The organism is Pseudomonas pseudonitroreducens, from assembly GCF_021603645.1.
GTDB classification, from domain to species: Bacteria; Pseudomonadota; Gammaproteobacteria; order Pseudomonadales; family Pseudomonadaceae; genus Pseudomonas; species Pseudomonas pseudonitroreducens.
In genome coordinates, this window is the sequence record NZ_BQHJ01000010.1 from 111,111 (window position 1) to 225,441 (window position 114,331).

Genomic DNA, 114,331 nt, shown 5'->3' on the forward strand with positions numbered 1-114,331 from the left:
GAGGCGGCGTCGGACAGGATCGACAGCAGGAACCGCGCGCGGGCGCGGTCGTCGGGCTTCAGGTCACTCTCGTCGACCCAGGCCAGCAACTGCTTCTGCCAGGCCAGGTAGGCCTGCACGGTACGCCGGTAAAGCGGATTCAGCCGCCAGGAGGGGTCCTGGAAGCGCGCGTCCTGCGGGTTGGGTTGCAGCGGCGAGTCGCCGATCAGCACCTTGCCGACCTGCTTGCCGAAGGCCGCCAGGTGCTTCGCCGAATGCACCGGCTGGCGCACACCCTGCAGTGCCAGCATGCGCAGGGTGGACAGCATGTCCTTGCCGCGCAGGCCGACCATCGCGCTCTGCGCATTCATGTATTGGGTGGGAACGGGGACGCTACCAGGCTCAGCTTTCTCTCGCATGAACAGCACTCCGTAAAGGGTCCGACCTGCCAATGGCGACGCAAAGCCTGTACCAGAATCGGGAATGGCCCGTTCCAGACGCTTGTCGCCGGTTCGAGGGATGTGCACGGGTATCGACGCGAGAGGAAACTGCCCGAAAACAGGGCAGTCGATCAGCAGCCGGGCTGCCCTGCGGTCACCTGCGAAGGTGGCCGCAGCGCGGGGCCCGAATCAGGCGCTACGTGTCGATACCCGTGAACACGCCTGTTTGTTGTTCGGCTCTTTAAAAAAAGTGCCTGTGCAGCGATCGGTCAAGGCAGGATGCCCACCGAGTGTGACGAAGCTGTGATGCTTCAGCCGGCCTTGGGGGCGAATGGACGGGGGTGGATGATCGCGCGCTGTCGCTCTTCCTGGAGGAATTTCATGATGATCGGTGCCACGGTTTCCGCGCGGGTCACCAGGAACAGGTGGCCGTCGTCGATCACGTGCAGCTCCGAGTTGGGAATGCGCCAGGCCAGCATGCGCATGTTGATCAGCGGGATGATCGGGTCGTCGTCGCCGGCCAGGATCAGCGTCGGCTGACGAATCTTGTGCAGCCAGTGGATGCTGGTCCAGCCCAGGCCTGCGAACAGCTGCCAGTAGTAGCCCATCTTGCCGGACGAGCGCACCTTGCTGGCAAAGGCCATGGCCAGCTTCGGGTCGCGGCGGAAGGCGCCGCCGTAGATGTCCGGGGCGATGTGTACACCGTACGACGGCTGGATGTAGCGCCGCGGGCTGGCCATGCGCCAGAGCACCGCCGGCTTGCCCGGCACCATCACCGCACCGGCGGCGGTGGCGGCGAGGATCAGCTTCTTGCAGCGCTCGGGGTAGTCGTGGGCGAACTGCTGCGCCAGGGCGCCGCCCCAGGACACGCCGATGGCCGTCACCTGGCCGTAGTCGAGGTAGTCGAGCATCCGCGCGGCCAGCTTGGCCAGGCCGGGGAAGCGGTAAGGCGTGCTGGGGGTGGACGAGCCGCCGACACCGGGCACGTCGAAGGCGATCACCTCCAGGTCCGGGTCCAGTGCGGCGACGAAGGGGAACACCAGTTCGAGGTTGGCGCCGATGCCGTTGAAGATCAGCAGCGGCGTCATGTGTTTCTTGCCCGGGCGCACGGCGGTGCGGATGGTCTGCCCGTCGAGCTCGATGGTGCGGAACTCGAAGGGCTGCGCCGCCGGCGCCTTGCTCGGCAGTATCTCCTCGCCGCTGCTTTTGCTGCGCGCGCGCCGGCTCGTCGGCGCGGCCACTTCCACGGCCTGCGACGAATCTGGATGGTTGGCGTCGTCCACGGCGCCGGCTTGCGGGAGGAGTTCTGTTTTCATCGTTCGTGTACGTAGGTTCCGGGGGAGGCCTCGCCGGCCGGGTGAGCCTTGTTACCCAGGGCGGTCGGGGCCTTTTTCAGCTTGCCTGCGCGCTCGGCCAGCCATTGTTGCCAGTGCAGCCACCAGGAGTCGGCGTGCTTGCTGGAGTTTTCCTGCCAGGTCTTGGAATCGACGGAAAGGTCAGGGCCGGTCATGAAGCGTGCCTTGGGGTTGCCCGGTGGGTTGAGGATGCTCTGGATGTGCCCGCTGTTGGAGAGGATGAACTCACACTTGCCGCCCAGCAGGCGGGCGGAGCGGTAGCAGGCTTCCCACGGCGTGATGTGGTCGGACAGGCCGGCCACGCAGTAGAAATCGCAGGTGACCTGCTTGAGATCGATCGGCGTGCCGGAGACTTCCAGGGCGCCGGCGCGGGTCAGCGGGTTGGTCTTGAACATCTCCACCAGCTCGCCGTGCAGCGCGGCGGGCAGGCGCGTGGTGTCGTTGTTCCAGAACAGGATGTCGAAGGCCGGCGGCTCGTTGCCCAGCAGGTAGTTGTTGACCCAGTAGTTCCAGATCAGGTCGTTGGGGCGCATCCAGGCGAACACCTTGGCCATGTCCTTGCCTTCCAGCACGCCGGACTGGTACGAGCGGCGCTTGGCGGCTTCCAGGGTCTTCTCGTCGGCGAACAGGGCGACCTGGGTGTCCAGTTCGAAGTCGAGCACGCTGACCATCTGGGTGAAGGCGTGCACCTTGTTCTCGCCCAGCGCGGCGTAATGGCCGAGCAGCGTGACGGTGGTGATGCCGCCGGAGCAGGCCCCGAGCATGTTCAGGTCCTTGCTGCCGGTGATCTTCAGGACCACGTCGATGGCTTCTTTCAGCGCCTCGATGTAGGTGGTCAGGCCCCACTCGCGCTGTGCCTTGGTCGGGTTGCGCCAGCTGACGATGAAGGTCTGCACCTGGTTGCGCAGGCAGAAGCGCGCCAGGCTCTTCTCCGGCGACAGGTCGAAGACGTAGAACTTGTTGATCTGCGGCGGCACCACCAGCAGCGGGCGCTCGTGCACGCTTTCGGTGATCGGCTTGTACTGGATCAGTTCCAGCACGTCGTTGCGGAACACCACCGCGCCTTCGGTCACGGCCAGGTTCTTGCCGACTTCGAAGGCATCCATGTTCACCTGGCTGGGCATCCCGCCGTTGTTGACCATGTCCTTGGCGAGGTGGGTGAGGCCATCGAGCAGACTCTTGCCGCCGGTTTCGAAGAAGCGTTTGACTGCTGCCGGGTTGGACAGCGTATTGGTCGGCGCCATGGCCTCGGTCATCAGGTTGATGACGAACTGGCCACGGCTGATGTCCTGGGGCGACAGGTCGCTCTCGCCCATCCAGGTGTGCAGCTCCTTGCGCCAGGCCAGGTAGGTCTGCAGGTAGCGGCGGTAGAGCGGGTTCTGGCTCCAGGCCGGGTCGTTGAAGCGACGGTCGTCGTCCGAGGGCTTCAGGTCGGATTTGCCGAGCAGCACGTTCTTCAGCTCGAGGCCGAAGTGCGTCGCGTGCTTGGCGCTGTGGAAGGGCTGCTTGATCGCTTGCAGCAACACCATCCGGGCAGAAGTGAGCAGGTCCTTGCCGCGAATCCCGATCACCGGGTTGAGGGCAAGTGTGTTTTCCGCGGCTTGCTGGGGTAGATCGCTGTTGTTCTTCTGGGTCATCGGCGACGCTCCATTGTCCTGAGACGCATACTGGCGGGGCTCACCTGGGTGACGTAATGCCTAGTACTTCTCGGGGTTGCGGAACGTGGAGACAGCTCCACGCGATTCATCTACTTGGCGGCATCACTGGAAGTTCAGGAGACCACGCTCTGTGCACTGTAACTCCGTACATTGCACTGCCTTGGTTACCCGAGTTTCCTTCGCCGCGCAAGCTGGTGCAGCGTGGGCCTTCTCCTAGGAGTATGTCGGGAAAAGTTAGAAAACGCGCCCTAGAGCGGCGGCATCTCGCCAATCCCCTGACGGCGGCCACGCAAGCAACAGTCTGCCGGAGGAATGTTGCAAATGGCGTGCCCTGGGCGATTGCCCGACGAAGGTTGGCGCGAGGAATGGAGCGGGAGCGGGGCGAACGACCTGTAGGAGCGAGCTTGCTCGCGAACTGACTCTGCAGCGAGGCGGGTTCGCGAGCAAGCTCGCTCCTACAGGAAGCACCTTCAGCATCTGTGGGAGCGGATTTATCCGCGATGGGTTTGGCGTGGCCTGGGGCCGATCGCGGACGGAGTCCGCTCCTACGCAGTCAGGAAGTGTGGTGTCCCGGTTACAGCATCAGCTTGACCACGGACTCCGACGGGTCGCGCGACTTGCCGGCTTTCTCCAGCTGCGCCAGGTAATCCGCCCACATCTCGTCGTGGCGCACGCACAGCTCGTAGAGATAGTCCCAGGTGAACAGGCCGCTGTCGTGGCCGTCATCGAAGGTCAGCTTGAGCGCGTATTGCCCGGCCGGCTCCAGGTTGCTCAGGCCGACATTCAGCTGGCCGACCTGCAGCACCGGGTTGCCGTGGCCCTGGACTTCCGCCGACGGCGAATGCACCCGCAGAAACTCGGCAGACAGTTCGTAGGACTGCTCCCCATAGGTCAGCGAAAGCTTCTTCGAGGCCTTGTGCAGCTTGATGGCGGAGGGAATGTGCATGGAGGGCTCCAGGCTAAAGGCTGCAAGCCGCAGGCGGTTGGCATGTAGCCTGCCGCCTGCGGCCTGTAACTGCTCTTAGAGAATGTAGCGCGACAGGTCTTCGTCCTGGGCCAGTTCGCCAAGGTGACCGTTGACGTAGGCCGCGTCGATCACGATGGCCTTGTCGCTGTGCTCGCTGGCGAGGTCGGCGGCATCGAACGACACCTCTTCGAGCAGGCGCTCGAGCAGGGTGTGCAGGCGACGGGCACCGATGTTCTCGGTCTTCTCGTTGACCTGGAAGGCGATCTCCGCGAGACGCTTGATGCCGTCGGCGGCGAACTCGATGTCCAGGCCTTCGGTCTTCAGCAGCGCGGTGTACTGCTCGGTCAGCGAAGCGTGGGGCTCGCTGAGGATGCGCTCGAAGTCACTGGGGCTCAGGGCCTTCAGTTCGACGCGGATCGGCAGACGGCCCTGCAGTTCCGGTACCAGGTCGCTAGGCTTGGACAGGTGGAACGCGCCCGAGGCGATGAACAGGATGTGGTCGGTCTTCACCATGCCCAGCTTGGTGTTCACGGTGCAGCCTTCGATCAGCGGCAGCAGGTCACGCTGCACGCCCTCGCGGGACACATCGGCGCCGCCGACGTTGCCGCGCTTGGCGATCTTGTCGATCTCGTCGATGAAGACGATGCCGTTCTGCTCCACCGCTTCCAGGGCGCGGGCCTTGAGGTCTTCTTCGTTGACCAGGCGCTGCGCTTCCTCGTCGCGGATCAGCTTCATGGCCTCGGCGACCTTCAGCTTGCGGCTCTTGCGCTTGCCCTTGCCCATGTTGGAGAACAGGTTCTGCAACTGGTTGGTCATCTCTTCCATGCCGGGCGGGGCCATGATTTCCACGCCCGAGGGGATGTCGGCGACCTCGATGTCGATTTCCTTGTCGTCCAGTTGGCCTTCGCGCAGGCGCTTGCGGAACAGCTGGCGGGTGTTGGAATCCTCGCGCGCCGGCTCGTCGCCGAAGCCGGTGGTGCGTGCCGGCGGCAGCAGCGCGTCGAGGATGCGCTCTTCGGCGGCATCTTCGGCGCGGTACTTGACCTTCTGCACTTCCTGCTCGCGGAGCATCTTGATCGCGGCATCGGCGAGGTCGCGGATGATCGACTCGACGTCACGGCCGACATAGCCGACTTCGGTGAACTTGGTCGCTTCCACCTTGATGAACGGCGCGTTGGCCAGCTTGGCCAGGCGACGGGCGATCTCGGTCTTGCCGACGCCGGTCGGGCCGATCATCAGGATGTTCTTCGGCGTCACTTCGGCGCGCAACTCGGCCGGCAGCTGCATGCGCCGCCAGCGGTTGCGCAGGGCGATGGCGACGGCGCGCTTGGCATCGTCCTGGCCGATGATGTGGCGGTTGAGTTCGTGGACGATCTCGCGGGGAGTCATGGACATTTGACGGGTTACTCCGGAACGACAACGCCTCAAAGGGCGCTGTCGAGCTCCTCGATGGTCAGGTTCTGGTTGGTGAACACGCAGATGGAGCCGGCGATGTTCAGCGCGGTCTCGGCGATTTCGCGGGCGCTCATCTCGTCGTTGGCCTTCTGCAGCAGCGCCATCGCGGCCGCCTGGGCGAAGCCGCCACCGGAGCCCATGGCGATCAGGCCATGCTCGGGTTCGACGACGTCACCGTTGCCGGTGATGATCAGCGAGGCGTCCTTGTTGGCCACGGCGAGCATGGCTTCCAGGCGGCTCAGGGAACGATCGGTACGCCAGTCCTTGGCCAGTTCGACGGCGGCGCGCACCAGGTGGCCCTGGTGTTTTTCCAGCTGCTGCTCGAAGCGTTCGAAGAGGGTGAAGGCATCGGCGGTGGCGCCGGCGAAGCCGGCCAGCACTTCACCGTGGTACAGGCGGCGGACTTTCTTCGCGTTGCCTTTCATCACGGTGTTGCCCAGGGAAACCTGGCCGTCGCCGCCCATGACGACTTTGCCGTTACGGCGGACAGATACGATGGTGGTCAAGGGTCTTACTCCACACTAGCGGGGCGATGTGCCCGAATGCAGAGTCAGATGGGGACTCGGTCGGCGGGGTTCAAGTCCTGCACCGGACGAGTAGCGCGCATTTCTCGCGCCGCTCGTCGGTGCGGGCCTTGGAATCAGCGGGTCTGGCGCTGCTGTAACAGCAGGTTGCTGAAGCCGTTGCCGGCCAGTTGCTTCTGCGCGGCGGAGGCCTTGGCGCGGTCGCCGTAGGGGCCGACCATCACCCGGTACCATGTTTCGTCGCGTACCGTGCCGGACTCCACGCGGGCGTTCTGGCCCATCATGATGATCTGCGCGCGCAGGTGGTCGGCGTCGGTCTGTTTGCGGAACGAGCCCGCCTGCAGGTAGTACTGCGTCGCGGCCACGGCTGGCGGCGGGGTCGGCTTGGCCGGTGCGCTATCGCTGGCCGGAGCCTGCGGCAGGGCCTGCTTCTGCGCGCTGGCGACCTGGGTCGCTGGCGGCGTGGCGGGCGTTGCCGGCTTGACCACTGCGGGCGGTGGCGGAGTCTGGCCGCTCAGGGCGGTCAGGGCGCGCTGGGTGTCGATTTTCTCGGCTTCTTCCTTGGTCGCGACCACGGTCGGCGGCGGAGTCGGCTTGGCCGGTGGCGGCACGGCCTCCGGCGGCACGGCGACTTCCGAGCCCGGCAGCAGGGTGTAGAAGTCGTACTTGGGCTTGACCCCGGTGGGTGCCGCCGGCTGCTGCGGTTGCACGGTGCCGGAGGGCTTGTTGGAGCCGACCACGGTCTTGGGCGCTTCCGGCTTCTCGCGTTTGACGTCGTTGCGACCCGGCTCCAGCTTCATCAGGAACATGATGAAGCCGCCGATGGCCAGGCCGGCGACCAGCCAGACCCAGCCGGGGACCGACGTCTTCTTGGCCGGGGCCTGGTAGCGGCTGGCGCCGCGCTTGGGAGCGGGTTTCTTTTTCGCCATGGGTGCTTACATGCGCTCCAGGGTTTCCAGGCCCAGCAACTCCAGGCCCTGCTTGAGGGTGCGGCCGGTCAGCGCGGCAAGGCGCAGGCGGCTTTCCTGTTGCGCCGGGTCTTCGGCGGTGAGGATCGGGCAGTGCTCGTAGAAACTGGAGAACAGGCCGGCCAGCTCGTACAGGTAGGCGCAGAGGATGTGCGGCACACCCTTGGTCGCCACGTTGTTGAGCAGGTCGGTGAACTGCGCCAGCTGTGCGGCCAGGGCGATTTCCTGCGGTTGCTGCAGGACGATCTTGCCGCCCACTTCGTCATAACCCTTGCCCAGCTTGCGGAAGATGCTCGCCACGCGGGTGTACGCATACAGCAGGTACGGTGCGGTGTTGCCCTCGAAGCTCAGCATCAGGTCGAAGTTGAAGCTGTAGTCGCTGGTGCGGTGCTTGGACAGGTCGGCGTATTTCACCGCGCCGATGCCAACGGCGTGGGCGATCTGGCGCAGGTCCTGCTCGCTGAAGTCGGGGTTCTTGGCCTTCACCAGGGTGTAGGCGCGCTCCTCGGCTTCGATCAGCAGGTCGATCAGCTTCACGGTGCCGCCGTCGCGGGTCTTGAATGGCTTGCCGTCGGCGCCGTTCATGGTGCCGAAGCCCATGTGCTCCAGGTCCATGCTGGCCGGGACGAAACCGGCGCGGCGGGCGACTTCGAACACCTGCTGGAAGTGCAGGGCCTGGCGCTGGTCGACGAAGTACAGCACGCGGTCGGCGTGCAGCACCTTGTGGCGGTAGCGCATGGCGGCCAGGTCGGTGGTGGCATAGAGGTAGCCGCCGCCGGCCTTCTGCACGATCACCGGCAGCGGCTCGCCTTCGGCGTTCTTGAACTCGTCGAGGAACACGCACAGGGCGCCGTCGCTCTCGACCAGCAGGCCCTTGACGGTGAGGTCGGCGACCACCTGGGCGAGGTCGTCGTTATAGGCGCTCTCGCCCTTCACGTCGGCCATGGTCAGCTTGACGTCCAGCAGGTCGTAGACCTTCTGGCAGTGCGACAGGGAAATGTCGTTGAAGCGCGTCCACAGGGCCATGCACTTGGGGTCCTTGGCCTGCAGCTTGACCACCAGTTCACGGGCGCGGTCGGCGAACTCGGGCGACTCGTCGAAGCGCTTCTTGGCGGCGCGGTAGAAGACTTCCAGGTCGTGCAGCTCGGCCTGGGCGTCCACCGGTTGCTCTTCCAGGTAGGCCAGCAGCATGCCGAACTGGGTGCCCCAGTCGCCGACGTGGTTCTGGCGGATCACGGTGTCGCCGAGGAACTCCAGCACGCGGCTGACGCCGTCGCCGATGATGGTCGAGCGCAGGTGGCCAACGTGCATTTCCTTCGCCAGGTTCGGCGAGGACAGGTCCACCACCACGCGCTGCGCGGGGCCGGCCTTGCGCACGCCGATGCGTTCGTCGGCCAGGGCCTTGTCGAGGCTGGCGGCGAGCCAGGCTTGGTCCTGGAAGAAGTTCAGGAAGCCGGGACCGGCGATCTCGACCTTGGCCACTTCCGGGCTCTGCGGCAGCGCCTCGACCAGCTTGGTGGCGAGGTCGCGCGGCTTCATCCCGGCCGGCTTGGCCAGCATCATGGCGATGTTGCTGGCGAAGTCACCGTGGGTTCGGTCCTTGGTGTTCTCCACCTGGATGTCGGGCGTCAGGCCGGCGGGCAGGGTGCCATCTTCGGTGAGGCTGACAAGGGCTTGCTGGATCAGGTGGCGAATCGTGTCTTTCATGGTTTTCTCCGTGCTCGCGTGCATCCGGCGCGCGCGACCGGTTATCGGGCTCAGAACCGCGCATTATCCGTGGCCGGGCATGGCTTGCCAACCGCGGAACGCTCCGAGTTCAGTCTCGCCGCTGTGCCATCCGTCGCGGCTGATGGAAGTCAATGTAGGACGGTTCCGGCGCGGCGGACGGGTTCTTGGGAATAAAAGAGGGTCGTCAGAACAGATCGATCGGGTCGACATCCAGCGACCAGCGTACCTGGCGCCCGCCGGGCATGCCCTCGAGCGTTTGCAGCCAGGGCGTGAGAAGACGGTGCAGTGGTGCGCGGGCCGTGCTCATCAGCAGCAACTGGGCGCGATAGCGGCCGGCGCGGCGCTCCATGGGCGCGGGTACCGGGCCGAGGAGCTCCACCTCGTGGCCGAGCGCAGCTTGCAGGCGTTCGGCCTCGGCGCAGGCTTCGTCGAGGAAACCCTCCGCCTGCCCAGGCTTGTGCGCCTCGGCGCGCAGCAGCGCCAGGTGGGCGAATGGCGGCAGGCCGGCGGCGCGGCGCTCGGTGAGGGCCTGCTCGGCGAAGGCGAAGTAGCCCTGCTCGGTGAGTTGCACCAGCAGCGGGTGGTCGGCCAGATGAGTCTGGATCAGCACGCGGCCCGGTTCCTCGGCGCGCCCGGCGCGGCCGGCGACCTGGACGATCTGCTGGGCCATGCGCTCGCTGGCGCGGAAGTCGGCGGAGAACAGCCCGCCATCGGCATCGAGGATTGCTACCAGGGTGACCCGCGGGAAGTGGTGTCCCTTGGCGAGCATCTGGGTGCCGACCAGGATGCATGGCTCGCCCTTGTTGATGGTGGCGAACAGGTCGCGCATGGCGTGTTTGCGCGAGGTGCTGTCGCGGTCGATGCGCAGCACCGGGTAATCCGGGAAGAGGATGCGCAGGCGCTCCTCGGCGCGCTCGGTGCCGGCGCCGACCGGGCGCAGGTCCACCGTGCCGCATTTCGGGCAGTTGCGCGGCGGCCGCTCGCGGTGGTCGCAGTGGTGGCAGCGCAGCTCGCCGCTGCCCTGGTGCACGGTCATCCGCGCATCGCAGCGCGGACACTGGCTGATCCAGCCGCAGTCGTGGCACAGCAGGGTCGGGGCGAAGCCGCGGCGGTTCAGGTAGACCAGCACCTGCTGGCCGGCGGCCAGGGTTTCCTTGATCGAGCGCTGCAACGGCATGGAGATGCCGGAATCCAGCGGCAGGCTCTTCACGTCCAGACGGTGGAACTTCGGCTGGTGCGCGCCCCCGGCTCGCTGGGTCAGGCGCAGCAGGCCGTAGCGGCCGCTCTGGGCGTTGTGCAGGCTTTCCAGCGCAGGGGTGGCCGAACCGAGCAGGATCGGCAGGTTTTCCAGGCGCGCGCGCACCATGGCGAGGTCGCGGGCGTGGTAGCGCAGGCCTTCCTGCTGTTTATAGGAAGCGTCGTGCTCCTCGTCGATGATGATCAGCCCCGGATTCTTCATCGGGGTGAACAATGCCGAGCGGGTGCCGATGATGATGTCCGCCTCGCCGTCACGGGCCGCCAGCCAGGCGTCGAGGCGCTCGCGGTCGGTCAGGGCCGAGTGCAGCAGGGCGATCCGCGCGTTGAAGCGGCGCTCGAAGCGGCTCAGGGTCTGCGGGCCGAGGTTGATCTCGGGGATCAGCACCAGCGCCTGCTTGCCGGCTTCCAGAGTCTCGCGGATCAGTTGCAGGTAAACCTCGGTCTTGCCGCTGCCGGTAACGCCGGCCAGGAGGAAGCTGTGGAAGCTGCCGAAGCCGGCGCGCACGGCCTCGAAGGCGGCGCGTTGCTCGGCATTGAGCGGCAGCTCTGCCTGCGCCAGCCAGGGGCCGTGGTGCGGCGACACGCGATGCTCGCGCACTTCCAGGGTGACCAGGCCCTTTTCCTGGAGCAGGTCGAGGCTGTCCTTGTTGATCTGCAACTGGCTGAGCAGGTCGTGGGCAACGCCGTGGGGGTGCTGCTTGAGAATCTTCAACGTCTCGCGCTGGCGCGGTGCGCGAGCCAGGCGCGGGTCTTCCTCGCGCGCGCCCGGTTCGGCGTGCCAGAAGCGCTGCTGGCGCGCCTCGGCCGGGTCGCCCTGGCGCAGCAGGTTGGGCAGCGCCCAGGAGAAAGTGTCGCCCAGGCTGTGCTGGTAGTACTGCGATGTCCAGCGGCACAGCTCCAGCAGGTGTGCCGGCATCGGCGGCTCGTGGTCGAGCACGGCCAGGGCCGGGCGCAGCTTGTCCGCCGGCACGTCGGAGGTTTCCACCTTGTCCACCAGGACGCCGACCATTTCGCGGCGGCCGAACGGCACGCGCAGGCGTACGCCCGGTTGCAGGCGCGCTACGTCGACCCCGCGTGGCGGCAGGTAATCGAACAGGCGGCGCAGCGGCGAGGGTAGGGCGAGACGCAGGATGGAGGGTGAGGACACGCGGTGCGATTCCGGGTGGCGAGAAGCATTCGATGGTAGCATGGGCAATGCGACGGTCGGTCATGCCTGATCTTGCGTTGAAAGCGTTCTCTGGTATGATCCACGCCCTTAATTTCCGTGCGGTGCCCGGTAAAAGATCCCGCCCGCGGTCCTCGATGACCGTGGCTCGGCTTCTGCCAGAGACTGGGTGGCGGCACACCACTGAGAGGAAGAGACCATGAAACCGGAAATCCATCCCGCGTACGAAGACATCGAAGCTACCTGCAGCTGTGGCAACGTGATCAAGACCCGTTCCACCCTGTGCAAGGGCATTCACCTGGACGTCTGCTCCGAGTGCCACCCCTTCTACACCGGTAAGCAGAAAGTTCTGGACACTGGCGGCCGTATCGACCGCTTCAACCAGCGCTTCGCCATGTTCGGCGGCAAGAAGTAAGATCGATTTCCGGGAAAGGCCGACGATGGTTTTTCACGGTAACTCGAAAAAGGCGTCCCTCGTGGGCGCCTTTTTTATGGCCGTCCTTTTTTCCCTGGACGCCAGCGCTGTTGCCTGCCCGAAGCCTGCTTCGGAGGAAACGGTGCGCGTGGCGCGGGTAGTGGACGGTGACACGCTCAAGCTGGCCGACGGCCGCAGCGTTCGCCTGATCGGCGTGAATGCCCCCGAGCTGGCCCATCACGGCCGCTCCGAGGAGCCCTTTGCCGTCGCCGCCCAGCGTCGCCTGCAGGAACTGGTGGCGGCCAATGACGGCGAAGTCGGCCTGGTTGTCGGTCGGCAAGGCAAGGACAAGTACGGCCGCACACTGGCCCACACCTATGACGCCGGCGGCAACAACCTTGAATCCCGGTTGCTCGCCGAAGGTCTGGGCTACCTTGTAGCTATCGCACCCAACACCGAGCTCACTGCCTGTCAGCAGGCCGCTGAGCGCGTGGCGCGCAGCGCCAAGCTGGGGTTGTGGAAAAAGTCCCCGGTGCAGACGGCGCAGCAACTTCAGGAAAGCGGCTTCGCGGTGGTGCGCGGGCGAGTCCAGCAGGTCCAGCGCAATCGCGGCGGCCTGTGGCTGGATCTCGATGGTCCGCTGGTGCTGCGGATCGAAGCAAAGCTCCTGAAGCGCTTCGACGATGCAGCCCTGCGCGATCTCAAGGGAAGACAGGTGGAGGCGCGCGGCTGGGTCATCGACCGTGCCGCGCGCGGTGGCGTGAAACCCGGACAGGCGCGCTGGATGCTGCCTGTGACCGATCCGGCGATGATGGAGGTATTGCCATGAGCTTGCGCTCGTTCGGAATTCTGGCCCTGCTGGCGCTGATGGGCGTCCTCGGCGGTTGCGCCACCAACCCGGCTACCGGCAAGTCTGACTTCGTCATGATGAGCGAGCAGAGCGAGCTGGAGATGGGCCAGAAGTACAGCCAGGAAATCGCCAAGCAATACCCGCGCTACGAGGATGCGAAGCTGCAGGCCTACGTCCAGCAGGTCGGCGAACGGGTCGCCCGCGCCGGCGACCGGCCGCAGCTGCAGTATCACTTCACGGTCATCGACACCCCTGACATCAACGCCTTCGCCCTGCCCGGCGGCTACATCTATATCCACCGCGGGCTGATGGCGTATCTGGGCTCGGAGGCGGAACTGGCGGCCGTGCTCGGCCATGAAGTCGGCCACGTTACCGCGCGGCACAGTGTCAAGCAGCAAAGCCAGTCCAGCGCCTGGAACATCCTTGGTCAGGCCGTGGCCATTGGCACCGGCGTCGGCGCCGCCGCCGACCTCACCAACGTGCTCGGCACCGCCTTCGTGCGCGGCTATGGCCGCGACATGGAACTGGAGGCCGACGGCCTGGGCGCCAAGTACCTGGCTCGCGCCGGCTACGATCCCACCGCGATGATCCAGGTGGTGCGGGTGCTGAAGAACCAGGAAGACTTCGCCCGTGACGAGGCCGCGCGCAAGGGGCAGGCAGCCCAGCCGGTGGGCTACCACGGGCTGTTCGACACCCATCCGGACAACGACCAGCGCCTGAAACAGGTGATCGGGCCGGCCCAGGCCCTGGCTGCCAGCGGTCAGCGCGAAGTCGGTGCCGAGCGCTACCTGAAGGCCATCGACGGCATGCCCTTCGGCGACTCCGCCTCCAGTGGCGTGCGCCGCGGGCAGAGCTTCTACCACACGGAACTGGACTTCACCCTGACCTACCCCGCGGGCTGGGGCATTCTCAACCAGCCGACCGCCCTGGTCGGCTTCACCGCCGACCAGCAGGCCTACATCGGCATGAAGCTGGTGCAGCGCGAGGGCCAGCTGACGCCGGCGGAATACCTGCGCAAGGGGACTGGTGGGCGGCTATCGAACGAAGAAAGCTTCCAGCAGGCCGGCCTGGATGTCGCCACCGGTGTGGTGCCGGGTTCGCCGGCGCGGCGCGTGGCGGTGGTCTACCAGAAGGACCGCGCCTACCTCTTCGTTGGTGCGGTCAAAGGCCGCGCCTCCCTGGAGAGCGTCGACGACGAATTCATGCAGGTCATCCGCAGCTTCAGGCCGATGCGCGCAGACGAACAGAAATACGCACAACCCCGCCGGATCGCCGTTGTTCAGGTCAAATCCGGGCAGACTGTCGAGCAGTTCGCGAAGGCTGAATCCGGTCCGGAATCTGACTCGATAAATCGTATACGTTTATTGAATGACTTGTATCCAACTGGTCAGCCAAAACCGGGCGATTGGCTGAAAGTCGTACGCTAGAGGTCTTGACAGCAGGGGCTTGGGCTACCTTGGCAGGTGCGGGGTTTGTGCGTATGCTCGGGCCCCCGTCTGTCCAACAAGCAACAAAAGCGGAAGTGCCCAAATGTCTGATCTCAAGACCGCTGCCCTCGAATATCACGCCCAACCCCGCCCCGGTAAACTGAGCGTCGAGCTGACCAAGCCGACCGTCACCGCCCGCGACCTGTCGCTGGCGTACAGCCCGGGTGTCGCCGAGCCGGTGCGCGAAATCGCGCGTGATCCGGAACTGGCCTTCAAGTACACCGGCAAGGGCAACCTGGTCGCGGTCATTTCCGACGGCACCGCCATCCTCGGCCTGGGCAACCTCGGCCCGCTGGCCTCCAAGCCGGTGATGGAAGGCAAGGGCGTTCTGTTCAAGCGCTTCGCCGGGGTCGACGTGTTCGACATCGAAGTCGATGCCGAGAGCCCGCAGGCCTTCATCGATACCGTCAAGCGCATCTCCATCACCTTTGGCGGCATCAACCTGGAAGACATCAAGGCACCCGAGTGCTTCGAGATCGAGCGCGCCCTGATCGAACAGTGCGACATCCCGGTGTTCCACGATGACCAGCACGGCACCGCCATCGTGACCGCCGCCGGCATGCTCAACGCCCTGGAAATCGCCGGCAAGAAGCTCGAGACCGCGAAGATCGTCTGCCTCGGCGCTGGCGCTGCCGCCATCTCCTGCATGAAGCTGCTGGTGAGCATGGGCGCCAAGGTCGAGAACATCTACATGATCGACCGCCAGGGCGTGATCCATGCCGGCCGTAACGATCTGAACCAGTACAAGGCGGTGTTCGCCACCGAGACCGACAAACGCACCCTGTCCGACGCCCTGGAAGGCGCCGACGTGTTCGTTGGCCTGTCTGGTGCCAACCTGCTCAGCGCTGAAGACCTCCAGCGCATGGCGCCGAACCCGATCGTCTTCGCCTGCTCGAACCCGGACCCGGAAATCAAGCCGGAACTGGCCCACGCCACCCGCAACGACGTGATCATGGCCACCGGCCGTTCGGACTACCCGAACCAGGTCAACAACGTGCTTGGCTTCCCCTTCATCTTCCGCGGTGCCCTGGACGTGCGCGCCACCCGCATCAACGAAGAAATGAAGATCGCCGCCGCCCTGGCCCTGCGTGACCTGGCCAAGCTGCCGGTACCCAAGGACGTGTGCGACGCCTACGGCGTGACCGCCCTGGAATTCGGCCGCGAGTACATCATTCCGAAGCCGATGGACAAGCGCCTGATCACCGTCGTTTCCGATGCCGTGGCCAAGGCCGCCATCGAGACTGGCGTGGCGACCCTGCCGTATCCGAAGCACTACCCGCTGCAGTCGGTGGAAGACGTCTTCAAAGGCTGATTCCGTCTGACCTGGAAAACCCCGCCTCGGCGGGGTTTTTCTTTTTCAGCTGAGTGAAACGAAGAGTTACCCATTAATGACTGAAGGCAGGGGCCTTCAGAATCGTCCCGACTATCCTTCCCTGCTCATGCATTGACGCGTCCGCTGCCCTGGAGCGGGCCGGACGCATGGGGGAGCATCATGAATCGGACTTGGCTGGCAGTCGCCACCCTGGCGGCCAGTGCCGCGCTCATCGGTTGCGCAGGGGCACCGCAAATGAGCTGGGATCGGGTGGGAGACTCGGCGCAGCGCGCCGTCACCAGCGCCGACGTCTGGGCACCGGTGGCCGGCGCGGCGGTGATTGCGGCGGGCAACTGGGACCACAAGTGGCAGAAGTCGGCGAGCAACCACGGCTGGTTGTTCGGCGGCGACGCCAACCAGGCTGCCGACCGCATGCTCAACCTCGCCACCGGCCTGAGCGTCGTCACCGCCTTGGTGGCTTCGCCCAAGGACGTGAGCACCGAGGAGAAATGGAGCTGGCGCGGGCGCAACCTGAGCTTGCTGGCGGCGGACCGCTATGCGGTGACCGGTTTCGTCGAGGAGGCCAAGGAGTGGTCCGGACGCGAGCGGCCGGACGGAATCCCCGATGACTCCTTCCCCTCCAAGCACACTGCGGTGACGGCTGTGCACACCAGTTTTACCCGGCGCAACCTGGACTACATCGACCTGGACCCTGCCTGGCGCTACACCGCCAGGGCCGGGCTCTACACCCTCGACGGGCTGACCGCGCTGTCGCGCGTGGAAGGTGACAAGCACTATCCCACCGACGTGCTGGTGGGGATGGCGGTGGGCAACTTCTTCGCCAACTTCACCTACAACCTGTTCCTCGAGGGGCCGGAGAGCGAGCGCTACAACGTGGCGGTGGTCCCGGAAACCGGCGGCGGCATGAGCCTGCGTGCGGCGATGCTGTTCTGAAGATTGGCGCGACGCCGGGGGCAGCGACTAGTCTTGCCCAAGCCCCTCCCCGGACGTTTCCCAATGCTGCTGCGCCTGCTGCTGTTCCTCTTGTTCCTGTGCGTCTCCAGCGCGGCGCGGGCCGGGGAAACGCTGCGTATCGCCGCGGATCGCTGGCCGCCCTACGCGGACCGGCAGTTGCCCGGCAATGGCGTGGCGGTGCATCTGGTACAGGCCGCGCTCAAGCGCGCCGGCTATGCCAGCGAATACATCGAGGTGCCCTGGCCGCGCGTGCTGCACGGTGTGGCGAACGGCGAGTACGACCTGGTGGCGGATGCCTGGTATACGCCGGAGCGGGAGTCCTTCGGTGTGTATTCCGAGTCCTATCTGTTCAACCGCGTGCGCCTGATCAAGCGCCAGGGCTCGCCCATTACCTTCGGCAAGCTGGCCGATCTCTATCCGTATCGCATTGCCATGGTGCGCGGCTATGCCTATTCCGCCGCGTTCGACAGCGACTCGAATTTGCAGCGGGTCGCGGTATTCAGCTTCGTCAATGCGGCGCTGATGCTGCAGGCCGGGCGCGTGGACCTGACACTGGAAGACGAGATTACCGCGCGGGTGCATTTCAACGGCGACCTCGCCGAACTCAAGGGGCAGCTGGAGTTCCTCCCGGTGCCGCTGGCCGAGAACGGCCTGCACATCCTCGTCGGCCGGCATAACCCGCACCATGCCAAGATAGTTGCGGCCTTCAACAAGGCGATCCGCGAGATGCGTGCGGATGGCAGCTACGACCAGCTGATGCGCGAGCACGGTCTCTGACGGCGGCCTTGGCCTCTGGGTAGGAGCGAGCCTGCTCGCGAACCCCGTTTCGCGCCAGGCCATCTGGTGCAATGTGTTCGCGAGCAAGAACTGGGCGTCCCCGCGCTCCTGCAAAAGCGTCAGGCGGTTTCAGCCTGCTCCGCGCCGATGTCCTTCTTCAGCAGGTGCGCCGCCAGGGTGCGTAGTGGCGTGAGCTGCCGGCAAATGAGTGCCAGCTGGGTCTGCACCAGGCGGTGGGCGTCGTCCTGTTCCTCGGGCAGTTCTTCCAGGCGTTTGGCCAGCGCGTCTTCCTCGTCGCTGTAGATAGCCACCGGGCGCCGCTCGTTGAGGCGCGCGGCGATGTCGTCGAGGCTGGCGGTGAGGCGCTCGGCGGCCTCGGCGATGAGGTCGTCGTTGACGTCCGGTGGCAGCTGGTTGCGGTGCGCGCCGAGGGCGGAGAGGTAGCTGAGCAGGGTGTGGGAGAGCACCAGGAAACGGAAGCCGATTTCCGCGTCTTTGCGGAAGTGGCCCGGCTCCAGAAGCATGTTCGACAGCGTGGTGGAGAGTGTCGCGTCGGCGTTGTGCGCGTTGCGCCGCGCCGTGCGATAGGCGAGGTCGTCGCGCTTGCCGTTGGCGTACTGCTGCATGATTTCCCGCAGATAGCGGCTGTTGCACGCCAGGGTGCCGCCGACCAGCCGATGCAGGCTGCGCCCGTGCCAGTCGGGCAGCACCAGGAATACCGCGATGCCGGCGATCAGCGCACCCAGCAGGGTGTCGAACAGGCGCGGCAGGATCAGCCCGTAGCCGTCGCCCACCTGGTTGAAGCAGAACAGCACCAGCAGGGTGATCGCCGCGGTGGCCAGGGTATAGCGTGTGCTCCGCGTGGCGAAGAAGGCGACCCCGGCGACCACCGCCAGCAGCGACTGGAGCAGCGGGTTGGGGAACAGGTCGATCAGTGCCCAGCCGGCCACCAGGCCGACCAGTGTGCCGAGTATCCGCTGCACCAGACGGATGCGCGTCGCCCCGTAGTTCGGCTGGCAGACGAACACCGTGGTGAGCATGATCCAGTAGCCCTGGGTCGGGTGGATCAGGTGCAGCACGCCATAGCCGGCGGCCAGCGCCAGCGACAGGCGCAGGGCGTGGCGGAACAGCAGCGAGGTCGGCGACACCTGCAGGCGGATGCGCTCCAGTGCATCCTTGAGCGAGCGCGGGGAACGGTCGAGCAGGGTGCTGTCCTGCTCATCGTCGAGCGCGTCGGGGTTGCTCGCACCGCTGAGCTTGCGGTCCAGGGTGGTGAGGTTGGCGGCCAGCGCGCCGAGGGAGCGCAGTAGCCCGCGCCAGGCTGGATTACCCTGCTGGCGCAGGTATTCCAGCGAGGCGTTGAGGTCGGCCAGGGCCAGTTCGCTGTCGTTGTAGTCGAACGGCTGGCGCAGCTGGATCGCCTTCGCCAGCGCCTTGCACGCCTTGCCCTGCTGGTTGAGCAGGCGCTGGCAGCGGAACAGCACATCGCTGTGGAAGAACGCCTCGGCCAATTGGTTGTACGGGTAATGCGACGAGCTGGCGCGTTCGTGGACGTCCTGGGCGATGAAGTAGAGCTTCAGGTAGCGGCTGATCTTCGGGCTCGGCCTGCCGTGGGAGAGGCGCGCCAGGATGGTTTCCTTGGCCTGGTTCAATGCCACCACCACGCGCCCGTTCTGCCGCGCCAGGGCCAGGCGCTGGGCCTCGACATCGAGGTGCCGCAGCGGCTCCAGCAGGGTCGACTTAATCTTCAGGTACTCGCCCAGTTCGAGGAACAGCTTCGCCAGGCTCTGTTGCACCGGCTGGTTGGCGAACAGGGCGTTCCAGAGTACCGAGAGCAACCCGTACCAGCCGGCGCCGGCCACCAGCAGCAGCGGCTCGCGCCAGAAGTCGGTGGGCGTGCCGCCGCGCTGGTCGACGCCGATCATGGTGTAGATCGACAGGATCAGTGTCGCCGAGGCGATGGCCGCGTAGCGCTCGCCCAGGGCACCGAGCAGGGTCATGGCGAAGGTCGACAGGGCCAGCCCGGCGACGAACAGCAGCGGGTAGGGGAACAGCAGCTCCACCGCCAGTGCGGCGATGCTGAAGCAGGCCAGCGTCACCAGCAGCGCCTGCAGGCGTCCCAGCCAGTGGTCGTCGGTTTCCGCCAGGGCGCTGGCGATGACGCCGAGGAACAGCGGGATCACCAGCTCCGGCCGGCCCTGCAGCCAGCACGCGAGCATGACCCCGCTGAGGGCGACGAACACCCGCAGGCTGTAGGCGAACTTGTCCAGCGCCCAGAGGCGCCGCAGAGACTGGAGCAGTGGGGAGGAGAACATGCGCGTGCGGGACTTCCGAATGTCTGCCCCTCAGACTAGCGGAACGACTGTCGTGCGGCTATCGCGAGCGAGTCACGCACCGTGCGACCAGGCCGCTGGGCTCTCTGTAGGAGCGAGCTTGCTCGCGAACAATGTTTACCGACGTTACCGATATCGTGCGGTTCGCGAGCAAGCTCGCTCCTACATACACAGGCATCGCTAGAGGATGCGTGCCTTGAACGAGCGGCCCTTGATCTTGCCTTCGTTGAAGTGCTTCAGCGCCTGCTTGGCGACATCGCGTTCCACGGCGACGAAGGCCTGGAAATCGAAGATGGCGATCTTGCCCACCTGCGTTCCTTTCAGGCCGGCATCGCCGGTGAGGCCGCCGAGGATATCGCCGGGGCGCAGCTTGTCCTTGCGTCCGCCGGCGATCGCCAGAGTGGTCATCGGCGGCAGCAGCGGGGCGTCGTTGGCCTTGAGGAAATCGATGCGCTCCCAATTCAGCGGCGCGCCCTGCAAGTCCTCGATCGCCTGGGCGCGACTGGCCTCGGCGGGGGTGACCAGGGACAGCGCCAGGCCCTTCTCGCCGGCACGGCCACTGCGGCCGATACGGTGCACGTGGACCTGCGCGTCACGCGACAGCTCGACGTTGATCACCGCTTCCAGCGCAGCGATGTCCAGCCCGCGCGCGGCCACGTCGGTGGCTACCAGCACGCTGCAGCTGCGGTTGGCGAACATGGTCAGCACCTGGTCGCGCTCGCGCTGTTCCAGATCGCCGTGCAGGGCCAGGGCGGAAATCTTCCGGGCATTGAGTTGCTCCACCACTTCCATGCATTGCTGGCGGGTATGGCAGAAGGCGACGCAGGATTGCGGGCGGAAATGCTGCAGCAGGCGGACGACGGCATCCAGGCGCTGCTTGGCATCGATCTCGTAGAAATGCTGTTCGATCTGGCTGTCGTCGTGCAGCGCTTCCACTTCCACGCGCTCGGGATTCTTCAGGAACTTTGCCGCCAGTTGGCCGATGCCATCGGGGTAGGTGGCGGAGAACAGCAGCGTCTGCCGGCGCGCCGGAGCCTGGCCGATGATGTCGGCGATGCTGTCGTAGAAACCCATGTCGAGCATCCGGTCGGCTTCGTCGAGCACCAGCGTATTCAGGCCGTCGAGCTTCAGGGTGCCGCGGCGCAGGTGCTCCTGGATCCGTCCCGGCGTCCCGACCACGACGTGGGCGCCGTGCTCCAGCGAGCCGATCTGCGGGCCGAAAGGCGTGCCGCCGCAGAGGGTCAGCACCTTGATGTTGTCGGCAGCGCGGGCGAGACGGCGGATCTCCTTGGCGACCTGGTCGGCGAGCTCGCGGGTCGGGCACAGCACCAGCGCCTGGCAGCCGAAGTAGCGCGGATTCAGCGGGCTGAGCAGACCGATGCCGAAGGCGGCAGTCTTGCCGCTACCGGTCTTGGCCTGGGCGATCAGATCGCGGCCCTTGAGGATCGCCGGCAAGGCGGCGGCCTGGATCGGCGTCATCTCGCGGTAACCGAGAGAATCGAGGTTGGCCAGCAGGTCGGCCGACAGCGCGAGGCTGGAAAATGCAGAGGTGGTCACGAAGGGAGCCCGGGTGAATCCATATGGCCGCGCAGTGTAGCAGGAGAGTACCCTCAGCAGGGCTGAGAAGCCGATATGGCAAGGGTTTGAGGCCACTCGTCCGAATTTGCCAAAGTGCCGATATACGGTTTTTTCAAGAGATTCGCTTTCCGCGAATTTTTGTCGTAGAGTTTCCGCACTGTGTTTGCATGGGTCGCCGTCGATCGTGACCTGATGCGGTCGGTTATTCCACCCCGTCCTGCTCGACTCCTTGTAACTCCTTGCAACTCAGTTCCTGGCCATTCGTGGCTAATTTCAAAAATACGTTCCAAGGAGAACACCATGTCGAATCGTCAGAACGGCACCGTCAAGTGGTTCAACGAGACCAAAGGCTACGGCTTCATTACCCCGGAAAGCGGCCCGGACGTGTTCGTACACTTCCGCGCTATCGAAGGTAACGGCTTCAAGACTCTGGCCGAAGGCCAGAAGGTCAGCTTCGAAGTCGTGCAGGGCCAGAAAGGCATGCAGGCCGAGCGCGTACAGGTGATCAACTAAGATCCCCTGGCGTCAGCCGAAAGACCCCGGATGGAAACATCCGGGGTTTTTTATTGCCTATGTTCTTTACCTATCGCACCGTCATCGATTTCCGGAGTTGCCCCCATGCCATCGCCTGCCTTCCGCCTGCTGCTCGCCGGTCTGCTCGTTTCGGGTAGCGCCCTGGCCGCCGACGCGCCCGCGCAGCCCACGACCTGGGGCTGGGTGGAGACGCTCACGCTGATGCCCGAGCAGGCACCGCTCAAGGTGAAGCTGGATACCGGCGCGCAGACTTCGGTGATGGATGCGCGCAACATCGCCCGGATCAGGAAGAACGGCGAGCGCTGGGTGCAATACGACGTGATGATCAGTGACCCGGCGACCGGCAAGGAAGAGCGCCTGCCCTTCGAGCGGCGGGTCGAGCGCGTGCTCAAGTTCAAGACCGCCAGTGGCGTCGAGCGCGCCCCGGTAGTGCTGATGGACGTGTGCCTGGGCGGCAAGGTCTATCGCGAGCAGTTCACCCTGCGTGACCGTCAGACCCTGGACTATCCGGTCCTGCTCGGCCGCCGCACCCTCGAGCACCTGGGCGCGGTGGACGCCTCGAAGACGCAGACCGCAGCGCCTACCTGCAAGCCCTGATCAGTGCTCGCTGACGTCGGTCTCCGGATCGACGCGGCGCGGCGTGGTGCGGCCGTCTTCGGCATTCAGCTGGAAGAAGATCGCCGCCGCCAGCATCGACAGGATGCCGACGCTGAAGTAGGTCGCGTGGAAGGCTGCGAGCACGTCGCCCTGCACGCTTTCCTGGTCCCCCGTGAAGCCGCCCAGCAGTGCCGCTGCACAGGCGATGCCCATGCCGATCGACAATTGCATGACCACCGAGAGCAGGCTGTTGCCGGCGCTGGCGTTGTCGTCACGCAGGTCGATGAGGCTGAGGGTGTTCATCGCGGTGAACTGCAGCGAGTTGATCCCGCCCAATATCGCCAGTTGCACCAGCAGCAGTGCATAGGGGGTGTCCTGGTCCACCAGGCCGAGACTGGCGATCATCGCTCCCAGCAGCAGCGTGTTGCTGACCAGCAGCTTGCGATAGCCGAACAGGTCCAGCAGTGGCCGTGCCAGCGATTTGATGACCATTGCCGCCAGGGCCATGGGGATCATCGTCATGCCCGCTTTGGACGGCGAGAAGCCCAGGCCCACCTGCAACAGCAGCGGCGTGAGGAAGGGCAGGGAGCCGCTGCCCAGGCGGGCGAACAGGTTGCCCAGCAGGCCCACGGCGAAGGTCCGCGTGGTGAACAGTGATGGCGGGAACAGTGGCGACTCGATGCGCAACGCCCGCAGCCAGTAGGCGGCCAGCAGCACCATGCCGCCAATCAGCAGCAGCACCACGCGTACGTGGGGCATGTGCAATTCGCCCAGGCCTTCCAGGGCGATGGTGATCAGCACCATGGAACCACCGAACAGCAGGAAGCCGATCGTATCGAAGCGTGTTGCGCGTATGCCGCGCAGATCCGGCATCAGGCGCAGGGCGACGATGAAGCCGATCAGTCCCACCGGCAGGTTGATCAGGAAGATCCAGTGCCAACTGGCGTACTCCACCAGCCAGCCGCCCATGGTCGGCCCCGCCAGCGGGCCGAGCAGGCCGGGGATGGTGACGAAGCTGAGGATGCGCACCAGGTCGCTGCGCGGGTAGACGCGCAGGATCACCAGGCGCCCCACCGGCATCATCAGCGCGCCGCCGATGCCTTGCACCACGCGGGCGCCGACCAGGGTGCCAAGGCTGGGCGAGAGCGCGCAGAGCAGTGAGCCGAAGCTGAACAGGAAGATGGCGAAGAGGAACACCCGGCGCGTGCCGAAGCGGTCGGAAATCCAGCCGGAGGAGGGGATCAGCAGCGCCACGGTAAGCAGGTAGGCGATCACCACGCCCTGCATGCGCAGGGGGTCTTCTTCCAGCGAGCGGGCCATGCTGGGCAGTGCGGTGTTGAGGATGGTGCCGTCCAGGGCCTGCATGAAAAAGGCAATGGCAACCAGCCAGGGCAGCAGGCGGGCCACGCGGGGCGTGAGGATGAAGGGTTCGCTCATGGTCGGTCCGTCGGGCGGGTATGGCTCTAGCTTAGGGAAACTTTGCCGATCGCGGGGGAAATCGCCGCACCGGCGGTGAGTCGGGTCTGTCTTGCTGCTCGCCAGGGTGATGGTACGAATGGCCTGGCGCTGCGCAGTGGCGAGCGAGTTCCCCGGCGCGCCCCGCTGAAGATGGTCTTTGACGGCGCTGTGACCGCGCCGCGCTTTTGCTCCGCCACGCCAGCCATGGTGGAACATTGGCCCTGGCTTCCGGTCGAATCTGGCGTTCGGTATCCCAGGAGACAGCGATGTCCGTCAAACCCCGTGTCACCCTCGCACTGGCCGCCCTGCTGGCGGCTTCCTCCGCGTTTGCCTTCAACCTGGGCGATGCCGCCAAGGCGGTGTCCGGCGCGACTGGCGCCGATACCTCGCGCGTGGCCTCGACGCCGCAGACCAGTGGCCTGCTCGATGCCCTTACCGGCCAGCTCGGCGTCAGCGACGAGCAGGCGCTCGGCGGCACGGGCGCTTTGCTCGGCCTGGCGAAGAACAAGCTCAGCACGGCGGACTATTCGCAGTTGGCGAAGACCGTCCCCGGTCTCGACAAGCTCACCGGCAGCAATGCACTCGGCGGCCTGGGCGGCCAACTGGGCAACCTGGGCGGTGGTGCGTCCAGCGGCCTGCTGGGCAACGTCAGCAACATGGGCGACGTGAGCAAGGCCTTCGGCGCGCTGGGCATGGACCAGGACATGACCGGCAAATTCTCCAGCGTGCTGCTGGATTACCTCGGCAAGCAGGGCGCCAACAGCAACCTGCTCGGCACCCTGGGCAGCCTCTGGGGCACCGGCGCCTGAGATCCGCCGGCCGGCGCGGAACCGCCGCGCCGGCCTTCGGTCCTATCGACGATCCGGCCCCGTCCTGGGGCCGGACATCCGTATTCCGGAGCCGTCGATGTCCACCCGTTCCGTCGTCTTCCTGGCTGCCGCCTGGCTGGCCGCTTCCCCCGTGTTCGCCGCTACCTTCACCGACACCAGCGAGCCCGTCAGCGAGACGCAGAGCGTGCCGCCCGCCGCAACTGCGCTGCTGGGCAACCTCACCAGACAGCTGGGCGTCAGCGAGCAGCAGGCCATCGGCGGTACCGGTGCGCTGCTGGGGCTGGCGATGAACAGCCTGAAGGACACCGACACGGCGCAATTGCAGAAGTCCCTGCCGAACCTCGAGCAACTTGCCGGCAACAGTTCGCTGGGCGATCTGGGCGGCGCGCTGGGTGGTTTCGGCGGGCTGGGCAACGCCGCGGCGCTGCTGGGCGGGATCAACAACCTGGAGGACGTCGACCAGATCTTCGGCGTGCTCGGCATGGATCAGTCGATGATCGGCCGCTTCGCCGGGGTGATCCTCGACTACTTCACCGAGCAGGGCCTGAGCAGCCAGTTGCTGGGCACGCTGGGTGGTCTGTGGGGAACCCCCACCGCGCCGGCGACACCCGTTGCTCCGGTGGCCGGCCGGGGGGCGTAACGGGGGTCAGAATTCCTCGCGCAGCTGTTCGATGCGCGCGTCCTTTTCTTCCCACAGTCGCGATACCCACGCCTGCACGTACTGGCGGAATTGCGCGTCGTTCTCGTAATCGCCCTGCCACAGTGCGGGGTCGATCTCGCGTGCCTGGATATCCACGATGACCCGCGGTACGCGTCCGCACAGCAGGTCCCAGAAGCCCGGTCGCGGGCCCTTGGGGTAGACCAGGGTGACGTCCAGCAGGGTATCGAGCTGTTCGCCCAGCGCCGCCAGCACGAAGGCCACGCCGCCCGCCTTGGGGCGCAGCAGGTGCTGGTAGGGCGACTGCTGCTGGGCCTGCTTGGCCGGGGTGAAGCGCGTGCCTTCGAGGTAGTTCACCACGGTCACCGGCATGCGCTTGAACTTCTCGCAGGCGGCCCTGGTGATCTCCAGGTCCTTGCCCTTGAGCTCCGGGTGCTTTTCCAGGAAGGCCTTGCTGTAGCGCTTCATGAAGGGGTAGTCGAGCGCCCAGAAGGCCAGGCCGAGGAAGGGCACCCAGATCAGCTCCTTCTTCAGGAAGAACTTGAAGTAGGGCGTCTTGCGGTTGAAGGCCTGCACCAGCGCCGGGATGTCGACCCAGGACTGGTGGTTGCTGATCACCAGGTAGGAGGTATCGCCGCGTAGCTGGGCGGCGCCGCGGATGTCCCAGACGGTGGGGGTCATCAGGGCGAAGATGGCCTTGTCGATCTCCGCCCAGGTCTCGGCGATCCACATCACCCCGCGCGAGCAGGCGTCCTTGGCGGCCTGGCCGGGGATAACCAGCTTGAGCAGCGCGATCAGCATCATCGGCCCGATCAGGATCAGGGTATTGAGCAACAGCAGGAGGCTGGCGATGACGCCTTTGACTGCCGGCATGGGGTCCATTCCTTGTGCGACGGTGGCGCGGCCATGATACGCAGACAATTGTTCCGGCCCAAGCGGTGCAGGTATGGCGAACCAATGGCCGCCGTGCTAGTCCTATGCGACGTAATCCACCCCGGAGATTTCGCGTGAAACGCGCCCTCGCCCTGCTTACCCTGATTGCATTGCCCGGCCTCGCTCTGGCCGCCGAGACCAAGCTCTACGGCCGCTACGAATGGGTCAGCCTGCCCGAGCTCGACCAGACTCTGCAGGCCAAGATGGATACCGGCGCCTACACCTCCTCGCTGTCGGCCAAGGAAATCCAGATCTTCCAGCGCGACGGCGAGGACTGGGTGCGCTTCAAGCTGGCCACCAAGGATGGCGGTGATTCGGTCTACGAGCACAAGCTTTCGCGCATCTCGAAGATCAAGAACCGCGCCGAAGGCGCAGGCGAGGATGAAGAGGAAGAGGCCAGCCCCGGCCTCAGCCAGCGCCCGGTGATCGAGCTGCCGGTATGCCTGGGCGGCGATCAGCGCACCATCGAGGTCAACCTGACCGACCGCAGCCATTTCAACTATCCCTTCCTGATGGGCACCAAGGGCCTGCGCAAATTCCACGTCGCCGTCGATCCGGGCGAGCGCTTCGTGGCCGGCAAGCCGGACTGCTCCTGATCCTCGATTGACGCGGCGCGGGGCATGATGGACCCTTCCGGAACTGTCCCGGGAATCGGAATCCCATGCCCCATATCCTCATCGTCGAAGATGAAGCCGCCATCGCCGACACCTTGCTCTATGCCCTGCAGGCCGAAGGTTTCCAGACCACCTGGCTGAACCTCGCCGGCGCCGCCCTCGAACGCCTGCAGCGCGATGCCTTCGACCTGGTCATCCTCGATGTCGGCCTGCCCGACATCAGCGGCTTCGAAGCCTGCAAGCACTTGCGGCGCTTCTCCGAAGTGCCGGTGATCTTCCTCACGGCGCGCAATGCCGAGATCGACCGTGTGGTGGGCCTGGAAATCGGCGCCGACGACTACGTGGTCAAACCCTTCAGCCCGCGCGAAGTCGCTGCACGGGTGAAAGCCATCCTCAAACGCACCGCGCCGCGTGAAGTGCCCGCTCAAACGATCACCGGCAACGGCCCGTTCGAGGTGGACGAGGAGCGCTTCCAGATTCGCTACCACGGCCAGTCGCTGAGCCTGACCCGTCACGAATTCCGCCTGCTGCAGACGCTGCTGGCGCGCCCCGAGCGGGTATTCAGCCGCGAGCAGTTGCTCGATGCGCTGGGCGTCGCCGCCGACGCCGGCTACGAGCGCAACGTCGACAGCCACATCAAGAGCCTGCGCGCCAAGCTGCGCCAGGTCGCCCCCGCCGCCGAGCCGATCCAGACCCATCGCGGCCTGGGCTACAGCTACGCGCCGGACAAGAGCTGATGCGCCTGTCGCTGCGAATCTTCCTGGTCTACTTCTTCTTCGTCGGACTGACCGGCTGGTTCGTCCTGCGCACGGTGATGGACGAGATCCGCCCCGGCGTGCGCCAGTCCAGCGAAGAGACGCTGGTGGATACCGCCAACCTGCTGGCCGAGATTCTCCAGGCCGACGTGAAGCGCGGCACTCTCGACCAGAGCCGCCTGCCCGAGATGCTTCGCGCCTATGGTGCGCGCAGCCCGCAGGCGGACATCTGGGGCGTGAACAAGACCGCGGTGAATCACCGCATCTACGTGACCGACGCGCACGGCATCGTCCTGCTCGATTCCCTCGGCCAGGCCGTGGGCCAGGACTACTCGCGCTGGAACGACGTCTACCTGACCCTGCGTGGCCAGTACGGTGCGCGCTCCAGCCGCGAGTCGGCGGATGACCCGGAGTCCTCGGTGATGTACGTCGCCGCGCCGATCCGCGATGGCGAGAAGATCATCGGCGTGGTCTCGGTGTCCAAGCCCAACCGCACACTGCAGCCCTATATCGACCGCTCGCAGCGGCGCCTCGCCTGGCTCGGCGCCGGGTTGATCGTGCTCGGCCTGCTGGTCGGCGCGGGGCTGTCGTGGTGGCTGAGCCGCTCGCTGGATCGTCTGACCCGCTACGCCCGGGCCGTGAGCGAAGGGCGCCGTGCGGAGCTGCCGCGTTATCGCGGGGGCGAGATGGCGCAACTGGCCGGTGCCGTGGAGCGCATGCGCGTGCAACTGGAGGGCAAGGATTACGTCGAACGCTACGTGCATACCCTGACTCACGAGCTGAAGAGCCCGCTGGCGGCGATCCGCGGCGCGGCAGAGTTGCTCGAAGGCGAGATGTCCGCCGAGCAGCGTGCGCGCTTTGTCGGCAACATCGCCGGGGAAAGCGAGCGCCTGCAGCAACTGATCGAACGCCTGCTGAACCTGGCCCAGGTGGAACAGCGCCAGGGGTTGGAGGAGCGGGTGCCGGTGGTCTTGCTGGAACTGGTGAGCGAGCTGATCGACGAGCGCATGGCGCGCGTCCGGGACGTGCAGTTGCAGAACGCGATCCCGCCGCAGGCGCTGGTACTGGGTGAGCGTTTCCTGCTGCGCCAGGCGCTGGGCAACCTGCTCGACAACGCGCTGGATTTCACCCCGCCCGGCGGAGTGGTCCGCTTCGATGCGCAACCGGTCGGTGAAGGCTGGCGCGTCGAGTTGTTCAACCAGGGCGAGGCGATTCCCGAGTTTGCCCTGCCGCGCCTGACCGAGCGCTTCTACTCCCTGCCGCGCCCGACCAGCGGGCGCAAGAGCACCGGGCTGGGGCTCAACTTCGTGGCCGAAGTAGCGGCGCTGCATGGTGGCGAGCTGCGCGTGGAGAACGTCGAGGACGGGGTGCGGGCGTGCCTGCTGTTGCCCGCGTAGGAGCAACTGTCTTTTCCTGGAAAGTCCGCTCCGATGCATCCCCCTCACCCCAGCCCTCTCCCTCAGGGAGAGGGGGCAGCCCGAGCCGGCTGACGCTAAGGTTTCATCCTGCACCGAACTGTCCCCTCTCCCCCTGGGAGAGGGTTAGGGTGAGGGCCGACCCAAGCGTAGAGGCATCTCGTAGGAGCGGACTCTGTCCGCGATAGGTTGGTGGCGCGCCGGATAGCATCGCGGACGAAGTCCGCTCCTACAAAAAGCCGGCCCACACAAACTCCACACAGTCCCCACATTCCCACCCGAGCGCCGCCACGTGCGAACACCAAGCTCTCTCCGTCGTCCACCCACGGAGAAAGCCTTCGATGAACCGCCAACTCGGCATCAAGCTCGGCGCCATCGCGCTATTGATTGTCCTCCTGCTGATACCCCTGCTGATGATCGACGGCCTGGTCGACGAGCGTCAGAGCTACCGCGACGAAGTCCTGCAGGACATCGCCCGCAGCGCCAGCTACAGCCAGCAGCTCACCGGCCCGCTGGTGGTCGTGCCCTACACCCGCACTATTCGCGCCTGGCGCCTGGACAAGGCGAGCCAGCAGCGCGTGCTGCAGGAGCGCGAAGTGCGCGGGCGCCTGTACTTCCTGCCGGAAGTCTTCAGCCTCGACGGCCAGATGCGCACCGAACTGCGCCATCGCGGCATCTACGAGGCGCGCCTGTATCACGCCGACAGCCAGCTCAGCGGCAGCTTCGTCCTGCCGGCCAACTACGGCATTACCAGCGACCTGGGCAGTTACCGTTTCGACGACCCGCTGCTGGCGGTGGGCATCAGTGATGTGCGCGGCATCGAGAACGCGCCGAAGCTGAAGGTCGGCGACGAACTGCGCGACTTCCAGCCCGGCACCCAGAGCCAGTTCCTCGGCAACGGCGTGTACGCGCTGCTGCCCTTCAAGGCCAGCGATCGCGAGCAGCGTTTCGAATATTCCTTCGAGCTGGCGTTGCTGGGCAGCAGCCGCCTGGACATTACTCCGGTGGGGCGCGATAGCCAGGTCAACCTGGTCTCGGACTGGCCGCATCCCAGCTTCGGCGGCGAGTTCCTGCCCACCGAGCGCAGCATCAGCGAGAAGGGATTCAGCGCGCGCTGGCGCACCAGCTTCTTCGCCACCAACCTGGAAGACCAGTTGCGCGCCTGCACGGCGCCGGCCCAGGCGGATGTCGCTCGCGCGGTTGGCGCGGACGATCCGGATGCGTCGCGTCCGAGCTCGGCCGAGTGCGGCGAGTTCGGCCAGCACCGCTTCGGCGTGGCGCTGGTGGACCCGGTGGACCAGTACCTGAAGACCGACCGCGCGGTGAAGTACGCGCTGCTGTTCATCGTCCTCACCTTTGCCGGCTTCTTCCTCTTCGAAGTCCTCAAGCGCCTGTCGGTGCACCCGATCCAGTACGCCCTGGTGGGCATGGCGCTGGCGCTGTTCTACCTGCTGCTGCTGTCGCTCTCCGAGCATGTCGGCTTCGCGCTGGCCTACCTGCTGTCGGCTGGCGCCTGCGTCGGGCTGATTGGTTTCTACCTCTGCCACGTGTTGCACAGCCTGTGGCGCGGTGCCGGTTTCAGCCTGGGGCTGGCGGGGCTCTACGGGATGCTCTACGCGTTGCTCAGCGCCGAGGACTACGCCCTGCTGATGGGCTCGCTGCTGCTGTTCGGCGTGCTGGGCGGCGTGATGGTGCTGACTCGTCACCTGGACTGGTACGGCATCGGCCGGCCCCGTAGCGATGACCTGGAATTTTCCCTGGATGATGTGCGCGTACAGCGCTGAGGAGAGTGGTGATGGCCAACGTGATGCGCTTTTCCCTGTGCCTGTTCGCGGGCCTGCTGATCAGTGGACTATGCCTGCCGCTGCTGATGTTCATCGGTCGCTTCGACTGGATCGCCCTGCTGGTGGCCAGTGGCAAGCCGCTGGCGCACCTGGCGCTGTTGCTGCCGGCCGATCTGTGGACGCAACTCACCGGCGTCGAGGACGCGGCGAATAATCCCCATGTGCGCTCCTTCCTGGAAATGTGCATGGGCGTGCTTCAGCTCGGCCTGCTGTTGGCGTTGCCGATCTACCGTTTTGGGCGCCAGGAGAAGCAGTCATGAGTGCGTGGAGCGGATTGCACGAGGAGCGTGAAGTGGGACGGCGGCTGGCGCGGCGGATTGCTGGATTGTTCGAGCGCGGGCTGGAGCGGCGAGCGGTGCGTGATGAGCGGTTTCGGCGGCGAGTGGTGCGGCATACGCGCCCCGTGGTGACGTCCTGGCGCGCGGGCTGTGCCCTCACCCCAACCCTCTCCCGAGGGGAGAGGGGGCTGGGCGGTGCGGGTTGGCGGGTCTGGAGTCAGCCGGCGCGACTCCCGGACTGCTCAGCGTAGGATGGGTGGAGCACAGCGATACCCATCGATCCCTCAGCCCGGCACCGTCGCCTGCATCGACGGCCGCTGGCTGACCTCGGCGAACCACTGCGCCAGCTGCGGATAGTCTGCGCGCCAATCCCAGTGCGGCTGGCGGAAGTCCAGGTAGCCCAGTGCGCAGGCCACGCCGATGGCGGCGATGTCGAAGCGCTCGGCCAGCTCGGCGTGGGCCGGGCCGTCGAAGTAGGCGAGGGTGCGGACGATCTTCAGTTGCTGGTTGTCGAGCCATTGGTCCCAGTGTTTTTCCGGCGGGCGCATGGCGGTTTCGTAGCGGATCAGCACGGCGGCATCGAGCACCGCGTCAGCCAGCGATGCAAGGGTCAGGCGGCGCCAGCGTGCCGCGCCTTCGCGGGGAATCAGCGGTTCGCCGGCGTGCTGCTGGTCGAGGTATTCGAGGATCACCCGGCTGTCATGCAGGGTCTGGCCGTCGGCCAGGCGCAGGGCAGGAATCTTCCCGGCGGGGTTGTCCTGCAGCACGCCGGCATCCGGCGCAATGGGTGTGTGGACGGCAGCGTACAGCTCCACGGAATCGACCTGGCCGGTCTCGTGCAGCAGCACCATGACCTTGCGCACGAAGGGCGAAGCAGCAGCGTGGAACAGGACGGGGCGGGTACTCATCGACAACTCCTCGTTGGGTTCAATCCTGAATGACCACCAGGCGGTCGGTGCCGGACTCGGAGCCCCAGACCTCGCCGGGCCGGCCGAGCAACTGGCGCACATTGGCGTGTTCGTGGTCGCTCGGGTAGGCGGTGAATCGTTCGCTCTGCGGGTCGAAGCGCAGCAGGGCGTTGCTGGCGAAATCGCTCAACCAGACCTGGTCCATGGCATCGACGTAGACCGCATAGGGCTGCGGATGATCGCCCGGCAGCTTCCAGGTTTTCCACTGGCTGTCGCTGGGGTCGAAGCGCGCCAGGCTCCCGGCATTCCACTGGCTGACCCACAGCCGCCCCACGGAGTCGGCCCACAGCCGGCGCGGACCGCTGTCCTTGCCGGGGGTATCGAAGGTCGTGGCGCTGTCGGCAACGCCGTCTATCTGGCCGAGGTAGTCGCCGGCCAGGGAGGCGTACCAGATGCCGCCATCCGGAGCCACGGCGATGCCGTACGGCCCCTTGCCGCGCGGTGCCGGCCAGACCTTCAGCTCACGGCTGGACGGGTCGAGGCGGCCGTAGAAACCGTTCTGCCCGGTGAACCACAGCACGCCGTCGTCATCGAATACCGCGGTGTTGAGGTTGGCGTTGGCCGCCTCCCTGGGCAGCGGGATGACTTCCACGCCCAGGCGCTGGGAGTCTACATGGACGATGGCGTTCTGGCCGCTGTCGGTGATCCAGGCGTCGCCGTTGGCGTCGGCCACCACGCCGTGGGGGCTGGAGCCCTTGCCGAGGCTGATCTGCTCGCTCTGCCCGGTCTGCGGGTCGAGCCGGCCGAGCACGCCGAGCTTCTGCGCGGTGTACCAGACCTTGCCGTCCTCGGTGGGCGCCACGTCGTGCGGGGCGGAGCCCTTGGGCAGGTCGAAGTACTTCACTTGCGCGGCATGGGCACCGGTGGCCAGTAGCAGGCCGGCGAGCAGCAGGCCGCTCAGGGGGAGGGACAGGACGCGAGGCATGGGCTCTCCTTGGCAGAGTCCGGAAGGTGATGAGACTGTACGCCGGTCAGTGTGGCCGACGAAACGAAGGAGAGTGGTTGTGACGATGATTTCCGTGTTGGGAGCGGCTTGCCGCCAGGGCTCGCCGGTGAACGACGATGCCATCGGCCATACCGCCACGGCGGCCTGGGTGCTCGACGGCGCAACCAGCCTGGGGCGACGTCTGGTCGGCGGTGAAAGCGACGCACGCTGGCTGGCGCAGAGCGCCAATGGTCATCTTCAACGCCTGCTGGAGGAGCAGCCGTACAGGCCGACGGGGGACCTGCTGGCGCAGTTGCAGGCGGGAATCGCCGCGGATTTCCAGCGAGATTCCGGCGTGGCCGTGAGCCTTGATCTGAACCTGCCCACGGCCTGCCTGAGCCTGCTGCGGGTGCTGGGCGATGGTTCGCTGGAGCTGCTCAATCTCTGCGATACCTGCATCCACCTGGCCTGGGATGACGGGCATGTGGAGAGCTTCGGTGATACGCCACTGGAAGAGATCGACCGGCAATCCGTGGCGCGCCTGATCGCGCTGCGCGAAGCGAACCCGGACTGGGACCACGCGCAACTGTGGCAGGCCAGCCGCGAGTGGGTACGGCGCAACCGGGCGCTGGCGAACACGCCGCAGGGCTATTGGTGCCTCGATCCGAGCGAGCGCTGGATTGCCCACGTGCAGCGCCGGGTACTCGATCCTTCAGGATTGAAGGCGTTCATGCTGGTCACCGATGGTTTCGACCGGCTGCTGGATTTTCGCCGCTACGACCTGGATTCGCTGTTCGCGGCGCTGCCCGAACGTGGCGTCGAAGCGCTGATCGACGAATTGCGCGCGCTGGAAAGCGCCGATGGCCAGGCGCTGGACTACCCACGCCTGAAGATCCACGACGATGCGAGCGTGGTGTGGGGAACCGTGCGCGGCTGAGTCTCCGAAACGCCGAAGAGTGGCATTGCGTAGAAAGCAAAAAGCCCCGCTCCTTCGGAGCGGGTTTTTCGCATCGTGAGGCACCCGACCGCACAATGCCGAGCGTTGCGCAGGAGCGGACTCTGTCCGCGATGACTCCACAGCGCGCCGACTCCCATCGCGGACGAAGTCCGCTCCTACGAAAGCAAAAGCCCCGTTATTTCGGAGCGGGTTTTTCGCATCGTGGAGCACCCCCACCGCGCAATGCCGAGCATTGCGCAGGAGCGGACTCCGTCCGCGATGACTCCACAGCGCGCCGACCCCTATCGCGGACGAAGTCCGCTCCTACGAAAGCAAAAGCCCCGCTCTTTCGTAGCGGGGCTTTCAGTGCGCAGGATCGTAGGGCGAATAACCTGGAACAGGCTATCCGCCGGCTTTTGCCCGGCGCATAACGCTTGCGCGTTATGCGCCCTACGAGTGCCCGAGGCTTCGTGGAGGCGTCAGAACTTGTAGTTGACGCTGGCCACCACGTTGCGACGGTCGCCGTAGTAGCAGTAGAAGCCGTCGCAGGTGGAGATGTATTCCTTGTCGAATACGTTGTTGGCGTTCAGCGCGACGTTCAGCCCGTTGAGGCTGTTGTCGAGGCGGCCGAGGTCGTAGTGCACCGCGGCGTCGTAGACGGTGTAGGAGCCGGTGTCGCCGTCGGACTTGTCGCGTACGTAGCCCATGCTGCCGATGGCGATGTTGTGGGTTTCGCCCACGTAGCGGCTGCCGAAGCCCAGGCCGAAGCCGTCCAGCAGGCCTTCATGCCAGGTGTAGTCGGCCCACAGCGACGCCTGGTTTTCCGGGGTCAGCGGCAGCGGGCGGTTCTTGTCCAGCGGGTTGGCGACCTTGGTCATCTTGCTGTTGGCATAGGTGTAGGCGGCGGTCACCTTGAGGTTCTCGGTGACGTTGCCCACCGCTTCCAGTTCGAAGCCGCGTACCTGCGCTTCACCCACCGGGCGGCTGATGAAGTCGCTGCCGGTAAGGACGATGTTCTTGCGAGTCAGGTCGTAGACCGCGGCGCTGAGCATCAGGTCGGTGCCTACCGGCTGGTACTTCACGCCCAGTTCGTACTGCTTGCCGGTGCTCGGCTCGAAGGCCGCGCCGGCGGCGCCGCCCGCTTCGGTCTGGAACGACTCGGCGTAGGAGACATAGGGCGCCACGCCGTTCTCGAAGACGTAGCTGAGCGCTGCGTTACCGCTGAACTGGCTGTCCCGGCGAGTATCGGTGGCGCCACCGGCGTTGTAGAACTTCGAGCCGGTGTGGGCCCAGTCCTGGCGGCCGCCGAGGGTCAGGCGCCAGTTGTCCAGGGCGATCTGGTCCTGCGCGTAGAGGCCGGTGTCGCGCATCTTCTGGTTGTAATCGTTGTACGCGGTGAAGGCGACGTTGCTGAAGTCCTGCCCGTAGATCGGCTTGTTGATGTTGCTGGTCGGCGCCGCGCCGTACAGCCATTTGTAGTTGGTGTTGGCACGCTGATGGTCCAGGCCCAGCAGCAGGGTGTGCTTGAGCGGGCCGGTGGCGAAATCGGCCTGCAGGTTGTTGTCGATGGCGAACTGGCTGATGTCTTCGTTCACCACGTTGGCGCCGCGCTCCAGGGTACCGTCGTCGCTGACCGAGAAAGCGTTGCCGCCGGCGGTGATGCCCTGGAAGGACAGGTCGCTCTTGGTGTAGCGCAGGTTCTGGCGGAACTGCCAGACGTCATTGATACGGTGCTCGAAGGCGTAACCCAGGGCGTAATAGGTCTTGTCGTAGAACTCCCAGTCCGGATCGCCAAGGTTCTTGTGGTAGCGCACTTCGCCCGCCGGAGTGGAGAGCTTGGTGCCCTGCAGCGGCAGGAACTGGCTGGTGATGCCGGTATCGTCGCGGTTGAACTGGGAGAGGAAGGTCAGCTTGGTGTCTTCGTCGACGTTCCAGGTCAGGCTCGGCGCGATGTTGTAGCGCTTGTTGTCGACGTGTTCGATCTGCGTGTTGCTGTCGCGCACGACACCGCTGACGCGGTAGAGCAGGTTGCCGGCGTCGTCGACCTTGCCGGTGCTGTCGAAGGAAATCTGCTTGTGTTCGTAGCTGCCGACCTGCAGCTGCACTTCATGGCTGCTTTCAGCTTCCGGACGGCGGCTGGTCATGTCCAGCAGGCCGCCGGGCGGGGTCTGGCCGTACAGCGAGGAGGCCGGGCCGCGCAGCAGGGCGACGCGTTCCAGGTCCCAGGTTTCCAGCTTGGGCATCACGTAGGAGCCCTTGGGCAGCGGCAGGCCGTCGAGGAACTGGGTCGGCTCGAAGCCGCGCACCTTCAGCCACTCGGCGCGGGTGTCGTTGCCGTAGCTGCTGGCGATCACGCCGGGCATGTAGCGCACGGCGTCGTCCAGGCTTTGTACGTTGCGGTCCTGCATCTGCTCGCGGGTGGCGACGGAGATCGAGCGTGGCGCCTCCAGCAGCGGCGTGTCGGTCTTGGTGCCGGCGCGGCTGCGGGTGGCGAGGTAGCCGATGGCTGGGCCATCCGGGTCTTCCTGGGTAGCGCTGATGGTGGTGGCCGACATCGACAGGGTATCGCTCGGCTGCGGACGCAGGCTGAAGCTGCCCGATTCGCTTTCCACCAGCTCCAGGCCGGTGCCCTGCAATGCCTGGCGCAGCGCGCTGACGGTATCGAAGCGGCCCTGCACGGCATGCGCGCTGCGGCCCTGGGCCAGCGCCGGGTCGAGGCTCAGGCTCAGGCCGCCCTCGGCAGCGATGCGGTTGAGGGTGCTGGCCAGCGGGCCGGCGGGCAATTGGTAGTCACGTACGGCCTCGGCGGCGATGGCCGACGAAGTGGCCAGCAGGATGGCGGTAGCCAGCAGACAGGGGCGAAGCGAAAGCTCGAACGGGCGGCGCATTGAAAACGACTCCTGAATGAAAACGTTTCTCGATGCTTCCTTGCCGGACGAGAATCAAAAAGTGATAGGGCTGGGTGAAAAAAATTCGGCCTTCTGCTTAGGCGGGGTCTTTGTAGGAGCGGACTTCGTCCGCGATAGGTCCGCATCGCGCCGGAGGCCATCGCGGACAGAGTCCGCTCCTACGGGGCGTTTGCGTTCAGCCGCGCGGTACCACGCGCGACCACCAGGGGCCGTGCTTCTCGATACGCACGGGCAGTGTCGGCTCCAGCGAGCCGAGCGCCAGGTCGATGTTCTGCAGCGGGAAGCTGCCGGTGATGCGCAGGTCTGCCAGCTTCGGATCAACCGCGAGATAGCCCGGGCTGTAGCGCGCCAGTTGCTCGATCAGCTCGCTAAGGCGCACGTTGTCCACCACCAGCATGCCGTGCGTCCAGGCATCGGCGGTGGCGCTGTTGGCCTCCACGCTGCCGAATCCATCGGCGCGCAAGCGCACCTGCTGGCCCTGGTTGATCACGCGCTCGCCCGGCAGTTGTTCGGGGCGCGCGGCCACCGCGGATTGCAGGACGCTGAGCAAGGTACTGTCGCCTTCGTCGCGCTCCACCAGGAAGCGCGTGCCGAGTGCGCGCAGGCGGCCTTCGTCGGTTTCGACGATGAACGGGCGGCTGTCACCGTGGGCGGTTTCCACCAGGATCTCGCCGCTGAGCAGGACGATGCGCCGCTGCTCGGCATCGAAGCGCACGTCTACGGCGGTGCGGCTGTTCAGCCTCAGCAGGGTGTTGTCCGGCAGGCGCAGTTCGCGCTGCTCGCCGGTGGCGGTTACCAGGTCGGAGAAGGCATAACGCACCGGTGCGTAACGGTTGCCGACGCCCAGGGCGAGTGCGCCGACCAGCAGCAACGACAAGCCGGTGCCGGCCAGGCGGCGGACCTTGCGCCGCGACTCGCCGGGCGAGCGCAGCAAGGCGTTGCGCGCGGCCTTGGGCGCGGCGCCGGCAAGGCTGCGGTCGAGCATGCCCAACTGGCTCCAGGCGCGGGCGTGTTCGCTGTGGGCGGAATGCCAGCGGGCAAAGGCGGCTTCATCGTCCGGGCGCGCTTCGCCGGAGCCCAGACGCAGCTGCCAGCTGATCGCCTCGTCCAGCACCTGCAGGGAAACCGCTCCCTTCACGTCGGCTCGCCGTAGAGGGCGATGTAGCACTGGCGCAGACCCTGGGCGATGTACTGGCGCACGCGCGGTACGGAAACACCCAGTTGCTCGGCGATCTCGGCGTGGCCGAGGCCGTCCAGGCGGTTGAGCAGGAAAGCGCTGCGTGCGCGGGTGGACAGCTTGCCCAGCAGGCGGTCGATCTCGCGCAGGTCGGCGAGGATCAGGCAGTGTTCCTCGGCCGAGGGCTGCACGGCTTCGGGCAGGCATTTCAGCTCTTCGAGATAGGCCTGTTCCAGCGCCACGCGGCGCCAGTGATCCACCAGCAGGCCCTTGGCGACGGTGACCAGGAAGGCGCGCGGTTCGCGCAGGGAGGGCAGCTCGCGCCGGCCGAGCACGCGGACGAAGGTGTCCTGGCTCAGGTCTTCGGCGCGCTGCGGACAGCCCAGGCTGCGGTTCAGCCAGGCGGTCAGCCAGTCGCGGTGATCGCGATACAAGGCGCCAACGAGTTCGCCGCTACCCATCTGGATGGCCGACAAGCTACTCCCCCAGTGATCCCGAATGGGATCAAGCTCAAAAACGATAACTATTCGCAAATGATCGCAAAGTGCAGTCACACGCGCAATTGGCACCCGTCGGCTTTTGCCGCCGGTCGCTGGGTTTTCGGCACCGTTCTACAATTCGCCGAACTTTTTCGCGGAACGTCTCGCCATGTCCGACCCCGTGCTGATCATCGGTTCCTTCCTTTCTCCCTATGTGCGCAAGGCGCTGGTGCTGCTGGAAATGAAGGGGGTGGACTATCGCATCGACTCCGTCGTGCCGTTCTTCGGCAACGCCGAGTTCGAGCGCCTCAGCCCGCTGCGCCAGGTGCCGGTGCTGGTGGACGGTGAGCTGGTGCTGAACGATTCCTCGGTGATCTGCCAGTACCTCGAGGAACGTTATCCACAGCCTGCGCTATACCCCGCGGACATAGTCGCCCGCGCCCGCGCGCGGTGGATCGAGGAGTTCGCCGACAGCCGCATGGGGCAGGTGGTGATCTGGCAACTGTTCGACCAACTGGTGATCGGCCGCGGCGTGTGGGGCCGCGAACCGGATGCGGTGCTGCTGGAGAGGACCTACCAGCAGGACCTGCCGGCGGTGTTCGACTATCTCGAAGCGCAGTTGCCCGAGCACGGGTGGTGGTTCGGCGAGCTGTCCATCGCCGACATCAGCGTGGCCTGTTTCATGCGCAATGCGCAGCTCGCCCGCTACGAGCTGGACGCCCTGCGCTGGCCGAAACTGGTGGCCATGCTGGAAGCGGCCTTCGCACTGCCGGCGTTCCAGAAGCTCAACCAGTTCGAGCGCGCCATCGCCCGCACACCGATTGCCCTGCAGCGCGACGCATTGATCGCCGCCGGAGCGCCGGTCAGCGCAGTCAGCCACATGCGCGAACAGCCGGTGCGCGGGCCGATGAGCCGCAGTTGATCAGGCCTCCTGCAGAAAGCTCCAGAGCCTCTGCGCCACCGGGCCGTGGGCGCGATCGCGCCGGCGCGCGGCGACCAGCTCCTCGCGGCGGCCGGGCAAGTACTCTCCGCTGAGGTCGCGCAGGCGGCCGTCGGCCAATTCCTCGGCAATCAGGTGGCGCGGCAGATGACCCCAGGCCAGGCCGTGCAGTACCAGTTCCTTCTTCATCGCCTGGTCCGGCACCGTGCATTGCGCCGCGCCATCCAGCGTGAAGAACGCCACCGGCGGCGAGTGCCGGGCGCTGTCGCGCATGACGCACTGGGTGAGCGTGTGCAATTGCTCGGGCCGGATGTCCGTGGTGTCCGCCAGTAGTGCCGGCGCAATCACCGGGATGAAATCCACCACGCCCAGGTCCAGCCACTCCAGACGCGGGTCGGCCTTGTCCACGCGGTGCAGGATCAGCTCGGCCTCGTCATCGAGGAGCCGCTCCAGCGGACCGCTGACGCTTTCGAAGTACAACTGCAGGCGTGTGTGCGGTTGCGTGGCGAAGAAGCGCGCGAGTTTTTCCAGAACGACGGGGCGTGGGCAGAAGTCGCCGAGGACGACGCGCAGCTGGCTTTCCTCGCCGGCCGCCAGGTGTGCGGCATGCTCGCGTAGGCTGCCCAGTTCGCGCAGCAAGCCCTGGGCGCGGTGGTGGAAGGATTCGCCTGCGGCAGTCAGGGCAACCCGGTAGCCACTGCGATCCAGCAGTTCGAAGCCAAGCTGGTTCTCCAGCCGGGCAACAGCGGCGAAAATCGCCGGGTGCGAGCGGTGCAACTGCTGGGCAGCGGCCTGGAAGCCGCCGGTCTCGACTAGTGCGACGAAACAGTGGAGGTCATGAAGGGTGAAGTCCTGCATGTCAGCTTTCCTGACAGAGAGCGTTCATTCTTTGTAATTTCTTTGGATTATCAGCGCAACTAACCTCGCCTCCATCAACCCTGAGGAGAGGCTGCCATGAGCCAGCTGCGCTATCTGACCACTCGCGACAACACCTGCATCGCCTTTCGCCTGGACGGCCGCGCCGAGCTGCCACTGCTGGTGCTGTCGAACTCCATCGGCACCGACATGCACATGTGGGACGGCCAGATTGCCGCGCTGAGCGAATACTTCCGCGTGCTGCGCTATGACGCTCGCGGGCACGGCGCATCCAGTGTTCCCCCCGGACCCTATTCGCTGGCGCGGCTGGCGCAAGATGTGATCGAGCTGCTCGATTCACTGGCGGTGCGGCGTGCGCATTTCCTCGGGCTTTCCCTCGGTGGTTTTGTTGGCCAGTGGCTGGCGCTGAACGCACCGCAGCGCATGGATCGGCTGGTGCTGGCGAACACTTCTGCCTGGCTGGGGCCGCAGGATCAGTGGGATGCGCGCATCGCCGAGGTGTTGCAGGCGGAAGATATGCGGGGCACCGCCGCGACCTTCCTCGGCAACTGGTTCCCGGCGACCTGGCTGGCGCAAGAGCGCCCGGAGGTGGAACCGTTCCGCGCGACGCTGCTGGCCACCAACCGGCATGGACTGGCCGGCTCCTTCGCCGCCGTGCAGGAAACTGATCTGCGCACGGCATTGCGCGATGTGCGCCTGCCCACTCTGGTGATCGCCGGGCAGTTCGACACTGTCACTGCCGCCAGCCACAGCGAGTTGATCGCCGACGCGATCCCCGGCGCTCGTTTGCTCACGTTACCGGCCGTGCACCTGTCGAACATCGAGTTCCCCCGCGAGTTCGAAGGTGTGGTGCTGGATTTCCTGTTGGCTCGCTGAACGACCAGGCCGCCCGAAGGCGGCCTGGTCGTTCAGCTAGAGCCTCAATGATGTGCGGCATCCACCGCGATGGATTCGCCGCAGACGTCCAGGTAGGTGCGCTTGCGGTCGGCGAGGGCGAAGTGGATCAGCGCGCCGAGCCCGGCGCCGAAGAACCAGGAGAAGTGCGACAGCGATTCGAAGGCCGGCAGCAGCGCCAGGACGATGGCGATCAGTGCGGCCGGGACGAACGCCGCCACCGCGCGCAGGTTGACCCCGGCGCTGAAGTGATAGCTCGCCTCGCGGCTTTCGCTGTAAAGCTCCGGCAGGTTCACCCGGCCACGGCGCACCAGGTAGTAGTCGGTGACCATGATCCCGTACAGCGGGCCGAGCAGGGCGCCCAGGCCGCCGAGGAAATACACGATCACTGCCGGGCTGTTGTACAGGTGCCACGGCAGGATCAGCACGGCGATGGTGGCGCTGAGCAGGCCGGCGCGACGGAAGTTCAGCAGGTTCGGCGCGAGGTTGGTCAGCACGTACGCCGGGGCGACGAAGTTGGCCATGATGTTCACCGCCACGGTGACGATCAGGAAGGCCAGGCAGGCCAGCACCAAGCCGAAGGTGTTGGGAATGGCGGCAACGATCTCGGTGGGGTTCTGCACCAGCTTGCCGTCGATGCTGAACTGCGCGCCGGCCAGCACCACGGCGATCAGCGCGAAGCCCAGCATGTTTACCGGCAGGCCCCAGAAGTTGCCGACGCTGATGGTGCGGCGGTCCGGGCAATTGCGGGTGAAGTCGCAGAAGTTGAGGATCATCGTGCCGTACAGCGAGACCCACAGTGCGGCGGCGCCCAGCACCTTCAGCCACATCGCCGAGCCGCTCGGCGCGTTGCCGCTGGACCAGGCAATCGACAGCCCGGCGCGCCAGTACATCCAGCCGGCGAGGCTGGCGAAGGCGACCAGGATGATCGGGCCGGCAAAGGATTCGTAGCGGCGCACCATCTCCATGCCGTAGGCGAAGATCACCAACTGAACGCACCAGATGCCGAGGAAGGTGATCCAGCCGAGGCTCGACAGGCCGAGGATCGAGTCCTGGTCGTAGGCCTTGAGGTCTGGGGCGATGGCGGTGAGCAGCACCCGCAGCACGACCGAGGCGAGGTAGGTCTGGATGCCGAACCAGGCAATGGCAATCACCGCGCGGATCAGAGCCGGCACCTGGGCGCCGTGGATGCCGAAGCTGATGCGGCACATCACCGGGTAGGGCAGGCCGGTTTTCTGACCCATGTAGCCGGAGAGGTTCATCAGCCCGTAGATCACCAGCGCGCCCAGGGCGAAGGCGGCGAGGATCTGCGCGCCGCTCATGCCGAGGGCGAAGAGGCCAATGGCGAAGGAGTAGTTGGCAATGTTGTGCACATCGTTGGTCCACAGCGCGAACAGGCTGTAACGCCCCCAGCTGCGCCCCGCCGCCTTGGTCGGCGCCAGGTCGGCGCTGTACAGGCGCGGGCTCAGGGTTGGCGCGGCCGGCCGGGCGGCGGCCGCGCTATCAGCAGATTGGAGGGGGGTAACGCCGGACAGGTGGGTGGGACTGCTGGTCATGGGCTACTCGGCTTTGTATGCACGGCTTTTTGTGGTTTGTGTGCAAAAGCCAATTCCGTGCCAGCCCGGTTCTCCTTGTGGTGCCGGTTGATTCGCCACTTCCCCTGGAATCGAGCAGAGCCCTTGTTTGGTGCGGCTTTGCCAGGTGTCCTAGGCGCCATTAAATAATTTTTCCATAGCAATCATTGACTTGAGAGTCAGATATTGCCTGTGTGGAAAATAAGCGGGCTGGGGATTTTGTACACAATAATTGTGCACAGGCGTTACGTGTGGGCTCCGAGGTGGCTCAACGACAATCGCGGACAGAGTCCGCTCCTACGCGGAAGCTGCCCTCGTACGTAGGAGCAACTGTCTTCTCTGGATAGTCCGTCGCTGCGTCTTCCTCCTCACCCCGACCCTCTCCCTCAGGGAGAGGGGGCAGTCCGGAGGTTTCATCCTGCACCGAACGGTCCCCTCTCTCCTTGGGAGAGGGCCAGGGTGAGGGATGGCCCAAGCGCAGAGGTATCGCGTAGGAGCGGACTCTGTCCGCGATCGGCTAGAAACGGCGCAAATCCCAACCGGTAGCCATAAAAAAACCGCCCCGAAGGGCGGTTCTTTCAACGCTTGGCGAAGTGCTTACAGACCGTTCTTCGCTTTGAACTCGCGACGACGGCGGTGCAGGACTGGCTCGGTGTAGCCGTTGGGCTGCTTGGTGCCTTCGATAACCAGTTCCAGTGCGGCCTGGAAGGCCACGTTGTCATCGAAGTTCGGCGCCATCGGGCGGTACTGGGCGTCACCGGCGTTCTGGCGATCCACCACCGAAGCCATGCGCTTGAGGCTTTCCAGTACCTGCTCTTCGGTCACTACGCCGTGGCGCAGCCAGTTGGCCAGCAGTTGGCTGGAGATACGCAGGGTAGCGCGGTCTTCCATCAGGCCGACATCGTTGATGTCCGGCACCTTGGAGCAGCCGACGCCCTGGTCGATCCAGCGCACGACGTAGCCGAGGATGCCCTGCGAGTTGTTGTCCAGCTCGTTCTTGATCTCTTCCGCGCTCCAGTTGGTGTTCGGCGCCAGCGGAATGGTCAGGATGTCGTCCACCGAAGCCGGAGCGCGCTTGGCCAGTTCGGCCTGACGGGCGAACACGTCGACCTTGTGGTAGTGCAGCGCGTGCAGGGTGGCGGCGGTCGGCGAGGGAACCCAGGCGGTGTTGGCGCCAGCCAGCGGGTGAGCGATCTTCTGCTCGAGCATGGCGGCCATCAGGTCGGGCATGGCCCACATGCCCTTGCCGATCTGGGCTTTGCCCTGCAGGCCGGTGGCCAGGCCGACGTCGACGTTGTTGTTCTCGTAGGAGCCGATCCACTTCTCGGTCTTCATGGCGCCCTTGCGCACCATGGCGCCGGCTTCCATGGAGGTGTGGATCTCGTCACCGGTGCGGTCGAGGAAGCCGGTGTTGATGAACACCACGCGCTCGGCGGCAGCCTTGATACAGGCCTTCAGGTTGACGGTGGTGCGGCGCTCTTCGTCCATGATGCCGACTTTCAGCGTGTTGCGCGGCAGACCCAGCAGGTCCTCGACGCGGCTGAAGATCTCGGCGGCGAAGGCGACTTCTTCCGGGCCGTGCATCTTCGGCTTGACGATGTACACGCTGCCGGTGCGGCTGTTCTTGCGGGTGGCGCTGCCGTTCAGGTTGTGAATGGCGATCAGGCTGGTGAACAGGCCGTCCTGGATGCCTTCGGGCACTTCGTTGCCCTGGGCGTCGAGGATCGCCGGGTTGGTCATCAGGTGGCCAACGTTACGCACGAACAGCAGGGAGCGGCCATGCAGGCTCAGCTCGGAACCATCGGCCCTGGTGTAGACGCGGTCCGGGTTCATGGTGCGGGTGAAGGTAGTGCCACCCTTGGAGACCTGCTCGGCGAGGTCGCCTTTCATCAGGCCCAGCCAGTTGCGGTAGACCACTACCTTGTCGTCGGCATCGACGGCGGCCACGGAGTCTTCGCAGTCCATGATGGTGGTCAGCGCGGACTCCATCAGGACGTCTTTCACGCCAGCGGCGTCGGTCTGGCCGATCGGGCTGGTCGGGTCGATCTGGATTTCGAAGTGCAGGCCATTGTGCTTGAGCAGCACGGCTTTCGGCTTGGCGGCGTCGCCCTGGAAGGCGAGGAACTGAGCGGCATTCTTCAGGCCGGTCTCGCTGCCGTTCTTCAGGGTTACGGCCAGTGCGCCGTTCTTCACGACATAGGCGGTGGCGTCGACGTGGGAGCCGGATTCCAGCGCGGCGGCTTCGTCGAGGAAGGCGCGGGCGAAGGCGATGACCTTGTCACCACGGACCTTGTTGTAGCCCTTGCCCTTCTCGGCGCCATTCTCTTCGCTGATTGCGTCGGTGCCGTAGAGGGCGTCGTACAGCGAACCCCAGCGGGCGTTCGCAGCGTTCAGGGCGAAGCGCGCGTTCATCACCGGTACGACCAGCTGCGGGCCGGCCATGCGGGCGATTTCTTCGTCGACGTTCTGGGTGCTGGCCTGGAAGTCGGCCGGCTCGGGCAGCAGGTAACCGATTTCCTGCAGGAAAGCCTTGTAGGCGGCCGCGTCATGCGCCTGGCCAGCGCGCGCCTGGTGCCAGCCATCGACCTTCGCCTGAATCTCGTCGCGCTTGGCGAGCAGGGCCTTGTTCTTGGGGGCCAGGTCGTTGATTACGGTTTCGACACCTGCCCAGAACTTGCCGGCTTCGATGCCGGTGCCGGGAATGGCTTCGTTGTTCACGAAGTCGAACAGGACTTTGGCGACCTGCAGGCCACCGACTTGAACGCGTTCAGTCATTGCTTGCCTCACTCTGCTCAGGACCAGCTCTGGACACAGGCAAAACGCCTTGTAGTCCGAGCCGCGGAATACTACATGATGCCGTGGGAAAAATCAGTGGGCTAGCGTCGCGGTTAGACCAAAGTACGCATATCAGTCACGTAGCAGGTCATATGTTCGCAAAAATCTTCTGGATTGTTCCAGATAAATCTTAAAACTGTACACGGATAACCCGTTTGGGTACCTGTGGCAGCCCGTCGCAGCCGGCTAACCTCGCCGTGCCTATACTGCCTTTTCCTTTCTGGAGAATCCCGCATGTCCGTGACGCTTGCCACCCCCTCCGATCTGGATGACCTGGTTCCGCTGTTTTCCGGCTACCTCGATTTCTATGAGGTGCCCGCCCCCCACGCGAAGATTCGCGAGTTTCTCGGCGCGCGCGTCGGCAGCGGCCAGTCCACGGTCTTCATCGCGCGCAGCGTCGATGGCGTGGCGGTAGGTTTCGTGCAGCTGTATCCCTTGTTCGCTTCCCTGGCGCTGCAGGCATCCTGGCTGGTCAGCGACCTCTACGTATTGCCTGCCGCGCGTCGCGATGGCTACGGTGAGGCACTGATGAACGCCGCCCGCGCCCACGGCGAAAGCACCGGTGCCTGTGGTCTGATGCTGGAGACGGCGAAGACCAACCACGCCGGCCAGTCGCTTTACGAGCGCCTGGGCTACAAGCGGGACGACAAGTTCTACACCTATTGGCTGGACCTCACGGCCTAGCCCTTCGCGGAGACTGCTCATGGACCACCTCGTATTGACCGTCATCGCCCAGGACCAGCCCGGCCTGGTGGAACGCGTGGCCAAATGCATCGCTGCCCATGGCGGCAACTGGCTGGAAAGCCGCATGTCGCGCATGGCCGGGCAGTTCGCCGGGATCCTCCGCGTGGCGGTGCCAGCCGAGGGCTATGACGAACTGGTGGAAGGCCTGCAGGAACTCAGCGAACACGGCATCCGCGTGTTGCTGGCGGAAAGCGGCATCGAGCCGGCCTGCAACTGGAAGCCGATTCACCTCGACCTGGTGGGCAACGACCGCCCAGGCATCGTCCGCGACATCACCCAGTTGCTGGCCGAGCATGGGGTGAACCTGGAGAGCCTGACCACCGAGGTACTGCCCGCGCCCATGAGCAGCGAGCCGCTGTTCCACGCCGAGGCGCTGCTGGCTGTGCCGTTGACCCTGCCGCTGGAAACCCTGCAGCAGAAGCTGGAGGAGCTGGCGGACGACCTGATGGTCGAGCTGAATTTCCACAGCGGGGAATGATTGTTCTGCATTGACCTCGATGCTTGTGGAAAAACTTGTGGGCTCTCTGTTGATGGATTGACAGAGGGCCCATTTTATATGGGCTTAGTGCGGGTTTATTTATCCACCATCGGCAGCGTCGCTGTGCACAGATTGCGGGGATCGTACCGTGGGCATTCTGTTGATAAGTGTCTGTAGCCACCTGTTTCCGAGGCTTTCAGTGGGTTGATCGTTTTTTGTGCAGGGCGTGCGCTGTGAAGGGAGTGCCTCGGGCTTTCCAATGGCTGTGCACAAAAGCACTGGAAGAGTCTGTGGAGAAGCCGTTCATGGAACGCTACAGGTCACGCGGGGTAGGGCTTTGATGGGGTTGTCCACTTTCTGATCGGGTAGCGTTGATCCATCCCCATGAAGCGGGGATCAGCCTGTGGAAAAGCCGCGGGAATATCGCGGTAAGCCAGAAACCACTAGGTCTGCGCGATTCTGATCAAATAGTGATCGTGTTGCTGCGCGCAGCGAGAGAGTGTCGCGCTGGGAGAGGCACGGCGGGGCGGCTTGTGGAAGAAACGGCCGTTATCCCCGCATTCGCGGGATAGAGCTGTGGACAATCTGCGGGTGACTGCCTGCAAGCCACAGCTGGCGTGGTGTGCAGGCAGTGGATCATTTAATGATCAATCGCCGCGGGAGAGCCGGTACCAGATGTCGATGCTGTACACGACCAAGCCCGCCCAGATGCAGCACAGGGAAATCAGGCGCGTGGTGTCCAGGTGCTCGCCAAACAGCAGGATTGCCTGCAACAGCACCAGGGTTGGCGCCAGGTACTGCAGGAAGCCCAGTGTCGCGTAGGGCAGATGGCGTGCGGCGGCGTTGAAGCACACCAGCGGCACCAGGGTGATCGGGCCGGCGGCGGCGAGCCAGAAGGCGTCCTTGGTGGTCCAGAAGTCGAGATGCGCGCTGGGGCCATCGGCGAACAGCACCAGATAGCCGATCGCCAGCGGCAGCAGGATCCAGGTTTCCACCACCAGCCCCGGCAGTGCAGCCACCGGTGCCTGTTTGCGGATCAGCCCATAGAAGCCGAAGGTCAGCGCCAGCGCGAGCGACACCCAGGGCAGGCTGCCCAGTTGCCACAACTGCTGCGCCACGCCCAGCGCGGCGAGGCCGACCGCGACCCACTGCAGCGGGCGCAGCCGCTCGCGCAGGATCACCAGGCCGAGCAATACGTTGATCAGCGGGTTGATGTAGTAGCCCAGGCTGGCCTCGATCATGTGGCCGTTGTTCACCGCCCAGACATACACCAGCCAGTTGCTGGCGATCAGCAGGCCGCTGGCGGTGAGCACGGCGATGCGCTTGGGGTTCTCGCGCAGCTCGCGCCACCAGCCGGGGTGTTTCCACACCAGTAACAGCAGGGCGCCGAACACCGCCGACCAGATGGCGCGATGGGTGATGATTTCCAGGGCGGGAATGCGTTCGAGCAGCTTGAAGTAGATCGGGAAGAGCCCCCAGATGACATAGGCAGTCAAGCCCAGGGCGTAGCCCCGGCGGGGATTGGCGGTGGCCATGGAACATCCTTGGTTAGGCAGCTAATGAGTGGCTGCACAATTCTAGGGCGCTCGCGATGGCTTGTCTGTGTCGCTGCCGGGGTCGCTGCAGCCTCGCCGATGATTCTGCGTAACGTTGTCGTTACGGCAGAGGCGATTCTGCAGGAGCGAGCTTGCTCGCGAACCGCCAGACAGCGATTTCGTCGGCAAATACGTTCGCGAGCAAGCTCGCTCCTACAAAGAACACATTCGTCGCGGGCGCGGTCAGGGCTCAGAACAACCGCAACGGCTCCTCATCCAGCGCCGCCAGCTGCTCGCGCAGCACCAGCACCTGTTCGCCCCAGTAACGCTCGGTGCCGAACCAGGGGAAGCTCGGCGGGAACGCCGGGTCGTCCCAGCGGCGTGCCAGCCAGGCGCTGTAGTGCATCAGGCGCAGCGAGCGCAGGCCTTCGATCAGCGGTAGTTCGCGCGGGTCGAAATCGTGGAACTCCTGGTAGCCGTCCACCAGTTCGGAGAGTTGCCCCAGGCGCTCGTGGCGTTCGCCGGCGAGCATCATCCACAGGTCCTGTACGGCAGGGCCCATGCGGCAGTCATCGAGGTCGACGACGTGGAAGGTGTCGTCGCGGCACAGCAGGTTGCCGGGGTGGCAGTCGCCATGCATGCGGATGGGCGTGTATTTCACGCGGGCGTACAGGACGTCGACCTTCTTCAGCAGGTCGCGGGCCACCGACTCGTAGGCCGGCAGCAGGCTCTTCGGGATGAAATTGCCCTCCAGCAGCGTCGCCAGCGACTGGTGGCCGAAGTTCTGCGGCGTCAGCGCCTCGCGGTGCTCGAAAGGGCGGCTGGCGCCCACCGCATGCAGGCGGCCGAGCAACTGGCCGAGGCGATAGAGCTGGTCGAGATTGCCCGGCTCAGGCGCGCGGCCGCCGCGGCGGGGGAACAGGGTGAAGCGGAAGCCCGCATGCTCGAAGAGTGTCTTGCCCTCATGCACCAGCGGCGCCACCACCGGGACTTCGCATTCGGCCAGTTCGGCGGAGAAGGAATGCTCTTCGAGGATCGCTTCGTCGGTCCAGCGGCCGGGGCGGTAGAACTTGGCGATCAGCGGCTCGCTGTCTTCGATGCCGACCTGATAGACCCGGTTCTCATAGCTGTTGAGTGCCAGTACGCGGGCGTCGCTGAGAAAGCCGATGCTTTCCACGGCATCCAGTACCAGATCGGGCGTGAGGTCGGAGAAAGGATGAGACATGGCGACGATCCGGCAGTGGTAAAGCAGCCTAGTGTACCCAGTCCACCGTCAATGGGTGGGTAGTCGCCTCAGTGGTCGGCGCAGTGTTTTCTCAGGTACTCGACGAAGTCCGTGGCCAGTGCCCGGCGCTCGCCCTTCACCAGGGTCAGTTTCTGCATCGAGCGGGCCTTGCAGTCGAGCGGCTGCGCCTCCTTGTCGCTGCTGTGCAACGGTGTGAGCAGCAGGTCATACGGCGTGCCCTGGCGCACCTGTTCGGCCAGTTCGCCCTCGTCACCACCGATCAGCAGGACCTTGTTGCGGGTTTCGATCTGGTAGTGGTCCACCAGTGGTTCCAGTGTCGACATCAGTTCGTTGCTGGCGCCGACCCGCAACACGTCGGGGCCGGCCTGGCTGGCCAGTGGCAGGGAGAACAGCAACGGCAGGGCGAGGAGAGCGAGTTGGCGGCGCATGGTGGGAGCTCCGATTGGCCAAGGCCCCGCCCGACCCGGGCGGGACTCAGGCGGCCATTGGAGCGCGGCACGCTGTCGCGGGGCTTGATATGAGGCAGGGAAACTACAACGGCGTGCCGATGATCACCTGGGCCGGGGAGAACTGGGCGCGCACCGGCGAGCCGGGTCGCAGGCCGAGGACTTCGATGCGCTCGGGATCGGTCAGGGCGCAGAGCATCTGCCCGCTGGGCAACTGGATGCGCACTTCGCTGGGGCCGTCGTCCGCTTCGCGGATGTCATCGATGTGCCCTTCCAGGGCATTCAGCCCCTCCGGGCAGGGGATATGCGGCAGGTCGACGTAGAGCCAGCCGGCCTTCATCAGCGCCACCACGGGTACACCATCGACGAGCTCCAGCTTTTCGGTGCTCTCGCGGGTGACCCGGGCCTGGATGCGTGAGCCGCCAGGCAGCTCGATGCTCACCAGGTCGTTGAGGCCGGACGGCTCCACCGCACAAACACGCCCGTGCAGCTGGTTGCGCGCGCTGGTGCGCATCATCAGGCGGCCGATCAGCTCGAGATCGGCCTGGTGCTCGACGTGCTCGACGATGTGTTCGCGCAGGGCTTCCAGGCGCTGGTACAGCGCCAGCAGGCGCTCGCCCTCGGTGGTCAGGCGCGCACCACCGCCGCCCTTGCCGCCGACGCTGCGTTCCACCAGGGGGCGGTCGGAGAGGTTGTTCAGTTCATCGATGGCGTCCCAGGCGGTCTTGTAGCTCATCCCAGCGGCCTTGGCGGCGTGGGTGATCGAGCCGAGCTGGGCGATCTGCGCCAGCAGGGCGATGCGCTGCGGGCGGCGGGTAACGTGTTGGGTCAACAGGCTGAGGGTGGTCATGGGTTCGCGGGTGCTTATTGGTATGCAGGGAGGCTCCGTTGCTGGCGGGCAAAACGCAAGGGGCAGATGTCGGGAATGTGGCCCAACGGTCGTCTATTCCGGGGCTGGAGTGCGCGCCAGGCAATAGACGTCGACCCGTCGCGCTCCGGCACGGCGTAGCAGGCGGGCGATGCGCTCGGCGGTGGCGCCGGTAGTCAGCACGTCGTCCACCAGGGCCAGGTGCAGGCCTTCGACAGCGGCGCCATCGGCCAGGACAAAGGCGTTGCGCAGATTGCGCTTGCGCGTGGCGGCGTCGAGACCTTGCTGCGCGGGGGTGTCCTGAGTGCGGCGGACCAGCTGGTTATCCACAGGGAGAGCCAGTGGAGCCGCCAGCCAGCTCGCCAGCAGTTGTGCCTGGTTGAAGCCGCGTTGCCGTTCGCGCCGGCGCGACAGCGGCACGGGGATCAGCCGGTCTGGTCGCGGCAGTCCTTCCTCGTAGGCATGCAGCAGGTGGCGTTCGAGCAACTGGCCGAGCAGCCGCCCGAGTGGCGCATTGGCCTGGTGCTTGAAGCGGGTGACCAGCGCATCGACAGGGAAGCCGTAGCGCAAGGGTGTCTCGACGCGGTGGAAGGCCGGCGCGCGGCGCAGGCACTGGCCGCAGGTCTGCCCGGCAACCGGCAGGGGGAGGGCGCAAACTGTGCAGTGCCCGGCGAGCCAGGGCAGGTCGTCGTCACAGCCGGCGCAGAGCGGTAGCGCGGCCTGATCCGTCGCTCCTCCGCAGAGGAGGCATTGCACACGTGGGCGCCACCAGACGGGGCGCCATTGAAGCAACTGCATTCAGCCCCCAGGGACGGGGCCGTTCAGGGGTGGGTGGCTCAATGGATCAGCCAGCTCAATACCACCAGGCCCAGCACCGTCCAGATCAGTCCGCCGAAGATCGAGCGCCGCAAGAAGGCGCGGATGCCACTGTAGAGCAGCAGCAGGCCGATGAAGAGCAGGACGAAGCTGAAGATCGAGACGTCGATTCCCACAGCCCGTGCCAGGCCGTGGAAGAAGTCGTCCATGGCACGCCACAGGCCACCGAGCACGCCCGATAGCAGATCGACAATGAAGCGGATGGCCTTGCCGGCCATCTGACCGAGGCTGTCGAAGAATCCTTCTGTTCCCATCTGGGGATGACTCCTGAATGTTCTGCCTGATTGGAGCGGCAATTGGGCGAATCGGTTCAGCCGCAAGCCCAACGGGATCATCGCTATTGATCAATAAATAGCCACTTGTCGACCTGTGTCGCGAGAGTGGTTGACAGCGTCACAGCTCCACATATGATGCCTTGAGCCTGATTTCCCCGGTGGCGCGCCGCCGGGGCACCTTAGACAAGAGGCGCGCCCCGAAGCGTCGAAGGACTTTGCCGATGAGTGCCACCGCAGCCCAAGTAACCCGCCACGACTGGACCCTTGCCGAAGTCCGCGCCCTGTTCGAACAGCCGTTCAACGACCTGCTGTTCCAGGCGCAGACCCTGCACCGCGCGCATTTCGATCCGAACCGTGTGCAGGTTTCCACCCTGCTGTCGATCAAGACCGGCGCCTGCCCGGAAGACTGCAAGTATTGCCCGCAGTCCGGCCACTACAACACCGGTCTGGACAAGGAAAAGCTGATGGAAGTGCAGAAGGTGCTGCAGGCCGCTGCCGAGGCCAAGGCCATCGGCTCGACGCGCTTCTGCATGGGCGCCGCCTGGAAGCACCCGTCCGCCAAGGACATGCCCTACGTGCTGGAGATGGTAAAGGGCGTGAAGAAGCTCGGCCTGGAAACCTGCATGACCCTGGGCAAGCTGACCCAGGAGCAGACCCAGTCCCTGGCCGAAGCGGGCCTGGACTACTACAACCACAACCTGGATACCTCGCCGGAGTTCTACGGCAACATCATCACCACCCGCACCTACGGCGAGCGCCTGCAGACCCTGGCGTACGTGCGCGAGGCGGGGATGAAGATCTGCTCCGGCGGCATCCTCGGCATGGGCGAGTCGGTGGACGACCGCGCCGGCCTGCTGATCCAGTTGGCCAACCTGCCCGAGCACCCGGAATCGGTACCGATCAACATGCTGGTGAAGGTCAAGGGCACCCCGCTGGCCGAGGAGAAGGACGTCGATCCGTTCGACTTCATCCGCACCCTGGCAGTCGCCCGGATCATGATGCCGAAATCCCACGTGCGCCTGTCCGCCGGCCGCGAACAGATGAACGAGCAGATGCAGGCTCTGGCTTTCATGGCCGGCGCCAACTCGATCTTCTACGGCGAGAAGCTGCTGACCACCACCAACCCGCAGGCCGAGAAGGACATGCAGCTGTTTGCGCGCCTGGGCATCAAGCCCGAGGAACGCGAGGAGCACGCCGACGAGGTACACCAGGCTGCCATCGAGCAGGCGCTGGTGGAACAACGCGACTCCCAGCTGTTCTATAACGCGGCTTCGGCCTGATAGAGCCGCTCTTCTTCATGTAGGAGCGAGCTTGCTCGCGAACCGCCCAGCACCTGTGTGTTCGGGAAGCTTCTTCGCGAGCAAGCTCGCTCCTACAGGTCCTCGCCCTGGAGGACCACCGCCGACACGGGGTTGCGTATGCCTTTCGATCTCGCCGCCCGCCTGGCCCAGCGCCAGGCGGAGGACCTCTACCGCCGCCGCCCGCTGCTGGAATCGCCGCAGGGGCCGGAGGTGGTCATCGATGGCCAGCCGATGCTGGCCTTCTGTTCCAACGATTACCTGGGCCTGGCCAATCACTCCGAAGTGATTGCCGCGCTGCGTGCCGGTGCCGAACGCTGGGGCGTCGGTGGCGGTGCCTCGCACCTGGTCAACGGTCATTGCGGCCCGCACCATGAACTGGAGCTGGCGCTCGCCGAGTTCACCGGCCGCCCGCGCGCGCTGCTGTTTTCTACCGGCTACATGGCCAACCTGGGCACCGTCACCGCGCTCGTCGGCAAGGGTGACAGCGTGCTGGAGGACCGCCTCAACCACGCCTCGCTGCTGGATGCCGGGCTGCTCTCCGGTGCGCGCTTCTCGCGCTACCTGCACAACGATGCTGCCAGCCTCGCCTCGCGCCTGGAGAAGGCCGAAGGCAACACGCTGGTGGTCACCGATGGCGTGTTCAGCATGGATGGCGACCTTGCCGACCTGCCCGCTCTGTGCGCCAGGGCTCGGGAGAAGGGAGCCTGGGTGATGGTCGACGACGCCCACGGCTTCGGCCCGCTGGGCGCGACTGGCGGCGGCATTGTCGAGCACTTCGGGCTGGGCATGGAGGATGTGCCCGTGCTGGTCGGTACCCTCGGCAAGGCCTTCGGTACCGCTGGCGCCTTCGTCGCCGGTAGCGAGGAGTTGATCGAAACGCTGATCCAGTTCGCCCGGCCCTACATCTATACCACCAGCCAGCCGCCGGCCGTGGCCTGCGCCACGCTGAAGAGCCTGGAGCTGCTGCGCGCCGAGGGCTGGCGCCGTGACCACCTGAATGCGCTGATCGCGCGTTTCCGCACCGGCGCCGAGGCCATCGGACTGCGCCTGATGGACAGCCCGACGCCGATCCAGCCGATCCTCATCGGCGGCAGTGCCCAGGCGATGGCTTTGTCCGCCGAGCTGCGCCAGCGCGGCATTCTTGTCGGCGCGATCCGTCCACCCACCGTGCCCGCCGGTACCGCTCGCCTGCGCGTGACCCTGTCGGCCTCGCACAGCGAAGCGCAGGTCGACCGCCTGCTGGTGGCGCTGGCAGAGAGCTGGCAACGCGTGTCGTCTAGCCTTCTGGCAGAGATCGATGCCGAGGAGGGCGATGATGCGTGACCAATTGATCCTGCTGCCGGGTTGGGGCCTGGGCAGCGCGCCGCTGGAACCGCTGCGCGATGCGCTGCTGGAGCAGGCTCCGCACTTGAACGTGCAGATCGAGCCATTGCCGGCGGATGCCGATCCGAACGTCTGGCTCGACGAGCTGGACGACAATGTCGCCCACGATGCCTGGATCGCTGGCTGGTCGCTGGGCGGCATGCTCGGCGCCGAGCTGGCGGCGCGGCGCGGGGAATCCTGCCGCGGGCTGGTCACCATCGCCAGCAACCTCTGCTTCCGCCGCCGCGAGGACTGGCCGGACGCCATGGCCAACGACGTCTTCGAGGACTTCTTCGAGGCCTTCCTGCTGGAGCCGCATCTGGTGCGCAAGCGCTTCACCCTGCTGGTCAGCCAGGGCGCCCGCGACGCGCGTACGCTCTCGCGCCAGTTGCAGGTGGCGTTGCCACAACTGAATGCCGAGGCGTTGACCGCTGGCCTGCAACTGTTGGGGCAACTGGATACCCGCGGCGCGCTCGACCGCTATCCCGGCCCGCAACTGCACCTGTTCGCCGCCAACGACGCGCTGGTCCCGGCGAGCGCTGCCGAGGCGCTGCTGGGTTGGCTGCCGGATGTCGAGGTCAGCCTGTTGCCCGGTGCCAGCCATGGCTTGCCGCTGGAACAGCCGGACGAGGTCGCGAGCGCCATCCTCACGTTCATCCACGAGGGCGACGATGCCTGATTGCAGTAGCACCGGCCTGCCCGACAAACGCCAGGTAGCCGCCTCCTTCTCCCGCGCCGCGTCCACCTACGATGCGGTGGCCGAGCTGCAACGAGATGTCGGCAAGCGGCTGCTGGAGTTGTTGCCGGCCAGCGCTGCGCCGCAACGCTGGGTCGACCTGGGCAGCGGCACCGGGTACTTCACCCGCGCCCTGGCGGCGCGCTATCCACAGGCCCAGGGGCTGGCTGTCGACATCGCCGAGGGCATGTTGCGCCACGCCCGCGAGCAGGGGGGCGCGGAGTATTTCATCGGCGGCGATGCCGAGCGGCTGCCGTTGCGCGATGGTGCCAGCGATCTGCTGTTTTCCAGCCTGGCGCTGCAGTGGTGTGCAGACTTGCCGGCAGTGCTGGGCGAGGCGCGCCGGGTACTGCGTCCCGGTGGCGTGCTGGCCTTCAGCAGCCTGTGCATCGGCACGCTGGGTGAGTTGCGGCAGAGCTGGGAGGCAGTGGACGGTTTCGTCCACGTGAACCGTTTCCGCGCCTTCGAGCAGTACCAGCGTTATTGCGCCGACAGCGGCCTGGAGGTGCTGGAGCTGCGCACCGAAGACCGCGTCCTGCACTTCCCCGACCTGCGCAGCCTGACCCATGAACTCAAGGCGCTCGGCGCGCACAACCTCAACCCCGGTCGGCCCGACGGCCTCACCGGGCGCAAGCGGGTGCGCGCGCTGATCGCCGCCTACGAGCGCTTCCGTCAGCCCGAGGGGCTGCCGGCGACCTACCGGGTGGTCTACGCCGTCCTGCGCAAAGCCAATTCCGTGTAGGAGCGGACTCCGTCCGCGATGGCATCCGGCGCGAGGCGGACCTATCGCGGACGGAGTCCGCTCCTACGAAAGACACCGAGGAACCCATGTCCCACGCCTACTTTGTCACCGGCACCGACACCGAAATCGGCAAGACCACCATCGCTGCCGGCCTGCTCCATGCAGCGCGGCTGGCCGGGTTGTCCACGGCGGCTGCCAAGCCGGTGGCTTCCGGCTGCGAGCGCAGCCCCGAGGGCCTGCGCAATTCCGACGCGCTGGCGCTGCTGGGCGAGTGCAGCGTGCCGCTGGCCTACGAGCAGGTGAACCCCTTCGCCTTCGAGCCGGCCATTGCCCCACACCTCGCTGCCCGCGAGCAGGGCGTGAAACTGACGGTGGAGGCACTGAAGGAGCCGGTGCGTTCAGTGCTGGAACTGGGCGCCGACTTCACCCTGGTGGAAGGCGCCGGTGGCTGGCGCGTGCCGCTGGCGGGGGAGGAGAACCTCTCCGACCTTGCCATCGCCCTGGAGCTGCCGGTGATCCTCGTCGTCGGCGTGCGCCTGGGCTGCATCAACCATGCGGTGCTCAGCGCCGAGGCGATCCAGCGCGACGGCCTGCTGCTGGCTGGTTGGGTTGCGAACATCGTCGATGCGCAGACCTCTCGTCTGGAAGAAAATCTCGCGACCCTCGCCGAACGGCTGCCCGCGCCCTGCCTCGGACGCGTGCCACGCCTGGCCCGCGCGACTCCGGCGGCGGTGGCGGCACACCTGGACCTGGGTATCCTGGATTTGTAACCGAACCTTGGCCTGAGGCACGCCGTCTGCTTGAATAGTGGCCACTTGCTGCTTTGTTGTGGAGGCGCTGCGATGGAAATCTCCGGTAATGCTTTCTCTGCGGGCCTGGCCAGCGTCCAGACCGGGCAGCGCCGTGTCGACCAGGCCGGCAGCGATATCGCCAGCGCTGGCGCGCGCACGGCCTCCAGCGATGCCCTGAGCGACCACCTGGTGGACCTGCGCCGCGGCCAGCACGAAGTCGAAGCCGGCGCCAAGGTCATCCAGGCAGCCGACGAAACGCTCGGCACCCTGCTCGATATCCGCGCCTGATCGCGCCCCGACTCCTCCCCTGAATTCTCTGTGGTGGCCGGCTGTCCTCGTGACACGCCGGCCGCTCTGCCATGGGCTTTAATTAGCCTCAGGGCGGCATTGTCGATGCACCCCGTGGACGGCCCTGCGAGTGTGACCGGACGGTCGGTTTGCACGCTTGACAAGGGTATGGCGTAAACGTATGTTTCAAACGCCTGTTTGACTGTCGGGATGCGTGCGCGTACCGACTGGGCGGCCGGGAACGCTCCCGCACTGCGACCGCAGCAACCGGTCGCCCATTAACCAGAACCCTTCGTAGAGGTTTACCGCTATGCCTGATTACAAGGCCCCCTTGCGTGATATCCGTTTCGTTCGCGACGAGCTGCTGGGCTACGAAGCGCACTACCAGAACCTGCCGGGCGCCGAAGACGCCACCCCGGACATGGTGAATGCCATCCTCGAAGAGGGTGCGAAGTTCTGCGAACAGGTAATCGCTCCGCTGAACCGCACTGGCGACCTGGAAGGCTGCAAATGGAGCCCGGAAGGCGTCAAGACTCCGACCGGCTTCAAAGAGGCCTACCAGCAGTTCGTCGAAGGCGGCTGGCCGAGCCTGGCCCATGACGTCGAGCACGGCGGTCAGGGTCTGCCCGAATCCCTCGGCCTTGCGATCAGCGAAATGGTCGGCCAGGCCAACTGGTCCTGGGGCATGTACCCGGGCCTGTCCCACGGCGCCATGAACACCCTGCATGCCCACGGTACCCCGGAGCAGCAGCACGCCTACCTGACCAAGCTGGTTTCCGGCGAGTGGACCGGCACCATGTGCCTGACCGAGCCGCATTGCGGCACCGACCTGGGCATGCTGCGCACCAAGGCCGAGCCGCAGGCTGACGGCACCTACAAGATCACCGGCACCAAGATCTTCATCTCCGCTGGCGAACACGACATGGCCGACAACATCGTCCACATCGTGCTGGCCCGCCTGCCCGATGCCCCGCAGGGCACCAAGGGCATCTCGCTGTTCATCGTGCCGAAGTTCCTGCCCAACGCCGAAGGCAACGTGGGCGAGCGCAACGCCGTTTCCTGTGGCTCCATCGAGCACAAGATGGGCATCCACGGCAACGCCACCTGCGTGATGAACTTCGACGCCGCTACCGGCTTCCTGATCGGCCCGCCGAACAAGGGCCTGAACTGCATGTTCACCTTCATGAACACCGCTCGCCTGGGTACCGCGCTGCAAGGCCTGGCCCACGCCGAAATCGGTTTCCAGGGTGGCATCGCCTACGCTCGCGAGCGTCTGCAGATGCGTTCGCTGACTGGCCCGAAAGCGCCGGAAAAAGCCGCTGACCCGATCATCGTGCACCCGGACGTACGCCGCATGCTGCTGACCGCCAAGGCCTTCGCCGAAGGCAACCGCGCCATGCTGTACTTCGCCGCCAAGCAGGTCGACATCGTCCAGCGCAGCCAGGACGAAGAAGAGAAGAAAGCCGCTGACTCGATGCTGGCCTTCCTCACTCCGATCGCCAAGGCGTTCATGACCGAAGTGGGCTTCGAAGCCGCCAACCACGGCGTGCAGATCTATGGCGGCCACGGCTTCATCGCCGAGCACGGCATGGAACAGAACGTCCGCGACAGCCGCATCTCCATGCTGTACGAAGGCACCACCGGCGTTCAGGCGCTGGACCTGCTGGGCCGCAAGATCCTCATGACCCAGGGCGAAGCACTCAAGGGCTTCACCAAGATCGTGCACAAGTTCTGCCAGGCCAACGAAGCCAACGAAGCCGTGAAAGAGTTCGTTGCACCGCTGGCTGCGCTGAACAAGGAGTGGGGCGACCTGACCATGAAGGTCGGCATGGCCGCCATGAAGGACCGCGAGGAAGTTGGCGCTGCATCGGTCGACTACCTGATGTTCTCCGGCTACGCCTGCCTGGCCTACTTCTGGGCCGACATGGCTCGCCTGGCTGCCGAGAAGCTGGCTGCCGGTACCAGTGAAGAGGCCTTCTACCAGGCCAAGCTGAAGACCGCGCGCTTCTACTTCCAGCGCATCCTGCCGCGCACCCGCGCGCACGTTGCCACCATGCTGTCCGGTGCCAGCAACCTGATGGACCTGGCCGAGGAAGATTTCGCCCTCGGTTACTGATCAGCGGAGGGCGGTTCGCCGTCCGTCTGCTGAACAGGAAGGAGCCCGCCGCAAGGCGGGCTTTTTCGTATCCGATCCCACACAAATGTCCGCAGAAAATGCCATCATTACGCCACTTGCCGCTCGACTGACGGCGAGCCCGGCACCCACCTTGCGGAACCCCCTGTGCGACCCACGGCCCCCTACCGGCTCAGCCATTTCCTCACGCCCCTGTTGCTGATCCCGGCCGGCATCGCCGCCGGCTCCCTGGCCGAACTGTCCGACTTCTTCACCTCGCTGTTCAACGTCCTGCCGACCCTGCTGCTGTTGCTCGGCGGTGCGCTGTGCATGGTCTATGGGCGCCAGCGCCAGTTGTTCATGCTGGCGGTGGTGTACATCGCCTACTTCCTGCTGGATAACCAGGTCGACTATTTCCAGGCCCACCGCGTGGTGCGCCCGGAGGCGGCGCTGGTGTTCCACCTGTGCTGCGTACTGCTGCCGCTGCTCTACGGGATGTACGGCATCTGGCAGGAGCGCATGCACATGCTGCAGGACCTGCTGGCCCGCAGCGCCGCGCTGATCGCCGTGGCGGGCGTGGCGACCGCCTTGGCCAGGCGCTTCCCGCAGGGCCTGGCGGAGCTGCTCAGCGACACCTACTGGCCGGCCCTGCACGGCCAGTGGATGAACCTGGCGCAGTTGTCCTATTTCGGCTTCCTGATGGCGTTCATCGCCCTGGTTGCCGCCTACGTGCGCCAGCCGCGGCCGCTGCACGCCGCGCAACTGCTCGGGCTGCTCGGCCTGCTGTGGATGCTGCCCAAAGTGTTCATCCTGCCCCATGCGCTCACCGTGATGACCAGCCTGGTGATGCTCACCCTGGCCGGCGCGGTGGCCCACGAGGCGTATCAGATGGCCTTCCGCGACGAACTCACCGGCCTGCCCGGACGCCGCGCGCTGAACGAACGCTTCCAGCGCCTGGGCCAGCAGTACGTGCTGGCGATGATCGACGTGGACCACTTCAAGAAATTCAACGACAGCCACGGTCACGACGTCGGCGACCAGGTGCTGCGCATGGTCGCCAGCCAGTTGCGCCGCACGGGTGGCGGCGGCAAGGCGTATCGCTATGGCGGCGAGGAATTCACCCTGGTGTTCGCCGGCAGGACGGTGGAGCAGTGCCTGCCCTACCTGGAAGCCGTGCGCCAGGCCATCGAGGCTTATGCCATGCACCTGCGTGACCGTGGCAATCGCCCCAAGGACGACCGCCAGGGCCGCAGCAAGCGCACTGGCAAGGACGCGCAGACGGTCTCGGTGACCATCAGCGTCGGGGTTGCCGAGCGCGATGGCGAGCGGCGCAGCCCGGAGGAAGTCATCAAGGGTGCCGACGAGGCGCTGTACTCGGCCAAGAGCGGCGGGCGCAACCGCGTGGCCGTGCACGGGCAATCCCGTCGCGGTGCGGTACGTACCGCCTGACCCGGCCGGGTTATGACCGCGCATTCAGCATGTGCAGCGTGATTGTCCGGACGGTCGCGCGCCGTTAGGTTCGACGTTTCCGCGCCGCGCTGGCGCCCCGAACCGAACGGAGATTCGCGATGCCCGAGTACAAGGCCCCCCTGCGCGACGTGCGCTTCCTCACCGACGAAGTCTTCGACTTCACCGGCCGCTATGAAGCCCTCGGCGCCACTGACGCCACTCCGGACATGTTCGCCGCCATCCTCGAGGAAGGCGCGAAGTTCTGCGAGCAGGTGATCGCCCCGCTGAACCGTTCCGGCGACGAGGAAGGCTGCCACTTCGACAACGGCGTGGTGACCACGCCCAAGGGCTTCAAGGAAGCCTTCGCGCAATACGTCGAGGCCGGCTGGAACGGCGTTTCCAGCGATCCCGAATACGGTGGTCAGGGCCTGCCGCCGTCACTCGGCCTGCTGGTCAGCGAGATGATTGGCGCCTCCAACTGCTCCTGGGGCATGTACCCCGGCCTGACCAAGGGCGCGATGGCCGCCATCCATGCCCACGGCACCCAAGAGCAGAAGAACACTTACCTGCCGCGCATGACCAGCGCGGTCTGGACCGGCACCATGTGCCTGACCGAGCCGCACTGCGGCACCGACCTGGGCATCATCAAGACCCGCGCCGTGCCCAACGCCGACGGCAGCTACGCGATCACCGGCACCAAGATCTTCATCTCCGCCGGTGAGCACGATCTCTCCGAGAACATCATCCACCTCGTGCTGGCCAAGCTGCCTGACGCGCCGGCTGGCACCAAGGGCATCTCGCTGTTCATCGTGCCCAAGTTCAACCTGGACGCGAACGGCGAAGCCGGCGAGCGCAATGCCGTGGCCTGTGGCTCCATCGAGCACAAGATGGGCATCAAGGCTTCGGCCACCTGCGTGATGAACTTCGACGGCGCCAGGGGCTTCCTGATCGGCGAGGCCAACAAGGGCCTGGCCTGCATGTTCACCATGATGAACCACGCGCGCCTGGGCACCGGCATGCAGGGCCTGTGCCTCGGCGAGACCAGCTACCAGGGCGCCGTGCGCTACGCCCAGGACCGCCTGCAGATGCGTTCGCTGACCGGCCCAAAGGCGCCGGAAAAACCTGCCGACCCGATCATCGTCCACCCGGACGTGCGCCGCATGCTGCTGACCATGAAGGCGTTCAACGAAGGCAACCGCGCGCTGGCCTACTTCACCGCGCAGCTGCTGGACATCGAGCACCTGTCCCAGGACGCCGAAGAGCGCGAGCGCGCCGCCAACCTGCTGGCCTTCCTCACGCCGATCTGCAAGGCCTTCATGACCGAAACCGGCCTGGAAGTCACCAACCATGGCATGCAGGTGTTCGGCGGCCACGGCTTCATCCGCGAATGGGGCATGGAGCAGCTGGTGCGCGACTGCCGCATCGCGCCGATCTACGAGGGCACCAACGGCATCCAGGCGCTGGACCTGCTGGGCCGCAAGGTCCTGGGTAGCCAGGGCAAGCTGCTGATGGGCTTCACCAAGCTGGTGCACCAGCTCTGCCAGCAGCACGCCGAGCATCCGCAGCTGAAAGCCCAGGTGGCCCAGCTGGCGGCGCTGAACAAGCAGTGGGGTGAGCTGACCCAGAAGCTCGGCATGGCCGCCATGAAGAACCCGGACGAAGTCGGCGCTGCCTCGGTGGACTACCTGATGTTCTCCGGCTACGTGACGCTCGGCTACTTCTGGCTGCGCATGGCGCTGGTCGCCCAGCAGAAGCTGGAGGAGGGCGCTGGTGAGACGGCTTTCTACGAAACCAAGCTGGCCACCGCCGAGTTCTACTTCAGCCGTCTGCTGCCCCGCGCGCTGTCCCATGTGGCGGCGGCGGAAGCCGGTTCCGAGGTGCTGATGCGCCTGTCCGCCGAGCAGTTCGCCCTGTAATTCCTGGCCGGCCGGCGCATAACGCCTTCGGCGTTATGTGCCCTACGGGCTGGAGGCCTTGTGCCAGACAAGAAGGCCCGCCTCGCGCGGGCCTCCTCGTTTTTCGCTACATAACGTGACCAATCTATAGTTGTGCGGTCACTTCATGACGCTTAAAGTCTGAAAAGTTGTTGGAGTAAACTCCGGCGGCGTACCTTCGTGTACCTCCTATTCTGATACCGCTGGCTGTCTGATCAGCCGTCGTTTTCGTTCGAGGATCCATCATGGCTGACTACAAAGCTCCCCTGCGCGACATGCAATTCGTCCTCAATGAAGTCTTCGAGGTCGCCAATCTCTGGGCCGAACTGCCCGCCCTGGCTGAAACCGTCGATGCCGAGACCGCATCGGCGATCCTCGAAGAGGCCGGCAAGGTCACCGGCGGCGTGATCGCCCCGCTGAACCGCAGCGGCGACGAGGAAGGCTGCAGCTGGAGCGCCGAGGGCGTGAAGACCCCGGCCGGCTTCCCCGAGGCCTACCGCACCTACGCCGAAGGCGGCTGGGTGGGCGTGGGTGGCGCGCCGGAGTTCGGCGGCATGGGCATGCCCAAGGTGATCGGCGCCCAGGTCGAGGAAATGGTCAACTCGGCCAACCTGTCCTTCGGTCTGTACCCGATGCTGACTGCCGGTGCCTGCCTGTCGCTGCTCAACCACGCCAGCGAAGAACTCAAGGCCAAGTACCTGCCGAACATGTACGCCGGCACCTGGGCCGGTTCCATGTGCCTGACCGAGCCGCACGCCGGCACCGACCTTGGCATCATCCGTACCAAGGCCGAGCCGCAGGCTGACGGCAGCTACAAGATTTCCGGCACCAAGATCTTCATCACCGGCGGCGAGCACGACCTGACCGAGAACATCATCCACCTGGTGCTGGCCAAGCTCCCCGACGCGCCGGCAGGCTCCAAGGGCATCTCGCTGTTCCTGGTGCCGAAGGTGATGGTCAACGCCGACGGCTCCCTGGCCGAGCGCAACGCCGTGTCCTGTGGCTCCATCGAGCACAAGATGGGCATCAAGGGCTCCGCTACCTGCGTGATGAACTTCGACGGCGCCACCGGCTGGATCGTCGACGCGCCGAACAAGGGCCTGGCCGCCATGTTCACCATGATGAACTACGAGCGCCTGGGCGTTGGCATCCAGGGCCTGGCCACTGGCGAGCGCTCCTACCAGAGCGCCGTGGAATACGCCCGCGAGCGTATCCAGAGCCGCGCGCCGACCGGCCCCGTCGCCAAGGACAAGGCTGCCGACCCGATCATCGTCCACCCGGACGTGCGTCGCATGCTGCTGACCATGAAGGCGCTGAACGAGGGCGGTCGTGCTTTCTCCAGCTACGTCGCCATGCAGCTGGACACCGCCAAGTACAGCGAAGAGCCGACCACCCGCAAGCGCGCCGAGGAACTGGTCGCCTTGCTGACCCCGGTGGCCAAGGCCTTCCTCACCGACATGGGCCTGGAAACCACCATTCACGGCCAGCAGATCTTCGGCGGCCACGGCTTCATCCGCGAGTGGGGCCAGGAGCAGCTGGTGCGTGATTGCCGCATCACCCAGATCTACGAAGGCACCAACGGCATCCAGGCGCTGGACCTGATGGGCCGCAAGATCGTCGGCAGCGGTGGTGCCTACGCCAAGCTTTTCACCGATGAGGTCCGTGCCTTCACCGCCTCGACTTCGGCTGAGCTGGCCGAGTTCACCGGCCCGCTGAACGCCGCCGTGCAGAACCTCGACGAGCTGACTGCTTGGGTTCTGGATCGCGCGAAGGGCAACCCGAACGAGATCGGCGCGGCTTCGGTCGAGTACCTGCACGCCTTCGGCTACACCGCTTATGCGTACATGTGGGCGCTGATGGCGCGCGCTTCGCTGGGCAAGGAAGGCCAGGACGAGTTCTACGCCAGCAAGCTCGGCACCGCGCGCTTCTACTTCGCCCGTCTGCTGCCGCGCATCCACTCCCTGACCGCCTCGGTGAAGGCCGGCAGCGAGTCGCTGTACCTGCTGGACGCCGCGCAGTTCTAAGCGGTTGCGTATGAAAAAGCCCCGCCTCGGCGGGGCTTTTTCATGGGGATATTTCTTTTGAGAAGAAGGGTATTTCGAATCTTTGTAAGCCATGGCTTACAAACAGCGGTGGTGATCGGCGTCTATCTGACAAAGGCTTACAGCGGTAACCTTTCTCTCAGTCAGGACATTGCGCAGGAAGCGCCAACGACAATACGGAAACAAGGGAATCCACCATGGACGGTGGCTAGCACGGACGTCAGGATATCGGTCTGCAAAACCCCGCCTCGAAAGAGGCGGGGTTTTTTCTTTGCCTGTGATTTCCCCCTCGGTTCAGGACTCTGCCTTAGCGTAGGAGCGGACTCCGTCCGCGATAGGCTCGCAGCGCGCCGGAAGCCATCGCGGACAGAGTCCGCTCCTACGCGCGGTCGAACGTCACCGTAGGGCGAATAACGCGCCAGCGTTATCCGTCGCTGGTTGTCGGGACGGCGGATACCCATCACCCCTGGTGGCCGTCAAATCGCGCCGTCGAGCAACGAGCGCAACAACTCCACCGTCGGCTGCTGGCGCTGTGCGTCGCGGTAGACCAACCCCACGCTCAGCGGAATACGCGGCTCGCTCAGGGGTTTCCACAGCAGGTCCTTGTGCGCATGCATCTGCCGAGCGCGGCCCGGCAGCACCGTGGCAAAGCGGCTTTGCGGCAAGCTGTCGAGGATGCCGCCCATATGGTTCAACTCCGCCTGCACGCGTGGCCGCCGACCGATGGCTGCCAGTTGCTCCTGCCAGATCTGCCGGGCGCGGAATTCCTCACCGAGCAACAGCATTGGCAATTCCGCCGCCTGGGCCAGTGACACCTTCTTGAAGTCCTTCAGCGGATGGTCCGCGGGGATCACCAGTTGCAGTTCGTCCGGGTACAGCTCCACGCCGTGCAGCGCCGGTTGGCGCGGTGGCAGGAAGCCGATGCCGATGTCCAGTTGACCGATCAGCAGGCGGCGCTCGATCTCCACGCCGGAGAGCTCGTAGATGCGCACCTGCACATGCGGTTGCGCGGCGTGCAGGCGCTCCACCAGATGCGGAACCAGGCTCGCGTTGACCGTCTGCAGCACGCCGATGGCCAGGCTGCGCGCGCTCTGCCCGCGGAAGCCGCGCAGCGCCTCGCGGGCACGCTCCAGGCCTTCGAGTAGCGGCACCGCGTGGTTGTACAGCGTGTGCGCGGCGGCCGTCGGCAGCAGGCGCTTGCCGCTGCGCTGGAACAGCGCCACGTCGAGGTTCTGCTCCAACTGGCGGATCTGCTGCGACAGCGCCGGCTGGGAAATCGCCAGGCGTTCGGCAGCGCGCCCGACATGGCCTTCCTCGTAGAGCGCGACGAAATAGCGGAGCTGGCGGAAATCCATAAGGTCTGCTTATCAACGAAACTGGAAAATCGAAATGGAGTGTTCCCCATCCAGGCCACTACTCTAGCGCTTGTCCGCTGTCTCAGATGGGTAGACAAAGGTGGAAAGCATCGTCATCCAGGGCGTTTTCATAGGCAAAGTCGAACAAAGCTGGGGAGGTCTGCTCAGTGATATCGACAAGCTGGAGACGCACCAGGAAGTCTGGCTCGGCGCCGAAGGGCTGCCGGGGGACGCAAGGCCTGACCTGCGCCGCGATGGTGGTCTGGACCGCGCGTTGCACCACTACCCGGCGGAGCACTATCGCCACTGGCGCAAGCAGCACCCGCAGACGCGCTGGCGACAGCCGGCCTTCGGCGAGAACCTGTCGACCTTCGGCCTCAACGAACACGAGGTGTGCATCGGCGACCTGTTCCGCTGGGGCGAGGCGCTGATCGAAGTAAGCCAGCCGCGTTCGCCCAGCTATCGCCTGGCGCGGCGCTGGAACCTGCCCGGGCTGCCGTTGGAGGTTCAGGAGCAGGGGCGCTGCGGCTGGTTCTACCGGGTGCGCCGGTCCGGCATGGTCGCTGCCGACGCACCGCTGGAGCTGGTGCAGCGGCACTACCCGCAGCTCTCCGTGGCGAGCCTGCTGGACTGGTACTTCGGCCACCCGCTGGAACGTACCGGGCTGCGCCTGATGATGGCCTGCGACGCGCTCTCCCTGCGCTGGCGCAAGACCGCCGCGCAACGCCTCACCAGTGGCGTGCTGGAAGACTGGACGGCCCGCCTGGCGGGCCCCGAATGTTCGGAGTAGGGCGGCCTGCACAACTGAGCCGCACTGTTCCGCAAATGCCCTCGCGCCCGCCCCCGGACGTCGTCTTGGTCCTGTGGGGCGGCTTTTATTGCCGCCGCCGAGCCTGTCACAGGGCTCGGCGGCGTTGTCATGCCGTCGTAACACCGCGTTCCTAACCTTCCGCCGATAGCTTCTACTGGTAACCCGAGCCGACCCTAGAGCGGCCCTGCGGAAGGACTCCCCGTGATGAGCGAACGTTTCCAGGATTTCCACGACCGATTGGCCGCATTCGACGACCAGTCGATCAACCCCTCCGGCAATGTGCCGATGAGCGAGCTGATCGACGCCTCGCGCCGCCGGCTGCTGAAGAACAGCCTGGTGCTGGGCGCGGTCGGCTTCCTCGGCGGCGGCCTGTTCCCCGGCCGCTCGCTGTTCGCTGCCGACGCCCCGGTGCCCACCGCGCTGCTGGGCTTCAAGGGTGTGCCGGTGCAGCAGGATGCGAAGTTCGACCGGGTGATAGTCGCCGACGGTTATACCGCGCGACCGTTCTTCTCCTGGGGCGACGCGGTAGTCAGCGGCTCGCCGGCCTGGAAGGGCGACGCCAGCGAAGACTGGAAAGCCCAGGAGCTGCAGGCCGGCGACAACCATGACGGCATGCACTACTTCCCCTTCCCCGACTCACCGGACAGCCATGGCCTGCTGGTGATCAACCACGAGTACATCAACCCGACGCTGCACCCCAAGGGCCAGACCTTCGAGGATCGCCCCGATGGCACCCGTGGCCGTCCGGAAGGCGAAGTGCGCAAGGAAATCGCCGCCCACGGCCTGAGCGTCATCGAGGTGAAGAAGGACGCTGGCGGCCAATGGCAGCGCGCCGAAGGTTCGAGCTACAACCGCCGTATCACCGGCAGCTCGCCGCTGGCCCTGTCCGGCCCGCTGGCCGGCCACGACCTGCTGCGCACCGCCAGCGATCCGGAGGCGAAACAGGTGCTGGGCACCCTGAACAACTGCTCCATGGGCGTCACGCCGTGGGGCACCTACCTGGCATGCGAAGAAAACTGGCACCAGTACTTCGTCAACCGCGACAAGGCCGACTACGCCAAGCGCGTCTCGCATAAGCGCTATGGGCTGTCCAACGGCCAGTTCAGCAACTACTACGCCTGGGAGGCGGTGGACGAACGCTTCGATGCCACGCCGAAAGCCGATCAGCCCCACGGTGGTCATGTCAACGAACCGAACCGCTTCGGCTGGGTGGTGGAGATCGACCCGTTCGACCCGAAATCCACGCCGAAGAAGCGCACTGCCGTCGGTCGCTTCTGCCGCGAGTGCTCGACCCTTTCCCTGGGCGCCGATAACCGCATGGCCTTCTACTACGGCGATGACACCAAGGGCGAGTACATCTACAAGTTCGTCCCGGCGGGCCGGTACGCCCCGGATAACCGTGCGGCGAACGTCGACCTGCTGGACGAAGGCACCCTCTACGTCGCGCGCTTCAACGCCGACGGCAGCGGCCTGTGGCTGCCGCTGGTGCACGGACAGAATGGCCTCACCGCCGAGAACGGCTTCGCCAGCCAGGCCGAGGTACTGGTCAATGCCCGTGCCGCCGCCGACCTGCTGGGCGCAACGCCGATGGACCGCCCCGAGTGGGTTGCGGTGCAGCAGACCACCCGTGAGGTCTACGTCAGCCTCACCAATAACGATGCGCGCGGCAAGAAACAGCCGGTGGACGCGGCCAACCCGCGCAAGGACAACCTGCACGGGCAGATCCTGCGCTGGAACGAAGCCGGCGGCGATCCGACCGCCACCACCTTCGAGTGGGAAATCTTCCTGCTGGCTGGCGAGCACAAGGGCTCTACTGCGCCGGAGAACCTGATCGGCACCATCAACGGCGATATCTTCTCCTCGCCGGATGGGCTGTATTTCGACACCACCGGCCGCCTGTGGATCGAGACCGACTACGACGATGCCGAGGCGCCGATGCAGGCCATGGGCTGCAACCAGCTGCTCTGCGCCGACCCGCACAGCCGCGAGGTGCGCCGCTTCCTGGTCGGCCCGCGAGGCTGCGAGTTGACGGGTATTACCCAGAGCCCGGATGGCAGGACGATGTGGGTGAACATCCAGCACCCCGGCTTCAGCTTCCCGGCCAGCGACGGCAAGAGCATCCCGCGCTCCACCACGCTGGTGATCACCAAGGATGATGGGGGAGTGATCGGGACGTGATGGGCGCTCGGGGAAGCCCTGGTGCTCGGGCTTTCCCCTCACCCCAGCCCTCTCCCAAGGGAGAGGGGCAGTCAGCGCCGGCTGACGATGTGGTTTCACCCTGTGACGCTCCCTCTGGGAGAGGGTGAGAGGGCCCGCCGCGCGGGTGGTTCGCGAGCAAGCTCGCTCCTACGAAAAGCGACCTGCGCAGAACCTGTAGGAGTGAGCTTGCTCGCGAACGAATCTCACCACGAACTCAAAGCTCGACTTCCCCGCCCGCCAGCGCGCACAGCTCGGTGAAGTCGACGATCTCCGTCTCCCGCCCATCCACACGCACCAGCCCGTGCTTCTGCAGGCGGGTGAAGCTGCGCGACACGGTTTCCACCGCCAGCCCCAGGTAATCGCCGATCTCGTTGCGCGACATGCTCAGGCGGAAGCGTGTGGCGGAGAAACCACGCTCGCGGAAGTGCGCGGAAATGTTCAGCAGGAAAGCGGCGATGCGCGAGTCCGAGTTGAGCCGCGAGAGCAGCAGCTTCATCTGCTGATCCTCGCGGATCTTGCGGCTCATCATCAGCATGATCTGGTGCGACAGGCCGGGAATCTGCAGCGACAGCTCCTCCAGCTGATTGAACGGAATCTCGCTGCACAGGGTGCTTTCCAGCGCCTGCGCCGATACCGGGTAGCTGCCTTCGCCCATGCCGGAGAAGCCGAAGATTTCAGTGGCGAAGTAGAAGCCGGTAATCTTCTCCAGCCCCTGTTCGTTGGTGGTGAAGGTCTTGATCGAACCGGAGCGCACCAGGTACACGCTGTGGAACGGGTCGCCCTGGCGGAACACGAAGTCACCCTTGTGCAGCAGGTGCCCCGGCCTGATGATCGCCTCGAGCTCCTCGACCTTGTCGTCGCTCAGGGTCGGCGGCGCCAGTCGGCAGTTCTTGCAGTACGGTTGCGGTTTGATCATCTGATTCATCCATATCCCCATGCGCCGGCCAATCGCGCGCAATCAAGCGTTCTTCGGGCGCATTTGCCCCCTCGTAGAACCATAGCAACTGAAAGTGATCTGTCATCCGTCGGCTGGCAGGAAGCGAAGATGGCCAATGGATTTTTCATACCGGCTTGACCCTTTCTTCACCGCGCCGCCTTCAGTCTCCACGACCATGCGCCGGGGGTTGTAGGGGGAGCCCACGAACTCCGGGGTGCAGCGACGCGACCGGTCGGGAGGACGCGCGTCGATCCCGCTCATTTTCCGGAGATACGTCGTGAACAAACTGCCACAGATCACCCTGGCCTTCTGGGTGATGAAGATCTGCGCCACCACGCTGGGGGAAACCGCCGGCGATTTGCTGTCGATGACCCTCAACGTCGGCTATGCGATCAGCTCGCTGATCCTCATCAGCCTGTTCCTCGTCACCCTGGTCGGCCAGCTCGCCAGCAAGCGCTATGTGCCCTGGCTGTACTGGCTGGTGATCCTCTCCACCAGCACTGCCGGTACCACCATGTCCGACTTCATGGACCGCACCCTGGGCCTGGGATATGCCACCGGCTCGGCGATCCTGATCAGCATCCTGGTGGCGATCTTCGCGCTGTGGCGGTTCAGCGGCACCTCGCTGTCGGTGGACAACATCCGCAGCTTCAAGGGCGAAATGTTCTATTGGATCGCCATTCTGTTCTCCAACACCCTCGGTACGGCGTTGGGCGACTTTCTTGCCGACGACTCCGGCCTGGGCTTCGCCGGCGGCGCGTTGCTGATCGGCAGCCTGATCGCCGTGGTCGTGCTGCTGCATTACTTCACCAAGCTGTCCTCGGTATTGCTGTTCTGGGTGGCCTTCGTATTGACCCGTCCGTTCGGCGCCACCTTGGGTGACGTGCTGACCAAGACCCACGAGAAGGGCGGGCTGGACTTCGGCACCATCGGTTCCTCGGCCATCCTCGCCGGCATCCTGGTGGCGCTGGTGGTGGTGGTCAGCGTTCGGCAGAAGCGCGAGGAGCAGGGCAGCGCGGCGGTACTGTCGTCCTGATGCTGTAAAACGCTGCCCGTCCCGCGAAAGCGACGACGGGCTAGCCTTGTGAAATTTGTTCTGTTATTTTTCATGAAAAATAATCAGAACAATTTCACGAGGTCGCGATGTTCCTGCGTTCACCAGAGCCGGTCGGCACCTACTACGCCGGCGCCAACCCCGAGCTGATCCAGCCGCGCGATGCGCTGCGCGAGCCGCTGGAATGCGAAGTCCTGGTGATCGGTGCCGGGTTCAGCGGCCTGCACACGGCGCTGCAACTGGTGGAAGGCGGCCGTCAGGTCTGCATGATCGAAGCCAGCCGCATTGCCTGGGCCGCCTCCGGACGCAACGGCGGGCAGGCATTGCCGGGCTGGTCCAGCGACCTGGGGCCCATCGAGGACGACCTCGGCCATGAAGGCGCGCTGCGTCTGTGGCAGGGCATGCTCTGGGCCGCCCACGAACTGCGCGATCTGCCGCAACGCCACGGCTTCGACTGCGACTACCGCATCGGCCACCTGTGGACCGCCGTGCTGCAACGCCGCGTTGGTTCGCTCTACGACTGGCAGGCCGAAGCCAATCGTCGCTGGGGCTACGAAGGCCTGCAATTCATCCCCCGTGAAGACCTGCCGCAGTGGATCGCCAGCGACCGCTACCAGGCCGGCCTGTACGATCCCAACTCCGCGCACCTGAACCCGCTCAAGCTGGCCTACGGCCTCGCCGCCGCCATCGAGCGCGCCGGTGGCCGCATCTTCGAGCAGACCCGCGCGCTGAGCTTCCGCGAGACCGGCAACGGCTACGAGGTGACGACCGAGCATGGCAGCGTGCGCTGCGCCTCTCTGGTGCTGGCCTGCAACGCCTATATCGACGGGCTGGACCGCGACGTTTCCGAGCGCATCCTGCCGGTGGGCACCTACCAGGTCGCCACCGCGCCGTTGGGCGAGGAACTGGCGCGTTCGCTGCTGCCGAAAAACTGCTGCGTCACCGACAACCAGTTCGTCCTCGACTACTTCCGCCTGACCCCCGATCATCGCCTGCTGTTCGGCGGCGGCTGCACCTACCTGGGCGGCATGCCTTCGGACATCCGCGCTGCCACGCGGCCCTATGTCGAGCGGGTATTCCCACAGCTCAAAGGCGTGGAACTGGAGTACGCCTGGGGCGGGCACATCGACTGCAGCATGCGGCGCACCCCGGACATCGGCCGGCGCGGCGATCTGTACTGGCTGCAGGGCTATTCCGGCCACGGCGTGCTGCCCAGCCTGGCCGCCGCCCACGCCGTGAGCGAAGCCATGTTCGGCCGCAGCGACGAGCTTGACCTCTATCAACGCATCCGCAATCCCGGGTTCCCCGGCGGCCAGCGCTTCGCCGCGCCACTGGAAGCCGTCGGCAAGGCCTGGTATCGATTGCGGGACTTTGTCTAATTCGGAACCTGCCATGACCCAGACGGCCACCAACGAACACCTTGCCACGCTGATCCGCGACCTGCGCAAGCACAAGAACCTCACCCTGGGTGAGCTGGCCGAACAGATCGGCCGCTCGGTGGGTTTCCTGTCCCAGGTCGAGCGCGGCCTGTCGCAACCCACCGTGGCCGACCTCACCGCCATCAGCGAAGCCCTGGGCGTGCCGACCACCTATTTCTACGCCGGCGACACCCGCCGCGAACGCGACTGGGTCACCCGGCCGAACGATCGCCGCACCCTGTACTACGCCGGCGGCGTCACCGACATCCTCGCCTCGCCGAACATGTCCGGCGGCTTCTCCATGCTCGACAGCATCCTCGCCCCCGGCGCTACCAGCGGCGAAGGCCACCTGGACGACAGCTCGGAGCAGGGCGGCTTCGTCCTCGAAGGCGAGCTGACCATCTGGTACGAGGACGACACCGTCACCCTCTACCCCAACGACAGTTTCCAGCTGCCGCCGCACAGCCAGTTCCGCTACGGCAACCTCACCGATAAACCTACAAGGGTGCTGTGGATCTTCACGTAATTTCGACCGGTACCTGCTGCGCTCGCCCATGCTGCGTGGGAAGTCGGCTCGGATTGCTCATTTAGCGGCCTAAACTCCGCATCCGAGCCAACTTCCGCCTTGCCTGGCCTTCGCTCGCGACGGTCCCACCTCGAAATTGATCTTGGCACCCGAGAACAAAAAGGCCCCAGAGAACATCATGAACCGCCCGATGCATCCCGACCTGCTCAGCGAAGTCCGCGCCTTCCGCCAGCAATACCCGGACATCCGCTACGTCGACCTGATCTGCCTGGATATTCCCGGCCACTTCTACGGCAAGCGCTACCCCGTGGACATGCTCGAGAAGGTCGCCGCCGGCAGCCCGCTGAAGCTGCCGCAGAACTGCGTGCTGCTCGGCGTACAGGGCGGCCTGCATCCCATCGGCGACTACTGCTTCAACGACGGCGACCCGGATGCGCCGCGCCGCCTGATCCCCGGCTCGCTCAAACCGGTGCGCTGGGAGAACCAGCCGCTGGGGCAGATGCTGATCAGCTCCGACGGCACCGAGGCGCCCATCGAATTCGAACCGCGCGAAGTGCTCGCCCGCGTCATGCAGCGCCTGGAGTCCAAGGGCATCCGCCCGGTGGTGGCCTTCGAGCTGGAGTTCTACCTGTTCGACAAGAAGCTCGACAACGGCCTGCCGCAATACCCGCGCGACCCGCTGTGCGATGACGAGGACGACCAGCCGAACATGCACATCGAGCGCCTGTCGCGCTTCTCCGACGTGCTCCACGAGATCGTCGAAGCCTCCCGCGAGCAGGGCGTGGACGCCAACGTGATTACCGCCGAGATCGGCCCGGGCCAGTTCGAGATCAACTTCGCCCACTGCGACGACGGCCTGCACGCCGCCGACCAGGCCGCGCTGTTCACCCGCGCCACCCGTGGCGTGGCGCTCAAGCATGGGCATCGCGCCAGCTTCATGAGCAAGCCTTACCTGCACGCGCCGGGCAGTGGCATGCACGTGCACGTCAGCCTCTACGACCGTGACGGCAACAACCTGCTCGACCGCGACAACCAGCAGGCCCTGCGCCACGCCGTGGCCGGCTGCCTGGAACTGTTGCCGCACTGCATGCCGATCTTCGCCGCCAACCACAACGCCTACCGCCGCTACGGCTCCCGCGTGAACGCCGCGAGCAAGGCCAGCTGGGGCTTCGAAGACCGCGATGCGTGCATCCGCATTCCCGAGTCGGATGGCAGGAACCTGCGCATCGAACACCGCCTGGCCGGCGCCGACGCCAACCCCTACCTGGTGCTGGCGGCGATCCTCACCGGCATGGAACATGGCCTGGAAGCCCGCCAGGAACCCATCCCGCCGCTCAACGAAGACCGCTCCAGCGGCATCGACTTCCCCCGCGACATGCTCGGCGCCGTCGCCGAAATGGAACACCACCCGGTGGTCAAGGAAGGCCTGGGCAGCGAGTTCGTCTTCGTCTACTGCGAGAACAAGCGCCACGACCACCTGGACTTCATGAACGAAGTCAGCGCGCGGGAGTACCGCTGGTTCCTCTGACGCCTGTGGCTGACCTCACCTTGTAGGAGCGAGGGGGACGCCATCGTTATTGCTCGCAAACCAGTCGCTCCTCTGCGGACCGAATCATCGCGGACAAAGTCCGCTCCTACGCGCGGGACCAGCGACGATGCCCCCGGTGCGTAGGAGCGGACTCCGTCCGCGATTGTCTACCCGCTGAAACCGTTATCACCGGCGGGCATGCGATCGCCGATGCCATTTGCCGCGTAATGCGCCAACGCCAATTTCTCTGAACCCGCTTCTCTCTCCTGCGGTCAATTCCATGCACGAGGCAATCTCACAAGGAGCCACCGCATGGACCTCATTCGTATCCTCATCGCCATCCTGCTGCCGCCGCTGGGCGTGTTCCTCCAGGTCGGTTTCGGCGGCGCGTTCTGGCTCAATATCCTGCTGACGCTGCTCGGCTACATCCCCGGCATCGTCCACGCCGTGTACATCATCGCCAAGCGCTAACCCGCCCGGCTGCCTTCCCAGAAATGCTCCGCCAGCATCCGCAGTTCCGCCGACAGTTCCGCCATGCGCGCTGCGCTGCGCTGGCAGGTGCCGACCTTTTCCGCGTTGCTGTCGGCTGAGCCGCGGATGGCGTGCAGGCTGCGCTGCACGTCTTCGCTGGCGACGCCCTGTTCCTCGATGGCCTCGGCGATTTCCAGGCTCATGCGCTGGATTGCCGAGACCTGCTCGCTGATCTGTTCCAGCGTGCCCGCCGCCTGCCCGGCCTGCTCCAGGCTGGCAACCGCCTGCTCACAGCAGTGCCAGAGTGCGCGCACCGAATCCTCGGCGCCCTGCTGAAGGTTGCCGACCAGTGACTGGATGTCCCGTGCGGAATTCTCCGTACGCGACGCAAGCGCCCGCACCTCGTCGGCGACCACCGCAAAACCACGCCCGCTTTCCCCGGCGCGCGCGGCCTCGATGGCGGCGTTCAGCGCTAGCAGGTTGGTCTGACCGGCCACATCGCGGATCACCTCGAGCATCCGCGAGATTGCCTCGCTGTGTTCCTTCTGCTGCTCCACGGCCGTGCTGGCCGCGCGCACGCCGGCTTCCAGCGCGGCCAGTTGGCCGCGCGTGCCGTGCACGTCCTGATGCCCGGACTGGGTAATGCGCTCGCTGCACTGCGCCGCCACCGCACTGTGCTGTGCGTGGCGGGCGACTTCCTGCACGCTCTGCGCCAGCTGCTGCATGGCGCTGGCGACCTGTTCGGTCTCGCGCTGCTGCAACTGCGACGCGGCGCTGCCGCCGGCCATGGCGTCGGCCAGTGCCGCGGAGTGCTCGGCCAACTGCTGCGAGGCGTCTGCCATGCGTCCGACCACTGCGGCGGTTTCCGCCTCCAGCATGCGGAAGGCGAAGTCCAGCTCGCCGAATTCGTCCTTGCGACCGGAGTAGAGCTGCTGGCTCAGCGGGTTATCGGCGATCTTCCGCGCCCGCCCGAGCAGCGCGCCCAGCGGTTGCAGGCGCAGCACCAGCCAGGCGCCCGAGGCGCCCAGCGCCAGCAGGAATGCCAGCAGCGTCAGCTTGGGCAGCAGCAGTGCGAGCAGGGCACCGCCTGCCTGCGCCAGCACCATCCCGATCAGCAGTTGCGCCAGCAGCGGCAGACGAGGACGGTTCAATTTCGCCCCTTCGCGCAGGCGCTTGTAAAGGCGCTCCGCGGCGTCCACCTGTTCGGCGCCGGGGCGGGTGCGCACCGACTGGTACTCCACCACCTTGCCGCCATGGCGAATCGGCGTGACGAAGGCGCTGACCCAGTAGTGATCGCCGTTCTTGCAGCGGTTCTTCACCAGGCCCATCCAGCTGCGGCCCGCCTGCAGCGTCTGCCAGAGGTGGGCAAAGGCGGCAGGCGGCATGTCCGGGTGGCGCACGCGGTTGTGGTTGAAGCCCAGCAGCTCCTCGCTCGCGAAGCCGCTGATCTTGATGAAGTCCGGGTTCACATGGGTGACCGCGCCCTTGAGATCGGTGGTGGAGAGGATATTGGCGTTGCCGGGTACGTCCACCTGGCGCCCGCTGACGGGCAGGTTCTGCTTCATCGCTGGTGCTCCAGGCTGGTCTGGAACAGTTGCTCCGGCGCCAGCGGCTTGCTGAACAGGAAGCCCTGGGCGTGGCGACAACCTTCCTGGCGCAGGAAGTCGAGATGTTCCTGGCGCTCCACGCCCTCGGCCACCACTTCCAGGCCGAGGCTGTGGCCCAGGCCGATGATGGCCCGGCAGATGGCGCTGAGCTCCGGGTCGTCCGGCACGCGGGTGATGAAACTGCGGTCGACCTTGAGGATGTGCAGCGGGTAGCGCTTGAGATAGCCCAGCGACGAATAGCCGGTGCCGAAATCGTCCAGAGCCAGGCGCACGCCCTCGGCGGCCAGCTCACGCAGGCAGGCGAGGGTTTCCGCGCCATCCTGCATCAGCAGGCTTTCGGTGATCTCCAGCACCAGGCTGCACGGCGACAGGCCGCTCTCGGCGAGAATCTGCTGCACCCGAGCGGCGAAGCCCGGTTGCTGCAACTGCCGACTCGACAGGTTGACCGAGCAGTACAGGCTGCGATGCCCCTGGCTCTGCCACAGCGCTGTCTGTCGACACGCCTGGCGCAGCACCCAGTCGCCGACCGGGACGATCTCGCCGGATTCCTCCAGCGCCGGGATGAAGTCCAGCGGCGACACCGACTGGCCGTCGTGCTTCCAGCGCAGCAGCACCTCCACCGCCTCCCAGTGTGGCGAGTCGCGGTCCAGGCGGACGATGGGCTGGTAGTGCAGGCTGAACTCCTCGCGGCGCAGCGCCTGCGCCAGCGCGCTTTCCAGGTCCAGCCGGCGCTGCGCCTCGGCCTGCAGTTCGAGGCTGAAGCGCGCGTACTGCGCCTTGCCGGCCTCCTTGGCGCGGTACAGCGCGAGGTCGGCGGCCTGCAGCGTGTCGATGGCCTGGCCGTCGGTCATCAGCCCGGTGATGCCGATGCTGGCGCTGACCACCAGCGTGCGGCCGTCCACGTGCAGCGGCTGGCGCAGGCAATCGAGCATGCGCTGTGCGACCTGTTCGGCATCGACCAGGCTGGCCAGGTCATCCAGCAGCACGACGAACTCGTCACCGCCGAAACGCGCCAGGTGATCGCCCGGGCGCAGGCAGCGCAGCAAACGCTGGGAAACTTCCACCAGCACCCGGTCGCCCACCGCGTGGCCGAGGCTGTCGTTGATCAGCTTGAAGCGGTCCAGATCGATGAACAACAGGCCGGACTCGCGTGCGCCAGGGCGACGCTGGCGCATCAGGGCCTGCTGCAGCAGTTCGTCCAGGCGCAGACGATTGCCCAGGCCGGTGAGCGGGTCGTGCCGCGCCGCGTGGCTGAGCTGGTGTTCGCTGGCCTTGTGCTGGCTGATATCCGTCTGTGAGCCGGCCATGCGCCCGTCGGTGACCACCCCGCGCGCCAGCACCCAGAGGTAATTGCCGTCGCGCTGGCGGATGCGGTACTCGTGGCTGAGCAGCGCGCTGCTGCCGCGCAGGTGCGCATCGATGGCCTTGCGCAGGCCGGGCAGGTCGTCCGGGTGCACGCGGGCGAACCAACTGGTGCTGCCTTCGCCGAGGTTGTCGCGGGTCAGGCCGAGCATGCGCGCCCAGCGTTCGGAGACGTAGAGGCGGTCGTTGCCCAGGTCCCAGTCCCAGATGCCGTCGTTGGCGCCACGCAGGGCGCGGGCGAAGCGCGCCTCGCTGTCCTCCAGCGCCTGGCGCTGGGCGGCGCCGTAGGTATCGATGGCCAGGGACATGTCGAAGAACACCCGCTTGAGCAGGCTGGCGTAGGTCTTCGCCTCCGGGGCGTCGCCCATCAGGTCGGCGAGCATCTGCTCCAGGTACAGCCGGTAGGCGCCCAGGTACCATTTCAATTCGACGCCTACCTGCTGGTGTACCAGCCCGATGCGCAGGCGGTCGCGCACGTAGTCGGCGTCTTGCGGGGCGTCCCACAGCTGGCGGTAGTACTCGAACTGGCTGCATTTCAGCCGCGCCAGTGTCGCCGGTTCGGCGAGGATCGCCCCCAGTGGCGGGTAGTTGCGCAGGTGATCGTAGAGCTGCTCGATGAAGCGCTGGTGGCAGCCCTCCAGTTCACTGGCGCGGCCGTGGAGATTACGTCCATCCTCCTCGCTCCACTCCAGGTAACTCAGGCGCTGATCGACTTCCATCGTCGACAGGCCGATGCGCTCGAGCACGCTATCGAGCTTCGGTCCCAGGCCCATGTTCTGCTCCTTGCGGGTCTGCTGTTTTTGTCGGGCATGAAAAAAGCGCCGGCTCGTCGTCTCGTCGAAATCGACGGCGACCAACTCGGCGCTTTGTCTTGCAGGCCCACAAGTCCTGCCCGGCAAAGCCAGCTTCCGCAACGGCGGAACGCGGGTGGTTTGTCTTTTACACCAGGGGACGGGGGGCCGACAACTCTTGCAGCGCGCCGCTCAGGCGCTGGCGCAACTCGCCCAGTTCGCGAGAGCGGAAGGCATGGCGGGTCTTCTCCAGCACGCCGATAGCGTCGGCGAGCAGCGCCAGCATTCGCGCCGAATCGCTCAAAGGCGCGTCCTTGAACCATCGGCACAGCGGCGCCTGCTCGCAATTGCGCGGTCCTTCCATCACCGCGCAGGGCAGCTCATAGGCCGCCAGCAGCGCACGAACCTGGCGCGCCAGCGCCGGGTCCTGGGAAGTGACCAGCAACTGGACCGGATACCGGTGGAGAGTCATGAGGGGCTCGCTCATATCAGGGAGATGCCAATTTAATGGCTAGTGGCTATCTGATATTGACCCCTGTCATGTCGACGGAGCGCTCGCGTCAGGTGGTCGACGGCCAGTGTGAAGTGGCCCGCAATACGGTGTCGGAAAACTGCCATAAACGCGCGGAAAACGTAGGGCGCATAAGCTGGAACAGGTTATCCGCCAGAGCCTCGGCGGCGGATAACGCTGGCGCGTTATGCGCCCTACGTGATGGACATCAGCAACTCCCTTTCCCTTTCGCGGCGGCGTGAAGCGATGGGTATCGCTTCGCTCCACGCCATCCTACGGGAGCGCCTGTGGATGCATCAGTGCAGCGAGCGCACCTGATCTTCCATCATCCGCAGCGCATCGCTCCAGCGCACCCAGAGCTTGCCCTGCCAGTCCATCACGCTCATCAGGCGGCCTTCCACCTGCTCCATGCGCCGCTGCGGCAGGTGCGGATTGTGCTGCTGCGCATCTCTCAGCGCCGGCAGCACCTCGCTGCTGATCCACTGGCGCAGGCTGCGGTTTTCCGGGTGGTAGAAATGCACCATCAGCAGCGTGTACAGGCCGCTTTCACTGACCAGATAGAGCTTTTCATCGCAGCCGGCCAGGTGCTCATGACGAAGCTGGTCCGGATCGAGCTTGCTGGTGACCCGTTCACCCAGGTGGCTGTTGGTCAGCTTGGCCAGATCGCGCAGGACGAACCACGCCTGCCGCTCGATCAGCAGCCCGCGCAGGCGACGGTTGTAACGTTGGAATACGGTAGGAATCAGGCCATCGTCGGCCGATGGCGAATCGGAAAACTTCATGCTGTCTCTCCATGTACATCCAGGAAGCCGCCGCCCCAACAAGCGAAAAGGGCGGCGGACCGTGCAAGGGTGGAATGCCGGATGCGAGAGCGAACCGGTAGGGCAATAGCCCACCTCACACGGTCCGCCATAGACCGAGAGACAGTGAATGCTAGTCAGCAATCGCTCTCTGCGAATGGCTTGCGTGTCGCTCTCGCTTTTCAGGATTCCACTCCCGGCCACGGCGAACCGTGGCAGACGGAACGCTACGCAGTGCCCTTGTAGGACAGCAACGCCGTTGGGGCGTAGGGCGATTCCTGATTTCCCCACTTTCGCCCGACGGCATCATTTGCTGTGGCGAAATACTTGCCCTGGGGCGGCGCCAAGACCAACGGAGGCTCCACCAGTCTGGTTCTATCTTGTGGTCGCGGATTAGGATTCCTATAGTCGACATACGCCATTGGCGTACTCGATGGGCAGAGATGTCATGATCTTCATTGAGACGCCGATTTTCACCGAAGACCTGTACGAGCATCTGAACGACGAGGAATACCGTGAATTTCAGCAGTATCTCGCCGTCAGCCCGAAAGCGGGGGCGGTGATTCCGGGAACGGGCGGCCTACGCAAGGTGCGCTGGAGTAGCGCAGGCGTTGGCAAGCGTGGCGGTGTTCGGGTGATCTATTACTACCTCAGTCGTGCAGGCCAGATACGTCTGCTTCTGATCTACCGCAAAGGTGCCAAGGACAATCTCACGGAACTGGAGAAAGGCGTGCTCCGCAAACTGAACCAAGGGTGGCAATGATGGAAAAAAGTCTCTTTGACCGGCTTGCCGAAAGCATGGAGCAAATGAACGAGATAGGCAGGGGAGCCCGCGAGCCCTCTCGGGTTTTCCACGTCGATGCCTTTCAGGTTCGCAGCATCCGTAAGGCGACAGGTCTTTCCCAAGTGGCATTCGCCCGTACCATCGACGTGGCGGTGGGCACATTGCGCAATTGGGAGCAGGGGCGCCGTGAGCCGGATGGTCCGGCAAGGGCTCTGCTGCGAGCGATCCACAACGATCCGGAACATGTGCTCGCAGCGTTGCGCAATTAATCGCTTGCGTCGCCAGAAACGCAAAAAGCCGCGCATCCGCGCGGCTTTTTGCTGAAGAGGTGGTGGGCCCACACGGACTTGAACCGTGGACCAAAGGATTATGAGTCCTCTGCTCTAACCAACTGAGCTATAGGCCCCCAGAAGGCGGGCGGATTATACCGGGGCGTTCTGGCTAGCGCCAACCGGATGCAGCGGGACCAGGAACCTGTTGGCAAAGGCGTCGGCCGGCAGCGGGGGGCTGAGGGCGTAGCCCTGGATCTGGTCGCAGCCTTCGGCTTCGAGGAAGCGTTCCTGGGCTTCGTGCTCCACGCCCTCGGCGATCACCGTGAGGTTCATGCTGCGGCCCAGGGCAATGATGGCGCGGGCGATGGCGGCGTCGTGGGGGTCGTCCGGCAGGCCGTGGACGAAGGATTGGTCGATCTTCAGGGTATCCAGCGGCAATTGCTTGAGGTAGCTGAGCGAGGAGTAGCCGGTGCCGAAGTCGTCGATGGCCAGTTGCACGCCCAGGTGCTTGAGACTGTGCAGGATCGACAGGGCCTCCTCGGTCTGGTGCATGAGGAAGCTTTCGGTGATCTCCAGCTGCAGGCGCGAGGGCTGGAGGTTGTAGTGGGCGAGCAGTTCGCGGATACGTTCGACCAGGTTGGTCTGGCGCAGTTGCGCGCCGGCCAGGTTGACCGAGAGCGGGCCGAAGGCGGCGTGGCTTTCCTGCCAGCGGCTCATCTGCCGGCAGGCTTCGCGCAGGACCCAGTCGCCCAATGGCAGGATCAGGCCATTTTCCTCGGCCAGGGGGATGAAGCGGTCCGGAGATATCGCGCCGAATTGCGGATGTTTCCAGCGGATCAGCGCTTCTGCCCCCACCAGTTGGCCGGTGCCGAGGGAGAGCTTGGGCTGGTAGTAGAGCTGCAGCTGGTCGCTTTCCAGCGCGCGGCGCAATTCGTGCTCCAGGGCCATGCGCTCGGTGGCCTGGAAGGTCAGTTCGCGGGTGTAGAACTCGACACGGTTGCGGCCCTGGGCCTTGGCCCGGTACATGGCAGCGTCGGCGTTCTTCACCAGGGTGGCGACGTCGCTGCCATCGCTGGGGTAAAGGCAGATGCCGATGCTGGCGCTGACGAAGAACTCCTGTTCGCCGGCGATGAATGGTTTTTCGAAGCAGAGCAGCAATTTGTTCGCGACATGTTCGGCGTCCAGCGCGTGGTGCAGGCCCGGCAGCAGGATGATGAATTCGTCGCCGCCCTGGCGGGCCACGGTGTCGACGTCGCGCAGTTGTTCGCGCAGGCGCGTGGCGATGGACTTGAGCAGCAGGTCGCCGACCGGGTGGCCGAGGCTGTCGTTGATGTGCTTGAAGCAGTCGAGGTCGAGGAACAGCACGGCGCCCTGATGATCGTCTTCCTGGGCTTCCTTGAGGGAGGCGTTCAGGCGGCTTTCGAACAGCAGGCGGTTGGGCAGCCCGGTGAGTGGGTCGTGGTGGGCCTGGTAGTCGAGCCGCGCCTGGGCGTACTTGAGGGTGGAAATATCGGCGAACACGCCGACGTAGTGCGTCAGCTCACCTTCGGCATCGCGCACAGCGCTGACGGTGAGCCACTCCGGGTACAGCTCCTGGTTCTTCCGCCGGTTCCAGATTTCGCCCTGCCAATGGCCCTCGGCGTTGAGCTGGTGCCAGAGGGCGACGTAAAAGCTGCTGTCGTGCTGGCCGGAGGCGAGCAGTCGCGGCGAGCTGCCGAGAGCTTCCTGCTCGCTGTAGCCGGTGATCTCGCTGAAGGCGCGATTGACCGCGACTATCCGCTGGCGCGCGTCGGTGATCATCACGCCTTCGGCGGTGCTCTCGAACACGGTGGCGGCGAGGCGGAGCTTTTCCTGCATCTGCTGCTGCTCGGTGATGTCGCGAGCGATGGTCAGCATGCAGTCGTCGTTGCCGATGGTGATGCGGTGGGCCGACAGCTCGCACAGGCGCAGGCTGCCGTCGCGGGTGCGGATCTGTGCGGTGAAGTCCGGGGCGCTGGCGGCGCCATCGAGGATGCTCAGCAGCTTGCCGCGGTCGGCCGGGTTGGCCCACAGGCGCAGGTCGAGGGTGGAGCGCTCGGCGGCTTCCTCGCGCGTGTAGCCGGTGATGCGGGTGAAGCCCTGGTTCACTTCCACCAGCCGGCCGTCGCTGATACGCGAAATGAGCATGCCGTCCGGGGAGGCGTGGAAGGCCTTGGCGAACTTCTCCTCGGAGACGCGCAGTTGTTCCTGGGTTTCCTTGACCTGGGAGATGTTGCGCACCACCACCACCAGTGCCGGCGTGTCGTCGAGGACAATGTGCTGGGCCGAGAGCAGGGCAGTGAAGCGCGTGCCGTCGCGGCGGTTTAGCGGGATCTCGACGTTGTTCAGCGGCTCGCCCTGCAGGCGCGAAAGCATCGCCGGGCCCATCCCCGGCTCGCCCCAGATGCCCAGCTCGGTGGAGGTCTTGCCCAGTGCTTCGCTGGCGGGAATGCCGATCTGCTGCTCGAAGGTGCTGTTCACCGCGAGCAACTGGCCATCGACGCGGCGCGCGAGGACGATGATGTCCGGGCAGTGGTGGAACACCGAGGCGAACTTCTGTTCGGACAGGCGCAGGGCCTGTTCGGTGTGCATGGCCTCGGTGATGTCGATCATCAGGCCGCGCAGGATCAGGTCGTCGTCGTGGTGGATCAGCGTGACGATGTCGCGAATCCAGACGATCCGCCCATCGGCGGCGAGCATGCGGTAGTCGAAGCTGTGGTTGCGCCCGGCCTGGCTCTCGGAAAGGCAGAAGTGAATGGCGTGCTCGGCGTCGTCGGGGTGCAGCGTGCGTTGCCAGAAGCCGGGCTCCAGCCAGTCCATGATCGGGTAGCCGAGCAGCCGCTGGGCATGCGGCGAAACGTAGGTGAAGCGGTTCTCCGCCAGGCGCATTTCCCAGGCAATGGCGGTGAGGCTTTCCACCAGGCCGCGGTAGTGCTGTTCGCTATCGCGCAGGGCCTGTTCGAGCTTCTCGCGGCGCTGCATCTCGCCGCGCAGGCGGCGGTTCATGGTGAACAGCACGAGCAGGGTGAGGGCGGTCAGCAGGGCGATGGGAACGACGACGCGAAATACCTCCGGCCAGACACTGCGCCGATCGACCAGGCCGCCGACCCAGGGCGCCTGGAGTGCTTCGACCTGTTCGGGCTTCATCTCGGCAAGCACCTTGTCGAGGATGCCGACCAGGATGGCCTGGTCTTTCGGCACCGCCATCGCCAATTGATAGCGATAGGGTGTTTCGCCGCTGATCTGCAGCCCTTCGAGTTTGAGCTGGCGCAGGTTCCAGACGCTGGAGGCAAGGTCGCCGACGAAGGCATCCACCTGGCCGGTGGCCAGCGCCTGCAGGCCGGCAGCGATGCTCGGCAACGGCTGCAGGTTGAGGTCGGGATGCTTGGCGACCAGCAGCTCATGCGGTGCGTAGTGGGCGACAACGCCGACCTTGAGCCCGTAGAGCTCCTTCACGTTCGCCGGTTCCGGGCCGTTGCGGCGGGCGAGGATGATGATCGGGAAGTCGAGGTAAGGGCGGGTGAAGCTGAGGAAGTCGAGGCGGCTGGGCGTGGCCATGACGCCGGGGAGCAGGTCGATGCGGTTTTCCCGCGCCTGTTGCAGCAGGTCGCTCCAGTTGGTCGGCTCGACCGACGCAAGCTTCACCTTGAGCTGCTCGCTGATGTATTTCACATAGACCGGGGCGAGCCCCTGGTACTGGCCTTCCGCGTCACGGAATTCGAAGGGCGGCCAGGAGGCGTCCACGCCCAGGCGCAGGGTGGGGTGCTCCTGCAGCCACTGCTGCTCCTCGGGCGTGAGGCTCAGGCCAAATGCCTGTCCCGCCCAGAATGCGAGGCACCACAGTAGAACTGCCTGCAGACGCGGCATGAAGGGCCTCATTCCAGGGGGGACTACGCCGAAGTGTAGACGTGGCACTTTGCCCAGTGGAAGACCCAAAGAAAAACCCCCGGTTTTGGCCGGGGGTTCTTCGTCACTCGTCGAGGAAGGAGCGCAGATGCTCGCTTCGCGACGGGTGGCGCAGCTTGCGCAGCGCCTTGGCTTCGATCTGGCGGATACGCTCACGGGTTACATCGAACTGCTTGCCGACTTCCTCGAGGGTGTGGTCGGTATTCATGTCGATGCCGAAGCGCATGCGCAGGACCTTGGCTTCGCGAGCGGTAAGGCCGGCGAGGACTTCGCGGGTGGCTTCCTTGAGGCTCTCGCTGGTCGCCACTTCGATCGGCGACTGCATGGTGGAGTCCTCGATGAAGTCGCCCAGGTGCGAATCTTCGTCGTCACCGATCGGCGTTTCCATGGAGATCGGTTCCTTGGCGATCTTCAGGACCTTGCGGATCTTGTCTTCCGGCATGTCCATGCGTTCGCCCAGCTCTTCCGGAGTCGGTTCGCGACCCATCTCCTGCAGCATCTGGCGGGAGATACGGTTGAGCTTGTTGATCGTCTCGATCATGTGCACCGGAATACGGATGGTGCGGGCCTGGTCGGCGATCGAACGGGTGATCGCCTGGCGGATCCACCAGGTGGCATAGGTCGAGAACTTGTAGCCGCGACGGTATTCGAACTTGTCCACCGCCTTCATCAGGCCGATGTTGCCTTCCTGGATCAGGTCGAGGAATTGCAGGCCGCGGTTGGTGTACTTCTTGGCGATGGAGATCACCAGACGCAGGTTCGCCTCGACCATCTCCTTCTTCGCACGACGGGCTTTCGCCTCACCGATGGACATGGAGCGGTTGACGTCCTTGATCTCGGCAACGGTCAGTTGCGAGCTGGTTTCCAGGTCGACCAGCTTCTGCTGGTTGCGCAGGATGTCGTCACGCAGGCGCTCGATGGCTTCGGCGTACTTGGGCTTGCCCTTGAGTACGGAGTCGACCCAGGCGGTGTCGGTTTCGTGGCCGGGGAACTGGCGCAGGAAATCGGCACGCGGCATGCGGGCGTCACGCACGCACAGCTGCATGATGGCGCGTTCCTGGCGGCGCACGCTGTCCAGCGCATCGCGGACCTTGGCGACCAGCACGTCGAATTGCTTGGGCACCAGCTTGATCGGCATGAACAACTCGGCCAGGGCGACCAGTTCTTCGGTTGCCTGCTTGCTGCCACGACCGTGCTTCTTCAGGGCCTTCTTGGCCTTTTCCAGCTGCTCGGAGACGGCGCCGAAACGACGAGCGGCTTCTTCCGGATCCGGACCGCCATCGCCTTCTTCTTCCTCGCTGTCGCCGTCGGACTCTTCGTCCTCTTCGTCCTTGTCCTTGGCTTCGGCGTCGTCCTTCAGGCCGACCGGCTCGACTTCCTCGGCCGGCAGGGTGCCGTCATCCGGGTCGATGTAGCCGCTGAGAACGTCCGACAGGCGGCCGCCTTCGGCAACGATACGGTTGTACTCTTCGAGAATGCCGTCCACCGCGCCAGGGAACTGGGCGATGGCGCTCATGACCTCGCGGATGCCTTCCTCGATGCGTTTGGCGATTTCGATCTCGCCTTCGCGGGTCAGCAGTTCCACGGTACCCATTTCACGCATGTACATGCGCACCGGGTCGGTCGTGCGGCCAACGTCGCTCTCTACCGCGGCAAGGGCGGCAGCAGCTTCTTCGGCGGCAGCTTCATCGGTATCGGTTTCCGCCAGCAACAGGGCATCCGCATCCGGGGCTGTCTCGAATACGTTGATCCCCATGTCGTTGATCATGCGGATGATGTCTTCTACCTGTTCCGGATCAGAGATATCCTCCGGCAGGTGGTCGTTGACCTCCGCGTAAGTCAGGTAACCCTGCTCACGACCACGGGTGATCAACTCTTTGAGACGAGATTGCTGTTGCGCTTTTCCGGACATAACACCCTATCCACTGAAGGTCTTGGCGGGCTGAAATAAGCCGAGGATTATACCAGATTCTAGGCTCCAGGCGCCAGTTCAGCTCTGGCTGCCTGTTGAAGAGGGGGTGCTGTAGTGCTCCCGCAGTAACGCTTTCTCTTCGTCGGTCAGTTCACTGGGGTTCTTTCGCAGCACACTGTGCAGGCGGGCTTCGCGGCTGCTGTGCAGTTGGTTGTGTGCAAGTGTAGTAATGGTGTCGACGAACTGCTTTTCAAGATTGCCGTCGTCGATCAGCCATTCTTTCCCCGCCAGCACCTGTAGCAGGCGCCCTTGGGGCGTACCGTGCCAGCGCGCGATGAGGTGCATCGAGCTCTGTTTCGGATTCTTCTGCAGTGCTTCGACCAGTGCGGCGAGCAGTTGCGAATAGGTCTGTCCCTCATTGGAGAAGTGGCTCGCATCCTCGACGCTCTGCGCCAGTTGAGGATGGTGCAGCAGGGTGCGCAGTGCGGTCAGGGTCGGTGATTCGACGCTGATTTCGGTGCGCGGCTGGCGTGGAGTGAAATCACCTTTCTTGCCCTTGCCGTCCCATTTGCGCTCGCCCTTCCAGGGCTTCTTACCCTGCTTGGCGCCGCCGCTGCCGGCGGAAAACTCCATGGGCGCCTCGAAGTAGCTTGAAGCATCCTGGTAATGGTTGTCGCCGTGGTCGGCGAACTGGCCCATGTCGTAGTCGGCGTACTCATGGGCGTGCTGTTGAGTGCTGTGTGCCTGCGCCGGCGTGGCTACATGGCTGGGCTTGCCCTGGCCGCCAAGGCCGGAGCGTGGTGCGCCGATCTGGCTGAGCGCTTCGGCAGAGAGGCCGGTGATCTCGCCCAGGCGCTGGCGCATCAGCAGGCGCAGAGTGTTGCCGGGAATCTTTTCCAGCAGCGGCCCGGCCAGGGTCGCCAGGTGCGCCTTGCCTTCCAGCGTGCTGGGGTCGGCTTCCTCGGTCAGTTGCTGGAAGAAATAGTCCGCCAGCGGTTGTGCCTGGTGGGCGAGGCGGGCACGGAAGGCGTCCGGGCCCTCGGCGCGCACCAGGCTGTCCGGGTCTTCGCCTTCGGGCAGGAACAGGAAGCGCACCTTGCGCCCGTCCTGCAGGTTGCTCAGGGCCGACTCCAGTGCGCGCCAGGCGGCATTGCGGCCAGCCTGGTCGCCATCGAAGCAGAAGAGGATGTTCGGCACGATGCGGAACAGCCGCTTGATGTGTTCTTCGCTGGTGGCCGTGCCCAGGGTGGCGACCGCATTGCGGATGCCTTGCTGCGCCAGCGCGATGACGTCCATGTAGCCTTCGACCACCATGATCTCGTCGAGATCCCGGTTGTTCTTCCGTGCCTCGTACAGGCCGTAGAGCTCCTGCCCTTTATGGAAGACCGGGGTTTCCGGCGAGTTCAGGTATTTCGGCTTGTCGTCGCCCAGTACCCGGCCGCCGAAGGCGATCACTCGGCCGCGGCTGTCGCGGATGGGGAAGATCACCCGGTCGCGGAAGCGGTCGTAACGCTTGCCGCTGTCGGGGTTTTCCACCAGCAGGCCGGCGTCGAGCATGGCCTTGAGCTGCAGGTTGTCGCCGCCCAGGTTCTTCAGCAGGTTGTCCCAGCCTGGCGGGGCGAAGCCCAGGCCGAAGTCGCGGGCGATTTCGCCGGTCAGGCCGCGGCCCTTGAGGTATTCCACCGCGGCCTTGCGTGCCGGGTGGCTCTTCAGCGCCTGGCGGTAGAACTCGGCGGAGGCGGCCAGCAGTGGGTACAGCGGCGAGTCGACCGGTTGTCGGGGCTTGTTGCCGCGCCGGCCTTCCTCGCGGGGGATGTCCATGCCGGCGCGTTTGGCCAGGTCCTCGACTGCCTGGACGAAGTCCAGCTGGTCGTGGTCCATGATGAAGCCGAGTGCGTTGCCGCCGGCGCCGCAGCCGAAGCAGTAGTAGAACTGCTTGTCCGGGCTGACAGTGAAGGAAGGAGTCTTCTCCTTGTGGAACGGGCAGCAGGCGCTGTAGTTCTTGCCGGTCTTCTTCAGCTGGATGCGCGAACTCACCACATCGAGAATATCGGTGCGGTTGAGCAGGTCATCGATGAAGGATTGTGGAATCAGGCCGGCCATAGACTCATCGGGACACAGGGTGGACCCAAGCATAGCGCGGGGCGATGAAGCCGCGAGCGAGGCTTGAGACTAAGCATGGGGCTTGAAAAGCAAAAACTCCGAAGTCCGCGAGTGCGAATCGGAGTGGGGTGCCTTGAGTCAGGCACTCGCCCGGCGAGTGGGCCGGGCGATGCGGAAAGCGTGCGACGAAGCGCTGTAACTCAGTACAGACGCTCGCGGCGGCGCTGTTCGCGCTGCACTTTCTTGGCGTGACGCTTAACAGCGGCAGCGGCCTTGCGCTTACGCTCGGCGGTCGGCTTTTCGTAGAACTCACGGCTACGGACTTCGGCCAGTACGCCTGCTTTTTCGCAGGAGCGCTTGAAACGACGCAGAGCTACGTCGAAGGGTTCGTTCTCTTTAACTTTGACGGCGGGCATCCAGGTCGTACCTTCAATGATTACCGGAGGATTTATCGCGCTCCTGACGGTTGTTCGGAGTCGGCGGTTTTCAAGGGTTGCGGATATTAAACGTTCGGAAGGAGGAATGCAAAGCCTCCGATCGAAAAGCACTGGTCCGAAGCCCAGCCGGCGATTATGATGCGCGGCTTCAATTTTGCCCAGAGTAAAGGCTCAAACCCATGCTAGTGCTGGGGTTGGAAACCTCCTGCGACGAGACCGGCGTCGCCCTGTACGACAGCGAAAAAGGCCTGCTGGCCGACGCGCTGTTCAGCCAGATCGACCTGCACCGCGTATATGGCGGCGTGGTTCCCGAGCTGGCGTCCCGTGATCACGTCAAGCGCATGCTGCCGCTGATTCGCCAGGTGCTGGACGACTCCGGCCGCACCGCAGACGACATCGACGCCATCGCCTACACCGCCGGCCCCGGGCTGGTGGGTGCGCTGCTGGTCGGGGCATCCTGCGCCCAGGCCATGGCATTTGCCTGGGGCATACCGGCTGTCGGCGTGCACCATATGGAAGGCCATCTGCTGGCGCCGATGCTGGAAGAACAGCCGCCGAAGTTTCCGTTCGTCGCCTTGCTGGTGTCCGGCGGCCACACCCAGCTGGTACGGGTGGATGGCATCGGCCAGTACCAGGTGCTCGGCGAGTCGGTGGACGACGCTGCCGGCGAAGCCTTCGACAAGACCGCCAAACTGCTCGGCCTGGCCTATCCCGGTGGCCCGGAGATCGCACGCCTCGCCGAGAGTGGCACCGCGGGTCGCTTCGTCTTCCCGCGGCCGATGACCGACCGTCCGGGTCTGGATTTCAGCTTCAGCGGCCTCAAGACTTTCGCCCTGAACACCTGGCAGCGCTGCGTCGCCGAAGGTGACGACAGCGAGCAGACCCGCTGCGACATCGCCCTGGCGTTCCAGACCGCGGTGGTCGAGACCCTGACCATCAAGTGCAAGCGCGCGCTCAAGCAGACTCACCTGAAGAGCCTGGTGATCGCCGGTGGTGTCAGTGCCAACCAGGCCCTGCGCCGCCACCTGGAAAAGATGCTCGGCGAGATGAAGGGCCAGGTGTTCTACGCCCGCCCGCGCTTCTGCACCGATAACGGCGCGATGATCGCCTATGCTGGCTGCCAACGGCTGCTGGCGGGGCAACAGGACGGCCCGGCGATCGGCGTCCAGGCGCGTTGGCCAATGGAGTCGCTGCCAGCGATCTGAATAATGCAGCTGCAAACGACGCGGCACATGCTCTGAGCGGCATGCGCCGTTTTTTCGCTTGCAGCGCGGTACGCGGGCCGGGAAGCTCGCAGCTCTAGAAGTGACGTTCGCGCCCGGCGATCAGGTCGCGCAGGTTGCTGCGGTGACGCCAGACGATCAGGCCGGTAAGCACGGTCATCGGCAGCAGCGCCGAGGGCTCCTGCCAGGCCAGCAGCGGCAGGGTCAGCGGCGTGGCGACCAGGGATGCGAGCGAGCTGGTGCGCGACAGCTTGAAGGTCACCAGCCAGGCGACTGCCGCGAGCAGCGCCGCTGGCGGGTAAAGCGCCAGCAGCATGCCGGCGGCGGTGGCGACGCCCTTGCCGCCGCGAAAGTTGAAATACAGCGGGTAGAGGTGACCGATCACCGCTGCCAGCCCGACCCAGGCCTGTTCCGCGTCGGACAGGCCGAGCAGCCGGGCGACCAGTACCGGGAGGAGCCCCTTGGCGAGGTCGCCAAGCAGGGTGAGGATGGCGATCTTCCTGCCGGCCAGGCGCAGCATGTTGGTCGCACCGGGGTTGCCGGAGCCGCTGGCGCGCGGATCGGCGGTGCCGAACAGGCGACTGAGGAGTACCGCGAAGGACAGTGATCCGAGCAGGTAGGCGAGGATCGCCAAGAACCAGAACATGGTTTCCACCGGAGACGAGGTCGTTTCCGATTCTAACGGGGCGCCGGCCGCTTGTCGTGTCGCCTTGGAGCATGCAGTCAGTGGACAGAGTTTTCATCGAGGGGCTGGAAGTGGACACCGTGATTGGCGTCTACGACTGGGAACGGGGTATCCGGCAGTGCCTGCGCCTGGACCTGACGCTGGGCTGGGACAACCGCCCTGCGGCGGCCGACGACGATATCGCCAAGGCTCTGGACTATGCCGTGCTCTCCGAGCGGGTCATGGCGTTCGCCCGTGACGCGCACTTCCAGCTGGTGGAGACCTTCGCCGAACGCCTGGCCGAGTTGTTGATGGCCGAGTTCGGTATCCAGTGGCTGCGCCTGAAAGTCACCAAGCCCGGCGCCGTTGCAGCCGCTATCGGCGTCGGTGTGGAGATCGAACGCGGATGCCGCTGACGACGGTCTACCTCGGGCTGGGCAGCAACTTCGACCGGCAGCAGCACCTGCTCGCCGGGCTGGAGGCGCTGGACGCATTCCTCAAGGACATTCGCTGTTCGCCGGTGTTCGAGAGCGAGCCGGTGGGTATCCGCAGCGGTCCCTTCTACAACTTTGTGATCGTGGCGCGTACTGACCTGCCATTGGCCGAGCTGAGCCTGCGGCTCAAGCATATCGAGGCGGACAACGGGCGCTATGCGCCGGAGCGCAAGGGCCTGCCGCTGGATATCGATGTGTTGCTGTATGGCGACCTGCACGGCGAGTTCGACGGCCTGACGCTGCCGCGCGCGGAAGTGCTGAAGAACGCCTTCGTGCTCTGGCCGCTGGCGCTGCTGGCGCCTGAGGTGAAGCATCCGGGGGCCCGGCGTTCGTTCGCCGAACTCTGGTCGGACGCGCAGATTGCTCAAAAACTCTGGCCGGTACCGTTCCAGTGGCGAGGCGTGGAGCTGACCCCAGCGGCGCTGATCCAGGCGCACCGGGCGCCGTAACGGCTTTTCTGTAGGAGCGAGCTTGCTCGCGAACGATGTCTCCGGCGAAACCAGCGCTGGGCGGGTTCGCGAGCAAGCTCGCTCCTACAAGGAAGAGCAATCCGCCGTTTCAGACGACGTGGTTTTCCTTGTAGGCCTTCAGGGCACTCAGGCGCTCGCGCTTGAGCGCTTCGCCCAGCTCGGCGCCCTTGTATCCCTTCTCCAGCAACGGCTGCACCGCGACCGCGCGGGCGGCCTGCGCGGCCCCGCGCAGGTACTCGGCCTGCGGGTAGTCGCGATCTTCCAGTCCATGGCGGCCACGAGCGTCCATTTCGCTGGCGGCGAGAAACTCCTCGAAGCGCTGCGGCCGCCGATAGACGTCGAAGGATTGCAGCAACTCCAGGACGGTATTCGGTCGCAGCTCCAGTGCCCGGTGGCAGTGAGTGTGGAACTCACCGACCAGCCGCGCCAGCTCCTGGCAGTCCCGCGGCACTTTGAAGCGCGCGTTGATCGCGTCGATCAGCGGCAGGCCCAGGTGTTCGTGGGCGTGGTGCTTCGGCCATTCTTCCTGGCGCGTTTCGCCCTTGCCAACGTCATGCACCAGGCACGCCCAGCGCACGCTGAGCGGTTGTCCGTGCTTGGCGCATTCGCGCAGGACGGCCAGCACGTGCTCGCCGGTATCCACTTCCGGGTGGTGCTGCGGCGGCTGCGGCACGCCGAACAGCGCGTCGACTTCCGGCATCAGCACAGCCAGTGCGCCACAGTCGCGCAGGACCTGGATGAATACATCCGGGCGTGGCTCCATCAAGGCTCGGGAGATTTCCTTCCAGCTGCGCTCGGCGGTCAGGGCTTGCAGTTCGCCGGATTCCGACAGCTCGCGCATCAGCGCCAGGGTTTCCGGCGCCACGGAGAAGCCCAGTGGGGTGTAACGTGCGGCGAAGCGGGCTACGCGCAGTACGCGCAGCGGGTCTTCGGCGAAGGCCGGGGAGACGTGACGCAGCAGTCGAGCTTCGAGGTCTTTCTGGCCGTGGTAGGGGTCAATGACCCGGCCGTTATCGTCCTCGGCCATGGCGTTGATGCTCAGGTCGCGGCGGATCAGGTCTTCTTCCAGGGTGACGTCGGGGCTGGCATGGAAGGTGAAGCCGCCGTAGCCGCGCCCGCTCTTGCGCTCGGTGCGGGCGAGGGCGTATTCCTCGCCGGTCTTGGGGTGGAGGAATACCGGGAAGTCGGCGCCCACCGGGCGGTAGCCCTGCGCGAGCATCTCGTCGGCGCTGGCACCAACCACTACCCAGTCGGTGTCGCTGAAGGGAATGCCGAGCAGGCGATCGCGCACGGCGCCGCCTACCTTGTAGATCTGCATGAAGCTGTCTCCTGTTCTGGGGGATAGCTTCGGGGTTTGTGGCGGGTGGGGCAAGCGTGGCGGGGTGTTGGGCGTGTTCGTAGGAGCGGACTCCGTCCGCGATAGGATTGCATCGCGCCGGATATCATCGCGGACGAAGTCCGCTCCTACGCGGCGCAGGATTACGGCGTGGCGGTGGGAATCTGCTGGACGAGAGCGCCGATGGCGTCCTGCAGCAGAGTTGCGCTCGCGTGTGCCGGGCTCAGTCCGGTGCTGACGGTGCCCTCCCAGAGAGTCTGTTCCTGCGCGTCGGTCAGCCGCAGGCGCAGGGTGCCGGTCTCGTCGCGCAGTCGATGAATGGCGATATAGGGGCCGAGCGGGTTTGGTGGCGGGGTATCGACCTTGAATTCCAGCGGTGCGTCCTGCAGCGCCAGCCAGTAGTAGACGCGCAACTGCGGCGCAGCGCTCTCGCGGTAGCCGCGCTCGATCAGGCCCTGGCGTACCTGGGCGTTGATCAGCGGGTATCGGCTGCGGTAGGGCAGGGCGTCGACGGCGTTTTCCGGGGGCATCAGCTGGAAGTCGCGCAGCCCGGCCAGGCGCGCCTCGGCGGGATGCGCGACCTGGGCATGCGGAACGGGGTTGCTGCAGGTCGCGACAGCAAGGCAGAGCAGGAGAATGGCAAACAGACGCATGGCGGTCTCCAGCGGAGTTGTCGCCATGCTTGTCACGCCTGCTGCTCCGGTCAACCGATCAAATGGGTGGGATGATCAGGTCGAGCCGCGGGTAGCCCTCCTCGCTGTCGCGTTCACCCTTTGGGGGCATGTGGAAGGTGTTGACGATGTTCTCGCCCTGCAGGGTTTCCAGGTGGATGTCGAAGCCCCACAGACGGTGCAGGTGCCTGAGCACGTCGTCGGTGGATTCGCCCAGCGGTTTGCGGTCGTGCTGCTGGTGGCGCAGGGTCAGCGAGCGGTCACCGCGGCGGTCGACATCCCAGATCTGGATGTTCGGTTCGCGGTTGCCGAGGTTGTACTGCGCCGCCAGGGTTTCGCGGATCTTGCGGTAGCCGTCGTCGTCGTGGATGGCGTCGACCAGCATGTCGTCCTTCTGGTCGTCGTCGAGGATGCTGAACAGCTTGAACTCGCGAATCACCTTGGGCGAGAGGAACTGCAGAACGAAGCTCTCGTCCTTGAAGCTCTTCATGGCGAACTTGATGGTGGCCAGCCAGTCGCTGCCGGCGATGTCGGGGAACCAGCGCTTGTCCTCGTCGGTGGGGTGCTCGCAGATACGACGGATGTCGCGGTACATGGCGAAGCCCAGCGCGTAGGGGTTGATGCCGCTGTAGTAGGGGCTGTCGAAGCCGGGTTGGTAGACCACGCTGGTGTGGTACTGGAGGAACTCCATCATGAAGCCGTCGCTGACCAGGCCCTCGTCGTACAGGTCGTTGATCAGGGTGTAGTGCCAGAAGGTCGCCCAGCCCTCGTTCATCACCTGGGTCTGGCGCTGCGGGTAGAAGTACTGCGCGACCTTGCGCACGATGCGCACCACTTCGCGCTGCCAGGGCTCCAGCAGCGGCGCGTTCTTCTCGATGAAGTAGAGGATGTTCTCCTGCGGCTCGCTGGGGTAGCGGGCCAGGCCCTGCTCCTTGTCCTTGCCGCTGGCCTTGGGAATGGTCCGCCAGAGGTCGTTGACCTGGCGCTGGATCTGCTCCTCGCGCTCCTTCTGGCGCTGCTTCTCTTCCTCGGCGGAGATCGGGTAGGGCCGCTTGTAGCGGTCCACGCCGTAGTTCATCAGGGCGTGGCAGGAGTCCAGCAGGTCTTCCACCGCGTCGATGCCGTAGCGTTCCTCGCACTTGTTGATGTAGGACTTGGCGAACACCAGGTAATCGATGATCGAAGTGGCGTCGGTCCAGGTGCGGAACAGGTAGTTGCCCTTGAAGAAGCTGTTGTGCCCGTAGCAGGCGTGCGCGATCACCAGCGCCTGCATGCACTGGGTGTTCTCTTCCATCAGGTAGGCGATGCACGGGTCGGAATTGATCACGATCTCGTAGGCCAGGCCCATCTGGCCGCGCTTGTAGTTCTTTTCCGTGCTGAGGAAGTGCTTGCCGTAGGACCAATGGCTGTAGCCGATGGGCATGCCGACCGATGCGTAGGCATCCATCATCTGCTCGGCGGTGATCACTTCGATCTGGTTGGGATAGGTATCCAGCGCATAGCGCTCGGCGAGCCGACTGATCTCGCGATCGTATTGCTGGATCAGCTCGAAGGTCCACTCCGAGCCGGTGGCGATCGGCTGGCGCTTGCTCATGCGACGAGCCTCCTCTGGAACAGCTCGCGGAACACCGGGTAGATGTCCGAGGCGGAGACGATCTGCTGCTGGGCGAAGCTGTCTTCGAAGGTGTCGCGGATCTTCTCGTATTCGAACCACAGCGCCTGGTGTTCGCGCGGGGTGATCTCGACGTAGGTGTAGTACTGGACGAACGGCATGATCTGCTTCATCAAGATGTCGCGGCAGACCGGCGAGTCGTCGTTCCAGTTGTCGCCGTCCGAGGCCTGGGCGGCGTAGATGTTCCATTCATTGGTGGGATAACGCTCGGCCATCACTTCCTGCATCAGCTTGAGCGCGCTGGAAACGATGGTGCCGCCAGTCTCGCGGGAATAGAAGAATTCTTCCTCGTCCACTTCGCGGGCGCTGGTGTGGTGGCGGATGAACACCACTTCGATCTTCTCGTAGTTCCGCTTGAGGAACAGGTAGAGCAGGATGAAGAAGCGCTTGGCGATGTCCTTGGTGGCCTGGGTCATGGAGCCGGAGACGTCCATCAGGCAGAACATCACGGCCTTGGAGGTCGGATTGGGCTGCTTGACCAGCAGGTTGTACTTGAGGTCGAAGGTGTCGAGGAACGGTACCTTGTCGATGCGCGCGCGCATGCCGGCGATCTTCTGCTCCAGCTCCTGGATGTCGCCGAGGTTGTCCGGTTCTTCGCGCTTTAGGCGATCCAGTTCCGCCACCGCGGCCCGCAGCTTGCCGCGGGTAGAGCCGGACAGGGCGATGCGCCGGGCGTGGGCCGAGCGCAGCGTGCGGACAATATTGATGCGCGAGGGGTTGCCCTCGTTGCTGATGCCGGCGCGTACGGTCTTGAAGGTGTCGCTGCCGGTGAGATGCCGCTTGATCAGGTTGGGCAGTTCGAGGTCCTCGAACATGAAGTCGAGGAACTCCTCCTGGGTGATCTGGAAGACGAATTCGTCCATCCCCTCACCCTGGTTGCTCGCCTTGCCGGCACCGCGTCCACCGCCGCCGCCCTGGGGACGGGGAATGTGTTCGCCGGTGGTGAATTCCTTGTTGCCGGGGTGGACGACGGTCTGCTTGCCGCCGCGCCCGTGGTGCAGGACCGGTTCATCGATATCGCGGCCAGGAATACTGATCTGCTCGCCATGTTCCATGTCGGTGATGGAGCGGCGGCTGACGGCCTCCTCGACGGCCTTCTTGATGTGTTCGCGGTAACGCCGCAGGAAGCGCTGGCGGTTCACCGTGCTCTTGTTCTTGCCGTTCAGACGCCGGTCGATGACGTAGCTCATGAATGCTCCTCAGGGCCTGCTGCGAAGCGGAACGACCGCCTCGGACAGGTCCGAATGCGACGGCGACCGGCGCGGCGGGGAATCCCGCCGCGCCGATGGCAGACTACTGCGACTTGCGAACCCGCAGATACCATTCCGACAGCAGGCGCACCTGCTTCTCGGTGTAGCCGCGCTCGACCATGCGTTTGACGAAGTCGTTGTGCTTCTGCTGATCCTCCTTGCTCGCCTTGGCGTTGAAGCTGATGACCGGCAGCAGGTCCTCGGTGTTGGAGAACATTTTCTTCTCGATCACCACGCGCAGCTTCTCGTACGACAGCCAGCTGGGGTTCTTGCCGTTGTTGCCGGCACGGGCGCGCAGGACGAAGTTGACGATTTCGTTGCGGAAGTCCTTCGGGTTGCTGATGCCGGCCGGTTTCTCGATCTTCTCCAGTTCCTCGTTGAGGGCAGCGCGGTTGAGGATCTCGCCGGTTTCCGGGTCGCGGTATTCCTGGTCCTGAATCCAGAAGTCGGCGTACAGCACGTAGCGGTCGAAGATGTTCTGACCGTATTCGCTGTAGGACTCCAGGTACGCAGTCTGGATTTCCTTGCCGATGAACTCGACGTAGCGCGGCGCCAGGTATTCCTTGAGGAAGCGCAGGTAGCGTTCGCGGGTTTCCGGCGGGAACTGTTCCTGCTCGATCTGCTGTTCCAGTACGTAGAGCAGGTGCACCGGGTTGGCGGCGACTTCATGCGGGTCGAAGTTGAACACCTTGGAGAGGATCTTGAAGGCGAAACGGGTGGAAAGCCCGGACATGCCTTCGTCTACACCGGCGGTGTCGCGGTATTCCTGGATCGACTTGGCCTTGGGATCGGTGTCCTTGAGGTTTTCGCCGTCGTAGACACGCATCTTCGAGTAGATGTTGGAGTTTTCCGGCTCCTTCAGACGTGACAGCACGGAGAACTGCGAGAGCATCTTCAGGGTGTCCGGCGCGCAGTGGGCGTGCGCCAGGGAGCTGTTGATCAGCAGCTTGTCGTAGATCTTGATCTCGTCGGAAACGCGCAGGCAGTAGGGCACCTTGACGATGTAGATCCGGTCGATGAAGGCCTCGTTGTTCTTGTTGTTGCGGAAGCTGTGCCATTCCGATTCGTTGGAGTGGGCGAGAATGATGCCGCTGTAGGGCAGGGAACCGAGGCCTTCGGTGCTGTTGTAGTTGCCTTCCTGGGTCGCGGTGAGCAAGGGGTGCAGGACTTTGATCGGCGCCTTGAACATCTCGACGAATTCCATCAGGCCCTGGTTGGCCCGGCACAGCGCGCCCGAGTAGCTGTAGGCGTCAGCGTCGTTCTGCGGGAATTCTTCCAGCTTGCGGATATCCACCTTGCCGACCAGCGCGGAGATGTCCTGGTTGTTCTCGTCGCCGGGTTCGGTCTTGGCGATGGCGATCTGGTTGAGGATCGAGGGGTGCAGCTTGACCACGCGGAACTGGCTGATGTCGCCGCCGAATTCATTGAGTCGCTTGGTTGCCCAGGGAGACATCACCGAGCGCAGGTAGCGGCGCGGGATGCCATAGTCTTCCTCGAGGATGGCGCCGTCCTCGTCGGGGTTGAACAGCCCGAGGGGCGATTCGAACACCGGCGAACCCTTGATGGCATAGAAGGGCACGTGCTCCATCAGTTGCTTGAGCTTTTCGGCGAGGGAGGATTTACCGCCACCGACCGGGCCCAGCAGGTAAAGGATCTGTTTCTTCTCCTCCAGGCCCTGAGCGGCATGGCGGAAGAACGAGACGATCTGGTCGATGCACTCTTCCATGCCATGGAAGTCGGCAAAGGCCGGATAGCGGCGGATCACCTTGTTGGAAAAGATTCGTGACAGACGGGAATCGACGGACGTATCCGCAAGTTCCGGTTCGCCAATGGCCATCAGCATCCGCTCGGCGGCGGTGGCGTAGGCGATCTTGTCCTGCTTGCAGAGATCCAGGTACTCCTGCAGGGAGTATTCCTCTTGGCGGGTCGCTTCGAAGCGTTCCTGGAAGTGACTGAAAATGCTCATGACGTCTCCTCGCTCGATGCATGGAGCCGGCGCCGGATCGGTCTAGTGCGGGTGCGGTCGGGCTGCCAGTGTTGCCGGCGAGAATCCCCCAGAACTCCAACGGAACCTGGCCACTGCCCTGATCCGCCCCAATGGTCACTGCCGATTAACCGGAAGCCGGTGTGCCGGCTCTCCCTTTTTTGGATGGCCTGAGGGAAAGGATAGTTCGTTCTTCAGGGTGTAAAGGACGAAAGCGCGAGAAGTTACAGATTTTTTGAAGGGGCAAATCCGCCCCTTCCGTAGGGGCTTTCAGTCAGCACTGCCGGCGCTGGTATCCGCGGGATAGACGCTGCGCCACAGTTCGAAACCGCCGTCGAGGCTGTAGACCTCGGAGAAGCCCTGCTGGACGAAATAGGCGGCCGCGCTCTGGCTGGAGTTGCCGTGATAGCAGACCACGACCAGCGGCGCGTCCATGTCCGCGTCGCGGATGAAGTCGGCCACCGAATAGTTGTCGATGTGCCGCGAGCCACTGATATGGCCCATCGCGTAGCTTTGTGGGTCGCGGATGTCGACGACCTGGGCGCCGCTCTCGCGCAGTTGCTGGGCCAGGTCGGGGGCGATGCGCTTGAAGTCGCTCATGGGTAGTACCTCGCAAGGCGCGGAGCCAGTGGCCCCGCTGCAGTCATTCTGGTTTATCGGCGCAGCTGCACTGGATGCGCTCGAGGGTATCGACGTTCAGCAGGGTCATGCTGCCGCCCCACACGCAGCCGGTGTCGAGGGCGAACAGGCCGGGGACGTCGCACTGGCCTTCCAGCGCGGCCCAGTGGCCGAAGATGATCTTGCGTCCGGCGGCCTTGCGCTCGGCATAGCTGAACCAGGGCGCGTAGCCGGGCGGCGCGGTGTCCAGGCCTTCCTTGGATTTCAGGTCGAGCTTGCCGTCCGGCGTGCAGAAGCGCATGCGCGTGAAGTAGTTGGTGATCACCCGCAGGCGCGCTATGCCATTGAGCTTCTTGTCCCACTTGGCCGGCTCGTTGCCGTACATGCCATCGAGGAACATCGGCAGTTGGGCGTCATCACGCAGTGCGGCTTCGACTTCGGCGGCGCGTTGCAAGGCCTTGTCGATGTCCCACTGCGGCGGGATGCCGGCGTGCACCAGGGTGATGTCGCGCGTTGCGTCGTGATGGACCAGTGGCATCTGCCGCAGCCATTCGATCAGCTGCGCGCACTCCGGCGCCTCGACGATCTCGCGCAGGGTGTCGTTCTTTTTCAGGCGCTCGGCGTTGTAGGCCACGGCAATCAGGTGCAGGTCATGGTTGCCCAGCACGCAGACCAGCGACTCGCGCATGCCATGGAGGAAGCGCAGGGTCTCCAGCGACGCGGGGCCGCGATTGACCAGGTCACCGACCAGCCACAGCTTGTCCTGAGCGGGGTCGAACTTCACCTGATCCAGCAGGCACTTGAGCGGTTCCAGGCAGCCCTGCAGGTCGCCGACGGCATAGGTAGCCATCAGTGCAGCGCCCCTGGCACAGCGAGGCGGAATGCCGGAATTTCGGCATCGAAGTGGTGGCCGTCGGTAGCGACCATCTGGTAGCTGCCGTGCATGCTGCCGACCTTGGTCGCCATCACGGTACCGCTGGTGTAGGTGTGGCTGGCGCCCGGCTCGATCAGCGGCTTCTCGCCGACCACGCCGGCGCCGCGCACCTCCTGCACGTGGCCATCGCCGTCGGTGATGATCCAGTGGCGGGTCAGCAGCTTGGCGGCCAGTTCGCCGTGATTGTGGATGGTCACGGTGTAGGCGAACACGTAGCGTTGCTGCTCCGGTTGGGATTGCTCGGGCAGGTGGCGGGTGGTGACGCTGACGCTGACCTGGTAGCGGGAATCGCTCATGCGCTCGGTCCTTGCTCGGCTTCCGGGTTGGTCTCGCTGTAGCGGTTGGCCAGGCTGACGAAGTCGGCGACGCTCAGTTGCTCCGGACGCAGGGTCGGGTCGACGCCGGCGGCTTCGATGTCCTCGACGCTCATCAGCGTACGCAGGGTGTTGCGCAGGGTCTTGCGGCGCTGGTTGAAGGCTTCGCGGACGATGCGCTCCAGCACGCGGTGATCCTTGGCCGGATGCGGCGGTTCAGCGTAGGGCACCAGCCGGACAATGGCCGACTCGACTTTGGGCGGCGGGTTGAACGCACCGGGACCGACGGTGAACAGGTAATCCACGCGGCAGAAGTACTGCACCATGATCGACAGGCGGCCCCAGTCGCCGTTGCCCGGTTCGGCGGCCAGGCGTTCCACCACTTCCTTCTGCAGCATGAAGTGCATGTCCTGGATGAGCGAGGCGTGGTCCAGGAGGTGGAAGATCAGCGGAGTGGAGATGTTGTAGGGCAGGTTGCCGACGACGCGCAGCTTGTCCTCGGGATTGGCGATGAGGCTGGAGAAGTCGAACTTCATCGCATCGCCCTGGTGCAGGCTGAAGTTGGGCTTGAGGCCGAAGCGCCATTTCAGTTGCGGGATCAGGTCCAGGTCGAGCTCGATCACGTCGAGCTTCGCGCCGCTGTCCACCAGGCCCTCGGTCAGGGCGCCCTGGCCGGGGCCGATTTCCAGCAGGTGCTGGCCTTCCTTGGCGGCGATGGCGCGGAGGATCTTGTGAATCACCCCGGCGTCATGCAGGAAGTTCTGCCCAAAGCGTTTACGGGCGCGGTGCTGGAAGAGTTCGGACATCGAAGGCTCCGGAGAGCAGCCGGGCGCCCGAGGCGGCCGGCTGGAGGCGGAAAAACCATCAGTTTACCAGCCCGGCGCGGCCAGCACGAAACGCTGGCCGAACGGATGACCCGGGATCAGCGCGCCCCAGCGCCAGCTTCGGCCATCTGGTAAGCGGTTTCCAGGGCGACCTGCAGGCTGCCGCTGTCGATCTGGCCGCTGCCGGCGAGGTCCAGGGCGGTGCCGTGGTCCACCGAGGTGCGGATGATCGGCAGGCCCAGGGTGACGTTCACTGCCGCGCCAAAACCCTTGTATTTGAGCACCGGCAAGCCCTGGTCGTGGTACATCGCCAGCACCGCGTCGCAGTGTTCCAGGTGCTTGGGGGTGAACAGGGTGTCGGCCGGCAGCGGGCCGATCAGTTGCATGCCTTCGGTGCGCAGGCGCTCCAGGGTCGGCTCGATCACGTCGATTTCCTCGTGGCCGAGATGGCCGCCTTCGCCGGCGTGGGGATTCAGGCCGCAGACCAGGATGCGCGGGTTGGCCAGGCCGAACTTGTTGCGCAGGTCGGCATGCAGGATGCGGGTCACGCGCTCCAGGCGATTCGCGGTGATGGCATCGGCAATCTGCCGCAGCGGCAGGTGGGTGGTCACCAGGGCGACGCGCAGGCCGCGGGTGGCGAGCATCATCACCACCTGGGCGGTGTGGGTGAGGTGGGCGAGGAATTCGGTATGGCCGGAGAAGGCGATACCCGCCTCGTTGATCACGCCCTTGTGCACGGGCGCGGTGATCATTCCGGCGAAGTGCCCGTCCAGGCAGCCCTGGCCGGCGCGGGTCAGGGTTTCCAGCACATAGGCGGCGTTGGCCGGGTTCAGCCTGCCCGGCTCGACCGGTGCGGCCAGCGGGGTATCCCAGACATACAGGGTGCCAGCCGGTGCCGCGGTGTGGGGCCACTGGCCGGGGCCGACTTCCTGCAGATCGATGCTCAGCCCCAGCAAGGCGGCGCGCTGTGCCAGCAGTTCACGGCTGGCAATGGCGACCAGTGGATGCGGCTGCGCCTTGCGGGCGAGCAACAGGCAGAGATCGGGGCCGATGCCCGCGGGCTCGCCGGGGGTGAGGGCGAATAGGTGGGAAGTGCTCATCAGGGTCTCTCGAATCGGGATTTGCAGCGGATGGGCCTACTCTACGACGAAGCCCTTGTTCTTCGAAGCTTTCGGCGGGCAAAAAGAAACCCGGCCAAGGCCGGGTTTCTTCATGAGCGACTCGCGCTGCTTACTGCTTGATCTCGACGTAGGCTTCGTCGCGGATCTGGCGCAGCCAGGCCTGCAGTTCCTCGTCGTACTTGCGTGCGCGGAGGGTCTGGGCGGCTTGTTGCTCGCGGAACTTGTCGCTGCTGTCGGTGGCGCGACGGCCGAGGACTTCCAGCACGTGCCAGCCGAACGGCGAGCGGAACGGCTTGGTGACCTGGCCTTGCGGCGCGTTGTTCATCACCTCGCGGAACTCCGGTACCAGGGATTCCGGGTCGACCCAGTTGAGATCGCCACCGTTGAGCTTGGAGCCCGGGTCTTCGGAGAACTTCTTCGCCAGCTCGCTGAAGCTTTCGCCAGCCTGGATGCGCTCATAGAGCTTCTCTGCCAGGCGCTGGGTCTCTTCCTCGCTGCGGATCTCGCTGGGTTTGAGCAGGATGTGGCGGACATGGACTTCGTCACGCAGCATCTTGCTGCCGCCGCGCTTTTCTTCCAGCTTGAGGATGATGAAGCCACCCGGGGTGCGCACCGGTTCGGTCACGTCGCCCACGGCCAGGCTGCCGATCATGCTGTCGAACGGAGAGGGCAGCTGGGCGGCCTTGCGCCAGCCGATCTCGCCGCCTTCCAGGGCGTTGTCACCGGCCGAGCGGGATACCGCCAGTTGGCCGAAGTCAGCACCCTGCTTGAGTTGCTGGTACATCTCCTGAGCCTGGCGAGCGGCAGCCTGCACGGTTTCCGGTGAAGCGCTGTCCGGTACCGGGATCAGGATGTTGGCCAGGCGGTACTCTTCCGAGAGCTGGATTTTGCCCAGGTCGGAGGCAAGGAAATTCTGCACTTCCTGCTCGCTGACCTGGATGCGCTCGGCCACGCGGCGCTGGCGCACGCGGCTGATGATCATCTCGCGGCGTACCTGCTCACGGGCTTCGTCGTAGGACAGGCCGTCGTGGGCGAGCGCGGCGCGGAACTGGTCCAGGCTCATGTTGTTGCGCTGGGCAATGGTGCCCATGGCCTGGTTCAGCTCTTCATCGGTGATGCGCACGCCGGAGCGGTCGCCGATCTGCAGCTGGATGTTCTCGATGATCAGACGTTCGAGCACCTGCTGGGTCAGCACGTGCTCGGGCGGCAGCGGTGCGCCGCGTTTCTGGATGGTTGCACGGACTTCACGCAGGCGCTGGTCCAGCTGGCTCTGCATCACCACGTCGTTATCGACGATGGCGACTACACGGTCCAGCGGAACCACTTCGGCGTGCACGACGGAACTTGCCAACAGCGCGCCCAGCATCAGCGGGCGCAGGGCCTTACATAGCATTGTCTTCACGTTGACGATAACCCTGGATACCTTGGTCGAGGAAGCCTTCCACCTGACTGCCAACTACGCCGCCAAGGCCCTTCAAGATGATTTGCAGGAAAACACCGCGGTCGGCTTTGGACGTCGAGGTCACGAATTCCTCATCGTCGTAGTCGACCCAGTAGCGATTGATCAGGCGCAGCTTCCAGCAGCAGCTGTCGTACTCGAAGCCACCGAAGGCTTCCAGCGTGCGGCTCTGGTTGTAGTCGAACTGCCAGCGGCCGATGGCGGCCCACTGCGGCAGGACCGGCCAGATGAACGAGAAGTCGTGCTGTTCGATCTTGTACTCGTCGCTGCCGTATTCGAACTGGCCAGTGTTGGGGTTGAAGCGCTTGCTGTCCGCACGGTAGCGGTAGCCGGCGTTCAGCACCTTGCGAGGATCGGCTTCGGGCTGATAGTGGAACATCAGGTTGCCGTTGTCGGTGTGGTGCGTGTTCGGGTTCCAGTTGAAGTCCGAGCTGGCGAACCAGTCGTGGTTGAAGCGGTAGACACCGGTCAGTGCGTAGGGCGAGCGCCAGGTATCGGCATCCGGGTTCTTCGCACCGCTGGCGCGCAGATCGTCTTCGGTCAGGCCGGGCAGCTGTACGCGGCGGTCGCTGAAGTAGTAGATCTGGCCGGCAGCCACGTAGGCACGCTCGAAGCCATCGTCTTCGATGAAGCGCGAACCGAGGCCAAGGGACAACTGGTTGGCGTCACCGATGCGATCACGGCCGGTGAAGCGGTTTTCACGCCACAGCGAGTCGTAGCTGAAGGTGAATTCGCCGGTGTCGAAGGTCGGCAGGTTGTCCTGGTTCTTGTACGGGACGTACAGGTACATCGCCCGTGGTTCCAGGGTCTGGCGGAACTTGGTGCCAGCGAAGGTGGTGTCGCGGTCGAAATACAGGCCGGTGTCGAGCTTGGCCAGGCCAAGGGAGCGATCCGGGCTGCTGTCGTAATTGATATAGGACGGGAGCGTAGCCTTGCCCTGGGAGTCGAGGTCCAGATCGTACTTGGTGTACAGGGCCTTGACGGTCGGAGTCATGAAGCCCCAGCTGCGGTTCATTGGCAGGCTGATGCCTGGCTCGGCATGGAAGCGATCACCCGTTGCGCGCGCCAGGCCGTGGATATTGGTATCCGGGCGTGGGTAAAGCGTCGGATTGTCGACGTCGATTCGGTAGTAACCTTCATCCAGATCGCGGTCGAAGCGCACGGCTTCGGTGCTGTAGGTGAAGTTCAGGCCGCCCGGATTGAACGGCAACGTGCCGTCCAGGGTGAGCTGCGGCAGGCGATCATACGGGGTGACGTCAGTCACTGTCGCCAACTGGTAGGACTGCGCGTTCAGTTTGGCGGTGTAGCTGTCGCCGCGATAGGTCAGGATGCCCTGCTGGTTGACGAAGGTCGGCGAGCCGATGCCCAGCGAGGTATCCAGGTCCTGGAAGTAGTACGGGTCGCTGATGCGGGTGTAGTCGACCTGCGCCAGCAGGCGCGAATCCAGGCCGCTGGTGTTTTTCCAGCCATACAGCCAACGGGTGTCGGTGTACTGCGGGAAGTCTTCGCGGTCGTCGTTCTTGTCGTTCAGGTAGGCGGCGTTGACCTGGCCTTCGCTGCTGTGGGTCAGGTAGCGGAACTCGCCTTCCATCAGCAGGCCGCGCTTGACCATGTAGTGCGGGTACAACGTGGCGTCGTAGTTGGGCGCCAGGTTGAAGTAGTACGGCGTGGTCAGCGTGAAGCCGGTGTCGGTCGAGCTGGCGAAGGACGGCGCCAGGAAGCCGGACTGACGGCGGTTGTCGATCGGGAAGTAGATGTACGGGGTGTAGAAGACCGGAATGTCCTTCACCCGCAGGGTCGCGTTGGTCGCGGTGCCGAAACCGGTAGCCGGGTTCAGCTTGATGTTGTTGCCCTTGACGACCCAGGCATTGCTGCCCGGTTCGCAGCGGGTATAGGTGCCGTCCTTGAGCTGGATGATCGCGTCTTCCTGGCGCTTGGCGTACAGCGCGCTGCCGCGGATCTGCGCCTGGTGCATGACGTACTCGGCGTTGTCGATCTTCGCCGCGCCGTTGTCCAGTTGCAGTTCGGCATGATCGCCGACGATCAGCGCACCGTTGTCGCGCAGCTTGACGTTGCCGACCAGCTCACCACGGTTCTCGGCCTGGTGCAGGTTGGCCTCGTCGGCTTCCACCTGCATGCTGCCCTGGCGCAGGACCACGTTACCCGCGAGGGTGGCGATCTGCTTTTCCTGCTCGTAGCGGGACACTTTCGCCGAAACGTAGGTCGGGGCCTCGTCGTTCGGCGTCTTGTCGTTCATGCCCGGGCGCGTCGGCTCGATATAGGCGCCGCTGCAATACGGGCCCATCTCAGCCTGTTGCGCGGCGGTGAGCTTGTCGCGCGGAATCCAGTCGAGGTGGCTGTAGTCACTGCTGCGTGACTTCAGGCCGCGGCCGCCGGACTCGGTGACCAGTTGCTTCGGCTCTTCGCCGGCTGCACTGCTCGAGCCGCCCGAGGACTTGGCGCTGCTCGCGGCAGCGCCACCGGCGCTGACCGAGCTGGCGCCGTGCTGCGGGCGCGGCACGCTGCTGGCGCTGCTCTGCGAGGAGCAGTCCCAGGCGCCGGACGCGGAGGGCTGGCAGGCGAACTGCTCGCCGGGCGCCGCGGTCACAGTGGCGAGCGGCTGGAAAGCCAGCAGGCCTCCGGTCACCAGTAAGGGGAATTTTCTACGGAACACGGGGAAATTCACTGCCATCTTGTTAATCCGGGCTTCCTGCGAGCCTTCAGCCCAAAACGGGCCGCACGCCTATCGATGGGCTCAAAAAGATGCTGGATAATAAAGCATGACCCGCGCAACGGCTAGGGCCGTGGAGAACCCATAAAGATGTCACAGGATGCCCGTTACCAGCAGATGATCGGCTGGTTGGACTTGAGTTTGCCCGCAGTGTTCAACGCGCAAGGCTGGGGGCAGGTGCCCGAGGCCAGCCTCACCGCAGCCAGCAGCGACGCCAGTTTTCGCCGGTATTTCCGCTGGCAGGGCGAGGGTCGCAGCCTGATCGTGATGGATGCGCCACCGCCCCAGGAGGACTGCCGCCCCTTCATCAAGGTCGCCGGCCTGCTGGCTGAGGCCGGTGTGCACGTTCCGAAGATTCTGGCCGAGGATGTCGAGCAGGGCTTCCTGCTGCTCGACGATCTGGGGCGCCAGACCTACATGGATGTACTCACCGCGCAGAATGCCGAGGAGCTGTTCGAGGATGCCCTCGATGCCCTGGTGGCCTTCCAGCAGGTCGATGTCGCCCGGCGCCTGCCGGCCTACGACGAAGCCCTGTTGCGCCGCGAACTGCAGCTTTTCCCCGACTGGTACCTGCAGCGCCAGCTGGGCGTGACCCTGGAGGGCGAGCAGCTCGCCCGCTGGGAGCGTACCTGCGACCTGCTGGTGCAAAGTGCCCTGGAGCAGCCGCGGGTGTTCGTGCACCGCGACTACATGCCGCGCAACCTGATGCTCAGCGAGCCGAACCCCGGCATCCTGGATTTCCAGGACGCGGTCTACGGTCCGGTGAGCTACGACGTCACCTGCCTTTATAAGGACGCCTTCCTCAGCTGGCCGGAGCCGCGCGTACACGACGGCCTCTCGCGCTATTGGAAAAAGGCCCAGGCCGCCGGCATTCCGCTGCCCGCCACCTTCGAAGAGTTCTTCCGTGCCAGCGACCTGATGGGCGCCCAGCGTCACCTGAAGGTGATCGGCATCTTCGCCCGCATCTGCCACCGCGACGGCAAGCCGCGCTATCTGGGCGACGTACCGCGCTTCTTCCGCTACCTGGAAAGCGTCATCGCGCGCCGCCCGGAATTGGCCGACCTGGCCGCGCTGCTGGCCGGCCTGCCCAAAGACGAGACGCATCCCGCATGAAAGCCATGATCCTCGCGGCGGGCAAGGGCGAACGCCTGCGACCGTTGACCCTGCACACGCCCAAGCCACTGGTGCGAGCTGCTGGCGTAGCGTTGATCGAATACCAGCTGCAGGCTCTGCGCCGAGCGGGGTTCGATCAGTTGGTGATCAACCACGCCTGGCTCGGCCAGCAGATCGAGGATCACCTGGGCGATGGTTCGGCCTTTGGCGTGAGCATTCGCTACTCGCCGGAGGGCGAGCCGCTGGAAACCGGCGGCGGCATCTTCAAGGCGTTGCCGTTGCTGGGTGACGACGCCTTCGTCATCGCCAACGGCGACATCTGGACCGACTTCGACTACGCGAGCCTGAACGGTGCGGTGGCCGAGGGCGATCTGGCGCACCTGGTACTGGTGGACAACCCCGGCCACCACGCGCGCGGCGATTTCTGCCTGCGTGACGGTCGCGTCAGTGACTACCGCGAAGGCCAGCGGAGCCTGACCTACAGCGGCATCGCCATCCTCCGTCCGCAGCTATTCGACGGCTGCCAGCCCGGCGCGTTCAAGCTGGCGCCGCTGCTGCGCCAGGCGATGGAAGCAGGGCGCGTGAGTGGCGTGCACCATCGTGGCCGCTGGATCGATGTCGGCACCCACGAACGCCTGGCGGAAGTCGAACGCCAACTGACGGAGGGCTGAGGTGCTCTGGCCAGGGACCCTGGTGGGGATTATCGCTGGCTGGGCGCTGGCGAGCATTCCGGGCGCCATGCTTGGCGGTCTGCTCGGCCAGGTGCTCGATCGGCGCCTGAAAAAGCGCACCTGGCGCGGCCTGCTGGAACAGTTGCGCGGTGGTCCCTGGGTGGCTGACCAGGAGTTGTTGTTCCTGTTGCTCGGCCGCCTGGCCAAGAGCCGCGGGCGGGTGCTCGATGGACACATCCAGCAGGCGCGCTCGGAGATGCAGCGTCTGCAACTGGATGACAAGGCCCGTCGCCAGGCGATCGATGCCTTCGGCCGTGGCAAGCTGGGTGGGGAATTGCTGGACGCTGGCCTGCGCCAGCGCCATGGCCAGGAGGCCACTGCCGAAGGTCTGATCCAGGCCTGCTGGCGTATGGCCTGGGCAGGCGGCGCGCCGAATGCTGCGCAGAAGAACCTGCTGCTGCAGTGGGGCGATTCACTGGGGCTGTCCCGCTCCAGGGTCCTTGCGTTGTCGTCGGCTGCCGAGCCGCCCAGGCCGCCAGCAACTCCGCGCGAGTCCTATAGCGGAGCGTTGCGCCTGCTGGGCGTGACCACGGAGAGCGAACCGGAGGAGATCAAGCGTGCCTACCGCAAACTGATCAGCCAGAACCACCCGGACAAGCTCGAAGGCCTGGGCGCCAGCCCCGAGCGGATTGCCGCGGCGACCAACAAGACCCGCGAGATCCAGGCCGCCTACCTGCTGGTGCGCCAGCGTCGCGGATTCCGCTGAACCGGGTGGCCTTCAGGGCTGTTCGATCGGCTCGAGGTGCAACGACAGCCAGCCGCGGATACGGCGGTAGAGTTGCTCCTGCTCGGTGCCAAGGTCCGCGGGCAGGGCATTCATGCCGATCTGCACGTAGTTCGGCGCCTTCTGTCGCTTGCTGGCCTGCAGGCGCAGCTTGGCAGCCGCCACGTCGGGTGCCTTGTCCTTGTAATAGAAGTCGCCGGTGGCGAGGTTCAGCAGCGGCACGGTCTCGTCCAGCGACGGCTTGAAATCGCGTGGCATCTCCGGTGCTACCAGCAACAGATTCTTGATCTCGGCCGGCGTGCGCTCGCCCAGGTAGCGGGTTGCCCAATAGGCCCCGGTGCCGTGACCGAGCAGGACGATGGTCCTGGGTTTGTGCTGTTGGGCCAGGTCGACGGCCGCCTGGATGCGCGCCAGCACGCGCTCGGCATGGGCTTTGCGCAGCTCCACCGGATCGCTGGGCGGCGGCGGAGTTTCTGCACTGGCTTGAGCCGGCTCGGCGCTGCCGGCTTCGCCGGTGCTTTCCGGGGTTGGCGTGGCGCTGCCTGCGCTGCCTTTCACTTCAGGTTTGCTGGCACTGTCGGTGGCCGTGGCGTCGGTGTCGGCGCTGACCTTGTCCGGGGACTCCTTCGGCCGCGGAATTGGTGCGGTGCTCTGCGGGTCGGGCAGGGTCACCGCCAGGGTCTGCCAGCCGGCATCGGGCAGCTTGCGCCGCAGCGGGCCGATCGCCACCGGCCAGTCGGCGCTTTCGCCATCGCCAGGGACCAGGATCACGGCGCCTTCGGCGTCGGCGGTATTGGCCGGCAGCCAGAGCGCAAGGAAGGTTTCGTCACCGGCCTTGAGCTCCTGTCGCTCGCTTTCGGGCAGTTGGCGCACCAGGCCGCTGGCTTCGTCCTGGCTGCGCTCGTTCACCGCCGGGCGCACCACTGGCGCGGCGGCCGGTTTTGCTTCGGCGGCGGGCTTGGCGTCTTCGGCCCAACTGTTGCCCTGTGGCAAAAGGCTGAGGGACAGGCAGAAGGCGAGAAGCGTCGGGCGAGGCAAGTACGGCATCGGAGATATCCCTGTCTGGCGGGGCTGCAAGCGGCGGGGCGCGAGTGCGGCCAGCCTAGCGGCTTGTATTAGCTTTGTCAGGCGCAGGCGTGCCGGGTTCAACCGGGCTTGCTGTAAGGTATGCCGGCCATTTGCTTTGACCCGAGTGAACTCCATGGTGTTGTCGGCATGATTCGTCTGTTCTGGAAAGCCTGCCTGGCCTGGTGCTGCTGCCTGCCGTTGCTGGCCCTGGCAGAAACCACTGCGCCTCCGCTGGCGCTGGATGAGGCGCAACTGGCGTGGCTTGCCGAGCACCCGCAGCTGCGCGTCGGCGCCGTGCTCGAAGCCCCTTACGTGCAGCAGGATCGCCGCTTGCAGCAGCTCTCCGGGGCCAACGTCGAATTACTGGAGTGGCTGGCCAAGTCCTTGCACGTCAGCCTGGAATGGCACACCTATGCTGACCAGGCGGCGCTGGAGCGGGCCGTGCGACAAGGCGAAATCGATCTGGCGCCCGGCGTCAGCCAGACGCCTTCGACCCTGCGCGACTGGCTGTTCTCCGACCCTTACCTGCGTGTACCGCGACTGGTGGTGGGGGACCGACGCAGCGGCACATCGGTGGAGCTGGACAATCTGCGCGACGGTGAGTCCGTCTCCGTGCGCGGCCCCGGCCCGGTGGTGGATTACCTGCGCGGCACTTACTCGGGGTTGACCCTGCAGGTCGTCGACAGCGAGCGTGAAGTGCTGCGCAAGGTGCTCGGTCGCGAGGCCAATTATGCCGTGATCGACGAGGCGCAACTGGCGCGCCTGACCCGCGAAACCGAGTTCACCGGCCTCTGGGTCGTGGCCGATATCGGCTATCCGCAATTGCTCCGCGTGGCGACTCGGCGCGACCTGCCGGAGTTGGCCGGGATCATCGACACTGCCCTGCGCGCGGTACCAGCCAAGGATCTCGACCAGCTCCACGAGCGCTGGCTGCAGCCAACCTACCCGCGCCTGGGCTCTTCGCCCGGCTTCTGGCAGAACCTCTGCATCCTGCTCGGCCTGCTGTTGGCGTTCGCTGTCGCCGCACTGTTCTGGCTGCGCCGCCAGCACCGTGCGCTGGAGTCGCGTCTGCTCGCCGCGCGCCGTGATATCGAATTGCGCCAGGCGGCGGAGCAGGCGCTGCGCCTGACCCAGTTCGCCATCGACAGCAGCACCGTGGGCATCCTCTGGGTCAACTGGGACAGCCACGTGCGTTATGCCAACCGTGCCGCCGAAGAGATGCTCGGTTACCTGCCGGGCGCCGTGGTGGACCGGCCGCTGTCGGACTTCGAACCGGCGCTGAACATGGACCGCTGGCTCAACCTCTGGCGCCGCGCGCGCAATGCCGACGAGGCGCCGCTGAGCTTCGAGACCCGTTGCCTGCGCGCCGATGGCCAGTGGCTGCCGGCGGACGTTTCGCTGAGCTTCCTGCGTTTCGGCGATTCGGAGTACCTGCTGGTGTTCCTCAACGACGTCACCGAGCGCCGCCGCGCCCGCGCGGCGCTGGAAGAGAGCGAGGCGCGCCTGCAGGGCATCGCCGCCAACGTTCCGGGGCTGGTATTCCGCCTGGAACCCAACGCGCCGGACGATGATTCCGACTTTGCCTATATCAGCTTCATCACCGGTGGCAGCGAAACCTCGCTGGGCTACTCGCCCGGCTACCTGCGCGAGAGCGGCCTGGGCATCATGGGCCTGGTGCATCCAGCCGAGCGCGAGGGCTATCTCGCCAGCCAGCTGGAGGCGGTGGCAGGCCAGCGCAACTGGCTGTGGCAGGGGCGCATCCTCACCCGCAGCAACGAGCCGCGCTGGGTCGACATCAAGGCCACGGTGCGCACCCTGGATGATGGCCGGTCGGCCTGGGACGGCGTGGTCTGGGACATCACCGAACACAAGCAGATCGAACTGGAGCTGCAGGATTCCCGGGCGCAACTGCGCGAACTGTCGGCGCACCTGGAGAGCGTGCGGGAGGAGGAGAAGGCGCGCATCGCCCGCGAAGTGCACGATGAACTAGGCCAGGTGCTCACCGTGCTCAAGCTGGAAACTTCCATGTGCGAACTGGCCTATGCCGAGCTGGATAGCGGCTTGCGCGAGCGCCTGGAGAACATGAAACGCCTGATCGCCCAGTTGTTCCAGCTGGTGCGCGACGTGGCCACCGCGCTGCGCCCGCCGATCCTCGATGCCGGTATCGGTTCGGCGGTGGAGTGGCAGGCGCGCCGCTTCGAGTCACGGACGCAGATTCCCTGCCTGGTGCAGGTGCCGGAGAACCCGCCGGAGCTGTCCGACGCCAAGGCCATCGGCCTGTTCCGCATCCTCCAGGAGGCGCTGACCAATGTCATGCGCCATGCCCAGGCGCATACTGTGGAGTTGCAGCTGAGCGTCGAAGGCCGCGAACTCTGCCTGCGCATCGCCGACGACGGCGTCGGCTTCGACCCGCATGCCACGCGCCAGGGTGTTTCCTTCGGCCTGGTGGGCATGCGCGAACGGGTGCTGATGTTCGGCGGCACCTTGCAGATCGACAGCCAGCCCGGGGAGGGCACCACCCTGTTGATCCGGGTGCCATTGCGTTCCCGTGGCGGCTGAGCGGGCGGCAAGCATAACGACAATGACAAGAGTGGAACGGGAGGAACGGCAGTGATTCGAGTGCTGGTGGCGGAAGACCATACGATCGTGCGCGAAGGCATCAAGCAACTGATCGGCATGGCCAAGGACCTTCAGGTGGTCGGTGAGGCCACCAACGGCGAGCAGTTGCTCGAAACCCTGCGCCAGACGCCCTGCGAAGTGGTCCTGCTGGACATCTCCATGCCCGGCGTCAATGGCCTGGAAGCCATCCCGCGGATTCGCGCGCTGAACAATCCGCCGGCGATCCTGATGCTCTCCATGCATGACGAAGTGCAGATGGTGGCCCGCGCGCTGAAGGTGGGCGCGGCGGGCTATGCCACCAAGGACAGCGACCCGGCGCTGCTGCTGACGGCGATCCGCAAGGTTGCCAGTGGCGGCCGTTATATCGACCCCGATCTTGCCGATCGGATGGTCTTCGAAGTTGGCCTGACCGATTCGCGCCCGCCCCACGCCTTGCTCTCCGAGCGTGAGTTCTCGGTATTCGAGCGCCTGGTACAAGGTGAAGGCGTCAACGAGATCGCCCAGCAACTGGCGGTCAGCAGCAAAACCATCAGCACCCACAAGGCGCGGCTGATGCAGAAGCTCAACGCCAATTCGGTAGCCGACCTGGTGCGCTACGCCATGGAACACAAGCTCGTCTGAGCGCCCGGC

Annotated in this window: 98 protein-coding genes and 1 tRNA gene (1 of these 99 running past the window's edge); 47 read left to right on the forward strand and 52 right to left on the reverse strand. The window is 65.3% G+C overall.

The window, feature by feature from the left end; all coding sequences use genetic code 11:
- From phaC (L6D89_RS23180) to L6D89_RS23220, 9 genes are all read right to left on the reverse strand, one after another.
- A protein-coding gene (phaC, locus tag L6D89_RS23180) for a class II poly(R)-hydroxyalkanoic acid synthase (RefSeq protein ID WP_236172706.1) crosses the window boundary here: on the reverse strand, window positions 1-398 show its 5' end (the start). The gene continues 1,285 nt to the left of window position 1, outside the view; only the first 398 of its 1,683 coding nucleotides appear in the window; the start codon lies at window positions 396-398; its stop codon lies off the left edge, out of view.
- A 332-nt stretch (window positions 399-730) separates the two neighbouring features.
- On the reverse strand, window positions 731-1,735 hold the full coding sequence (phaZ, locus tag L6D89_RS23185; RefSeq protein WP_236201308.1) for a poly(3-hydroxyalkanoate) depolymerase: 1,005 nt from the start codon (window positions 1,733-1,735) through the stop codon (window positions 731-733).
- Window positions 1,732-3,411 (reverse strand): class II poly(R)-hydroxyalkanoic acid synthase, encoded by a 1,680-nt coding sequence (gene phaC, locus L6D89_RS23190; RefSeq protein WP_236172704.1) that lies wholly within the window; start codon window positions 3,409-3,411, stop codon window positions 1,732-1,734. Before phaC (L6D89_RS23190) ends, phaZ begins: the two co-directional genes overlap by 4 nt.
- 595 nt (window positions 3,412-4,006) lie before the next feature.
- Window positions 4,007-4,378 carry a gamma-butyrobetaine hydroxylase family protein gene (locus L6D89_RS23195; RefSeq protein WP_236201309.1) on the reverse strand — a complete coding sequence of 124 codons (372 nt, stop codon included), beginning with the start codon at window positions 4,376-4,378 and terminating at the stop codon, window positions 4,007-4,009.
- A gap of 75 nt (window positions 4,379-4,453) precedes the next feature.
- Window positions 4,454-5,794 (reverse strand): ATP-dependent protease ATPase subunit HslU, encoded by a 1,341-nt coding sequence (gene hslU / locus L6D89_RS23200; RefSeq protein WP_138525370.1) that lies wholly within the window; start codon window positions 5,792-5,794, stop codon window positions 4,454-4,456.
- A gap of 29 nt (window positions 5,795-5,823) precedes the next feature.
- Complete coding sequence (gene hslV / locus L6D89_RS23205) at window positions 5,824-6,360, reverse strand: ATP-dependent protease subunit HslV (protein WP_037013407.1); 537 nt, start codon at window positions 6,358-6,360, stop codon at window positions 5,824-5,826.
- A gap of 134 nt (window positions 6,361-6,494) precedes the next feature.
- The gene (locus L6D89_RS23210; RefSeq protein WP_236172701.1) at window positions 6,495-7,307 is read right to left on the reverse strand and encodes an SPOR domain-containing protein; all 813 of its coding nucleotides are present in this window, start codon (window positions 7,305-7,307) and stop codon (window positions 6,495-6,497) included.
- 6 nt (window positions 7,308-7,313) lie between these two features.
- The gene (gene argS, locus L6D89_RS23215) at window positions 7,314-9,053 is read right to left on the reverse strand and encodes an arginine--tRNA ligase (protein WP_236201310.1); all 1,740 of its coding nucleotides are present in this window, start codon (window positions 9,051-9,053) and stop codon (window positions 7,314-7,316) included.
- Window positions 9,054-9,258: 205 nt separating this feature from the next.
- Window positions 9,259-11,478 carry a primosomal protein N' gene (locus L6D89_RS23220; protein WP_236201311.1) on the reverse strand — a complete coding sequence of 740 codons (2,220 nt, stop codon included), beginning with the start codon at window positions 11,476-11,478 and terminating at the stop codon, window positions 9,259-9,261.
- A 217-nt stretch (window positions 11,479-11,695) separates the two neighbouring features.
- Here L6D89_RS23220 and rpmE point away from each other — a divergent pair, with 217 nt between their 5' ends.
- From rpmE to L6D89_RS23250, 6 genes are all read left to right on the forward strand, one after another.
- Window positions 11,696-11,911: a 50S ribosomal protein L31 gene (gene rpmE / locus L6D89_RS23225; protein WP_024766509.1), complete on the forward strand. Its 216-nt coding sequence runs from the start codon at window positions 11,696-11,698 to the stop codon at window positions 11,909-11,911.
- Window positions 11,912-11,936: 25 nt separating this feature from the next.
- Window positions 11,937-12,740, forward strand: a complete 804-nt coding sequence (locus tag L6D89_RS23230) for a thermonuclease family protein (protein WP_445009255.1) — start codon at window positions 11,937-11,939, stop codon at window positions 12,738-12,740.
- Entirely contained in the window at window positions 12,737-14,188 is a 1,452-nt protein-coding gene (locus tag L6D89_RS23235; RefSeq protein WP_373873574.1) for a M48 family metalloprotease, read from the forward strand. Before L6D89_RS23230 ends, L6D89_RS23235 begins: the two co-directional genes overlap by 4 nt.
- A gap of 103 nt (window positions 14,189-14,291) precedes the next feature.
- The gene (locus L6D89_RS23240; RefSeq protein WP_169934958.1) at window positions 14,292-15,560 is read left to right on the forward strand and encodes a malic enzyme-like NAD(P)-binding protein; all 1,269 of its coding nucleotides are present in this window, start codon (window positions 14,292-14,294) and stop codon (window positions 15,558-15,560) included.
- Between the two features lie 180 nt (window positions 15,561-15,740).
- Window positions 15,741-16,514, forward strand: a complete 774-nt coding sequence (locus L6D89_RS23245; protein WP_236201312.1) for a phosphatase PAP2 family protein — start codon at window positions 15,741-15,743, stop codon at window positions 16,512-16,514.
- A 63-nt stretch (window positions 16,515-16,577) separates the two neighbouring features.
- Window positions 16,578-17,312, forward strand: coding sequence for a substrate-binding periplasmic protein (locus L6D89_RS23250; protein WP_236201313.1), 735 nt, complete (start codon window positions 16,578-16,580; stop codon window positions 17,310-17,312).
- Window positions 17,313-17,431: 119 nt separating this feature from the next.
- On the opposite strand, the gene yccS is transcribed toward L6D89_RS23250, so the two are convergent.
- Together yccS and dbpA are read right to left on the reverse strand one after the other, a co-directional pair.
- On the reverse strand, window positions 17,432-19,627 hold the full coding sequence (gene yccS / locus L6D89_RS23255) for a YccS family putative transporter (protein ID WP_236201314.1): 2,196 nt from the start codon (window positions 19,625-19,627) through the stop codon (window positions 17,432-17,434).
- A 198-nt stretch (window positions 19,628-19,825) separates the two neighbouring features.
- The gene (gene dbpA, locus L6D89_RS23260) at window positions 19,826-21,202 is read right to left on the reverse strand and encodes an ATP-dependent RNA helicase DbpA (RefSeq protein WP_236172693.1); all 1,377 of its coding nucleotides are present in this window, start codon (window positions 21,200-21,202) and stop codon (window positions 19,826-19,828) included.
- Window positions 21,203-21,523: 321 nt separating this feature from the next.
- Between dbpA and L6D89_RS23265 the strand changes: the two genes are divergently transcribed.
- Window positions 21,524-21,736, forward strand: coding sequence for a cold-shock protein (locus tag L6D89_RS23265; RefSeq protein WP_015475193.1), 213 nt, complete (start codon window positions 21,524-21,526; stop codon window positions 21,734-21,736).
- A gap of 105 nt (window positions 21,737-21,841) precedes the next feature.
- Window positions 21,842-22,354, forward strand: coding sequence for a retropepsin-like aspartic peptidase RloA3 (rloA3, locus tag L6D89_RS23270; protein WP_236172692.1), 513 nt, complete (start codon window positions 21,842-21,844; stop codon window positions 22,352-22,354).
- Here the strand turns inward: rloA3 and mdtD are convergent, their stop codons facing one another.
- Complete coding sequence (mdtD, locus tag L6D89_RS23275) at window positions 22,355-23,791, reverse strand: multidrug transporter subunit MdtD (RefSeq protein WP_236172691.1); 1,437 nt, start codon at window positions 23,789-23,791, stop codon at window positions 22,355-22,357.
- A 287-nt stretch (window positions 23,792-24,078) separates the two neighbouring features.
- Between mdtD and L6D89_RS23280 the strand changes: the two genes are divergently transcribed.
- Window positions 24,079-24,621, forward strand: coding sequence for a DUF2780 domain-containing protein (locus L6D89_RS23280; RefSeq protein ID WP_236172690.1), 543 nt, complete (start codon window positions 24,079-24,081; stop codon window positions 24,619-24,621).
- 97 nt (window positions 24,622-24,718) lie between these two features.
- On the forward strand, window positions 24,719-25,282 hold the full coding sequence (locus tag L6D89_RS23285; RefSeq protein ID WP_236201315.1) for a DUF2780 domain-containing protein: 564 nt from the start codon (window positions 24,719-24,721) through the stop codon (window positions 25,280-25,282).
- Window positions 25,283-25,288: 6 nt separating this feature from the next.
- On the opposite strand, the gene L6D89_RS23290 is transcribed toward L6D89_RS23285, so the two are convergent.
- The gene (locus tag L6D89_RS23290) at window positions 25,289-26,173 is read right to left on the reverse strand and encodes an acyltransferase (protein WP_236201316.1); all 885 of its coding nucleotides are present in this window, start codon (window positions 26,171-26,173) and stop codon (window positions 25,289-25,291) included.
- A 134-nt stretch (window positions 26,174-26,307) separates the two neighbouring features.
- Here L6D89_RS23290 and rloA2 point away from each other — a divergent pair, with 134 nt between their 5' ends.
- From rloA2 to L6D89_RS23315, 5 genes are all read left to right on the forward strand, one after another.
- On the forward strand, window positions 26,308-26,829 hold the full coding sequence (rloA2, locus tag L6D89_RS23295) for a retropepsin-like aspartic peptidase RloA2 (protein ID WP_236201317.1): 522 nt from the start codon (window positions 26,308-26,310) through the stop codon (window positions 26,827-26,829).
- 65 nt (window positions 26,830-26,894) lie between these two features.
- Window positions 26,895-27,584 (forward strand): two-component system response regulator CreB, encoded by a 690-nt coding sequence (gene creB, locus L6D89_RS23300; RefSeq protein WP_236201318.1) that lies wholly within the window; start codon window positions 26,895-26,897, stop codon window positions 27,582-27,584.
- Window positions 27,584-28,999, forward strand: a complete 1,416-nt coding sequence (gene creC, locus L6D89_RS23305) for a two-component system sensor histidine kinase CreC (RefSeq protein ID WP_236201319.1) — start codon at window positions 27,584-27,586, stop codon at window positions 28,997-28,999. The genes creB and creC overlap by 1 nt, the downstream gene beginning before the upstream one ends.
- A gap of 359 nt (window positions 29,000-29,358) precedes the next feature.
- A complete protein-coding gene (gene creD, locus L6D89_RS23310; RefSeq protein WP_236201320.1) occupies window positions 29,359-30,801 on the forward strand; it encodes a cell envelope integrity protein CreD in 1,443 nt (480 codons plus the stop codon).
- A gap of 11 nt (window positions 30,802-30,812) precedes the next feature.
- On the forward strand, window positions 30,813-31,121 hold the full coding sequence (locus tag L6D89_RS23315; protein WP_236201321.1) for a hypothetical protein: 309 nt from the start codon (window positions 30,813-30,815) through the stop codon (window positions 31,119-31,121).
- Between the two features lie 302 nt (window positions 31,122-31,423).
- Here L6D89_RS23315 and L6D89_RS23320 read toward each other — a convergent pair whose 3' ends face one another.
- Window positions 31,424-32,047 (reverse strand): glutathione S-transferase, encoded by a 624-nt coding sequence (locus tag L6D89_RS23320; RefSeq protein ID WP_236201322.1) that lies wholly within the window; start codon window positions 32,045-32,047, stop codon window positions 31,424-31,426.
- Between the two features lie 19 nt (window positions 32,048-32,066).
- Window positions 32,067-33,032, reverse strand: a complete 966-nt coding sequence (locus tag L6D89_RS23325; protein ID WP_236201323.1) for a Vgb family protein — start codon at window positions 33,030-33,032, stop codon at window positions 32,067-32,069.
- A gap of 85 nt (window positions 33,033-33,117) precedes the next feature.
- On the opposite strand from L6D89_RS23325, the gene L6D89_RS23330 reads away from it, so the two are divergent.
- On the forward strand, window positions 33,118-33,969 hold the full coding sequence (locus tag L6D89_RS23330; protein ID WP_373874986.1) for a protein phosphatase 2C domain-containing protein: 852 nt from the start codon (window positions 33,118-33,120) through the stop codon (window positions 33,967-33,969).
- Window positions 33,970-34,448: 479 nt separating this feature from the next.
- On the opposite strand, the gene L6D89_RS23335 is transcribed toward L6D89_RS23330, so the two are convergent.
- From L6D89_RS23335 to L6D89_RS23345, 3 genes are all read right to left on the reverse strand, one after another.
- Complete coding sequence (locus L6D89_RS23335; RefSeq protein WP_236172679.1) at window positions 34,449-36,857, reverse strand: TonB-dependent siderophore receptor; 2,409 nt, start codon at window positions 36,855-36,857, stop codon at window positions 34,449-34,451.
- A gap of 196 nt (window positions 36,858-37,053) precedes the next feature.
- A complete protein-coding gene (locus L6D89_RS23340) occupies window positions 37,054-38,016 on the reverse strand; it encodes a FecR domain-containing protein (RefSeq protein ID WP_236172678.1) in 963 nt (320 codons plus the stop codon).
- Window positions 38,013-38,516, reverse strand: coding sequence for an RNA polymerase sigma factor (locus tag L6D89_RS23345; RefSeq protein WP_373873575.1), 504 nt, complete (start codon window positions 38,514-38,516; stop codon window positions 38,013-38,015). The genes L6D89_RS23340 and L6D89_RS23345 overlap by 4 nt, the downstream gene beginning before the upstream one ends.
- A gap of 187 nt (window positions 38,517-38,703) precedes the next feature.
- Between L6D89_RS23345 and L6D89_RS23350 the strand changes: the two genes are divergently transcribed.
- Window positions 38,704-39,456 carry a glutathione S-transferase family protein gene (locus L6D89_RS23350; RefSeq protein ID WP_236201325.1) on the forward strand — a complete coding sequence of 251 codons (753 nt, stop codon included), beginning with the start codon at window positions 38,704-38,706 and terminating at the stop codon, window positions 39,454-39,456.
- On the opposite strand, the gene L6D89_RS23355 is transcribed toward L6D89_RS23350, so the two are convergent.
- Window positions 39,457-40,332, reverse strand: coding sequence for a LysR family transcriptional regulator (locus tag L6D89_RS23355; protein ID WP_236201326.1), 876 nt, complete (start codon window positions 40,330-40,332; stop codon window positions 39,457-39,459).
- Between the two features lie 96 nt (window positions 40,333-40,428).
- On the opposite strand from L6D89_RS23355, the gene pcaD reads away from it, so the two are divergent.
- On the forward strand, window positions 40,429-41,226 hold the full coding sequence (pcaD, locus tag L6D89_RS23360; RefSeq protein WP_236201327.1) for a 3-oxoadipate enol-lactonase: 798 nt from the start codon (window positions 40,429-40,431) through the stop codon (window positions 41,224-41,226).
- A 44-nt stretch (window positions 41,227-41,270) separates the two neighbouring features.
- On the opposite strand, the gene L6D89_RS23365 is transcribed toward pcaD, so the two are convergent.
- Both L6D89_RS23365 and L6D89_RS23370 read right to left on the reverse strand, forming a co-directional pair.
- Entirely contained in the window at window positions 41,271-42,800 is a 1,530-nt protein-coding gene (locus L6D89_RS23365; RefSeq protein WP_236201328.1) for an NCS1 family nucleobase:cation symporter-1, read from the reverse strand.
- 615 nt (window positions 42,801-43,415) lie between these two features.
- A complete protein-coding gene (locus L6D89_RS23370; protein WP_236201329.1) occupies window positions 43,416-45,593 on the reverse strand; it encodes a malate synthase G in 2,178 nt (725 codons plus the stop codon).
- 294 nt (window positions 45,594-45,887) lie between these two features.
- Between L6D89_RS23370 and L6D89_RS23375 the strand changes: the two genes are divergently transcribed.
- Together L6D89_RS23375 and L6D89_RS23380 are read left to right on the forward strand one after the other, a co-directional pair.
- Window positions 45,888-46,337, forward strand: a complete 450-nt coding sequence (locus L6D89_RS23375; RefSeq protein ID WP_236172672.1) for a GNAT family N-acetyltransferase — start codon at window positions 45,888-45,890, stop codon at window positions 46,335-46,337.
- A 19-nt stretch (window positions 46,338-46,356) separates the two neighbouring features.
- Entirely contained in the window at window positions 46,357-46,875 is a 519-nt protein-coding gene (locus L6D89_RS23380) for a glycine cleavage system transcriptional repressor (RefSeq protein WP_045212798.1), read from the forward strand.
- Between the two features lie 647 nt (window positions 46,876-47,522).
- Here the strand turns inward: L6D89_RS23380 and rarD are convergent.
- The 6 genes from rarD to L6D89_RS23410 all read right to left on the reverse strand — a co-directional run bounded on the left by rarD (window position 47,523) and on the right by L6D89_RS23410 (window position 52,100).
- Window positions 47,523-48,410 carry an EamA family transporter RarD gene (gene rarD, locus L6D89_RS23385; protein ID WP_236172671.1) on the reverse strand — a complete coding sequence of 296 codons (888 nt, stop codon included), beginning with the start codon at window positions 48,408-48,410 and terminating at the stop codon, window positions 47,523-47,525.
- 250 nt (window positions 48,411-48,660) lie between these two features.
- The gene (locus L6D89_RS23390; RefSeq protein ID WP_236201330.1) at window positions 48,661-49,635 is read right to left on the reverse strand and encodes a serine/threonine protein kinase; all 975 of its coding nucleotides are present in this window, start codon (window positions 49,633-49,635) and stop codon (window positions 48,661-48,663) included.
- A gap of 68 nt (window positions 49,636-49,703) precedes the next feature.
- On the reverse strand, window positions 49,704-50,084 hold the full coding sequence (locus L6D89_RS23395; protein ID WP_236201331.1) for a substrate-binding domain-containing protein: 381 nt from the start codon (window positions 50,082-50,084) through the stop codon (window positions 49,704-49,706).
- 103 nt (window positions 50,085-50,187) lie between these two features.
- Window positions 50,188-50,952, reverse strand: a complete 765-nt coding sequence (locus L6D89_RS23400; protein WP_236201332.1) for a TOBE domain-containing protein — start codon at window positions 50,950-50,952, stop codon at window positions 50,188-50,190.
- Between the two features lie 93 nt (window positions 50,953-51,045).
- Entirely contained in the window at window positions 51,046-51,768 is a 723-nt protein-coding gene (locus L6D89_RS23405) for a ComF family protein (protein WP_236201333.1), read from the reverse strand.
- Window positions 51,769-51,806: 38 nt separating this feature from the next.
- A complete protein-coding gene (locus L6D89_RS23410; protein WP_236172666.1) occupies window positions 51,807-52,100 on the reverse strand; it encodes a hypothetical protein in 294 nt (97 codons plus the stop codon).
- A gap of 242 nt (window positions 52,101-52,342) precedes the next feature.
- On the opposite strand from L6D89_RS23410, the gene bioB reads away from it, so the two are divergent.
- The 10 genes from bioB to L6D89_RS23460 all read left to right on the forward strand — a co-directional run bounded on the left by bioB (window position 52,343) and on the right by L6D89_RS23460 (window position 64,861).
- Complete coding sequence (gene bioB / locus L6D89_RS23415; RefSeq protein ID WP_045212783.1) at window positions 52,343-53,401, forward strand: biotin synthase BioB; 1,059 nt, start codon at window positions 52,343-52,345, stop codon at window positions 53,399-53,401.
- A gap of 138 nt (window positions 53,402-53,539) precedes the next feature.
- Window positions 53,540-54,745: an 8-amino-7-oxononanoate synthase gene (gene bioF, locus L6D89_RS23420; protein WP_236201334.1), complete on the forward strand. Its 1,206-nt coding sequence runs from the start codon at window positions 53,540-53,542 to the stop codon at window positions 54,743-54,745.
- Window positions 54,738-55,463 (forward strand): alpha/beta fold hydrolase, encoded by a 726-nt coding sequence (locus tag L6D89_RS23425; protein WP_236201335.1) that lies wholly within the window; start codon window positions 54,738-54,740, stop codon window positions 55,461-55,463. The genes bioF and L6D89_RS23425 overlap by 8 nt, the downstream gene beginning before the upstream one ends.
- On the forward strand, window positions 55,456-56,262 hold the full coding sequence (gene bioC / locus L6D89_RS23430) for a malonyl-ACP O-methyltransferase BioC (protein ID WP_236201336.1): 807 nt from the start codon (window positions 55,456-55,458) through the stop codon (window positions 56,260-56,262). The genes L6D89_RS23425 and bioC overlap by 8 nt, the downstream gene beginning before the upstream one ends.
- A gap of 86 nt (window positions 56,263-56,348) precedes the next feature.
- Window positions 56,349-57,032 (forward strand): dethiobiotin synthase, encoded by a 684-nt coding sequence (gene bioD / locus L6D89_RS23435; RefSeq protein ID WP_236201337.1) that lies wholly within the window; start codon window positions 56,349-56,351, stop codon window positions 57,030-57,032.
- Between the two features lie 72 nt (window positions 57,033-57,104).
- Window positions 57,105-57,341 (forward strand): hypothetical protein, encoded by a 237-nt coding sequence (locus tag L6D89_RS23440; RefSeq protein ID WP_236172660.1) that lies wholly within the window; start codon window positions 57,105-57,107, stop codon window positions 57,339-57,341.
- Between the two features lie 310 nt (window positions 57,342-57,651).
- Window positions 57,652-59,457: a phenylacyl-CoA dehydrogenase gene (locus L6D89_RS23445; RefSeq protein WP_236172659.1), complete on the forward strand. Its 1,806-nt coding sequence runs from the start codon at window positions 57,652-57,654 to the stop codon at window positions 59,455-59,457.
- Window positions 59,458-59,622: 165 nt separating this feature from the next.
- Window positions 59,623-60,903: a GGDEF domain-containing protein gene (locus L6D89_RS23450; RefSeq protein WP_236201338.1), complete on the forward strand. Its 1,281-nt coding sequence runs from the start codon at window positions 59,623-59,625 to the stop codon at window positions 60,901-60,903.
- Between the two features lie 119 nt (window positions 60,904-61,022).
- A complete protein-coding gene (locus L6D89_RS23455; RefSeq protein ID WP_236201339.1) occupies window positions 61,023-62,819 on the forward strand; it encodes an acyl-CoA dehydrogenase C-terminal domain-containing protein in 1,797 nt (598 codons plus the stop codon).
- Between the two features lie 263 nt (window positions 62,820-63,082).
- Window positions 63,083-64,861 carry an acyl-CoA dehydrogenase C-terminal domain-containing protein gene (locus L6D89_RS23460; RefSeq protein ID WP_236201340.1) on the forward strand — a complete coding sequence of 593 codons (1,779 nt, stop codon included), beginning with the start codon at window positions 63,083-63,085 and terminating at the stop codon, window positions 64,859-64,861.
- A 494-nt stretch (window positions 64,862-65,355) separates the two neighbouring features.
- Here L6D89_RS23460 and L6D89_RS23465 read toward each other — a convergent pair whose 3' ends face one another.
- Window positions 65,356-66,234: a LysR family transcriptional regulator gene (locus L6D89_RS23465; protein WP_236172655.1), complete on the reverse strand. Its 879-nt coding sequence runs from the start codon at window positions 66,232-66,234 to the stop codon at window positions 65,356-65,358.
- Between the two features lie 100 nt (window positions 66,235-66,334).
- On the opposite strand from L6D89_RS23465, the gene L6D89_RS23470 reads away from it, so the two are divergent.
- Together L6D89_RS23470 and L6D89_RS23475 are read left to right on the forward strand one after the other, a co-directional pair.
- On the forward strand, window positions 66,335-67,024 hold the full coding sequence (locus L6D89_RS23470) for an MOSC domain-containing protein (RefSeq protein WP_236201341.1): 690 nt from the start codon (window positions 66,335-66,337) through the stop codon (window positions 67,022-67,024).
- Window positions 67,025-67,249: 225 nt separating this feature from the next.
- Window positions 67,250-69,223, forward strand: coding sequence for a PhoX family protein (locus L6D89_RS23475; protein ID WP_236201342.1), 1,974 nt, complete (start codon window positions 67,250-67,252; stop codon window positions 69,221-69,223).
- Between the two features lie 235 nt (window positions 69,224-69,458).
- Here the strand turns inward: L6D89_RS23475 and fnr are convergent, their stop codons facing one another.
- Window positions 69,459-70,160 carry a fumarate/nitrate reduction transcriptional regulator Fnr gene (fnr, locus tag L6D89_RS23480; protein WP_373873573.1) on the reverse strand — a complete coding sequence of 234 codons (702 nt, stop codon included), beginning with the start codon at window positions 70,158-70,160 and terminating at the stop codon, window positions 69,459-69,461.
- Between the two features lie 298 nt (window positions 70,161-70,458).
- On the opposite strand from fnr, the gene L6D89_RS23485 reads away from it, so the two are divergent.
- From L6D89_RS23485 to L6D89_RS23505, 5 genes are all read left to right on the forward strand, one after another.
- Window positions 70,459-71,217: a COG4705 family protein gene (locus L6D89_RS23485; RefSeq protein ID WP_236201343.1), complete on the forward strand. Its 759-nt coding sequence runs from the start codon at window positions 70,459-70,461 to the stop codon at window positions 71,215-71,217.
- Window positions 71,218-71,324: 107 nt separating this feature from the next.
- Complete coding sequence (locus L6D89_RS23490) at window positions 71,325-72,614, forward strand: NAD(P)/FAD-dependent oxidoreductase (RefSeq protein WP_236201344.1); 1,290 nt, start codon at window positions 71,325-71,327, stop codon at window positions 72,612-72,614.
- A 13-nt stretch (window positions 72,615-72,627) separates the two neighbouring features.
- Entirely contained in the window at window positions 72,628-73,179 is a 552-nt protein-coding gene (locus tag L6D89_RS23495; protein ID WP_037010973.1) for a helix-turn-helix domain-containing protein, read from the forward strand.
- Window positions 73,180-73,357: 178 nt separating this feature from the next.
- On the forward strand, window positions 73,358-74,707 hold the full coding sequence (locus tag L6D89_RS23500; RefSeq protein ID WP_236201345.1) for a glutamine synthetase family protein: 1,350 nt from the start codon (window positions 73,358-73,360) through the stop codon (window positions 74,705-74,707).
- Window positions 74,708-75,019: 312 nt separating this feature from the next.
- Window positions 75,020-75,178: a YqaE/Pmp3 family membrane protein gene (locus L6D89_RS23505; protein WP_003084988.1), complete on the forward strand. Its 159-nt coding sequence runs from the start codon at window positions 75,020-75,022 to the stop codon at window positions 75,176-75,178.
- Here L6D89_RS23505 and L6D89_RS23510 read toward each other — a convergent pair.
- The 4 genes from L6D89_RS23510 to L6D89_RS23525 form a co-directional block, all read right to left on the reverse strand.
- The gene (locus L6D89_RS23510; protein ID WP_236201346.1) at window positions 75,175-76,743 is read right to left on the reverse strand and encodes a methyl-accepting chemotaxis protein; all 1,569 of its coding nucleotides are present in this window, start codon (window positions 76,741-76,743) and stop codon (window positions 75,175-75,177) included. The two genes, L6D89_RS23505 and L6D89_RS23510, sit on opposite strands and share 4 nt — an antisense overlap.
- Window positions 76,740-78,920, reverse strand: a complete 2,181-nt coding sequence (locus L6D89_RS23515; protein WP_236201347.1) for a putative bifunctional diguanylate cyclase/phosphodiesterase — start codon at window positions 78,918-78,920, stop codon at window positions 76,740-76,742. Before L6D89_RS23515 ends, L6D89_RS23510 begins: the two co-directional genes overlap by 4 nt.
- Before the next feature lie 166 nt (window positions 78,921-79,086).
- Window positions 79,087-79,410 (reverse strand): hypothetical protein, encoded by a 324-nt coding sequence (locus L6D89_RS23520; RefSeq protein WP_236172646.1) that lies wholly within the window; start codon window positions 79,408-79,410, stop codon window positions 79,087-79,089.
- Between the two features lie 335 nt (window positions 79,411-79,745).
- The gene (locus L6D89_RS23525; RefSeq protein WP_236201348.1) at window positions 79,746-80,231 is read right to left on the reverse strand and encodes a BRO-N domain-containing protein; all 486 of its coding nucleotides are present in this window, start codon (window positions 80,229-80,231) and stop codon (window positions 79,746-79,748) included.
- 466 nt (window positions 80,232-80,697) lie between these two features.
- Between L6D89_RS23525 and L6D89_RS23530 the strand changes: the two genes are divergently transcribed.
- Window positions 80,698-81,012, forward strand: coding sequence for a hypothetical protein (locus L6D89_RS23530; protein WP_236201349.1), 315 nt, complete (start codon window positions 80,698-80,700; stop codon window positions 81,010-81,012).
- Entirely contained in the window at window positions 81,012-81,302 is a 291-nt protein-coding gene (nadS, locus tag L6D89_RS23535; RefSeq protein ID WP_236201350.1) for a NadS family protein, read from the forward strand. The genes L6D89_RS23530 and nadS overlap by 1 nt, the downstream gene beginning before the upstream one ends.
- Window positions 81,303-81,362: 60 nt before the next feature.
- Here the strand turns inward: nadS and L6D89_RS23540 are convergent.
- The 5 genes from L6D89_RS23540 to rpsU form a co-directional block, all read right to left on the reverse strand.
- Window positions 81,363-81,439, reverse strand: a tRNA-Ile gene (locus L6D89_RS23540).
- 16 nt (window positions 81,440-81,455) lie between these two features.
- Window positions 81,456-85,190, reverse strand: coding sequence for a bifunctional diguanylate cyclase/phosphodiesterase (locus L6D89_RS23545; RefSeq protein WP_236201351.1), 3,735 nt, complete (start codon window positions 85,188-85,190; stop codon window positions 81,456-81,458).
- A 103-nt stretch (window positions 85,191-85,293) separates the two neighbouring features.
- The gene (gene rpoD, locus L6D89_RS23550; protein ID WP_236201352.1) at window positions 85,294-87,141 is read right to left on the reverse strand and encodes an RNA polymerase sigma factor RpoD; all 1,848 of its coding nucleotides are present in this window, start codon (window positions 87,139-87,141) and stop codon (window positions 85,294-85,296) included.
- 78 nt (window positions 87,142-87,219) lie between these two features.
- Window positions 87,220-89,244, reverse strand: coding sequence for a DNA primase (gene dnaG, locus L6D89_RS23555; protein WP_236201353.1), 2,025 nt, complete (start codon window positions 89,242-89,244; stop codon window positions 87,220-87,222).
- A 200-nt stretch (window positions 89,245-89,444) separates the two neighbouring features.
- Window positions 89,445-89,660, reverse strand: coding sequence for a 30S ribosomal protein S21 (rpsU, locus tag L6D89_RS23560; RefSeq protein ID WP_003085057.1), 216 nt, complete (start codon window positions 89,658-89,660; stop codon window positions 89,445-89,447).
- A gap of 200 nt (window positions 89,661-89,860) precedes the next feature.
- Between rpsU and tsaD the strand changes: the two genes are divergently transcribed.
- Entirely contained in the window at window positions 89,861-90,886 is a 1,026-nt protein-coding gene (gene tsaD / locus L6D89_RS23565; protein ID WP_236201354.1) for a tRNA (adenosine(37)-N6)-threonylcarbamoyltransferase complex transferase subunit TsaD, read from the forward strand.
- A gap of 94 nt (window positions 90,887-90,980) precedes the next feature.
- Here tsaD and plsY read toward each other — a convergent pair whose 3' ends face one another.
- Window positions 90,981-91,550, reverse strand: coding sequence for a glycerol-3-phosphate 1-O-acyltransferase PlsY (gene plsY, locus L6D89_RS23570; protein ID WP_236172639.1), 570 nt, complete (start codon window positions 91,548-91,550; stop codon window positions 90,981-90,983).
- A gap of 80 nt (window positions 91,551-91,630) precedes the next feature.
- On the opposite strand from plsY, the gene folB reads away from it, so the two are divergent.
- Both folB and folK read left to right on the forward strand, forming a co-directional pair.
- Window positions 91,631-91,984 (forward strand): dihydroneopterin aldolase, encoded by a 354-nt coding sequence (gene folB / locus L6D89_RS23575; protein WP_015475255.1) that lies wholly within the window; start codon window positions 91,631-91,633, stop codon window positions 91,982-91,984.
- A complete protein-coding gene (gene folK / locus L6D89_RS23580) occupies window positions 91,975-92,511 on the forward strand; it encodes a 2-amino-4-hydroxy-6-hydroxymethyldihydropteridine diphosphokinase (RefSeq protein ID WP_236201355.1) in 537 nt (178 codons plus the stop codon). The genes folB and folK overlap by 10 nt, the downstream gene beginning before the upstream one ends.
- A gap of 109 nt (window positions 92,512-92,620) precedes the next feature.
- Here the strand turns inward: folK and L6D89_RS23585 are convergent, their stop codons facing one another.
- The 12 genes from L6D89_RS23585 to L6D89_RS23640 all read right to left on the reverse strand — a co-directional run bounded on the left by L6D89_RS23585 (window position 92,621) and on the right by L6D89_RS23640 (window position 107,407).
- Window positions 92,621-93,850 carry a multifunctional CCA addition/repair protein gene (locus L6D89_RS23585; RefSeq protein ID WP_236201356.1) on the reverse strand — a complete coding sequence of 410 codons (1,230 nt, stop codon included), beginning with the start codon at window positions 93,848-93,850 and terminating at the stop codon, window positions 92,621-92,623.
- A gap of 161 nt (window positions 93,851-94,011) precedes the next feature.
- Window positions 94,012-94,521: a DUF4136 domain-containing protein gene (locus L6D89_RS23590; RefSeq protein ID WP_236172789.1), complete on the reverse strand. Its 510-nt coding sequence runs from the start codon at window positions 94,519-94,521 to the stop codon at window positions 94,012-94,014.
- 58 nt (window positions 94,522-94,579) lie between these two features.
- The gene (locus L6D89_RS23595) at window positions 94,580-96,133 is read right to left on the reverse strand and encodes a SpoVR family protein (protein WP_236172635.1); all 1,554 of its coding nucleotides are present in this window, start codon (window positions 96,131-96,133) and stop codon (window positions 94,580-94,582) included.
- Entirely contained in the window at window positions 96,130-97,401 is a 1,272-nt protein-coding gene (locus tag L6D89_RS23600) for a YeaH/YhbH family protein (protein WP_054908024.1), read from the reverse strand. Before L6D89_RS23600 ends, L6D89_RS23595 begins: the two co-directional genes overlap by 4 nt.
- A gap of 103 nt (window positions 97,402-97,504) precedes the next feature.
- Entirely contained in the window at window positions 97,505-99,427 is a 1,923-nt protein-coding gene (locus tag L6D89_RS23605) for a PrkA family serine protein kinase (RefSeq protein ID WP_236172634.1), read from the reverse strand.
- Between the two features lie 288 nt (window positions 99,428-99,715).
- The gene (gene glpE / locus L6D89_RS23610; protein WP_236172633.1) at window positions 99,716-100,045 is read right to left on the reverse strand and encodes a thiosulfate sulfurtransferase GlpE; all 330 of its coding nucleotides are present in this window, start codon (window positions 100,043-100,045) and stop codon (window positions 99,716-99,718) included.
- Window positions 100,046-100,088: 43 nt separating this feature from the next.
- Window positions 100,089-100,913, reverse strand: a complete 825-nt coding sequence (locus L6D89_RS23615; protein ID WP_236201357.1) for a symmetrical bis(5'-nucleosyl)-tetraphosphatase — start codon at window positions 100,911-100,913, stop codon at window positions 100,089-100,091.
- The gene (apaG, locus tag L6D89_RS23620; RefSeq protein WP_236201358.1) at window positions 100,913-101,293 is read right to left on the reverse strand and encodes a Co2+/Mg2+ efflux protein ApaG; all 381 of its coding nucleotides are present in this window, start codon (window positions 101,291-101,293) and stop codon (window positions 100,913-100,915) included. The genes L6D89_RS23615 and apaG overlap by 1 nt, the downstream gene beginning before the upstream one ends.
- The gene (gene rsmA / locus L6D89_RS23625; RefSeq protein WP_236201359.1) at window positions 101,290-102,117 is read right to left on the reverse strand and encodes a 16S rRNA (adenine(1518)-N(6)/adenine(1519)-N(6))-dimethyltransferase RsmA; all 828 of its coding nucleotides are present in this window, start codon (window positions 102,115-102,117) and stop codon (window positions 101,290-101,292) included. Before rsmA ends, apaG begins: the two co-directional genes overlap by 4 nt.
- Window positions 102,118-102,233: 116 nt before the next feature.
- Entirely contained in the window at window positions 102,234-103,235 is a 1,002-nt protein-coding gene (gene pdxA / locus L6D89_RS23630; protein WP_236201360.1) for a 4-hydroxythreonine-4-phosphate dehydrogenase PdxA, read from the reverse strand.
- Between the two features lie 130 nt (window positions 103,236-103,365).
- A complete protein-coding gene (locus L6D89_RS23635; RefSeq protein WP_236172628.1) occupies window positions 103,366-104,658 on the reverse strand; it encodes a peptidylprolyl isomerase in 1,293 nt (430 codons plus the stop codon).
- Window positions 104,639-107,407, reverse strand: coding sequence for an LPS-assembly protein LptD (locus L6D89_RS23640; protein WP_236201361.1), 2,769 nt, complete (start codon window positions 107,405-107,407; stop codon window positions 104,639-104,641). Before L6D89_RS23640 ends, L6D89_RS23635 begins: the two co-directional genes overlap by 20 nt.
- A 129-nt stretch (window positions 107,408-107,536) precedes the next feature.
- Here L6D89_RS23640 and L6D89_RS23645 point away from each other — a divergent pair, with 129 nt between their 5' ends.
- Genes L6D89_RS23645 through L6D89_RS23655 form a run of 3 tightly spaced genes read left to right on the forward strand, consistent with a single transcriptional unit; the run spans window position 107,537 to window position 109,996 of the window.
- Window positions 107,537-108,559 carry an aminoglycoside phosphotransferase family protein gene (locus L6D89_RS23645; protein ID WP_236201362.1) on the forward strand — a complete coding sequence of 341 codons (1,023 nt, stop codon included), beginning with the start codon at window positions 107,537-107,539 and terminating at the stop codon, window positions 108,557-108,559.
- Entirely contained in the window at window positions 108,556-109,230 is a 675-nt protein-coding gene (gene murU, locus L6D89_RS23650) for an N-acetylmuramate alpha-1-phosphate uridylyltransferase MurU (protein ID WP_236201363.1), read from the forward strand. Before L6D89_RS23645 ends, murU begins: the two co-directional genes overlap by 4 nt.
- Before the next feature lies 1 nt (window position 109,231).
- The gene (locus tag L6D89_RS23655; RefSeq protein ID WP_236201364.1) at window positions 109,232-109,996 is read left to right on the forward strand and encodes a DnaJ domain-containing protein; all 765 of its coding nucleotides are present in this window, start codon (window positions 109,232-109,234) and stop codon (window positions 109,994-109,996) included.
- Between the two features lie 12 nt (window positions 109,997-110,008).
- Here L6D89_RS23655 and L6D89_RS23660 read toward each other — a convergent pair whose 3' ends face one another.
- Window positions 110,009-111,061 carry an alpha/beta hydrolase family protein gene (locus L6D89_RS23660; protein WP_236201365.1) on the reverse strand — a complete coding sequence of 351 codons (1,053 nt, stop codon included), beginning with the start codon at window positions 111,059-111,061 and terminating at the stop codon, window positions 110,009-110,011.
- Window positions 111,062-111,229: 168 nt separating this feature from the next.
- Between L6D89_RS23660 and L6D89_RS23665 the strand changes: the two genes are divergently transcribed.
- A complete protein-coding gene (locus tag L6D89_RS23665) occupies window positions 111,230-113,641 on the forward strand; it encodes a PAS domain-containing sensor histidine kinase (RefSeq protein ID WP_236201366.1) in 2,412 nt (803 codons plus the stop codon).
- Window positions 113,642-113,692: 51 nt separating this feature from the next.
- Window positions 113,693-114,322: a response regulator gene (locus tag L6D89_RS23670; protein WP_138212997.1), complete on the forward strand. Its 630-nt coding sequence runs from the start codon at window positions 113,693-113,695 to the stop codon at window positions 114,320-114,322.
- Window positions 114,323-114,331: the final 9 nt, after the last annotated feature.

Coding starts and splice junctions, on each gene's coding strand:
- rpoD (WP_236201352.1), bottom strand. CDS start 87,141: ATGTCCGGAAAAGCGCAACAGCAATCTCGTCTCAAAGAGTTGATCACC.
- bioB (WP_045212783.1), top strand. CDS start 52,343: ATGAGTGCCACCGCAGCCCAAGTAACCCGCCACGACTGGACCCTTGCC.
- folK (WP_236201355.1), top strand. CDS start 91,975: ATGCCGCTGACGACGGTCTACCTCGGGCTGGGCAGCAACTTCGACCGG.
- L6D89_RS23290 (WP_236201316.1), bottom strand. CDS start 26,173: ATGCCGGCAGTCAAAGGCGTCATCGCCAGCCTCCTGCTGTTGCTCAAT.
- L6D89_RS23320 (WP_236201322.1), bottom strand. CDS start 32,047: ATGAGTACCCGCCCCGTCCTGTTCCACGCTGCTGCTTCGCCCTTCGTG.
- creC (WP_236201319.1), top strand. CDS start 27,584: ATGCGCCTGTCGCTGCGAATCTTCCTGGTCTACTTCTTCTTCGTCGGA.
- L6D89_RS23410 (WP_236172666.1), bottom strand. CDS start 52,100: ATGGGAACAGAAGGATTCTTCGACAGCCTCGGTCAGATGGCCGGCAAG.
- L6D89_RS23445 (WP_236172659.1), top strand. CDS start 57,652: ATGCCTGATTACAAGGCCCCCTTGCGTGATATCCGTTTCGTTCGCGAC.
- L6D89_RS23645 (WP_236201362.1), top strand. CDS start 107,537: ATGTCACAGGATGCCCGTTACCAGCAGATGATCGGCTGGTTGGACTTG.
- L6D89_RS23640 (WP_236201361.1), bottom strand. CDS start 107,407: ATGGCAGTGAATTTCCCCGTGTTCCGTAGAAAATTCCCCTTACTGGTG.
- L6D89_RS23195 (WP_236201309.1), bottom strand. CDS start 4,378: ATGCACATTCCCTCCGCCATCAAGCTGCACAAGGCCTCGAAGAAGCTT.
- L6D89_RS23315 (WP_236201321.1), top strand. CDS start 30,813: ATGGCCAACGTGATGCGCTTTTCCCTGTGCCTGTTCGCGGGCCTGCTG.
- L6D89_RS23605 (WP_236172634.1), bottom strand. CDS start 99,427: ATGAGCATTTTCAGTCACTTCCAGGAACGCTTCGAAGCGACCCGCCAA.
- L6D89_RS23455 (WP_236201339.1), top strand. CDS start 61,023: ATGCCCGAGTACAAGGCCCCCCTGCGCGACGTGCGCTTCCTCACCGAC.
- yccS (WP_236201314.1), bottom strand. CDS start 19,627: ATGTTCTCCTCCCCACTGCTCCAGTCTCTGCGGCGCCTCTGGGCGCTG.
- L6D89_RS23475 (WP_236201342.1), top strand. CDS start 67,250: ATGAGCGAACGTTTCCAGGATTTCCACGACCGATTGGCCGCATTCGAC.
- L6D89_RS23460 (WP_236201340.1), top strand. CDS start 63,083: ATGGCTGACTACAAAGCTCCCCTGCGCGACATGCAATTCGTCCTCAAT.
- L6D89_RS23240 (WP_169934958.1), top strand. CDS start 14,292: ATGTCTGATCTCAAGACCGCTGCCCTCGAATATCACGCCCAACCCCGC.
- L6D89_RS23585 (WP_236201356.1), bottom strand. CDS start 93,850: ATGCAGATCTACAAGGTAGGCGGCGCCGTGCGCGATCGCCTGCTCGGC.
- tsaD (WP_236201354.1), top strand. CDS start 89,861: ATGCTAGTGCTGGGGTTGGAAACCTCCTGCGACGAGACCGGCGTCGCC.
- hslU (WP_138525370.1), bottom strand. CDS start 5,794: ATGTCCATGACTCCCCGCGAGATCGTCCACGAACTCAACCGCCACATC.
- bioC (WP_236201336.1), top strand. CDS start 55,456: ATGCCTGATTGCAGTAGCACCGGCCTGCCCGACAAACGCCAGGTAGCC.
- rsmA (WP_236201359.1), bottom strand. CDS start 102,117: ATGTCCGAACTCTTCCAGCACCGCGCCCGTAAACGCTTTGGGCAGAAC.
- L6D89_RS23545 (WP_236201351.1), bottom strand. CDS start 85,190: ATGCCGCGTCTGCAGGCAGTTCTACTGTGGTGCCTCGCATTCTGGGCG.
- L6D89_RS23280 (WP_236172690.1), top strand. CDS start 24,079: ATGTCCGTCAAACCCCGTGTCACCCTCGCACTGGCCGCCCTGCTGGCG.
- L6D89_RS23345 (WP_373873575.1), bottom strand. CDS start 38,516: ATGGGTAGCGGCGAACTCGTTGGCGCCTTGTATCGCGATCACCGCGAC.
- rpsU (WP_003085057.1), bottom strand. CDS start 89,660: ATGCCCGCCGTCAAAGTTAAAGAGAACGAACCCTTCGACGTAGCTCTG.
- L6D89_RS23440 (WP_236172660.1), top strand. CDS start 57,105: ATGGAAATCTCCGGTAATGCTTTCTCTGCGGGCCTGGCCAGCGTCCAG.
- L6D89_RS23425 (WP_236201335.1), top strand. CDS start 54,738: ATGCGTGACCAATTGATCCTGCTGCCGGGTTGGGGCCTGGGCAGCGCG.
- L6D89_RS23600 (WP_054908024.1), bottom strand. CDS start 97,401: ATGAGCTACGTCATCGACCGGCGTCTGAACGGCAAGAACAAGAGCACG.
- L6D89_RS23530 (WP_236201349.1), top strand. CDS start 80,698: ATGATCTTCATTGAGACGCCGATTTTCACCGAAGACCTGTACGAGCAT.
- L6D89_RS23510 (WP_236201346.1), bottom strand. CDS start 76,743: ATGAAGCAGAACCTGCCCGTCAGCGGGCGCCAGGTGGACGTACCCGGC.
- creB (WP_236201318.1), top strand. CDS start 26,895: ATGCCCCATATCCTCATCGTCGAAGATGAAGCCGCCATCGCCGACACC.
- L6D89_RS23250 (WP_236201313.1), top strand. CDS start 16,578: ATGCTGCTGCGCCTGCTGCTGTTCCTCTTGTTCCTGTGCGTCTCCAGC.
- L6D89_RS23595 (WP_236172635.1), bottom strand. CDS start 96,133: ATGAGCAAGCGCCAGCCGATCGCCACCGGCTCGGAGTGGACCTTCGAG.
- L6D89_RS23395 (WP_236201331.1), bottom strand. CDS start 50,084: ATGCGCCGCCAACTCGCTCTCCTCGCCCTGCCGTTGCTGTTCTCCCTG.
- L6D89_RS23230 (WP_445009255.1), top strand. CDS start 11,937: ATGGTTTTTCACGGTAACTCGAAAAAGGCGTCCCTCGTGGGCGCCTTT.
- mdtD (WP_236172691.1), bottom strand. CDS start 23,791: ATGAGCGAACCCTTCATCCTCACGCCCCGCGTGGCCCGCCTGCTGCCC.
- glpE (WP_236172633.1), bottom strand. CDS start 100,045: ATGAGCGACTTCAAGCGCATCGCCCCCGACCTGGCCCAGCAACTGCGC.
- fnr (WP_373873573.1), bottom strand. CDS start 70,160: ATGATCAAACCGCAACCGTACTGCAAGAACTGCCGACTGGCGCCGCCG.
- L6D89_RS23265 (WP_015475193.1), top strand. CDS start 21,524: ATGTCGAATCGTCAGAACGGCACCGTCAAGTGGTTCAACGAGACCAAA.
- bioF (WP_236201334.1), top strand. CDS start 53,540: ATGCCTTTCGATCTCGCCGCCCGCCTGGCCCAGCGCCAGGCGGAGGAC.
- argS (WP_236201310.1), bottom strand. CDS start 9,053: ATGAAAGACACGATTCGCCACCTGATCCAGCAAGCCCTTGTCAGCCTC.
- L6D89_RS23590 (WP_236172789.1), bottom strand. CDS start 94,521: ATGCGTCTGTTTGCCATTCTCCTGCTCTGCCTTGCTGTCGCGACCTGC.
- L6D89_RS23615 (WP_236201357.1), bottom strand. CDS start 100,913: ATGGCTACCTATGCCGTCGGCGACCTGCAGGGCTGCCTGGAACCGCTC.
- pcaD (WP_236201327.1), top strand. CDS start 40,429: ATGAGCCAGCTGCGCTATCTGACCACTCGCGACAACACCTGCATCGCC.
- rloA3 (WP_236172692.1), top strand. CDS start 21,842: ATGCCATCGCCTGCCTTCCGCCTGCTGCTCGCCGGTCTGCTCGTTTCG.
- L6D89_RS23245 (WP_236201312.1), top strand. CDS start 15,741: ATGAATCGGACTTGGCTGGCAGTCGCCACCCTGGCGGCCAGTGCCGCG.
- L6D89_RS23365 (WP_236201328.1), bottom strand. CDS start 42,800: ATGACCAGCAGTCCCACCCACCTGTCCGGCGTTACCCCCCTCCAATCT.
- L6D89_RS23495 (WP_037010973.1), top strand. CDS start 72,628: ATGACCCAGACGGCCACCAACGAACACCTTGCCACGCTGATCCGCGAC.
- L6D89_RS23375 (WP_236172672.1), top strand. CDS start 45,888: ATGTCCGTGACGCTTGCCACCCCCTCCGATCTGGATGACCTGGTTCCG.
- L6D89_RS23285 (WP_236201315.1), top strand. CDS start 24,719: ATGTCCACCCGTTCCGTCGTCTTCCTGGCTGCCGCCTGGCTGGCCGCT.
- L6D89_RS23660 (WP_236201365.1), bottom strand. CDS start 111,061: ATGCCGTACTTGCCTCGCCCGACGCTTCTCGCCTTCTGCCTGTCCCTC.
- phaC (WP_236172704.1), bottom strand. CDS start 3,411: ATGACCCAGAAGAACAACAGCGATCTACCCCAGCAAGCCGCGGAAAAC.
- L6D89_RS23665 (WP_236201366.1), top strand. CDS start 111,230: ATGATTCGTCTGTTCTGGAAAGCCTGCCTGGCCTGGTGCTGCTGCCTG.
- L6D89_RS23330 (WP_373874986.1), top strand. CDS start 33,118: ATGATTTCCGTGTTGGGAGCGGCTTGCCGCCAGGGCTCGCCGGTGAAC.
- L6D89_RS23235 (WP_373873574.1), top strand. CDS start 12,737: ATGAGCTTGCGCTCGTTCGGAATTCTGGCCCTGCTGGCGCTGATGGGC.
- L6D89_RS23400 (WP_236201332.1), bottom strand. CDS start 50,952: ATGACCACCCTCAGCCTGTTGACCCAACACGTTACCCGCCGCCCGCAG.
- L6D89_RS23325 (WP_236201323.1), bottom strand. CDS start 33,032: ATGCCTCGCGTCCTGTCCCTCCCCCTGAGCGGCCTGCTGCTCGCCGGC.
- L6D89_RS23390 (WP_236201330.1), bottom strand. CDS start 49,635: ATGTCTCATCCTTTCTCCGACCTCACGCCCGATCTGGTACTGGATGCC.
- L6D89_RS23380 (WP_045212798.1), top strand. CDS start 46,357: ATGGACCACCTCGTATTGACCGTCATCGCCCAGGACCAGCCCGGCCTG.
- pdxA (WP_236201360.1), bottom strand. CDS start 103,235: ATGAGCACTTCCCACCTATTCGCCCTCACCCCCGGCGAGCCCGCGGGC.
- L6D89_RS23490 (WP_236201344.1), top strand. CDS start 71,325: ATGTTCCTGCGTTCACCAGAGCCGGTCGGCACCTACTACGCCGGCGCC.
- L6D89_RS23335 (WP_236172679.1), bottom strand. CDS start 36,857: ATGCGCCGCCCGTTCGAGCTTTCGCTTCGCCCCTGTCTGCTGGCTACC.
- L6D89_RS23525 (WP_236201348.1), bottom strand. CDS start 80,231: ATGAAGTTTTCCGATTCGCCATCGGCCGACGATGGCCTGATTCCTACC.
- rarD (WP_236172671.1), bottom strand. CDS start 48,410: ATGGCCACCGCCAATCCCCGCCGGGGCTACGCCCTGGGCTTGACTGCC.
- L6D89_RS23505 (WP_003084988.1), top strand. CDS start 75,020: ATGGACCTCATTCGTATCCTCATCGCCATCCTGCTGCCGCCGCTGGGC.
- L6D89_RS23350 (WP_236201325.1), top strand. CDS start 38,704: ATGTCCGACCCCGTGCTGATCATCGGTTCCTTCCTTTCTCCCTATGTG.
- dnaG (WP_236201353.1), bottom strand. CDS start 89,244: ATGGCCGGCCTGATTCCACAATCCTTCATCGATGACCTGCTCAACCGC.
- nadS (WP_236201350.1), top strand. CDS start 81,012: ATGGAAAAAAGTCTCTTTGACCGGCTTGCCGAAAGCATGGAGCAAATG.
- plsY (WP_236172639.1), bottom strand. CDS start 91,550: ATGTTCTGGTTCTTGGCGATCCTCGCCTACCTGCTCGGATCACTGTCC.
- phaZ (WP_236201308.1), bottom strand. CDS start 1,735: ATGAAAACAGAACTCCTCCCGCAAGCCGGCGCCGTGGACGACGCCAAC.
- apaG (WP_236201358.1), bottom strand. CDS start 101,293: ATGAGCGATTCCCGCTACCAGGTCAGCGTCAGCGTCACCACCCGCCAC.
- L6D89_RS23515 (WP_236201347.1), bottom strand. CDS start 78,920: ATGGGCCTGGGACCGAAGCTCGATAGCGTGCTCGAGCGCATCGGCCTG.
- murU (WP_236201363.1), top strand. CDS start 108,556: ATGAAAGCCATGATCCTCGCGGCGGGCAAGGGCGAACGCCTGCGACCG.
- L6D89_RS23465 (WP_236172655.1), bottom strand. CDS start 66,234: ATGGATTTCCGCCAGCTCCGCTATTTCGTCGCGCTCTACGAGGAAGGC.
- creD (WP_236201320.1), top strand. CDS start 29,359: ATGAACCGCCAACTCGGCATCAAGCTCGGCGCCATCGCGCTATTGATT.
- L6D89_RS23355 (WP_236201326.1), bottom strand. CDS start 40,332: ATGCAGGACTTCACCCTTCATGACCTCCACTGTTTCGTCGCACTAGTC.
- L6D89_RS23210 (WP_236172701.1), bottom strand. CDS start 7,307: ATGGCGAAAAAGAAACCCGCTCCCAAGCGCGGCGCCAGCCGCTACCAG.
- L6D89_RS23370 (WP_236201329.1), bottom strand. CDS start 45,593: ATGACTGAACGCGTTCAAGTCGGTGGCCTGCAGGTCGCCAAAGTCCTG.
- L6D89_RS23500 (WP_236201345.1), top strand. CDS start 73,358: ATGAACCGCCCGATGCATCCCGACCTGCTCAGCGAAGTCCGCGCCTTC.
- rpmE (WP_024766509.1), top strand. CDS start 11,696: ATGAAACCGGAAATCCATCCCGCGTACGAAGACATCGAAGCTACCTGC.
- bioD (WP_236201337.1), top strand. CDS start 56,349: ATGTCCCACGCCTACTTTGTCACCGGCACCGACACCGAAATCGGCAAG.
- L6D89_RS23405 (WP_236201333.1), bottom strand. CDS start 51,768: ATGCAGTTGCTTCAATGGCGCCCCGTCTGGTGGCGCCCACGTGTGCAA.
- L6D89_RS23520 (WP_236172646.1), bottom strand. CDS start 79,410: ATGACTCTCCACCGGTATCCGGTCCAGTTGCTGGTCACTTCCCAGGAC.